Origin of the sequence: Pseudemcibacter aquimaris (assembly GCF_028869115.1) — a bacterium.
Classification (GTDB): Bacteria; Pseudomonadota; Alphaproteobacteria; order Sphingomonadales; family Emcibacteraceae; genus Pseudemcibacter; species Pseudemcibacter aquimaris.
In genome coordinates this window covers 1152417-1267759 of the sequence record NZ_CP079800.1, presented here as the reverse complement: position 1 = coordinate 1267759, position 115343 = coordinate 1152417, and the positions used below count along the sequence as shown (strand labels likewise).

Genomic DNA, 115343 nt, shown 5'->3' with positions numbered 1-115343 from the left:
GCGCTGTGGAAGCCATGCGTTCAAAAGCCACAACCATTAAAGCGCCAGAGGGCGCGGTTGATACTTGTGGCACTGGCGGTGATACTGCGGGTACCTATAATATTTCAACGGCGGCGGCGATTGTCCTCGCGGCATGTGGTGTTCCGGTTGCAAAACACGGCAACCGCGCCGTATCCAGTAAATCCGGCAGTGCCGATGTGCTTGAAACGCTGGGTATAAATATTGATGCCGACATGGTTATCGTTAAAAAATGCCTTGATGAACTGGGGATTAGCTTCTTGATGGCAACCCGCCACCATAGCGCGGCACGTCATGTTGGCCCTGCGCGTGCATCCCTTGGCACACGTACTATTTTCAACCTGATCGGCCCGCTATCCAATCCGGCGGAAACCAAATTTCAAGTGATCGGTGTTTTTGATAAAAAATGGAACCGCCCAATGGCTGAAGTTCTTGGCCGCCTTGGGTCGGAACATGTTTGGGTCGTAACCGGTTCAGATGGACTTGATGAAATTACCATCACGGGTGAAACCCATGTGGCCGAATATAAAGATGGTAAGGTGACCGAATTTACCATTTCACCTGCGGACGCCGGACTTGAAACAGCAAGCCTTAAAGACATTGAAGGCGGTGACGCAGAATTTAACGCAGCTGCGCTAATTGCTGTGATGAATGGCGAGAAAAACGCATACCGCGATATCGTGCTGTTAAACACCGCAGCGGCACTTGTTGTATCCGGAAAGGCAACCGACCTTAAAAACGGTGTCGAAATCGCAGCCGATGTGATCGATAGCGGCAAGGCAAAAGCAAAGCTTGACGCATGGATTACAATGTCGAACGAAGAACCACCAGTATCAGAAGAAGACGAAGATGAGTGATATTTTAGCAAAGATCGCCGCAACAACGCGTGAACACGTGGCGAAATGTAAAAAAGAACGCTCGCTTTCTGACCTGGACAAGGCAGCAAAAGAGGCAAGCCCGGTTCGTGGTTTTCACCAAAACCTGTTAAACGCGAAAGCGGACGGTAAATTCGGCCTGATTACCGAGATTAAAAAAGCAAGCCCGAGCAAGGGCCTTATCCGACATGATTTTGACCCGCCTGCCCTGGCGAAGGCATATGAAGCCGGTGGATCAAGTTGTTTAAGTGTATTAACCGATGTTCCATATTTCCAAGGGGCCGATGAATATCTGGTCGCGGCACGGAACGCAGTATCCCTTCCGGCGTTACGCAAGGATTTCATGGTTGACCCATACCAAATCGTTGAGGCCCGCGCATTAGGGGCAGATTGTATTTTGATCATCATGGCAATGATTGATGATGTTTTATGTGCTGAACTTGAACAAACCGCCATCGAACAAGGGTTGGACGTACTTGTGGAAGTACATGACGCAGAGGAAACAGAGCGCGCCCATAAATTAAAATCACCACTTCTGGGTATCAATAATCGCAATTTAAAAACATTTGAAGTGACCCTTGATACCACAGTCGAGCTAGCGAAACTTGTTGATAAAAACAAAACACTGGTCAGCGAAAGCGGTATTTTCACTTATGATGATCTTAAAATGTTAAATGATGCTTGTGGTATCAATAGCTTCCTGATCGGTGAATCATTAATGCGTCAGGACGACGTGGAACAAGCGACGAAAAAATTGTTATTTAATGACTAAGATCAAGTTTTAAGGGGCTATCCCTGATAGTCTTGTGAACGAAGGATAAGAATATGTCAGACCTAACACACCTTGATGCCGAAGGCCGCGCAAGCATGGTTGATGTTTCGGAAAAGGCCGAAACAAAACGCATTGCCGTTGCCAAAGGTCGCATATATATGGCGAAAGAAACGCTTGCGCTTATTGAAGCGGGCGGCGTTAAAAAAGGTGATGTTTATACGGTTGCCCGCCTTGCCGGTATTATGGCCGCGAAGAAAACGGCTGATCTTATTCCTTTATGTCATCCGCTACCGATACAAAATGTACAGGTTGATCTGGAAAGTAATGAACAGGAAAGTTGCGTGGACATCACCGCGACAGCGAGTCTTTATGGCCGTACAGGGATTGAGATGGAGGCACTCGCCGCCGTATCCGTCGCAGGACTTGCCATATATGATATGTGTAAAGCCGTCGATAAAGCCATGCGTATTACTGATGTCAGATTAACCCATAAATCCGGTGGCAAGTCAGGAACCTTTAACGCGGATTAAATTTATGTCACTCCTCCCCGTCCCAGAAGCACTTGAAACAATTTTAAATTCCACAAATGAACTGGATACTGAAACCATTCATTTAAATGATGCACTGGGGCGCGTTACTGCAAATGACATTACATCCAACCTGACCCAACCACCATTTGCTGCATCCGCCATGGACGGATATGCGGTTAAGTATGATGACATTGATAAACCTCTTACCGTCATTGGTGAATCACAAGCGGGAAATTCATTTGATGGCACAATTGAAAACGGCGAAGCCGCACGAATATTTACCGGCGCACCAATGGTTGATGGCGCCGATACCGTCGTCATTCAGGAAAATGTCACACGTAACGGTGACCAGATCATCATTAATGATTGCAAGGCCAAAGGATCAAACATCCGCGCTGCAGGTGGTGATTTTAAAAACGGTGATGTGCTGGTAACAAAAGGCACCAAAATTGGCGCAAGACAAATTGCCCTGCTTGCAGCAGGAAATGTTGCTGAAATAAGCGTATACCGCCAGCCAAAAGTCGCCATACTTTCCACAGGCGATGAACTTTTGGAAGTCGGATCAGAAATTGGCCCCGATAAAATCGTCAATTCCAATGTTCCGCTATTCATGGCACTGGTTGAAGAAAACGGCGGCATTCCCATAAATCTTGGCACAGCAAAAGACACACTAAAAGACGTTCAAACGAAAATCGCCCTTGTTAAAGATGTGGATATTTTTGTTTCCATCGGCGGGGTTTCCGTTGGTGATTATGATATCATTCAAGATGTTTTAAAAGAAGCGGGCCTTAAGGTCGATTTTTGGAAAGTGGCCATGCAACCTGGCAAACCAATTGTTTATGGTGACTTTAATAGTATTCGCTATTTTGGCATGCCTGGCAATCCATCCAGTTCATATGTTTGTTTTGCAAACTTCATGCTTCCCGCCATGAATAAAATGCAAGGGTTGGATGGTGTTGGTTATCCAACAAGTATGGCAACAGTTGACCATGACATCCGCGCTGGCAGTGGCCGCATGAATTACATGCGTGCCATCTATCGGGAAAATGAAGACGGCACAAAATCAGTAGATGCAAGTTTCAACCAAGGAAGCGCCCGCCTAAAAACCATGTCCGATGCCAATTGCCTGCTTATCCGTGACGTTAGCGCACCAGAGGCCAAAGCAGGCGATCTCGTTAAAATAGTGCTTATATAAGTGTTCTCATTTTTGTTCTTGACAGAAGAATAAAAATAGAACATAAAAGAACATAACTGGATTATGCGGGAGACTTTCTATGCTTACGAAAAAGCAACATACTTTGCTTATGCTCATTCACGATAAACTTCATGAAGATGGTATCGCACCATCATTTGAAGAAATGAAAGTCGCGCTCGATCTTAAATCAAAATCCGGCATTCACCGTCTTATTAATGCGCTTGAAGAACGCGGATTTATTCGCCGCCTCCCTAATCGTGCACGCGCGCTTGAGGTTATTAAACTTCCGGATGATGAAGAAAACGTGTCACAGGAAAGCAACCTGTTTAAGCCGGATTTCGGTAATAAAGGCGGCAACGTTGATCCGCAAACGACTGAAATTCCGCTTCACGGAAAAATTGCTGCTGGTACACCGATAGAGGCACTAGAACAATATGAAAATATTGGCGTTCCTGCTGCAATGCTTGGTGCGGGTAGTTATTATGCACTTGATGTTGATGGTGATAGTATGATTGAAGCCGGCATTTTGGATGGTGACCGTGTTGTTATTGAACGTTGCGATAATGCCAGAACCGGTGAAATTGTTGTTGCCCTTGTCGACGAGGAAGAGGCAACATTAAAAACACTACAAAAACGTGGCCCTGATGTGGCGCTTGAGCCATCAAACCGCGATTTTGAAACACAAGTTTACCCAGCCAATCGCGTACGCATTCAAGGCAAGCTTGTTGGATTAATCAGACAGTATTAATTTCAGATTTATTCCTCGATGGATCGTTCCGGTGGGAAATGAAGCGTTGCGGATGTCCCGATGCCGCGCTCGCTTTGAATTTCGAGGTGACCTTGGAACAATTTAATAAATGCATCCACAAGTGGCAGACCAAGTCCGGTTCCTGTAATCTCTGAATCTTTTACCTGTGATGATCTTCTAAACGGGATCATAGCTGTGTGCAGATCATCTGCGGACATGCCAATCCCTTTATCAATAATGGAAATATCAAGCCCGCCGCTATTTCTATGGCGAAGACGTACTGTCACTTCCCCATCGTGATAAGAATATTTAACCGCATTGGATAACAAGTTATAAACCATTTGCCGCAAGATTTTTTCGTCGCCCCGGATCAAAATGTCATCTTCTGGGAATTCTTCGATAATGGTAATATCATTTTGAATTGCCATTGCTCTTAATGTCTGAATACAGGATTCTACCTCGTAACAGACATCGACAGTATTTTCGTTAAATTCCTGCTCCCCTGCTTCGATTTTTGAAAGATCAAGCAAGTCATTAATAATCGCCAGCAAATGAACACCGCTTGAATTAATAAGCTTGGCATATTCCTTAAAATTTGCCTTAAACATTTCATCGTCTGCACCGCTTTCGCCGGAAAGAATGCTAGAAAAGCCAATGATTGCGTTTAATGGCGTTCTTAATTCATGGGACATATTTTGCAAGAATGTGCTTTTATGCTTGTTGGCTTCGTCAGCTTTTATGCGGGCTTCAGATAATTCTTCTTCGGTTTTCTTTAATTCCGATATGTCCGTTGAAATGCCAACCAACACTCTTTCGTTGGTTTCTTCATCTTCTAGGATAAATTTATGACTTAAAAAGACGATATAATCATCAACTCTTTCTTCACCATTAAATGATTCCCCCTCGAAAACACTTCTGTCTAACGCCATCACTTTTTTCGCAAGTTCAGGCGGAAATACTTCGGTATCGTCTTTACCAAGAAAATCTTCTACCGTTTTACCAACGGATTGTGCCCCTTTTTCATTGATCATAAGATAAACACCGTCTTCGTCTTTAATATAGACTGCATTCGGTGTTGCTTCGATAATCGCCGCTAAGAATTTATTATTCACCTGACGCAAGAGTTATACCCTTCAATACTTTTTTTATTATTATTTTTATTTATAAACCCGAATGTAAAATACCCGGGATACCTTAATTTTTCTTTAACCATAATTTTATCTATTAAACAATTCTTTGCTTACAAAATCAGAAACGCTGAATTATGATAAGCCTGTTTTAAAAGACAGGATACCCAAATGGAATGGCATGACAATGGCATTATTTTAAATTTAAGAAAATATGGTGAATTTGATGCCATTATTGATGTCTTTACACGTGAACATGGTCGCCATTCCGGTATTGTTAAGGGGGGCATGGGAAGACGCCAACGCGGCAACATTCAACCGGGTAACGAAGTTGATGTGACTTGGCGCGGACGCCTTGAAACCCATCTTGGTACTTATAGTGTAGAACTTAAAAACGCCCGTGCAGTATCCTTTCTTTATTCACCGGGAAAACTGGCGGCCCTTAACAGCTGCTCAAGCCTATTAACCGTGGCAATGGCAGAAAATGAACCACATGCATTATTGCTTGATGGATTTATTGCTTTCATGGATGCATTAGAGGCCGCAAAAGATGATATCACCAACTGGGGACCTCTACTCACCCAATGGGAACTGGGGCTTCTTGGTGAACTGGGTTTTGGATTGAATCTTGAGTGTTGTGCTGCGACTGGTATTACTGATGATCTGATTTATGTTTCACCAAAATCCGGCCGTGCTGTGAGCCGTGATGCGGGCAAACCATATCATGATAAAATGCTGCCTCTGCCCGCCTTTTTATTAAAAAAACGCGATAATATTCCGGCGCAAGACGTGCTCGATGGTTTTCATTTAACCGAATTTTTCATGGAACGTCATATGCTTGCGCCATTTGGCAAAAAAATACCGCAGGCAAGACGTATGCTTCTTGACCATATTCCTTAGACAAAGCCATTCTTTTCCAGTATACAGGCGCCAGAAATTGAAATTTACAGGGTAATAAAATGGGTATTCGTCCGGAACGTTCAGAACTGCTGATGCCTGCTGGTAATCTGCAAAAATTAAAAATGGCTGTGCTTTATGGCGCTGACGCTGTCTATCTTGGCACGCCTGATATGTCGTTACGTACAAAGTCGGACTTTAGTCTGGAAGACGTGGTTGAGGGCATCGAATTTGCCCACGAACATGGTGTACGTGTTTACCTGACGCTTAACCTGTTTTCCCATAACAAAGACGTCCCGAAATTAAAGCAATATGTTGAAACAGTCCGTAAAGTTCAGCCAGATGGCGTTATTATCGCTGACCCTGGTGTTTTCCAATATGTGAAACAACACGCCCCTGATTTGGAACTTCATATTTCAACACAAGCCAATATCTGTTCATGGTTAAGTGTTAAATTCTGGGAAGAACAAGGTGCGAAGCTTTGCGTGCTTGCCCGCGAAGTTTCATTTGAAGAGCTAACCGAAATCCGTGAAGAATGCCCAGATATTAAACTGGAAGCATTCGTTCATGGTGCCATGTGCATGACATATTCCGGTCGCTGTATGCTCTCAAACTTTATGTCTGAACGTGGTGCAAACCAAGGGAACTGCTCAAATAGTTGTCGTTGGAACTATAAAGTTCACATGAAACTTAAAGACGGCACCATTCAGGACCTGGAACTTAATGAACATACACGTGATATGTTTGAATTCTTACTTGAAGAAGGCATCCGCGAAGGTGAATTGATGCCAATTCAGGAAGATGAGCGTGGATCATATATCCTGAATTCTAAAGATTTATGCCTAATGCCAAAACTTGATGACTATCTGCGAATTGGTGTTGATAGTCTTAAGGTCGAAGGCAGAAACAAAAGCCAATATTATGTGGCACTTGTTGCGCGCGCATACCGTATGGCCATTGATGATTATTACGCCGATCCTGAAAATTGGGACCCAGCCCCGTATATGGAAGAACTAAACACCGTTCAGGGCCGTGGTTATACCCTCGCCTTCCACGAGGGTCGCCTGACCAATCACGCACATAACTTTGAAAACACATCCACACTCGCCGAGTGGGAATTTGCAGGATTAATTGCCAAGGTTGAAGAAGATGCCTTTATTTTCGAAGTAAAGAACCGTATCGAAGCCGGTGACGTTCTTGAATTTATTTCACCAAAATCTCGCGAAACAATGCTGCTTCGCATTTATGAATTTGAAGACATCACCAAAAATGTAACCACAACGGTTGTAAATGCTGGCCAAAAACCAATGGTCCGTATTCCATTTGCGTGGTTTGATCAAGAAACAGAAGAACTGATCCGCCAGTTCCCTGAAATGTCAGTGGTTCGTAAAGAACGTGCCCTTACCAAGGAACAATGGGATCGTCTTAAATTCGATAAAGAAGGTCTTAAAATGGAACTCGGTAAAGGATCCGAGAAACGCTATTTCGAAATGCGTGATAAGCTTGTTGAAAGCATCGAAGAATCCAACCAAGACCGCAAATTTAAAACACCACGCATCGGTGTTGAGGGATGTTGCGGCCGTGGTTGTAACGGATGTCTTATTTTCTGGAATGATCCACAATATGAAAAAGCACGCGAACTGATGAAAGATAAAAAGCAAGGCGAAATGCTTGCGAAAAACTCACGCGGTAAAGCAACTGACCAAGCCGTAGCAGAATAGTTTAATTTTCATCATTTTAAGCTTTAATCTGACAATCAGATTGTTATAGTAACCTTCATGAATACTGTAACAACTGAAGACACGATTTTAAACGCTCCGCTCGGTGATACTCTGGGGGACCGTTATCTTTCATATGCATTATCAACCATTATGTCCCGTTCATTGCCGGACGTGCGTGACGGTTTAAAACCTGTTCACCGCCGTTTGCTTTTTGCGATGCGTCAATTGAAATTGAACCCGGACACCGGCTTTAAAAAATGTGCCCGTGTGGTTGGCGATGTGATCGGTAAATATCACCCCCATGGTGATCAATCGGTATATGATGCGATGGTACGCCTATCGCAAGAATTTGCAGTCAGATACCCACTTGTGGATGGTCAGGGTAACTTCGGTAACATTGACGGCGATAATGCGGCCGCCATGCGTTACACAGAAGCGCGCATGACCGAAATCGCAACCGCACTTATGGAAGACATCGATAAAGACACGGTTGATTTCCGCGAAACATATGATGGTGAGGAAGAAGAACCTACGGTAATGCCGGCGAACTTTCCGAACCTGCTTGCTAATGGTGCAATGGGTATCGCGGTTGGTATGGCAACCAGTATTCCACCACACAATGTCGATGAGATTTGTCAGGCGTTACTTCATCTTATTAAAACGCCGAATGCCAGAACGGCAACACTTGTTGAATATGTTCAAGGGCCGGATTTCCCAACGGGCGGTACAATCGTTGAACCCCGTGAAAATATCATTCAAGCCTATGAAACCGGCCGCGGCAGTTTCCGAATGCGCGCAAAATGGCACGTCGAAGAAGGCACCCGTGGCATGTATCAAATCATTGTCACGGAAATTCCATATCAGGTTCAAAAATCACGCCTGATCGAAAAAATTGCTGATCTGATTTATCAGAAAAAGTTACCGATCCTCGGTGATGTCATGGACGAAAGTTCAGAAGATATCCGTATTGTACTGGAACCAAAAAACCGCACGATCGAACCGGACATGCTGATGGAAAGCTTGTTTAAGCTGACCGATCTGGAAAGCCGTTTTTCACTTAACATGAATGTGCTTGAAGGTGGCAACCTGCCGCGTGTTATGAATTTACGCGAAGTATTACAAGCTTTCCTTGATCACAGGCAGGATGTTCTGATCCGCCGTTCGAAATTCCGTCTTGAAAAAATTGATCATAGGCTAGAGGTTCTTGGTGGTTACCTGATTGCTTATCTTAATCTTGATGAAGTCATCCGCATCATACGCGAAGAAGATCATGTTAAAAAATGTTTGATGGAAACATTTAATCTGACCGAAGTTCAAGCGGACGCGATCTTAAATATGCGCCTTCGTTCCCTTCGTAAGTTAGAAGAGATGGAAATCAAAACGGAATATGCTGGCCTTGAAGAGGAAAAAGCATATTTGCTTGAATTATTGGATAGCGAAGAAAAACGTTGGACCGTTATTGGTGATGACATCAGGGAACTACGCAAAAAATTCGGCAAAAAAACCGAAATTGGCACCCGCAGGACCGATTTCGCAGATGCACCAGAAGCAGCCGTAATCCCACTGGAAGCCATGATCGAAAAAGAACCTGTTACAGTGATTTGTTCGAAAAAAGGCTGGATCCGTGCGATGAAAGGCCACGTTGCCATTGATGACAAAATCAAATTTAAAGAAGGCGACGAGTTAAAATTCGCATTCCACTGTCAAACAACAGACAAGGTTCTACTGTTTGCAACAAACGGTCGTTTTTACACCATTGGCGCTGATAAACTGCCGGGTGGACGCGGCCATGGTGAACCGGTCAGATTAATGATCGACCTTGGCAACGACGAAGACATCGTTTCATTATTCGTACATGATCCGGGCACCAAAATCATCGTAGCCGCTGAAACAGGCCGCGGCTTCATGGCAGAATCCGATAAGGTTGTCGCCAGTACCAAGAACGGAAAACAGGTCATGAATACCGAGGACGGCGCCAATAAAGCCGTACTTGCCCGCGTCATCGAAGAAGGACACGATCACATTGCCATTTGTGGCTTGAACCGTAAATTATTGGTTTATCCAATTGATCAAATGCCGGAAATGACCCGTGGTCGCGGCGCTATCTTACAGAAATATAAAGGTGGCGGTCTTGGCGATATTATTTCCTTTAAGCTCGAAGATGGCTTAAGCTGGGAAATGCGCGGCGGTAAAACCCGCACAGAAACCGATCTAATGGCGTGGACTGGAAAACGTGGACAGGTTGGACGTATGCCACCACATGGTTTCCCGTCAAACAATAAATTCTCGCGGTAGATCTGATACTAAACACTTGTTTTAGTGAGAAAAAATGAAATTTGTTCCGCTTTTAAAGCCTGATGCACAGATCCTGGCCATGGGTGAACATGTTCATCTGCAGCTTCCTGCGAACATGCATAAAAAAACTTTTGTGGATTTTGTTGAGCGGAACAAGAAATTTCACGAACCTTGGGTTTATGTATCAACCGATCCATCTTATTACGACCAATATTTAAGACGCATGAAAATGGGCCGCACCCTCGGCGCATTTGTCCATACCAACGAAAGCAATGATTTTGTTGGTGTCATCAACCTGAACAGCATTCGCCTTGATCCATTCAGTACCGCGACACTTGGTTATTACGCAGAAGAAAACATGTGTGGCAAAGGGTACATGAAAGAAGGCATCCTGTTAATGCTTGATCATGCCTTTAAAAAGGTAGGCTTAAACCGTGTAGAAGTAAACGTGCAACCGGATAACCTATCCTCCATCGCTCTCGTTAAATCATGTGGCTTCACACACGAGGGATTTTCAAGAAAGTTCTTAAAAATCGGCAGTGACTATAAAGACCATGAAAGATGGGCCTATCTGGCTGAGGATTTTTAGAGTATTTAATTATTCTTTCTTATACCCCAAAATTTCAGCTGACAGATTTTTATATGGTGAACGTTCATCTTCAGCTTCATTTTTTAGGAAAGTAATTTTTTCTGGATTATCTGTTACATATTTAAGAGCCCGAATGTATGCAACTTTAGAACTTTCATATTCTTTTGCATTGGCAATTAAAACTTTGGTAAATGTCTCCGGTAAACCTACCTTAAACTGATCTATTAAAATACTAGCATTGATAAGTTTATGTTCATCATCTGATTTCAGATTTTCAAAAATAAAATCTTCCCATTTTTGATAGTCTTTTTCATACAAATAGTTAGCAATTAAATTCATTGGAGTAACATCTATTATATAATTTATTCGGGAACGAGTTCCTAATATTTTCACAGGTATTTCAATATTTAACATAGAACTTAACCCAACTTGAAAATCATCATTATGAGGAACAAACGCCACCTTCGCGTTATGATACCTGTATATAATTTCTAATGCTTTGGCTTTTTCTGTAGAATGTTCCAACATTAACCCAGCTAGGTACAAAAGAGAAAAATTTGGCCCATTTACGGGGTTGTAGACATCATAAGAATACAGGTTACCCCCTGAAAAAGACATATATGTACTCATTGGCTTTGTATTTTCAGCTAACTTTTCTATTTTTTCAATTTCAACCTCTAAATCATAGTTACTTACCTGTTCAATATAACTCTTCATCTCTGGTGTAAGTTTAGTAACATTATTCAATGCCAAGGTACAACTTGCACTTTCAAGTGCTGTTCTGGAAAACCTCGAGCGGTATACTAACGTATCAATATAATCACTATTACTGATATCAAAGTTGTCAAGATATGAACAAATATTACTTACAAAAATTGGATTTTGAAATTTAGTGTCGGCCAATTTTTCCATCAATAATTTCAACAAATCACTTTTCAATGAAAAATCATCTAACGACTTATTTTTAAGAGCTTTTTTAACAAGGAAAAAATTACCATTACCTATTAATTCGAAAATTTTATTTTTTGCCTTAGGGTATTGCGCTGAATATTCCAGCAGTAATTCTACGGCGATATCATTGTTATCTTTGATTTCTAAAAACAATTGTGACAATTCAAATGGCCTAACTGTTTTTAAAGCCAAATCAATTTCTTGCTCCGTTATTAATTTCGCTTTTTGCAAAATATATAGTGCATTACTAGGGGCACGTTCAGAAACGTTTCTAATTTCAACCTCATACAACTTTAAATCTTCAGCAGACATTTCTCTTAATAAACTTAAATACGCTTCAGGGTTTTTATTTAAATCAGGAACTATTCTTTCTGCTTTTTTCGGGTCATTTTTAAATATCTCCCTTAATATTCCATACCGCATAGATTCACTTAAATTTTTATGCCCCTTAGGATTTAGCAAGAAATCTAGTAAACTCTCAGGGATAATTTCAATATCAGCAAGCCCCAATAGAAAAGATGATCTAAGTTGAAAAAAACTATCCCCACGTCGCGCCTTTAAATTAAAAGCATTATCAATATATTCTTTATAGGCTTTATTATGTTTTGATGGATCATCTACAATTGATATATAAGTTTCTAGAAATGCTTTACTGCTTTTCTTGTCTTTACTTCGCTTCAACAAACGCAGCAATGTTTTTTCAATAGATTTACTGTAAACACTTTCCTCACGTATTTTATGAGCAATTTCAATTTGCTCATCATATTTCCCGTCTCTAAGTATTTTATAGTAATTTCTATGCAGTTTTTCCTCTGCATAAGCAGAATTAAACACAACAGAAAAAAATAATGCTAACAAAGTAAAGGTTTTAAACACAATCCCCCCCTTTAAAAAAATCATTTTGCCAAAGCAATATTAAACGCACATCCCTCAAACAAGCAATAAAAAAGGCGACCCATTGGCCGCCCTTCTCTATACATTATTTGCTCAACAATTAAGTCTGGCGACCATTCACCAGATCATCATAATCACGAACCATATTCATGCATACCTCGCCAACTTCGAATGTGTAATCAGCAATTTGTGATAGTGGCGTGATTTCCGCCGCTGTTCCAGTAATGAATGCTTGTTCGAAATCCGCCATTTCTTCTGGCATAATCGCGCGTTCGATAACCTCGATTCCGCGTTTTGTCGCAAGATCAATGGCCGTACGGCGAGTAATACCGTCCAGGAAACAATCCGGTGTTGGTGTGTGTAACTTACCGTCTTTTAAGAAAAAGATGTTAGCGCCAGTGGCTTCCGCAACCTGACCACGATAATCAAGCATAAGCGCATCATCAAAACCATTTTCCGTTGATGCATCCTTACAAAGAGACGCAATCATGTAAAGACCGGCTGCTTTTGATGCGGTCGGTGCTGTATCTGGTGCAGGGCGACGCCATTTCGCGATTTCAAGACGAAGGCCTTTTTTCTTGGCTTCTTCACCGAAATATGATGGCCATTCCCATGCTGCGATTGCAACGTGAACTTTTGATCCTTTTGTTGCAACGCCCATCATTTCTGAACCGCGCCATGCAACTGGACGAACATACGCATCCACAAGATTATTAGCAGCAACCACCTCGTCCGCAGCAGCATCAAGTTCATCCGCAGTATATGGAATATCCATACCCAGAATTTCACCGGATTTAATCAGACGTTCACTATGTTCATGAAGTTTGAAAATTTTACCGCCATATGCGCGCTGTCCTTCAAAAACACAGCTACCATAATGAAGCGCATGCGAAAGAACATGGAAATTGGCATCGCGCCAATCAATAAGTTCACCGTTATACCAGATTACACCGTCACGGTCGTCAAATGGGATGATCGACATACTTTTAGAATCCTTTGTAGTTTTTATACTTGATATTTTTATCACCGCCTTTAAAATATGTCAACATGACTGACATAAATTTTAAAAATGAATTATCTGACATCAATGATGACGAACTTTTTTTAAAAAGTACGGAACTTCTTTATTTCGCTTACCGTGACTTTATCGCCTGGCCGGATGACTTTTTGCAAAAGTACGGATTTGGCCGTGCGCACCACCGGGTTATCTTTTTCGTAAGTGGAAATCCGGGGATGACGGTTGCGGAACTTCTTAAGGTTCTGAACATCACTAAACAGAGCCTTTCACGCGTTTTAAGTACACTGATTGATCAGGATTATATCACACAAAAAATTGGCGAAGAAGACCGCCGTCAGCGGCTGCTATATTTAACGGATAAGGGGCAAGAGTTACTCGCTGAAGTTTCCACCTATCAGAAGGACCAAGTTCTTAAAGCATGTAAGGAAAGCGGCGTAGAAGCCACTGAAGGTTTTTGGAAAGTTTTAAGTGTACTAATCAATGAAAATGACAGATCAGAAATATTAAAATCTATTTTTAAATCAAAATCTTAAACCCCACTCTTAAACAAAATCTTTAAAAGTTAGTCATTGCCCGACTTGATCGGGCAATCCATTACATGAGAAATTTTTATTGATATGGATACCCCGGTCAAGCCGGGGTATGACGGTGGCAGGAAGTCACACGAACTGACCTGCGGCGTGACCCGATGCCCAAGCCCACTGGAAATTGAAGCCGCCTAGATGCCCCGTTACATCGACCACTTCTCCAATAAAATATAGGCCATCCTGCTTTTTGGCTTCAAATGTTTTTGATGATAATTCATCGGTACTAACACCGCCGCGGGTGACTTCCGCCGTTGCAAACCCTTCTGTGCCTTTTGGCGTAAGATGCCATTCATTCACAAGCGTTGCCAGAGTTTGTAATTTCTTATGGGATAAATCGGCCAACCTTCCCTCTGCTTTGGACTTTTCACATAAGTATTGCGCGAGCCGTTTTGGCAAGATTGACGCCAGTGTTGTCTGTACTTCCTGTTTCGGGTTTTCTTCTTTTACCGATTTTAATAAATCAAACACGTCGGTACCCGGCGCAAGATTAATGATAATTTCCTGACCACTACGCCAATAAGATGATATCTGCAAAATTGCAGGACCGCTTAACCCTTTATAGGTAAAAAGAAGCGCTTCACGGAATGACTTTTTGCCGCATTTAACAATAACTTCTTGCGAAACACCACGTAGTTCACGTAAGGCAAAAATATAATCTTCGCCGAATGTCAGGGGCACGAGCGCCGGCACAGGATCAACGATTTTTAGACCAAATTGTCTGGCAACATCATATCCAAAACCAGTTGCCCCCATTTTCGGGATGGACGGCCCACCAGATGCAATGACAAGTGATGCACATTCATATGACGTTCCCTCAATCATCAATTCAAATTGATCTTCCTTACAGGATACCTTTAAAACTTCGGCATTTAATTTGATCTCAACACCCGCTGCATCACATTCATCAAGCAACATACCGATGATTTTACCCGATCCGTCATCGCAAAATTGCTGGCCCAACGTTTTTTCATGATAGGCAATGCCATGCTTTTCAACCAGATCAATAAAATCATATGGACCATATCGTTTTAATGCCGATTTATGAAAATGCGGATTTTCTGATATAAAATCATTATGGGTGCAATGGATATTGGTGAAATTACACCTGCCGCCACCGGAAATCCGGATTTTTCCGGCAATGGACTTCCCCTTTTCAATCACAAGAACGCTACGCCCGCGTTTACCGGCCTCAATTGCGCACATAAGACCAGCTGCGCCACCGCCAATGATGATTACATCATACTGATTAGCCATTATCCGGCCAGCTCTTTAGATCGGTTTTTGGCTTCCTGCATGGCGCGGCGAATGATCCGTGCGATCCCCTCTTCCGACATCAACACATCAAGGGCCGCTGCTGTTGTGCCGCCGGGGCTTGTGACATTTTCACGTAATTTTGATGCGGTTTCATCACTTTCTTCCAAAAGCCCCCCTGCGCCAGCCACGGTCTGTCTGGCAAGCTTCTGACTTAATTCCGGTGATAAGCCAATGGCTTCACCGGCTGCGGCCATGGCTTCCGCCATATAGAACACATATGCGGGTCCGCTACCGCTTAATGCTGTGACAGCATCCATTAAGGCTTCGTCATCAATCCATTCAACATCACCGACCGTTTCAAGCAGCGTACTACAAATATTTTTCGCGGCATCACTAACTGGTCCGTTTGCAACACAAACGGTAATTCCCTTACCGATTGCCGCTGGCGTATTTGGCATAGCACGCACAATTGCTTGATCCAGGCCCAAATGATCTTCGAAATAATGAATTGTTTTGCCTGCTGCTACAGACATAACGACGGCTGATGACAGGTCATGTTCTTTAAGCGCTGCAAGCGCATCATTCATCATTTGCGGCTTCACTGCCATTATCACAAATGATGGTTTTAACGATTGCCCTAAACCATCAACAGCTTCATGTAAATTTCCAAGTTCAGGGAAACTTTTCCTTACCGGATCAAGAAACGGATCGACAATTTGTACGGCATCAGGGGAAAGTCCCTCTTTCAACCATCCGGCAAGCATGGAACCACCCATTTTCCCACAACCAATTAACACTAAAGGGTTTTCGGCTGTGATTGTGGATAGGTTGCTCATGGAATTTTCCTTTATGCGTTACCGACGGTTTCTAGCATCGCTGCTTCGATCGCTTCTGCCGGACTTTTCCCGCCCCAGATTACAAATTGGAATACAGGAAAGTATCTGTTTATTTCGGCAATAATTGTGCGTGTGACCAGTTCACATGCCGCTGCCATATCTGCACTATTGGTCGGTGGTAACAATGAATATCGAAACATGATGCTGTTATCATCGCTCCAGATTGAAAAATGGCCGACATCAAGACGTTCATTCAATTCTGTTAATAGTTCAAGAATATCAGCACGTTTCTTGTCTTGTACCTTAACATCCATTTGACCAGCGCATTGCAAGATATTTTGATCATCGAGCCACAAATAACGTAGGTGAAAATCACACCAATCGCCGGAGATGGCCGCAACAATTTCCTCGTTCCCCATGCGTTCATAGGGCCATTCATTCTGGCTTACGATTAACTCAAGAGTGTCAAGCGGGTTGATCCGCTCTTCATTTAAACCTGATACAGATAGCATTTTTTTATTTCTTCTTTTTCTTTAGTGCACTGATATCTTTTTGAAGCTTTTCAATAATGGCTTTAAGCTCTTCATTTTCTGTACGGGCAGTAACAGCCATTTCACGCACAACTTCAAATTCTTCACGGCTAACTAGGTCCATGTCCTGTAGCACGCTTTCAAGACGCGTTTTTACTTGGTTTTCCACCTCTGCCTTAACACCGTGAAGGGTACCCGCTGCGCTTTGACCCAGTCTTGCAAGGTCACTAAGAATTTTATTGTCTGATTGCACGATTAAATCCTAAATCAATTCAAATTTTCAGGGTGGTAAATATTACCGTCATTTAACTGCAATATGACGCAACATTTATCGGTTGCCAAGTGACATTAAATATGGGACAACATTTCAATATCCTGATAGCAGGCTGTAATGCTTTGTTTCGCTTGATCTTATAAGAAAAATGGTTTTCGTAAATGACTGAATATTTATTATTCTCGGCACTGAATTATCCCAATATTGATCCAATTTTATTAGAAATCGGCCCTTTGGCGATTCGCTGGTATTCGCTTTCTTATCTCGGGGGATTAATATTCGCATGGTATTATATGTCCCGCCTGATTAGGGTTAAACCTGCCCCCTGCACACAAGAACATATTAGTGATTATATTTTCTGGGCCATGATGGGGATCGTGCTTGGCGGCCGTATTGGATACGTTCTCTTTTATAATGCATCATATTACGCTGAAAACCTTGGTGATGCTTTTGCCATTTGGGATGGCGGCATGTCATTTCATGGTGGTTTTCTTGGGGTTTGCGTTGCAACCATCTTATTTGCGAGGCACCATAAAATCCCACTTTTCAGATTTGCCGATATCATCGCATGCGCAAGCCCGATTGGGTTGATGCTTGGCCGCTTTGCAAATTTTATTAATGGTGAATTATATGGCCGTGTGACGGATGCATCAATTGGAATGGTTTTCCCAAATGGCGGCCCACTACCACGCCACCCAAGTCAGCTATATGAAGCCATGCTCGAAGGGTTATTATTATTCCTTGTTTTATTTGTCCTCTATAATTTCACTAAAGCACGCCACAAGCCGGGATTATTGACCGGATTATTCATCATCGGGTACGCAGCAGCACGCACATTCGTTGAACAGTTCCGTGAACCTGATAGCCATATTGGTTTCCTATTTGGTACAGAAGCCATCACCATGGGGCAGCTATTAAGCGCACCAATGATTATGTTTGGTTTATATCTGATATTCCGCCCTAGGAAACAGTCCATATGACCGCCTTAAAAGACCATTTAATTAGTCTTATCAGGCTGCACGGTCCCATGACAGTTAGCGCTTATATGACGGAAGCACTGACGAACCCACAGCATGGGTATTACGCAAAGCAGACACCATTTGGTACCAAAGGGGATTTTATTACCGCCCCGGAAATAAGCCAGATGTTCGGCGAACTTATTGGATTATGGTTTGCGGATCTTTGGTTAAAAATGGGAAGCCCTAGTAAAGTTCATTTAATCGAACTTGGCCCCGGACGCGGGACATTAATGTCCGATTTATTGCGTAGCGTCAATGCATTACCGGATTTTCTTAATAAAATAGATTTACATTTTGTTGAGGCATCAAGCGCATTAAAAGAACAACAAAAACAGAAATTATCTGCATATCCAAATAATAAATATTGGCACGATAGTGTCAAAAACGCACTGGATCAAACAGCCAAGGATGATGGCTTTGCTGCCACCTTTATTATCGGCAATGAATTCCTTGATGCACTGCCCATCAGGCAATTCCAAAAATCCGATCTTGGTTGGCATGAGCGTATGATAAATACAGATGAAAGCGGTGAAGGTTTATCTTATTCACTTTCCCCTTTCCCTGTTCAAGATGTAAAGTTACCAAGTGACTATGATGATGCAGAAATGTATAGCGTTATTGAAACCTGCCCAATGGGTGAATTTATCACATATGAAATCAGTAAGTATTTCAAAAAACATCGTGGCGCTGCACTTTTCATTGATTATGGATACGACAAATACCAAACCGGTGAAACATTACAGGCAGTAGAAGATCACAAGTTCACAGGTATTTTTGATAACCCGGGGCATGCCGACCTATCTGCCCATGTAAACTTTATAAAAACCTGTGATATTGCCCGTGAAGTTGGCATATACGCAGCAGGCCCCACGACCCAAGGCGCTTTCTTAAAAAATATGGGCATTGATCAGCGAGCCGCAACCTTACTGAGTGCCGCCAGCGATCAACAAGCAAATGATATTAAAAGCGGCCTTCACCGATTAACATCACCAGAAGAAATGGGTGAACTGTTTAAAGTATGTGCACTTTCATCAGAAAAATATGAAATGGCGGGTTTTTAATGGCGGATTTTGTTATCAGTAAACCTTTAAGCCAGAATAACAGTATCAAACATGGTTTTTTCAAGCGAACTGGTGGCCATTCCGACGGAATTTACGCCTCTTTAAATTGCGGGACATATTCAGGTGATCATAAAGACACGATCCTAAAGAACCGCAGCCTCGCCTGTTCTACGTTTTCTAAAAATGCCAAACTTATCGAGCTTCATCAAATCCATAGTAATAAAGTGGTTGTTTATGATGAAAATTATGAAATTGCTGACGCAGACGGCATTGTGACTGATAGACGAGACATTGCCTTAAGCGTTGTGACCGCCGATTGCGCACCTGTTCTTTTTGCCGATGCAAATGCAGGGGTCATTGGGGCTGCTCACGCAGGTTGGAAAGGTGCACATACTGGTGTGCTTGATAATACAGTTGATAAAATGTGTGTTCTTGGGGCAAATCGAAAAAATATTACGGCCGTAATTGGTCCCTGTATCGCACAAAATTCTTATGAAGTTGGTCCAGATTTTTTCAACGCAATTGATAACGAAAAATATTTCCTTTCATCAAACAATCCGGATCACCATATGTTTGATCTTTCTGGTTATGTATTTGATAAACTTAAAGGATGTGGAATAGGTTTAATTGATGCTCTAAACATCGACACATACGACAAAAAGAATGATTTTTTCAGCTATCGCCGTAAAACACATTTAAATGAAAACGATTACGGCCGCCAGATTTCAATTATTTTACAGAAATAAGATATTCAGAGTCGCTTTTTAAAAAAGAATCTGTATAAGATGCAGTGTAATTTCGGGTGACTTTTAATGGGACATTGTAAAAAATGAAGATTATTTCCGGGAACAGCAATTATCCTCTTGCTGAATCTATCGCCAACCATCTCGGGATGGAACTTACCAAAGCCAATATCAAGCGATTTTCTGATGAAGAAATCTGGGTAGAAATTCAAGAAAACGTCCGTGGGGAAGATGTATATGTAATTCAACCCACATCATATCCAACCAATGACAATTTAATGGAATTGTTGATTATTATCGACGCGTTAAAACGTGCATCCGCAAAACGTATCGTTGCCGTTATTCCATATTTTGGATATGCCCGTCAGGATAGAAAACCTGGACCACGCACACCGATCAGTGCGAAACTGGTTTCAAACCTGATTACCACTGCTGGGGCAGACAAGGTTCTGACAATGGATCTCCATGCTGGTCAGATCCAAGGTTTCTTTGATATTCCAACTGATAATCTATTTGCGTCCCCTGTTCTTGTAGAAGACATGCAGAAACGTTACGCAAAAGAAGAAAAACTGATGGTTGTTTCACCTGACGTTGGTGGTGTGGTTCGTGCCCGTGCATATGCAAGCCGTCTTGATGTTCCACTAGCGATCATTGATAAGCGCCGTGAAAAAGCAGGCGTTTCCGAAGTGATGAATGTGATCGGTGATGTTAAAGGATACCACTGCGTATTTGTTGATGACATTGTTGATAGTGCGGGAACACTTTGCAATGCGGCCGGTGCCCTTATTGAACATGGTGGTGCAAAATCCGTTAGTGCTTATGTATCGCACGGCGTGCTATCCGGACCAGCAATTGACCGCATCAATAAATCGGCAATGGAACATGTTGTTACCACTGATTCCATCTGTGCGACAGATGCCGTTAAAGGCTGTAAAAAACTAATACAGATTACAATTGCCCCGCTATTCGCGAAGGCGATCAGACGCATTCACGAAGAAAGCTCTGTTTCTGTACTGTTTAATTAGAAAATTATTCACATAAAAACTCAAAAAAACTATTGAGTTTTATATCATTTAGCGTTAAAAGCGGCGCTCATAAGGGTCTGTATCAATATGATCACAGGCCCTTTGATATTGGCACCCCTGGAGGCTGGTATCATGAACATATATTTATTATCGGAGAATTATAATGGCTAATACAGTTATTAAAGCAGAAGTACGCACAAAAGCGGGTAAGGGGTCCTCTCGTGCAATGCGTAGAGAAGGTCGTCTTCCTGCCGTCATTTATGGCGACAAAAAAGATGCCGTTTCTATCAGCGTTGATCGCGTGGAGATCGTTAAGCAAATGAACACTGGTTCTTTCCTTTCAACAACGTACGACGTTGAAGTTGAAGGTAAAAAAGAAATGGTTATTCCACGTGATGTTCAACTACACCCTATTTCTGACTGGCCAATGCATATTGACTTCCTTCGTCTATCGAAGAATGCAACAATTAACATTAACATCCCAGTACACGTAATCAACGAAGACGACTGCCCAGGCATCCGTCAAGGCGGTATCGTGAACATCGTTCGTCACGAAGTTGAATTTGAATGTCCTGCGAATGCAATTCCGGAATCAATTGAAATCGACCTTACAGGTGCTGAGCTTGGTGACAGTATTCACATTTCTTCTGTTAAATTACCAGAAGGTGTGACACCAACGATTGATGACCGTGACTTCACTGTTGCTACAATTTCTGCACCAAGCGGACTTAAGTCTGCTGAATCTGAAGAAGCAGAGTCTGATGAAGAGCATAGCGTAGAAGTTGAAGCGACTTCACAAAAATCTGAGGACGCTGAATAAGACCCTCTAAAAGGATAATGCCATGTTGCTGCTCGTAGGGCTGGGAAATCCCGGCAAACAATATGAACACAACCGGCATAATATTGGATTTATGGCGGTAGATGAAATCATCTATCGCCATAATTTTTCTGAACCAAAGTCAAAATTTCAGGGGCTCCTATCAGAAGGCCGCCTTGGAAGTGAAAAAGCACTGATTTTAAAACCGATGACATTCATGAATTTGTCCGGTAAATCAGTATCCGAAGCCGCAAGATTTTATAAAATACCATCAGAAGATATTTTCGTGTTTTATGATGAACTTGATCTTCCTGCCGGAAAAATCAGATATAAACTTGGTGGCGGCAACGCTGGTCATAACGGGCTTAAATCTTTGGATCAGTATATAAATAAAAATTATAACCGCATCCGAATGGGTATTGGCCATCCAGGCGATAAAGCACGGGTTAATGGGCATGTACTTGGCAATTTTTCCAATGCCGAACGCACATGGCTAGAGCCACTCATTGATGCAGTCGGGCGCAGTGCTGACAAATTAAAAAGCGGCGAAGGCGCAGATTTTCTAAATGAAGTCGGTTTGATATTGAAACCGAACAAAAAGGATTAATTATTATGGGATTTAAATGTGGTATTGTTGGACTTCCCAACGTTGGTAAATCAACGCTGTTTAACGCGCTTACAAACACTGCGCAAGCGGCAGCGGCAAACTATCCTTTCTGTACGATTGAACCGAATGTGGGACAAGTACCTGTACCGGATCCACGCCTTAATAAAATTGCAGAAATCGCCACATCAAAACAGGTGATCCCTACTCAACTATCGTTCGTTGATATTGCTGGCCTTGTACGTGGCGCATCAAAGGGCGAAGGCCTTGGAAACCAGTTCCTTGGCAACATCCGCGAGGTGGACGCGATTATTCATGTTTTACGCTGTTTTGAAGATGACGACATCACCCACGTAGAAGGCGTGATCGATCCAATCGCCGACGCAGAAACAGTTGAAACAGAACTGATGCTTTCAGATATGGAAAGCCTTGAAAAACGTAAAAGCGGGCTAGAACGCCGCATCCGTGGTCAGGATAAAGAAGCCAAGAAAATCATGGAAATGGTTGAACGCGTACTTAAGGTTCTTGAAGATGGCCTCCCTGCCCGTAAAACGGAAGTTGCCGACGAAGAAGAAGCAAAATTGCTCAAAGAGCTTCAACTGATCACGACAAAATCAGTTCTGTATGTTTGTAACGTATCTGAAGATGACGCCGCAGACGGAAATGAACTAAGCGCACGTGTCGCTGAAAAAGCGGCCAATGAAGCTGCTGAATGCGTTGTCATTAGTGCGGCACTCGAAGCCGAGATCGCGCAACTTGATGACGAAGAAGAACAAAAAGCATTCCTTGAAGACCTTGGTCTTGGTGAAACGGGCCTTGGCCGTGTTATTCGCGCTGGTTATGATCTGCTTCAGTTAATCACTTATTTCACAGCAGGACCAAATGAGGCCCGCGCCTGGACAATTACACAGGACACAAAAGCGCCACAAGCTGCTGGTGTAATACATACTGATTTTGAAACAGGATTCATTCGCGCAGAGACAATCGCCTATGACGATTACATCGAACATAACGGTGAAAACGGGGCCAAGGATAATGGTAAAATGCGTCTCGAGGGCAAAGAATATATCGTACAAGATGGCGATGTTTTATTATTCCGTTTCGCAAATTAGGAAAATTTATGAAAAAATTTATTGCTGCGATATTTATCATTCTTCTTGGAAATTCTGCTATTGCGCAGGAACAGGATATTACACCGCTGTTTAAGAAGATTACAGAAATGGCAAACACTGGCGAAGCAGAAGCCGCCTATCATCTAGGCATGTTTTATAGCAATGGTATCGGTGTAGAGCAGGACGCGAAAGAAGCATTTCGTTGGTTTAAAATTGCTGCCAATAAAAATGACCCCCTCGCCGCATATGAACTCGGTGCTTTTTACGCCGGAAAACATGAAGACGTCGCAGAATCAGATGCAGAAAGTGCCTTCAGAACCATCAAAAAATCTGCGCAGGCAGGCTATTCAATGGCCGAATATGATATTGGTGTGATGTACCTTAATTTCAGTAATGGTACTATGGGTGCCCGTTATATGGAACGTGCAGCGAAACAAGGCCACCCAATGGCATATCAAACATTATCGCTTCTTTATTTTCGCGGTGATATGACTGCTCGTGACATGATCAAATCGCGTGGGTACTTAAAATTATTTATCAATACTGTCGGCGAAGCTACGGGTGCTCAATATGCTGGCGTCATTACACAAATCGAAGAAAATATGAGCGCAGAAGACATTCAAACAAGTGATGCATTTATTGCAAATTGGACAGTAGAAGAAACAGAACTATCCGCACGTGCCAATAAAGGGTTAATGAGAAGCTTTGAATATGCAGGCTTCCGAGCACCGCAGCAACAAATGGATTAATTTCTTAATGGGTTAGAGCGGATGTATTTTCGCTCTAATACCTTTTTACCGTATCTATTGCCCCACTCTTCTATCACTAATTTAAATCCGTGACGTTCATATAGTGACCTTGCGGCATCCAAACCTTTAAATGTCCAAAGATGCACTTCATCAACCCCCTGTTCATCACAAAAATCCATTGCCATTTGCAATAGCTGTTTTCCAGTTCCTTTAGATTGAATGGTTGGATCAACGACAAACCATCTTAAATGTGCCTGCCCCTTATCCAGATCGTCTCCATCGATAGAAATGCTGCCAATGATATTACCATTTAGCACCGCATACCATGTTTCATTTTTTGGATTATCAAGTCGCATGATAAATTCAGAATAGTATTTACCAACCAGCGCTTCGAAATAGGCCCCAAAGCCAGCAATATCGCTATATATCCTTGAATGAAGCGAAGTAACGCTACCAATCAATTCATCGGTATAGCCACTATGGAAAGTAACTTCATTATTCGTGATAACTTCCCTATCCGGCGATAATGCTGATGTGTATAGTTCCAACCCGTTCATCACTATTTGCCTGTCATCGCTATCCATTTTTGATAAAGCGTATGAGGCATGATTGTTACCAAATGCATGGATACCTGAGACAGTCTTTTTACCCTTTGCACTTAACCGTATCAATTTTTCACGGCCATCATTTTCTGATTTATATTCTTCAATCTCATCATTTTTAAGTAATGTTTTCAACATCCTGCTAATGGATGATTTCTCGAGATATAATCTTTCTGACAACCATTTTGCAGTACAAGAACCCCTTTCATCAATTTCAAGCAGTGCATGTACCGCGCTTGGCGAATAATCAGTCCCTGCAAGGGTTCTGTTCATAAAACCAAATTTACGCACCATTTCACGAGTAGTGCGTCTAATATTATGTAAGAGCTTTTGATTAATTGCTGTTGTCATCGTCTTTCCTTTATTAAAAAGAAAGATAAATAATATAGTTGTATATTGCAACTATATTATTTCACAATTCGCAATTTGAATTTTATTCACCAACTGATGCTTCTTGGTTAACTGCATTATTCTTAGAGAAAAGATTAGATGCTCTTCTTTTAAAGCCCACAATGGATAAATATAAAACTGGTACCAAGAACAATGTTACTGTCGTTGCAAACAGCACCCCAAACGCTAATGAAACAACGGTTGGGACCATCTCTCTTGCTTGCGCGCTTTGTTCAAGCATTAAAGGAACAAGCCCAAGGAAAGTAGTAAAGGATGTTAAGAAAATCGCTCTAAACCGTTCCCCGGCTGCGTATGTAACGGCATCATATACGGATTGCCCACGTTCACGTAACTTATTGATATAATCCAGTAAAACCAAGTTATCATTCACAACAACACCAGCCGCGGCAACAATCCCAAGAACGGAGAAGATCGTGATATCATACCCAAGTACGATATGCCCTACGATTGAACCCATATAACCAAACGGTATCGCCATCATAATGATAAACGGCTGGGAATATGATTTAAAGGCAACCGCCATCAAACAATAAACAATGAACAGGCCAATGATAAAATTAATGGCGAGTGACTGCATAAAGTCATCTTGTTCTTCCTGCCCGCCTGCAAATGAGACGTCGACATTCGGGTATTTTTCTTCCATTTCCTGAAAAAAGCCGTCACGCATATCGCTAACGATGTTTGCAACATCCGTTTTATTTTCTTCACCGATAATACCGATGACATCCACATTACGCTGACGCCCATTTCTGATAATCTGTGTGGGCGCTGGCCGATATGTTACGGTTGCTACCGAATTAAATGGCACCTCTAACCCATCAGGTGTTCTTATTCTTAATTGATCAAGCGTATCAAATGAACGTCTGTCACTTTCCGGCAAGCGCACCATTACTTTTACGTCATCAGCACCGCGTGGAATACGTTGAACTTCTTCGCCGTAAAAGGCTTGCCTTACCTGACGGCCAAGATCAGCAAGGCTCAAATTTAAATTCTCGCCCTTTGGTAATAATTTTAATACCGCTTCTGATTCAGCCGCCGCCCCGGTATCGGTTACATAAAACACACTGGAATATGATGAGAACTTATCTCTCATTTCCTGTTTTGCCTCTTCCAATTGGGCAATGTCAGCGGATGATAAGCGAACATTAAGGCGTGTTGAACCGCCCCCCTCGTCCCAACTGATGTTTTTAGCATCCGGAATATAAGGTTCAAACGCACGCCATCTGCTTACGATATCACCGATTGTAAGTTCACGGTCCTCGGACGGTTTAAGATATAAATTCACAAATGCTTGCGCTTGGCCATGGTTTGTACTTGCCTCAATATGATGAATTATTTCTTCGCCGGGGAATTCTTTTTCAAGATCAATTTTCAAAAGCTCTGCTGACTTTTCAAGTTCTGTCATAGCATTCACCAGATCTTCATATGGCGCACCCATCGGATAGTCGACAACAACAAAAATTCTATCCCCTGGAATATTGACCATAAATGCAGAACCAACGATACCACCAAGCTGCAGTGAAACGAATATCATGAATGCACAGATAAAAGACGCAATGGCCATGCCTTTGCGTTTTAAAACCGCATAAAGTGATGGCAAATAAAAATTTTCAACAAAGTAACTAAGACCTGCTGCCGCTTTTCCTCTTAAATATGCGAATATCTTACGAATTCCAAAGAATTCAAAAAATGCCGTCACCATGCGGTTTAATCTGCCGGGAACACTGCTGTAACCATGACGCAAATGCGATGGCAAGATAAGCAAACTTTCAAACAGTGAGAAAGAAAGCGTTAAAATCACAACAACAGGAATATAAATCACGACTTGTTTGATAAAGCCTTCAACAAACATCATCGGTGAAAAGAATATCATGGTCGTAATAGCAGAAAATATCACAGGCTTGGCAATCATTGTTGCCCCTTTAATGGCCCCCTCTTCACCAAGGAAGCCTTTCTGATTTTGCCTATGAACATTTTCACCAACAATAATCGCATCATCCACCACAATCCCCAATATGAGAATAAATGAAAACAGACTAATCATATTTAAGGACATATCAAGATACGGCAACATAAAGAAAGTCCCCATAAAGGAAACCAATATGCCCACACAAACCCAACCGGCCAAAGCAGGCGTCAAAAACAAACTAAGCCCAATGAAAACCAAGGCAAGACCGGAAATTAAATTCCAAAGCATCATATTCAATCTGCTTGCAAAACTTTCAGAATTATCATTATAAACGATAACTTCTGTGCCCTCTGGTAATGAGGGTCTTACCACATCATCAAGGAATTTATTAACGTCACGGCTTAGCTTTACCGTATCCGGATTATCGCCTGCAATCACCCTAAGGCTTGTTGCACGGCGACCATCCATACTTAGCTGATATTTATTCTGTTCAAAATCATCCTTAATGGTCGCAACATCTTTTAATAAAACACGTGTGCCGTCCGCCCCTTTATGTACGACAATATTTTCAAAATCTTCTTCTACGTAACTTTGTCCGCGGGTCATGATTTGAATTTGTCCGGCTTCGTTATCAACCCGTCCTGCTGGCATATTGACCGACGATTGCTTCACTGCGTTTGCAACCTGATCAAAACTTAATCCATATTTCTGAAGACCAAACTCAGATATTTCAATGGATACTTCGTAGTTTCTTACCCCTTGTAAATCGATACGGTTTACACCTTCGACGGTTGATATCTGATCACGGACACGTCTGGTGATTTCTTTCAAACCTCTTTCGTCAAAGTTACCTGTAATTGCAATCCTAAGTACGGGTTGTTCACCTTTTAACTGTCTGATTTGTGGGCGTTCAGGCGTTCTGGGGAATGTATTTATTGCATCGACCCTTGCCTTTACTTCGTTAAGCAATTTATCAAGGTCGTACCCCTCTTCCGCAAAAATCAACACTTGACCAAAACTATCTACGGCCCGCGCCTCAAGTCGTTTTACACCGTCGATATTATAAACGGCCTCTTCTATGCGGACGATGATGCGTTCTTCAACCTCTTCGGGACCAGCACCTGGATATACGAGGGACACTTCAACAATTGGTCCCATGATGGGCGGATTTGCTATCTTTCCAACCCTGAACATCCCCAAAATACCGCCAGCCAATATGATGATCATCAAAAGATTAGCAGCGACCGGATTTTTAACAAACCATTTGACGATACCCATCAGTTTACGCCTTCTTCAATCGTTGCATTAACAAGCATACCATCCATTCCGGCGCCTAACTGTGTGGTGTTAATGATGTCCCCCGGATTTACCCCGCTTGAAACAACAATGAAATCACGGTTGGTGTCCATTAAGGTAACTTTTTGAGTTCTTAAAGCATTATTTTCGTCAACAACCATAACATTGCTGCCTTGGTTTAATGCGGCGCGCGGCAATATTACCGTTTCTGATAATGATTTTCCGCTGATTTCAGCATTGACGAACTGTCCGATTTCAATCAATTCACCATTTTCAATAGAACTCAATTGAGCCCCAGATAGTTCAGCAACAACCCACAATATATCTGTGTTATTCACAATCATACCTTCGGTTCGAACCACTTTCCCCATCCATGTATTGGTGGTTTCGCCAATTGAAACAGTGAATTTTACATCAAGCTGACCATTCCCATCTTTAAGGCTGGTTAAATCAACCTTGGTCCTGTCGAGCGGGGAAAGCGGCAATCGCACTTCACGAATGTCTGTTGAATGATATTCTCCAATCTGAATACCGGGACTTAAAAACTGCCCAAGATCAGCATTTTTTGATGTAAGCAATCCATTAAATGGTGCTTTGATAACTGATCTTTCCAGATTTAACTTGGCTGTAAGCAAGCTTGCTTCGCTTGCTTTTAATTGCGCTTCTGCCCTAGCGAGTTGCGGTTTCCTTAACGTTAGGTCACTTGCTTCGCCTTGCCCCAATTCGTTCCATTCTGATAATGCAAGCGCGGCTTCTGCCTTTTCTTCTTCTAACCTTTGTAGGCTTTCTGCGATTTGGCTTTCTGCGGCAATGACGGCAACTTCATAATCTCGTGGGTCAATCCTGATTATGACCTCACCCTCTTTGAATTTACCACCAGCAACAAATTTTGGTGAAACATATGTGATTTGGCCAGCAACCTGAGGGACAATATTAATAACTTGTCTTGCTCTCACCGACCCTTGGGTTAAGACCTTTAATTCAACATCACCGCTCTTTGCAACGACAGCCTTAATGTTACGGGGTTTGGTTTCGACTTCCTGACTTTGCGGCTGTTCTTTTGAATTAATAATCATCACAGATACAACGGCACCTGCAATCAGCACTAAAAGTGGAGCTATTTTTTTTAAGATTCTCATTTATATGTCCCTCCAATATTCATAAATTTTTTTATGAATTTATTGAAAGTATAGCTTAAAATGAAAATAACTTCGACAGCACAACTATAGTTTGATCTCAGAAAACTGACGCTTTAACGCAAAAACTAGAATTTAAGACTAATCATAGCCCTTCGTACTGCGCTAATGAAAATACATCACATCCTTTTTCGGTTAATGCATTGCTCCCCCCCAATTCCGGTAAATCAATAATAAAACAAGCATCACTAACCTTACCGCCTGCCCTGTTAATAAGTTTCAGCGCAGCAATTGCGGTACCACCAGTGGCAATAAGATCATCAACGATAAGAATGTTATCACCTTCGTTTATAGCATCCACATGGATCTCTAATGCGTCTGTGCCGTATTCTAGCTCATACTCTTCGGTATGGGTGTCATGGGGTAATTTTCCCTTCTTGCGGATGGTAATAAACCCAATCCCAAGCATATGGGCGATCGCACCACCAAGGATAAATCCGCGCGCCTCTATCCCCGCAATTTTATTGATCCCTTTATCACGGTAATGGGCAACAAATTCATCAATCATGCGCGGGTATGCTTCATCACTTTCAAATATGGTTGTGACATCACGGAACATAATGCCCTCATGTGGGTAATCGGGAATGGTTCTGACATAATCTTTAATCCAGCTCATTTATTTAGTACCCTTCCCGCAACGGCTGATAATTTTGCTTTTGTTTCTGGATTGATATCCTGGGTCATAATTGCAAATTCAAGTGCATGATCGCATCCTTGTACACAAGGGTGTCTGTTTTCAGCGGCTTTTAAACCCTTTGCAATATTTCCTACAAGCGTCTTTGCGTTGGCTGAATTCTGACCTAGCGTTTTGATGATTTCCGTAACATCTACCTCGCCATGATCGGGATGCCAGCTATCATAATCGGTGACCATTGCCACTGTGACATAACAAATTTCAGCTTCCCTCGCGAGCTTGGCTTCTGGCATATTGGTCATACCGATCACATCACAGCCCCAACTGCGGTACATATGTGATTCTGCCAGTGATGAAAATTGTGGTCCTTCCATAGCGAGATACGTACCACCACGATGAATTTTTACATCAATATCTTTCCCTGCCATTTCAACAACATCGCTTAAGTTCCCGCATGTTGGAAGCGCAACAGAAACATGGGCAACTACATCATCATCAAAGAATGTTTTTTTACGTGCAAATGTCCTATCGATGAATTGATCAACAATAACAAAATCTCTGGGCGCCATTTCTTCACGGAAAGACCCGCATGCACTGATACTGACAATGTCGGTTACCCCAGCACGTTTCATAGCGTCGATATTGGCGCGGTAATTGATATTAGATGGGGATATCTTATGACCACGGCCATGACGCGGCAGAAATACCACTTTTAAGCCATCAACGAAACCCACCAGCAATTCATCGGAAGTTTCCCCAAATGTGCTATCAACAGCAATCCATTGTGGGTTTTCTATCCCTTCAATATCATAAAGACCGCTACCGCCAATTATTCCCAAGACGTTTGTCATTTCTTCTCCCGCTAGTACACAAAAAATAAGGGCCACCAAATTTGGCAGCCCTTACATTTAAAACTATTTAGTGATTTAAGACAATATCTTAAACGTTTGAAGGATCGATATCTTCGCCTTTTTTCACACGTGCCCAAACACGCTTGTTTGTGAAGTATAGTAGGATCACAAATACAAACATGAATAGCATCACTTTAAGACCCATTTGCTTACGCTCTTGCATAGTTGGGTCAGATGCCCACGCCATGAAGTTCGCTACGTCATACGCCATTTGCTTAACAGTTGCTGGTGTGCCGTCGGCATACTCAACCATGTCATCAAATAGTGGCGGAGCCATCGCAATTTGGTTGCCTTCAAAATAATGGTTGTAATAAAGACCAGCCATTAGTTCGAAACCTTCTGGTGCTTCATCTTCGTAACCAGTCATCAGCGCAACGATATAATCTTCACCGTATGTGCTGCTCATTGGGTTAAACGCAAGATGTTCTCTTGCCTTTACCATTGTCGAGAAGTCAGGTGGAAGAGCGCCATTGTTGGCTGCGCGTGCTGCTGTTTCGTTGGCAAATGGTGCCGGGAAATAGTCAGACGGTAGACCAGGACGGAAAGTAATTTCACCATCTTCATCGAGTGTTTCATATTCATACTCGATTGCGATCGCTTTGATCTCGTCTTCGTTGTAACCAACATCACCAAGTGTACGGAAAGCAACCAGATCCATTGAGTGACATGCTGCACAAACTTCTTGGTAAACCTGAAGACCACGTTGAATTGACGCGATGTCCCACTTACCGAAGATACCAGCAGATGTGTACTCGTTACGCTCTGGATGAGCCGCAGTTGATGTTGCTGCTTCTGCGCCACTTACAAACATTGTTGCAGCAGCCAGTGTTGCCATAAGGCCTTTAATTTTGATGTTTTTCATCATTGTTATTAGCCCTTCTTATTTTCTTCAAGTACGGCAGCAGCAATGCTGGTTGGTACTGGTTTCGTTGTTTCCATTCTGCTGACTAGCGGCATTACCACTACGAAGTAAGCAAAGTAGAAGAATGTTGATACTTGTGCATATGTTAATGCTGTCACGCCAAGTGCAAGTACATCGTCAGGTGATCTTTGACCAAGGTAGCCAAGGAATAGTCCGTTTACAACGAAACACCAGAAGAAGAACTTAGATAGCGGACGGAAGCGCATTGAACGAATGCGTGAACCATCAAGCCATGGCATTGCAAATAGGATCAGGATTGAACCAAACATTGCAACAACACCAAGGAAAGCATTCGGGATCGCACGAAGGATCGCATAGAACGGTAGGTAATACCACTCAGGCACGATGTGTGCAGGTGTTACAAGCGGGTTTGCTTTTACATAGTTATCTGGATGACCTAGGAAATCCGGAATGTAGAAAACAAAGCCAGCAAAGAAAATGATGAAAACACCAAGACCAAATGCGTCTTTTGCTGTGTAGTATGGGTGGAATGGCACTTTGTCGTGCTTACCAGTTGCATCAATACCAAGTGGGTTAGTTGAACCCGGGATATGAAGCGCCCATACGTGAAGAATAACAACACCCACAAGAACAAATGGTAGTAGGTAGTGAAGGCTGAAGAAACGGTTCAGTGTTGGTTGATCAACCGCAAAACCACCCCATAACCAGTTCACAAGACCATCACCAATGAATGGGATAAAGTCAAACACACTGAATAGGTTTGTAATAACCTTCGCACCCCAGTAACTCATTTGACCCCATGGAAGAACATAGCCCATAAAGCCAGTTGCCATCATAAGAAGATAAATGATAATGCCGAGGAACCATAGGATTTCACGTGGTGCTTTATAAGAACCGTAGTAGAAACCTCTAAGAATGTGGATATAAACCACAATGAAGAACATGGAGGCACCATTCGCGTGAACCGCTTGAATTAGCCAACCATAGTTAACATCACGTCTGATGTGCTGCACACTGTCGAACGCAAGATCAACATGTGGCACATAATGCATTACAAGGATGATACCTGTGATGATTTGTACAACAAGCATAAAGCCGGCAAGAACACCGAAGTTATACCAGTAGTTAAGATTACGAGGAGCATTGTATCCAGCCCCTAATGAACTATAAATCAAACCCATGATAGGTAGACGATCTTCCACCCATTTCGCTGTCGGATTCGTTGGTTCGAATTTTTTATCTGAAGCCATTTTTTATCCTTATCCGATCTTGATTAATGTATCGCTCATGAACTCATATTCCACAACCGGTAGGTTAAGTGGTGCCGGACCCTTACGGATACGACCAGAGATATCATAGTGAGAACCGTGACATGGGCAGAACCAACCGCCAAATTCGCCTTGTTGATCAAGCGGAACACAGCCAAGGTGAGTACAAACACCACTCATTACAAGCCACTCTGGGCGTTGTACGCGGTCTGCGTCAATTTCCGGATCAATCAAATCATCTGCAGCATCGTCTGCTTGTGCGCGGGCGATCTCTTCTTCTGTGCGGTGACGCACAAAAACTGGGTTACCACGCCATAGGAATACAGCGCTTGTGCCAACAGGGATTTTGGAAAGGTCAACTTCGATAGAAGATAGTGCAAGAACGTCTTTTGATGGATTCATTTGATCGATCAAAGGCCAAGCCGCACCGCCAGCAGCCACAGCACCAGCTGCAGTAGTGGCTAGATAAAGAAAATTACGTCTTTCTTCAACAACGTCATCATGTGTAGTCATACATAAACCTCGTAATGGGTTCGATTAATATTTTTAACGCGTTAGCAATAACTAAATGAGCAAAGAAAAAAGCCTTGATCCAGAATATAAAATCAAAGTTCAGTCGTTTCCCCTTTACCCTTCGCATAGCATGCGAGCCTTGTTTACCGACATTGGCATCAATTTGCAATGCTTTTTCGGTAAAAAACCGTATTAATTTAACTTATTATCACTCATTGTAAATAGTAGAAATTTTATCCACCTTTTGAAGCGCGGATTTTAGGGAATTTTAAAAAAATTATTAAGCATGTTTATTAATAATTCCAGAATAGTCGATTCAACATATTCTCAATTTTTCTGAAATTACGATACCTTGTGGGGATTCTAAATCGGTCAATATTTTTTAATTGCGTTTGTTGCCAGCGCTCGGCATTACTTTCAAAATCAACAGCAACATATTCATCGCTATTTTCATTAATAAACTCACACAATTTGATCAATCTTTGCTGATTGACCCTGTTTCTTGTTATCTCGAGGAACTGATGATCTTTTTTCTTAATAAAATCAGAAGGTTCCATCAAAACCACAATCTGCGGCATTCCGCCTTGATAGGCTTTTTTAAGAATTGAACGCATTTCTCGCCAGGAGCATGTTGCGATTTGCAACGTCTTTTTCGGGTATCCGCCCATGTTATCCATATCTTGATAGGTAAAATGCGGAATTTCCGTCACGTCTTCAAACTTATGCCTGCCACCATTTAAAAGAAACTTTTTCCCGTACGGGATAAACTTTTCGATAGCAACACTTGAACTGATGCCAATTTCAAGTTCAGAAAGTGCTTTATATAAATTCGGATCCACCGCACCATTCGCTGAACGAAACGCCGACGGCTTTTTGCCGGTAAGCTTTTCAAATTCAACAACAGACTTCGAGATAATTTGCTTAAGTTCATCCACTGACCTGTCCGCAAGAGAATCATCACGCGGAAATTCGCCTCCTTCGTCGAAATAATACCAGAACGGATGAACAAGTAATTGAGTATCCTGTCCTGCCTTTTTAATTTTATCCACAATTTCCTGCATCGGTTCATGACCGAAATAACAGTGCTGTGCCGCATCAACAAAAAAACTGCTTTTGATATTATGGTTTTCAAATGTATTCAGGATAAAATCAAGACCATGACCAACGCCCTCCACCTCGCCTAAGATGGATCTTTTTCCGACGGGCTTAAATCCCTTTTCATCAAAAATTGATTTACCGGGACTAAAGGCCGTATTAACCGTGATGGTAACTTCGAGCGGATCACGCATTTACGTTATTCTCTTGTAAATGAAATAAATTTTACTGGCTCAACAATAGTTTCACTGCCTTCTTCAGTCGGTGCCATTTGAATAGCACGAACTACTTCCATACCTTTGGTTACTTGACCAAATGCAGCAAAGCCCTGCCCGTCTGCGTTTCGTTCACCACCGAAATCAAGACTTGGTTGGTCATTGATGCAGATGAAAAATTCTGATGTTGCAGTATCAGGACCGCCACGGGCCATTGAAATGGTACCGTCCAGATGCTTAAGCCCTGTGTCACGTGTACGTTCCAATGATATTGCACCATACCCATCTACATCACTGCCACCAATACCACCTTGAATGACTTCGATTAATACATCTTTTCGTACTTGATTCTGCAAGTTTACGGCGCGGTAAAAAGAACCTTCGCCCATTAGACCGGCATCAATATATTTAAGAAAATTGTCCACTGTGTTCGGTGCTTTATCAGCATATAGATCAATATGGATATCACCCATTGTGGTTTCAAGTTTTACTTTTACTGTTTCTGCATGCACAGAAAGACTAGCAAACAAAACAAAAAATATTATTGATACATAACGAAACATGGTTATCCCCTTTTAAATAACAGCTTCTTTCCTATCCTTAGGCCCGCTATCACGAACCTTTGTGAACCAGATTATAACAAACAGCAGAGTAAACAAAATACCGATCACGATATTATTCATGACGTTCCATCCCACACGGTCAAGCATAAATCCGCTTGAAAGCGTCGCAAGTCCCGCAAGCCCAAACACAACCAAATCGTTCAAACCTTGCACATATGCTTTTTCTTCTTCGTTATAGGCATGCTCCAGAAGGGTTGTTCCTGCAGTAAACATGAAATTCCAGCCCATACCGATTAAGATCAAGGCCGCATAGAAATTATAAAGCTCTAACCCCTGTTTCGCTGCAAGTGTAGAAACAAGCATACCAATCATGCCAAGAAGAATAATTTTCACTGACCCATAACGCGCGATTAACGTTCCCGTAATGACAGCGGGTGCAAACATGGACATTGAATGCCATTGAATAACCCCTGCGGCATCTGAAACCAAGTATCCGCAAACCTCAACGACCTCAAGCGGGGTTGCCGTCATAATGAATGACATGGAACCATATGCAGCCGTTGCACTTAATGATGCACAAATAAACGCAGGACGTTTTAAAACATCCATTAATTTTGGATTGGAAACAGGAACATGATCATCCGCAACTTTTTTCCGTGGTGGTAATTTAATATTATAAATCAAGAACTGCGCTACAATACTAAGCGCAATAATCAGACAATAAGTGCCCGCATATTGGATCGGTTCGAAATAATTGCTTTCAAAAAAGCCCGCGAGTGTCGGCGCGCTAAGTCCAGCAAGTACACCACCTAAAATAACGTAGGATACAGCCTGTTTATGGAATGATATTGGCGAAACTTCCATCGCAGTAAATCGGTAAAAGTTGGCAAATGCTTGATAAATACCATGAACAAATGTTGCAAAACAAAGAAGTGCAAAGCTTTCCATATAAATCGACATAACCGCGAACAACCCGGCAAGGCCACCACATACCGCACCAAAGGCAAAACCCGCCTTACGGCCAAATCGTTTCATAAACATTGATGCTGGAAAAGCAAAAGATGCTGTTGCAAGAAACGCAGTAGCAGATGGAATGGTCGCGAGCGCTGTATCATTCGTAAGCATCATACCCACAAGCGACGAATATGTAATTACCGTCACAACGGATGCAAGCAGCACAAATTGCGCCATAGAAAGCAGAAATATATTACGTTTTACATTTTCCATTGATGCGGCCTTATATCCTTATAATTCAATAACCATCCCGTCATAGGCGGGTTGAATGCCATTTGGCAAATCATTTTTTAATGTTTCATAATCCAGATCGGCCATCATATGGGTAAGGATTGCCTGTTTTGGTTTAAATTTTTCAATGAATGCAAGTGTTTGTTCATAATGACTGTGGGTCGGATGCGGCGTATAACGCAAGCAATCCACAATCCATAAATCAAGCCCTTCCAACATTTCAAAACTGCTTTCAGGGATATCATTGAAATCGGTGCAATAACATACATTTCCAAACCGGTATCCATATGAAATAATACCCCCGTGAATCAGTTCAAGCGGTTTTACATCAATATCCCCGATGCTGAATTGATTAAGGTCAATTTCGTTGGCCTTGCATATAGATGGGTATCCTTTACGTCCGGAAAAGATATAACCAAAACGACTGGTTAAAACGTCAAGCGTATGAGCGTTTGCATAAATATTGACATTTTCATTCATGTTTTGGGCAAAGGCCCGAAGATCATCAATACCGTGGGTATGATCCGCATGATCATGGGTATATAGCACACCGGAAAGAGTTGTGATGCCTGCGCTTAATGCCTGCTCACGAAAATCGGCGCCTGTATCCACAATCAGTCGGGTATCACCCTGCTCCACCATGATAGATGCACGACGTCTGCGGTTTTTAGGATTATTCGGGTCACAATTGCCCCAACCATTATTCAGCTTACCGCCAATTCTGGGAACGCCTTGCGATGTACCGCATCCTAATATCGTGACTTTCATGAAATATCCGGTCTTTTGGTTTTACTGAATAATTCAAAGAAATTATCTGTGGTGACTTTGGCGATTTCCTCATATTCAACGCCCATATGGTTCGCCAGAAATTCCGCTGTATGCATTACATATGACGGTTCACATGGTTTACCACGCATTGGAACCGGCGCCAAAAACGGCGAATCCGTTTCGATCAGCATTTTTTCAAGCGGGATAATTTTCACAGCTTCCTGCAATTCTTTCGCGCTTTTAAAGGTCACAATGCCGGAAATTGAAATATAACAACCGATATCAAGGCTTTCACGTGCAAACCATTCACTTGCCGTAAAGCAATGGATTACGGCCGGATATACACCCTTTTCCATTTCTTCGCGCATGATACGGGCGCAGTCTTCGTCCGCGTCACGTGCATGCACAATTAGCGGTAACCCGGTTTCACGGCTTGCTTCGATATGGGCGATAAAATTATCTTTCTGTTTATCACGTGGTGAGCGGTCATAATAATAATCAAGACCCGTTTCACCGATACCAACCACTTTCGGATGTTTTGCTTTTTCGATTAATTCTTCTGCGGTAATGCCATATTCTTCTTCTGCATCATGTGGATGACTACCGACTGTTGCCCAGATATGATCATGCGCATCCGCAATTTTAAGCACGTCATCGAATTCCTTAAGGCGCGCATTAATCGCAAGCATGGTACCAACGCCATTTTCCGCCGCACGTTCAAGCACACCGTCCATGTCATCCACCAAATTGCCATAATTCAAATGACAGTGGCTATCCACAATAAATGGCTTGTTCATTACTCTTTATCCGCAACATATCTTGGGAAAACGCCTTCCGGCTTATCCATGGCTGTACCACTTGGCAGTCTATGATCGCTTCCTAACTTATCGAAACCGCGCTCATCGGCTGGAATTTTTAATAGATCAAGTAGCTTTGCTGCACTATCCGGCATAATCGGTTGAATGATAATGCCAATCTGACGGATAATTTCTGCGGTTGTATAAAGCACCGTCCCCATGCGGTCAGGATCAGTTTTCTTCAATGCCCATGGTTCCTCGCCTGCAAAATATCCATTTGCGTCTGATACGACCTTCCAAATGGTTTCAAGTGCTTTGTTGAATGCTTGCACATCCATAAATTCACGCACTTTTGGCAATAACGCATCAAGATCAGCAAGGATTGCTTTATCATTATCGTTTAGATCGCCCGGCGTCGGCATCGCACCATCGCAGTTTTTGAAAATCATACTTAAGCTACGCTGCGCAAGGTTACCAAGGTCGTTCGCAAGGTCACTATTAATACGGTTGATCATTGCTTGCTTGTTAAAATCACCATCGTTACCAAATGGTACTTCACGCATTAAAAAGTATCGAACCTGATCAAGGCCGAATTCTTCTACGATCTGGAATGGGTCAATCACATTGCCAAGTGATTTTGAAATTTTTTGTCCTTCGTTGGTCCACCAACCGTGGGCGAACACTCGTTTACCTGGTTCAATACCCGCCCCCATAAGGAACGCCGGCCAATATACCGCGTGGAAACGCAGGATGTCTTTACCAACCATATGGATATCCGCAGGCCAGAATTTCTGGAAACTGTCAGAATCCATATCCGGATAACCAACTGCCGTCATATAATTGGTAAGCGCATCAATCCATACATACATAATATGCTTGTCATTGCCGGGGACAGGAACGCCCCATTTGAAACTGGTACGTGATACGGATAAATCACGAAGGCCACCTTCTACGAAGCTTTTCACTTCGTTCTTTCGGCTTTTCGGCAGCACTGTCGGGTCGATACTCTCATAAAATTCAAGAAGCTTATCTTCAAATGCAGAAAGCTTAAAGAAATAGCTTTCTTCCTCAACCCACTCAACAGGCGCACCTGTTGGGGCAAGTTTTTCACCGTCATCGCCCTCAATTAATTCTTTTTCACCATAAAAGGCTTCATCACGAACCGAATACCAACCCGCATATTTATCAAGATATATGTGACCGTTTTCTTCTAATTTCGTCCATAATGCCTGACAGGCCTTGATATGGCGCTCTTCTGTTGTGCGAATAAAATCATCATTTGAAAAATTCATAAATTCCGCAAGTTCACGGAACCTTTGGGACACCTGATCGCAAAATTCAATTGGGGTTTTGCCTGCGGCTTCTGCTGACTTTTCAACTTTTTGCCCGTGTTCATCAGTTCCCGTTAGGAACATCACATCATAGCCATCTAGTCTTTTGAAACGTGCCATAAAATCACAGGCAAGTGTTGTATATGCATGTCCAATATGCGGGATATCATTCACATAATAAATCGGTGTTGTAATATAAAATGCGTCATTCGATGACATAATTTATTCTTTCTATTTAACTGAAGGCTATTAATTAGTTTTTTCTAATGGCCGAATTAATCATATTCAGAATATCGATAACTGTTTGTTTCTTATCCATATGAAGTCTGTCAGCCGTTGCCATTTTTTCGGATATCTTTTCCCACAGCTCTGCCCATTGATCAAGCGGAATATTCGTTCCCAGCTCTTCCATAAGTGCGAATTCTTCTGTAAGGGCTTCTTTAATATTATGGGTATGATCAGTATTTAAATAGCTAACGTGTCTAATCATCCGGCTAATGAAATGTGAAAGCAGTTCTGAAAACAGATGGAATGTATCCCCTGCTTTCTTGGTTGTGATGGCGGTCGCAAAATCATGCATCAACGGCACATTGATATTGGGCATCGTCGAAAGAAGACCCAGAATTTCGCTATAGACCTTTAATCCCTCATGCTCAATCAATGAAATTGCATAACCGGGGCTACCGTTTGAAAGGGCAACATAACCATCAATGACGTTATCTTCCTTGTCAGGAAAATGCTTGGTTAGAATTTCCTTCACCGTGTCTGATTTAAGCGGTTTTAACGGGAGCATACGACAACGGGATTTAATGGTCGGCAAAAGCCTTCCCGGTGCATTGGCAAGAATAATTAAAATTGAATTGGCAGGCGGTTCTTCCAAGATTTTAAGGATCGCGTTCGCCGCGTTTCTATTCATTTCATCTGCGGTATCCACAAGTGCAACACGCCAACCACCGTCCGTTGATGTTTTGTGGAAAAATTCATTAATTTTTCTAACATCATCCACAAGGATATTGCTGCGTAATTTTCCCGTTTTTGGATCTTCTGTACGTTCAACAATCATTAAATCCGGATGACTGCCTGCTGTGATCTGACTGTTTACCGGATTATCCATATCGGTTTTTAATGAAAGAAGTTCCGTTTTTTCAAGAACATCACCGAACAATCCCGGCCCTTGATCATCAATTGGCGGATTATTCAATAAAAAACGCGCGACTTTAAAAGCAAGCGTCGCTTTACCGATCCCCTGGGGTCCCGTTATCATCCATGCATGATGAATTTTGTCAGCATTATACGCATCCAGAAATAATTTTTCCGCATGCTCATGCCCGACAAGGTCCTGCGTATTACGCCTTAATTCATTAACATCGATATCCATGCAATCTATGTAACATTAAATGGAATTAAATGGCTATCGGTAAATTTGGATAATTGAACTTTTATAGCTGATTAATCATATCACGATATTTTTGTGCTTGTTCAGGATCGGCTGTTACACCCAATCCTTTCTCATAAATATCGACAAGCATTCGCTGCGCCCCACGGTGGCCAGGCAACATTTTAACTTCTGTCTTGGTAAATTCCGGCGCATATCTTGGGGATGTACGTGGGTCCGTCAATGGCTGCGATGCGGCATAATTCGTATTACTGCCAACCGGTTTATTATCAGCAGCACGCTTAAACCAGCTAATGGCAGTTGCATATTCACGATTTTCAAATGCAGCTAAACCAAGTTCATATTGGGCCGCCTGATCCCCTTGTATCGCAATGCAATTACGGTATGCGTCACGATCACCTGAAAGACTGGTGCAATCCTGTGTAATGGTGCCACATCCGTTTAAGATCATTAGAAAAAGAAATGTGAATAATGCTCTTATCATTTAAAGTCCCAATCTATCTTGTACAGCCAGCCAAACACGGGCCGCCACCTCATCAATAGTGCCATTCGCGCTTATAAGAACGCAACGTTCTGGATTTTTATTTGCAATATCAACGAAACTTCTCTGAAGTCTTTCATGAAAATCTTCACCCATGCGTTCATAGCGATCTTCTTTATCAAAACTTTCTTCTTCACGTTCTATAGCGCGGTGAAGCTCGTTCCCATCAAGCACAATGGTTAAATCCGGCCAATAATCTGCTGTCGAAATTGCGTGAAGTTTCAAAAGTGTTTCAACTTCAACACCTTGACCATACCCTTGATAAGCAAGGGTTGAATCCGCGTATCTATCAGAAATAACCCATGTACCATCTTTTATCGCTGGTTTAACAGTGCTTTCAAGATGTTCTGCACGCGCCGCATTATGAAGAAGCGCTTCCGTCATTGGATGCCATTTATCGGTTCCACCCTTAACAAGTAATTCACGGACCTCTTCTGCGCCCGTTGATCCACCCGGTTCACGGGTAAGCAGACAATCAATGCCGCGTTCCATCAATTTTTCAAAAAGGATACGTACCTGGGTCGATTTACCAACCCCCTCGCCACCTTCAAATGTAATGAAACGCCCTTTGCCAGCCACTGGATCAGTCACCCGTTGAACCCATAATCATGTAACCTAATGCCGCTTTAATCCGGCTCATACCACCAAGAACCTCAACATCTTTTCCAGCAACAAGCGGATATGATTTTGTTTCCATGCCCTCTGCTGAAAGTTCAAGCGTAGCAATTGGTTGCCCCGCCTGAATTGGTGCCGGGATTGGGCCATCATAAACCACTTTGGCGGTCATATTACGGCGGGCTTGCCTGTTCATTGAAAGCGTTACGCCCTCTTCTGCGACAAGTGGTACGGTTGCCTCTTCACCAAGCCAAACGTTGGCTTCATCAATAACTTGTCCGGCCTTCAGCATGTCATAGATGCCAAAATTGCGAAAACCATAATTCAGAAGTCTTGTTGATTCACCAACACGGGCATTATCGCTTGTCATACCATTGACAACGAGCACCAAACGACGATCTTCACTCACCGCAGATGACGCAAGGCCATATCCACCGGCCTCTGTATGTCCGGTTTTAAGGCCATCGGCCCCTTCCATGCGGTATAAAAGACGGTTACGGTTTGGCTGGTTTACCCCCGCATAACTAAACTGTTTTTCAGCAAACATTGAATAATATTCAGGAAATTCTGTCGCAAGTGCTAATGACAATGTCGCAATATCACGTGCGGACATATAATGGTCAGGGTCAGGCCAGCCGTTTGTGTTAACGAAATTACTTGCCGTTAAACCAAGACGTCCTGCTTCATCATTCATCATATTGACAAAAACACCAACATCACCCGCAATCGCCAGCGCAAGCTGTACGCATGCATCATTACCAGATTGAACAATGATACCACGTAGAAGATCACCAATGGTAACAGTATCACCTGCATTCACATACATGGTTGACCCACGGTCCTGTGTGCTGGTGTTGCGCCATTGCTGCCAGTCCGGTGTATTTTCAACATAATATTCATCATCCAGACTTAATGCGCCGCTTTTTAACTGTTGAAAAGCGATATAAACAGTCATCAGCTTGCTCATGGATGAAGGCGTCATTTGCTCATCAGCATTTTTTTCGAATAATACATCACCTGTGGATGCTTCGATCAATATCGCCTGTTTCGCAGGGCTTGAAAATGTTTGCGCAAAAGCACCCCCCATTGCCGTAACTGTCGCAAGCCCGGTAAAAGCAAGAAGCTTAAATGATTTTTTCATTGTCATTTTATTCATGATTATAAATTACCTTATTTCCTGTATTCCTGCCTATTAATCAAATACGACTTTGGCGGTATTATGCCCTAACGCCAGCACCTGCTCTAGTGCGGCGTTTGCGGATGTTGTTGTATGAAGCGGGCCAATTCGTACCCGATATAATTTTCTGCCGTTTAGCGTGACACCTTCCATGGCGATTGAGCCCAAATGTTTCACAGCAGTAATTGCACGCGATGCATTACCGATCTGACTATAGGCACCAACTTGCACAAAAATTTCATCACCCGCTTCCGGTGCTGCTGGCCCCGGATCAATTGCGGCGATTTGTGCTGGTGTTGTCTCAACTTGCAATGGCTCTAAAACTTCTAATGTGGCAACCTCTACTTTTGCGACGGATTGTCTTTCAAGGGGTGGTGGTTCAGATGATCTTGCGACTTGCACTGGTGCATCTGGCCCTGATACGGCCTCAACCCGAACACGTGTTGTACCGCGTTCTTCAAAACCCAATAGCTGCGCGCTTCTACGGGATACATCAATAATACGGTTACCAACAAACGGGCCACGATCATTAATTTTTAAGATTAACGAACGGTTATTAGCAAGGTTCGTTACCCGGACATAACTCGGCATCGGAAGCGTCGTATGCGCCGCCGTCAAATCATTCATATTAAAGATTTCACCATTGGCCGTTTGTTTATTATGGAAATCAGGTCCATACCATGACGCAATACCAACCTGGTTATAATCGGGGTCTTCTTTTGGCGTATACCATTTTCCAGCAATTTGATATGGATCACCGACTTTATAACTTCCTTCACCACTTGGTGCTGGCGGCGCAGATGTTTGTAACTCCCCCTCACCACCACAGGCACTAAGAACGGCAGTACAAAGAAACAATGCTGATAATTTCTTAAATTCCATCTTTTGTGCCTATTTCAATTCATCTGATAGCAAACTTACGCCCAATGCATAAAGGTTAGAGCAGTTATAAGTCAGAATGGAACGGAAATTCTGATATGTCAAATATGCCGGCCCTTCGACACCCATTGGCATCAAAAGTGTTGCTTCGATATTGGTACTTGTCACTTTCGGAAGATCGCTACCATCAAGGTTACGTACGCCCATTTCCTGCCATTCATCAAGCGAATACTTCTTACTATGGTCACTTAAGGCACGCTTACATGACCTTGGTGGGTTTGGTTCATGGGTTAAATCAACAAGAGCCTGACGCGCCGCAAGATCATCCGGAAGCTTCACTTCCCTGCCCCATGTTTGATCAGGTCGCCATCCATGCACCGACAGATAATTACCAATTGATCCAAAAACATCCGCTTCATTGGTCCAGATATTCTTTTTACCGTCACCGTCCATATCATAGGCATAGGCAAAGAAACTTGTTGGCATAAATTGCCCCTGGCCCATTGCACCGGCCCATGACCCGATCATTTCATCTGGGGCGATATGTCCTTCTTCCAAAATCTGAAGCGCTTTTAAAAGTTCTTTTCTAAAAAAACTACTGCGACGCATATCATACGCGAGCGTCATTAACGAACGAACGATGTTAAAATTGCCGGTATAGGTCCCGTAATTTGTTTCCATCCCCCAAATTGCGGCAATAAATCTTTTTTGCACTGCAATGTTTTTCGCAGATGGATCAAGAACATCTTTAAATTCAGCCATTTTCTTACGGCCATTTTTAATCCTTAACGGACTAACGCGTTTTTCAAGATATTGCGCAGATGTTTGTGTAAATTCCGGCTGACGACGATCCAGCTCAACAACCTTCGGGTTTGGTGTAAGACCATCAAAGGCAGCATTTAGAATCTGATCAGAAATACCGTTCTCTTTTGCTTCCGCTTTTAATCCTTCGAGCCACTCTTCAAACGGAACCGGATTATCCGGCACTTGACGCTGCGCGCTTGCCACCGAAAAACCACTAAGAAATAGACTTGAAATTATTAAAATGAAAAAAGCTCTGATCACTTATCTGCCCTTATATTATGCGAGTATTTTTGCGAATTTTTTATGGTTAAATATATGCCAATATATATAGGTCATAAATCATGGCGTTTCAAAGGCAAATACGAAATTTGCCTAAAAAAAAATAAAATAACAAAAAAAGCACATTCTGTTCTTGACCTATTGATCATGATCCTTTAAATCCTCTCTTCACGCACAACCAGTTGCAATCTTATATGGAGAGGTGGCAGAGCGGTTGAATGCACTGGTCTTGAAAACCAGCAAGGGTGCAAGCCCTTCGTGGGTTCGAATCCCACCCTCTCCGCCAGATTTTCCCTTTATTTTCAATTACATAGCTTTATCAAAGTTTCTTGATGTTTTGCTTTAATGTTTTTCCAACAATCCACATTCCGTCCATTATCTGCCTTTCGTTGTTTACTACATTGAATGTTTGATAAGGCTTTCAGTTAGTATTAGAATGAGAATATTCTTGTAACAAAACTCAACGAAATGAGTTGTAAGGGGGAACATAGTGCAGTTTGTCTTAGAGATAATCCTTGAGATTTTTGCGGGATGGCTTCAATCAGGGTCAGACCGTGGATGGCTTGGTAAGATAAGGTCATACCTTCTTGTATTTCTTATCTCTTTTTTTGTGATACTTGTCTCCGGAGGGATAATCTACTGGTACATTACCAATCTTCATGAGATGAACAGAGGAAAGGCTATCGCATTAGGCGGCAGTATCATATTCTTCCATTTTGCCTTTGGGTTCATGTATTGGCTGATACGTAAGCGTTTCTTTTATCGCGGATGTCTTTTCCCATAACGCTTCCCAGTCATTCGTTTCTTTAAATGCAGCATCAATTTTATATCCTTGCGACCCTAACATTTCCCACATGCGGCAGTTTTGATCCGGTGTAAAGGCACCAATCATCAAAATGCCTTCAGAAGTCTGATACGCACTAATACCCGCTTCTTTATCACGTTTTATTTTTACCGGATGAAGTGCGGCGGCGGCCTCAGGCGCCATCATGGTCATGGCAACTTCAAGCATTGATGAACTTATGTGTGTGCCTTTGCCCGTTGTATTTCTTTGATGAAGCGCCGCCGAAATAGCAAATGCCGCGTTATACCCGGCCGCATAATCAACAAAAGACACGCCGGGTTTGTGACCACCCGATTGTTCAATAATTCCGCTGGTTGCCTGAATGGTATTATCATATGCATTAACCATAGCACGGTCGCCGTAATCACCATACCCAGTTAATGAGCAATAAATAAGTTTCGGATTTAATGCATTTAATTCATCATACCCAAGACCAAGTGACCCAAGCGCGCCCGTACGGTAATTTTCCACAAGAACATCAGTTTTCTTCACCATTTTTTTGAAAACACTCCGCCCCTTATCCGTTTTTAAATCAAGGGTCATTGCGCGTTTATTGGAAGCCTGCACCTGATAATTAAGACCACGCAGATCATTATTAAGATTACCATCAGGACCGCGCCCACGGGCACAATCCGGTGCGTTTGGAGCTTCGACCTTAATCACGTCTGCACCAAGAAGCGCAAACTGATAAGTAGAAAACGGCCCCGCCAATACATGGGTCAAATCGAGAATTCTGATATTTTCAAAAGGTCGTGTCATATTTTCTTTATATTCCCTATTGTCATTTATTGCAATATTGTTTTATAATTAAACGTAAGTTTGATATATAAAACTTTTTATATTTATTGGATAAGATTATGTCACATGTACTACATCGGAATATTAGCAAACCCGTCCCTATTGTCGATAGCGCAGATGGAAACTACCTTATTGACGAAAACGGCAAACGTTATCTTGACGCAAGCGGCGGTGCTGCCGTTAGCTGCCTTGGTCATACTAATGACCGTGTTATTCAGGCGATCAAAGACCAATTGGACAAGGTTTCATTTGCCCACACAGGCGTATTTTCAAACACAGCGGCTGAGGAACTAGCAACATATCTTATCCAAAACGCACCAGAAGGTTTTGGCAATGGTCGCGCCATGTTTTTGGGTTCCGGATCAGAAGCGATGGAGGCCGCATTAAAACTCGCTCGTCAATATCACCTTGAACGTGGCGATAAACAGCGCAGCAAGATTATCGCACGCGACAGATCATATCATGGCAATACACTTGGTGCCCTTGCAACGGGCGGCCATAAACAAAGACAGGAACCATTTGCACCTTTATTGATTGATGTGCATCACATTCCACCATGTTACGCGTACCGCTTCAAACGTGACGATGAAACACCAGAAGAATTTGGTATCAGAATGGCAAATACGCTTGAGGAAGAAATATTAAAACAAGGCCCAGAAACAGTTGCTGCCTTTGTTGCAGAACCCGTATCCGGCGCATCCCTTGGTGCAGAGCCAGCAGCGCCAGGATATTTCAAACGTATCCGCGAAATCTGTGATCAATATGGCGTTCTTTTCATCGCGGATGAGGTCATGTGCGGCATTGGCCGAACCGGCCGCCTGTTCGCCATGGAATGGGAAGGCGTCACCGCCGACATATATACAATTGCCAAGGGACTTGGTGCCGGTTACCAACCAATTGCATCCGTACTGGCATCCGAAAAAGTGATAGACGCCATTCAAGACGGGAGTGGTAACCTTTGGAATGGCCATACTTACATGAGCCACGCCATTGCATGCGCTGGTGCACTTGCCGTGTTAAAGGTGATCGAAGAAGATCAGCTACTTGGCAATGTTCGTACACAAGGGCAAAAACTTGAATCCATGCTGCGTGCTGAATTTGAAGATCATCCAAATATTGGCGATATACGCGGTCGCGGCTTATTCTGGGGGCTCGAGGTCGTCAAAGACAAAACCACCAAAGAGCCTTTCCCCGCCGAAGCGAACCTATCCGCCAAACTCAAGTCTGACATTCTGGAAAATGGTATGCTCAGTTATCCATCAAATGGATGCGTGGATGGCATTCGCGGTGATCATATATTGCTCGCCCCACCCTATACAGTCACCGATGATGAACTAACCATCATCGTGGAAACAGTTAAAAATTCACTCGAAACAATATTAAGCAAGGTATCAAAATGACCAAAAGGATCCTCACATGTGCGGTAACAGGTAACCTCACCAGCAAGGAAATGAACCCGGCACTGCCTATCACACCAAAGGAAATCGCTGAAGAAGGACTTAAAGCCGCCGACGCAGGTGCGGCAATTTTGCATCTTCATGTTCGTGATCCGGAAACCGGAAAAGGGTCAATGAATTTTGATCTTTATGATGAAATGGTGACACGCATCCGCGAAAAAAACACGGATGTGATTTTAAACCTTACAACTGGTGAAGGTGGACGATTTGTTCCAGGTAAAGAAAACCCGAAAATTGCGGCGGAAAATTCAACACTTTGCCGTCCGGAACTACGTGTTTCGCATATTGAAAAACTAAAACCGGAAATATGTACACTTGATTTAAACACCATGTGGTCCGGACAAGCCGCCGTGATCAATTCACCGGAAAATTTAAAAATCATGGCGGATATTATTTATGCCGCTGGCGTAAAACCGGAAATCGAAGTTTTCAATAGCAGCGACATGCACTTGCTTAATCACTTTATTGCCGAAGGCGTTATTAAAAACCCTGTTATGGTGCAAATGGTGATGGGTGTGCGTTTTGGCTTACCTGCTAATTCTGAATCGATGCTTTATATGAAATCGCAACTTCCTGATAACGCGGTTTGGGCCGCTTTCGGTATTGGCCGCATGGAATATCCTATGCTCGCGCAAAGCTTTGTTGCCGGCGGTCATGTACGCGTGGGCATGGAAGATAACGTTTACATTAAAAAGGGCGAACTTTGTTCCGGCAATGTGCAACTTGTTGAAAAAGCCGTTCATATTGTCGAAGAACTTGGCGGCAATATTGCGTCTACCGATGAAGCGAGAGAGATTTTAGGCCTTTAAATGACAGGATTAGCTTTTATAACCCAGACTTCTGGAAATTTCGCTGGCGGTTTCAACCACCGCCGGCACATAAAAGCTGTCCATTTTTTCAAAATCATAGGCACTATCAGGACCGGAAATATCAATCACTGCAATGATTTTACCGCTCTCGTCTTTAATAGGCGCAGTGATGGTCGATCCGCCCTTTTGTACAAACCCACGCGAAACGGCATATCCCGCAACGGAAACTTTTCTGACATTCGCAATCAATTCATCAATCGTTTTTGGCGTATGTTCCGTCAAAATGGTAAATTCATCATCGCCAAAGATATCAATGATTTCACTATCCCCAAGTCCGGCAAGCAACATCCAACCAAGAACGCTGGCATAAACGGGCCTGCGCTCACCAGTAGAAATGTTACTGACAAACGACGTGTTTGGGGCAATATTATCAAGATAAAGAACCTCTGCCCCATCACGTATAGCAAGATGGCTGGATACTTTTGTAAGATCACGAAGTTTTTCAAGATGCGGTCTTGCGATATTAATGATCCCTTGATCATTCAGATAAGAAAAACCAAGCCCCATGACGCGCGGGCCAAGCGAATAAAGTTTGCCGGACTGGTCAGTCAGCAAAAAACCAAGATATTCAAGGGTATATGTAATGCGAAAAGCAGAAGAGCGGGAAACGCCAAGCTTTTTGCCAATTTCAGCGATTGTAAGCGGCTTTTTTGCCTCGGCAATGATCTCGAGGACTTTAAGCCCTCTGGACAAGCCGGGAATAAAATATCTATCATGATTTTTATGAAGCGTTTCAGTCATCAATTGCTCAATTATTTAAACCAGTATTGTTTTATATACAAAACTTAAGGAATAGAAATGACACAATCAAGCGGAAAAAGCAACCGCCTCATTGCCACAAACGAAGATACCCTTGGGCCATACTACCCAATATCGCTTTGTGACAACGATAGTATGGATATGACAGCGGTCAGGTCAGGCATTATACATAAACCAAAAGGTGAGAAAATAACCATAAGTGGTTCTGTTAAAGATATAAATGGCAATTTAGCTAATGGCGTATTGCTTGAGTTTTGGCAAGCAAATGCAGATGGCATTTACCGTCGTCCTGATACTGAAACACACCCTGATCTGGACCCGTGGTTTACCGGATATGCACGCACACGTTCAAAGGACGGTAATTTTCAGCTGACAACTATTAAGCCTGGAAAAAGCGGTGACCGCGCCCCGAACATCACGCTTACGATTTTTTCTGATGGTATCATGCGAGTGGTTACGCAACTATTTTTTGAAGGCAATCCGGCCAATGAAAGCGACCCATTATTACAATCAATCCCGGAAAATTTGCGTGACCGTCTAATGATCAAAAGCACTGGAGACAATTCATATGAAATTGAAATCATAATGGCCGGTGAAAATGAAACACCATTCTTTGATGATTTACTGAGTTAGGAGCTGATATTATGACAAAACTAGGCAGACAAATTGAAATCGGCCCTACCGATAACACATCAAATGAACGCACACCTCGCAATCGCCTTCATTTAATCCCTGAGGCCGCACGCGCATCATTTGCCCCTTATGCCCCGCAAAATTACGGCATCAACCCTGCTGAAGCGGATATGACCCGTATTGCCCCTGGTCGCCCACGCGCCGAAGGTGACCCGATTAAGGTCACAGGGAAGCTAATGGATGAATATGGCCGCCCGCTCAGAAATTCACTGGTCGAAGTATGGAATGCCAATAAATATGGACGCTACACTCATATTGAGGATCATTCCGGTTTACAGCTTGATCCAAACTTCCTCGGTATAGGTCGCACATTAAGTGACAATGACGGCAATTATGAATTTTGGACCATCCGCCCGGGTGAATATCTTGCCCGCCCTGATATCGGCCGCTGGCGCCCGAAACACATCCATTTTTCCATTCGTGGCGGATCTTCACGCATGATTACACAAATGTATTTTAAAGATGACCCGCATAATGATACCGATCCTATGCGTATCTTAATGGGTGATAATTTTGATAAGAATATAGGCGTTGAATATGAAACTACGGGCGAAGACTTTGATTGCGGTTACAGGTTTGACATAGTTATTGGTGGCAGAAACCCGACATTCTTTGAAAATCTATAGCCCTCGCACATGAATACTTAAGCCTTAATTTACAACTCTACTCGTTGGAATAGAAATTAAGGCTTGAGTTCCCTCATCGACCTTGCTTTTCAATTTAAACATGCCGCCATGCAGTTCTGTAAAGTTTTTAATGATAGATAAACCAAGTCCGGTGCCCTCTTCATTAATATCATATGCTTCGTTGATTTGTTCAAACGGATTTAAAACATGTTCGAGCTTATCTTGGCATAGCAGCACTATACCCGGCCATAGCCCCCAAATTTCCGAATACTTGTTCGCCCTCTCTTGCGAATATAACGATTGATGGAGTTAAAAATGTATCTGTAAATTCTAAATATTTTCTGCGATCAACTGTGGGGGTAACATGTGCAACAACGTCCGCTTCACCCGTCCTGACCATTTCAAGACCTTCACTAAAGTTTTCATTGCCGACCCATTCGAACTCTACATTCAATCGTTCAGAGAAAATCTTAAAATAATCCCCAACAATACCGCTGATACTGCCATCTTTATCAACAATTTCAAATGGCGCGAGATATTGATCCAGCGCAACCTTAATGACAGGATTATTGCTTAACCATTCAATTTCATCATCAGAAAGACCGATATCAAGATTACTTTCCCGGTATCGTGCCTGCCATTTATTCGCCAGTTCGATATATTCCCTATCAGATACCGCAAGCATACCTTTTTGTAATACTGAATATAATACGGGCCAATCGTTTCTAACGGCAATTCTTAATTGATTATCTTCATTCAATTCCGGCAGGAACTCTCCGCCTATCACCTCTACATCAGTGATAAAATGCTTAGAAATTAAATATCTGGCAACCGGAAGATTGTCTGCAAAAACATCAATATCACCGGCAGAAAGTCCTAGAAGAGCATCCTTGGAAGTGTCATAAGAAACAGTTTGAAGGTCCGGGAAAAGATCGCCATAAAGCTGCTCTCTTAAATATCCTTTAATAACACCAATACGTTTTCCACGTAGATCATCTAATGAATTTACTTTTTCCGATCCTGTTCTACCAAAATATGCTGTCGGCAGCTCTAAATATGAATCTGTGAAATTCAAATATCCCTGACGATCTTCTGTGATACTGATACCATGTGTGATATCAATCTCTCTATCACGGACCATAGTCATCAATTCATCAAAAGTATATCCGTTCACAAATTCAAATGTTAAACCGACCTTTGATGCAATCAAATTTAAGTAATCTATTGAAAAACCAGCTGGTTCGCCACCCTGCACAAAATCAAGAGGCGCCCAATGAACAGTATTGGTCGCCGTAATAACAGGGTTTTCAGAAACCCAAATTTGCTCTTCCTGAGTGAGAGTAAATTCATTTGAAGATGATTGACCAAATGCACTTTCAGCAATTAGAAAAATGCATAATAAACTATATATAACCGCATTTATTTTTGAGCGTAAAACGCAAATTGGTACTATTACAGTCAACTTAAGGATCCGCTTCTCCCCCAAATTGGTTATCCAAACTTCCAAATAACATAGAATATAATAGTTAAAGAACTCATAACTTTATGAAGTCCTTATTTATCATAAATTAATTTACAACAAAAACACCGTAGCAGAAAGTAAAGAACAAATCTAGATAGGCTATTTTGCGGATTGGATTTCCAGCTCTTTTTTAACTTCACGGAATACAGCAATTCCGAAATATGTCATCACAAGCGATACTATTGGGTTTAGTAAATTCAAAAACGTATATGGCAAATAATCTAAGACCGGAATACCCATTGCACCAAAATAGAATGCACCCGCCGTTGACCAAGGGATCAGCGGTGAAGACATTGTTGTGCTTTCTTCCACCGATCTTGAAAGCATATACGGTTTTAGTTTCATTTCTTCATATTTTTTCTTAAAGAGCTGCGACGTTACAATGATCGAAATATAACTTTCGCCCATGCTGCAGCATGCGAGAATACCCGTGCAAATTGTCGCCAACATAAGCGCAAATACTGACCTAATCAAATCCAGTATTCCCGTCAGTAAAGACCTTAAGTAACCGCCTTTATCAAGCAACCCGCCAAGCGCAAGTGCGAATAATGTCATCGACAATGTTTCCATCATGCTCATCACACCACCACGATTAACAAGTGAATTTAAACCCGCATGACCGGTTTCCGCTGAATGCCCAACATGCAGATTTATCAGAACATCAAATATGGAACGATCCTGTAAGAATAGCGCCAATAAAACCGCCATACCCACGCTTGAAATCATTGCAATTTCAGCTGCTTTTTTACGCATACTCAGCGTAAACAATACAACAAGCGGTAATAAGCTCCAGATACTAACGATATAATTATCTGCGATTGCGCTTTGGAAAGCTTCTATCCCTTCTTTTGCAACACTATCGGCGGAATATTGCATACCCACCAATGCAAATAAAACAATACAAATAACATACGTCGGAATGGTTGTATAAATCATTGATTTTATGTGTTTATAAAGATCCGTTCCGGCCGCCACCGCAGCAAGGTTCGTGGTGTCAGAAACAGGGGATAATTTATCACCAAATGTCGCACCTGATACAACAGCACCAGCAACGATAGGAAGCGGAATTCCCATAGCAGAACCAACACCGATGAGGATCACACCAGCCGTACCAACCGTCCCCCAACTGGTCCCTACTGCAAGTGACATAAAGCTACAAATCAAAAGACCCGCAGGCAAAAAGACAGATGGACTGATCAAATCCAGACTATAATAAACAATGCTCGTGATCGTGCCACTTTCAAGATATGAAGCAATTACAACACCGATTAGAATAAAAATATACATGGCGCTTAAGCCACGTTCTATCCCTTTGCTCATCGCGGCTTTCATTTCTGGAAAACGGTAACCCAGAAAATATGAATGCACCGCGGTCCAGACGATTGCTAAAATAATAATTACATGAATGGGAATACTATAAACGATCAACCCGGTAATGATCATGACGATAATTCCGCCAAAACAGATGGCAGAATGCAAAAATGATGGTTGTTTACTCATATCCAAGTTTATTGCCCCTATTCCCCATTTTTATATTTGAATAACCATTTCCCGGTTATCACAGTGCTTTATGTACGAATTAACTTAAGTAGACCAGGCTTTACCATCAACACTTTCAAGCGGAATACAACCTTTAAATTCACCCGGTACAGGATCGTAATTTAATTCTTCGCTCGCACCAACCTCGGATGTGTAATATCCGAATATAATTAGTTCACGAAGTTCCAAATATATATGCTTTCTTGTTTCTATATTAGCAGAGCCAGGTATTTGCCCACCTTGTGATGACGCAAGCATTTCCAATCCCAATGAATCAAGTACGCGACCACGCCCTTCTTGATCAAGCTCTGAAAAAGTCATCCCATATTTAGCTTTGATATTTTCATCCAGCCTTGTTAATTCGGCGAGAAAATCCACCTTTTCATCTGCGGTCATCCAATTGGCCGCAAGTTCATCGATCAAATAATGTACATTTACTGATTTTGCACCCAGCGTATCAGTATCTGGAATTATCATATCGGCAATATCACCAATCAGATTTAGATGTGCTTCATTCAATGCTTTAAGTTCAAGACCATCAACATTGTCCGGAACACTCACTCCGCCATCACATGCTGCGACAATTGTTAAAGAAATAGCGCCACCCGTCACCATCGCCATACGCTCAAGTATCGTACGGCGGTTTAATTTATGTGTCATGACGCCTGATTTCCTTTCAACGTTATAATCTTGGATCTCCAAACCTTTGTTTGAAATCACTTAATTCGATTTGGAAATGATCTGCGTTCAGAAATTCCTGATCGCTCATTCCTTTTTGTTCTATATCCCGATACCAACTAACATATTCAGGAACTTCATAAGAATATTTTTTGAAATATGTCGAATAAGTACGAACGTTAATGTGTGGCACTTTTTCGCTAAAGTCAAATTCCATTAATCGAAGCCAGCCATCACCTGTCCTATCCAGACGTTTTGTATCACCATCCTGATTAACGACTTTTCCTCTTCCCTGAAAATCACTTAAAACCTGATAAACCTCAAGCCCCGCTTCATTCTTATCTGTTCGAATTGATTGCCCAATATGATGGCCGGATAAAATCATAAAAATCTGATCATTTTTCTTAATCCAGTCATTCCAGATGTCTTCTGCACTGTTATGACCAAGCGGGTCATATTTTGCTAGATCCAATGGTGATGCAGGCTTTCTTTCGCCACGCGGATTCAAATAATCATGGGTCGACATAATTGTCGGCAGCCCCGGATTTGCATCAATAACACCTTGCGCCCATTCAAGCACATCATCCCCAGCCTGCATTTCAAAGGCAAAATGTAGAAAGCGATAGCCGCCAGCTTCAAATATCTGCGCACTATTAACACCACCATTAAAGCTGCTGATATACCAATCCTTGTCTTTAAAATAATGGCTATCCGGCCCAAAGACGCCATTAAAAGTATCATATCCGCCAATATGAGTATTGGGCCTTGCCTTTTCTTCGATAAGTTTTGCCGTAGCCACCGGATCATTCGGCACAGGATTAACCGTCCACCAATATTGATAGTCATGGTTTCCAGGCGCCACAGAGAACGGCATCCCCGTTCTGGCAATCATATCGTACCCTTTTTTGGTTAAGGGAAGTTCGAAATCACGTACCCCGGCATTTACCTTTTCCGCGGGCAAGTTCGTTTCACGCGGCAATTGTTTTAAACCGCGTTTTTTATGGGCTTCATCCATGCCGATTTCGTAATTTTGCCATATGTCACCAACGGCAGTCGTAAAAACAATCTCACCACCATTTTGTTCACTATTTACAGCAACATATTCCATTTGCTGAATAAACAGATCGGCGGCATTAATGGGATAACCTTCATTTTTTTGTCTGGTAAAATCCACATAATATTGCGTATCTGGAATAACGGCGATGGTGAATTTATCATCAATTTCTTGTCGATCATCGCAGCCGGATAAAACCACTGCGATAACAAAAAGAAACATGAAATTGGTAATAGCCTTGATCATTTTTCATAACTCCCAATAAGATCAAACTTTTTTATCTAGAATAACGAATATTATGACACCAGAATTACAGATATGCATTTGTCCCTCATGTTATTTTTAACTGCATGACCTGAGCGGTTTATGAACTTCTCTTATGCCTGTTGACAATATCAGTCCCCTGTTTATATTTTCCAAGAATTAAGAGGAATGAATTCAATGTGGTTTATCGTAAAAATTTTAATTGTGCTTATTGTCGCTGGTGTTCTCTTTACCCCTGTTGCGATAGCCAGATATAAAAAGCGCAAGAAAAAATAATTTTTGACTCACATCTTGCGGATCACTATGGTTCTATTATGATATTTTCGATTATTGGGGGGAAACATGTCACCTAGCATTCCACAGATTTTAATACTTTTAATCATTTTTGTAATCCCAATTTTTTTCGCTTTTCATTTAAATAAAAAATTACGCGAAAATGAACCAACTGCTAGGCCTTACAGATGGGGATATTTTAATGCTATAAGCATGGGTGTTTCTTATCCTTTAACAATTCTATTATTGCTAATTACATCCATAATAACTACCGCAAACATGCTGATGTTGATTCCTTTCGTATTAACCCTAGTTATCTTTTTACCATTATCTTGGTTTATTTATAAAAGATATAAATGGCCTTGGATTGTTGGATTAGGTTTATATGGTATTTCTATTTTTTCTCAACTAATAATAGGTGATGTATTGGAAGCAATTCTGCCTATAATAATTTACACGTTGAATGTAATATACGTTAAAAATAGATGGAAAGAGTTAAAGCCAACTAACCATGAAAGTCTAATAATTGATGAAATCGAAAAGGTAGTTGATTGATAAAATCAAAGTGATTTTTGCATCAAAACCACATCGATCCAGCGGTCAAATTTAAACCCAACCTTTTCCATGGTTCCAACTTTTCTAAACCCTAAGTTTGAATGAAGCTTTATAGATCCATGATTTTCACTATCACCAATAACCGCTATAACCTGCTTTAAATTTAACTCTTGGCATTTATCCAGTAATTCTTTCATCAGGGCAGACGCGACGCCCTGCCCCCGATAATCCGGATCAATATAAATCGCGTTTTCAACCGTTTGTGAATATGCGGAACGTTGTCTATAAAGTGAAACATAAGAATACCCAACAACAAGGTCATTTATTTCGGCCACAAAGTGTGGGAACCCTTGGTCAATAATTGCCTGTCTTTTTATCACTAAGTCTTCTACGGTCGGCGGCACTTTATCAAATGTCGCCGTGCCGTTTAACACTTCATATTCATAAATACGCTGAACCGCCCCGATATCATCATCTGTTGAGGGACGAACTACCGGTGCGGTTTTGTTCATTATTCTAAACGCTCTATCGTATGAATAACAACTGGATTAACAATCATTTGCCCGGCCGTAAATTCCAGATTATCAGGATCGGCAGGCGGGACGGTTTCGGCCAACTGTATTTCCCTAACGATTTCCATACCGCTAATTACACGACCAAAGGCCGCAAATCCCTGACCATCAGACGCACGCATGGAACCAAAATCAAGATTTGGATTTTCATTTATCGCAATAGAAAATGATGCTGTTGCCGTATCCGCGCCACCACGGGCCATAGATAGCGTTCCATCGACATGATTTATGCCCGTATCACGGGTCCGTTCAAGCGGGATCGGATCAAAATGTTCAACACTGTCATCAACACCAATTTGAACCACTTCGATTTTGATTTTATTCTGAATTTGATTATCCATACGCACAGCACGGAAAAAAGTCGCATTGTCATATCCTTTTGCATCTACATAACGCAGGAAATTGGCAACACTGATGGGCGCTTTATCAGCATAAAGCTCTGCGATAATCTCGCCCTTTTCCGTAATCATTTTTACTTTTGGATTTTGCGCGTTTGCGACAGTTGCCACCATCAATCCCATTACGGCTAAAAATATCTTTTTCATTTTTCTTCCCCTTCAATAATATTTAATTTTCTACATTCATTGTCATTTCATGAGTAACCCTGCCGTTTTGAAGGACATATATTTTTTCGTCTGCCAACACGCTCATATCACCATATAGTAGATTCAAAAATATATGTACATCTTGTGGCTTCTTTGAAACGACATGCGAAAACATCGTCATCACTGGTTCGGCTTCCATTTCTTCTTCATTCTTTTCAGGACTTATCGTTAAACAAGAATTTGAAAGCCGTTCTTTACGTATAAAATCTTTCTCACCTTTATTAAACGTAAATCGGTAATGGCCACCTATTGGAATTTCGCCATGAACTTTGGTTCCTGCTAACCAATAAATTATTATTTTCCCGTTTTCTTCCAACACAACAGAATTATATGTCTGACTACACATGTTCTTCATTGACATTAAAGATGTCATTCTGGCTTCAAACATATTACTTATATCTTCAGTGATTTCTATCGGTTCAACCAGCGTACCATTCATATATTCATCAAAATCCACCTGATATTTGATAAAGTACGTTCCATCATCTTCTATTCCGATAAAATAAGTACTAGCTGTCTTGTGTGTATCTTTAGTTATCCATCCTCGTAATTTATTTAAATCACGGTTAGGGTCGCTAAATAGAATATCTGATGCTTTCCAAGCATATTGATCTTTTAAATATATTTTTGCCCCTCTCGTTTCTGCAAGTTCCGTTGGTAAATCTTCTACGGGACTTAGATCGTTTTCTTCTGTCAGCTGACCTTGTGCCAATACATTTTGAAAACCAATTATACAGAATATAAATATTATATTTTTGAGCATATCCCCCCCCTTTTTTTTAAATCAATCTTCTATAATTTCTATCGTAGACTGACGACGCCTGTCAACGACCAGTTTGGTTACATCCGGCCTTGAATAATGACCCGCGGGATCAAAATTCTGGCGTTCTTCGCGCACGCGGGCATGATCGATTTCCGCTACATAAAGCCCTTCTTCACCGATTTGTGGCTCAATGACCCATTCACCGTTTGGTGCACTTAAACATGATGCACCATTTGCAAAATATTCTTTATTGCCTGCGCCATTCAAAATTTCATCAAGGTAAGGTGTATCATCAGGAAAGTCGCTTGCGCGCATCAATCCCGAAACGGACATGACATATGATCTGCCTTCTTTTGCCATATGGCGGGTAATATCATGGGTGTTATGATCACCACCCGGCCAAATCGCCACATGAAGATCTTCGCCCATGCCGTAAAGCGCCGCACGCGGTAAGGGCATCCAGTTTTCCCAACAATTTAAACCACCGACCGTAAAGGCACCAAGTTCATGAACCCTTAAACCATGGCCATCACCCGGTGACCATGTCAGACGTTCTTCATAGGTCGGCATTAATTTGCGGTGTGTGGAACAAATTTCACCATCTTTATTGATATAAACCATTGTGCAATAAAGACTATGGCCACCACGATTTTTTGCCCGCTCAATAATGCCTAAGTAAAGGGCGACATTATTCTTTTTTGCAGCAGCGCAAACCGCATCCAAATGACCTGCTTCAATTTGCACGGCTTCCTTCATATAAAGTGCATGAAGTTCTTTTTGGTCCTTGGCATTAAACCTTGCACCACCCGTTGGTTCAATCCAGAATGGATATCCCGGAACCAGTGCTTCACCAAAGGCAATAAGCTCAAGCGATTTCTCGCCTGCCTCATTGATATAATCAATCACTTTTTCAAGTATTTTTCCCCGGTTAAGCCATACAGGCGCCATCTGCGCCAGTCCAACTGTTAACTTATCCATGCCTCTCTCCTTCTGGTCCAAAACTTGGCGTTACACTAGCTTATGGACCAGGATAGAGAAAGAAGAAAATCTATTATTCCTCACGAATTACGATAACCTGCACATCATCGCTGGTTGCTTCAAAAGAGAGGTCATTACCACGGATTAAATCACCGTCTGTAATTTGCCCTTGTCCTTTTAAAGACATGGTACCGCGCGTAAGATATAATATCGCTTCGCCATCGACATTAAACTCTTCACCATTTTTAAATAGACCAATTTCCATAATGGTATGACTATCCATATAATCAGGGTTACCTCTTTTACCGCCGTATACACGGTTTAGTTTCCCCTCATCAGGTGTATAAAGTTTGTAACTTGCTGGCTCGCCGGCATTTTCCGGCAATACCCATAACTGGATCATACGATTTTCAACATCATCAGGGTTAATTTCATTATGTTTAAACCCTTCACCGCCAGCGCGTTGAACCTGTACTTGGTTCCTACTTAATGATCCACCATGTTCAAGTGACCCTTCATGGGCTATGTTTCCTTCGACCATAACTGAAATCACATCAATTTCCTTATGTGGGTGCATTCTCGTTTCACCGAAAGGTTGGAAATTGGCATCAGCCAAATATACTAAACTGCCAATTCCATTCCATGTATCAGCATAACCACCGACTTTCTGATCAACGATCAATCTTTTTTCAGTAAGCCCTGCAAATCCACCAAGTGGCAAGTCATCTCTTTTTAAAATTTCAATACCCATAATATTCTCCTTTAATCTTAAGAATTTTCTTTCTTGATATTGATCATGTAAGCCATTAGTATATAAAGTCAACTAGGTACCTTTTGGTAACTATTGTAAATAATTTTAGAAAGATGACAAAATGGTAAGAATACTTGAAAATGCATCCTGCCCTATCGGTGGTACTCTGGAAATCATTGCCGGACGTTGGAAGCCGGAAATTCTTTGGCATCTACAAAATGGGCCAATTCGTTTTAATGAATTAAAAAGATTGGTGGGAAGCGTTTCTCAAAAAATGCTCACACAACAATTAAGAGAGCTTATTAGAGACGGCCTTGTCATTAGAAAACAATATGCCGAAATACCACCACGTGTTGAATATGAACGAACAGAACTTGCAAATTCTTTGCAACCCGTTTTCAAAGCACTTGTTACATGGAATGAGGAAAATGCAAGCAGCGTCTATTTAGCAAGAAACAATTACGATAGAGAAAACGCAAAATCAGCTTAAATATTAACGTGACTTAAAAGCCATTCTTTTGCTTCGCTTCTTTCGTTGAATAATTTTGTCGGATAAGGGTTATTTTGCAATTTCATGTAAATTTCGCCGATTACAGATCCGATATTCGCTGTTGCTACGAGCGCTACCGCTTTTGTAACTTCCACGATCCAAGGATTACTACCAAGGTTTGAGATTTCACCAAAAATATCAGTGGCAAATTCACCGATTAACATAACTGGCATTTTTTCGCCCGGCCTTAACTTTCGTCTTTGTGCAGAACAATGCACCAAATGTGCTGGCGTAATTATGGTAGTGCCAAAATCAATAATAGCAATATTATCATCGATATGTATTTCCGGCATTTCTGCGGGATACTCATACTCATTAATCACTTCAAAATCTTCCTTGTCACAATTCTGTAATAAAAAGGCTTAATCAGCGAGGTTAAGTATAGAAAAGGTATATATTTAGCAAGTTCTTTTTTTAACTTTTTATTAACCTTTATAAATAGATAACCCTAAAGCCCGCTGAAAATAACGATTTTTTTGATAAAAAGTATTTACAATACATGTTATATAACATATATTATAAATACATCTTGTGAAGAAATCACTGCCTACCTTTACAATAATGTACTGAATTAAATGAGTATTTTGGGATTACAAAAGTTAAGGAGATGACAATGAAAGCTGCAACGCTAAATGAACAAATGGTAAGAGAAGCGGAAATGTATAATACAATTGCCGACAACTCGACTGAGATTGCCTTAATGTTTATGACGTTGGAATATGTAGGACGGTTATACACAACCGCTTTCCCAGGAGCTAATTTGTCAGATGTGAAGAAAATAGATGCACTAGAATCGCTAGAAGAAAGATTCTACACAGTGTATCTTGACCTCGAAGAAAAAGACAAAGAAAAGCTCTCTCCTTACTTACGAATATTCACGATGGGTAAGTACCTCCAGAAAAATAGACTGAACTAGCGCTGTTCTACTCTAACCCCATCTGAAATATTTGAGCCTGGATGTATGATCACCTCTCCCCCATCATCCAGGCCTTTTTTTATCTCGGCCATTTGATCATTCATTTTTCCTATTTCGACTTCTCTTCTAATAGCAATGCCATCTTCAACAACAAAAGCGTTCCAATTTTCCTCGTATCTAAATAATGCACTGATGGGGACATATAAAACATCACTTGACTGATCAACGATTATACTTGCTTCTACCCGGAACGCATCGCCAAGCCCCCGCCATTTTTCAATTGGATCAATGAAATCAAGATAAACATTCACACGCTGTTCTTCGACACCAAGTGCAGAAATTTTAGTAAAACCGGACGGTGAAACAACACGTACCTGTGCCAGTATATCCTCATCACCACCCCATCTTTTAATAAGGGCAGTATCACCGGCTTCTACCTTCACCGCGTCGCGCGAAAGCATTTCAATGACAATTTCCAAATCTTCCGGATTTCCAACCTCAACAAGTGGTGTACCCGCCGGGATTACCCCTTCACTTTCATGAAGAAGCCTTAATACTTTTCCGGATACGGGGGCCCGTACCACCAGCGTACTACTATCCGCGCCTTGATTATCACTTGGCTGAACTAGCCTTGCTTTTGCTGCCGCTAGAACACTATCTGCCACGACCATACCGGATTTCGCAGTATTTAATTCGGTTTCACGAAGCCTTAATGTCAATTGCGCGCGTTCCAACCTCGCTATAGAAACATTGCCATTATCATATAATCTTTTTGTTCTTTCCAGTTCCGCTTTCGCAAATTCAAGTTCTGCTTCTGCGCGTTCTAATTTCGCGACTTCAAACCCAAGGGCCGCTTCGGCACCCTGAATATCGGCCTGCGCCTGAATTTCAGTGCGGCTATCAATAAACCTCGGGTCGGCAGGGCGCATGTTAGCAATAACCGTTTCACCAGCAGCAACACTGTCGCCCTGTTCTCTTTCAATGCGTGTCACGCGCCCTTCAATGGGTGAATAAACGACGTAAATATCGCGAATTTTTGTTTTCCCTTCACCATCAAGGGATACAAGAACATCACCACGTTCCACACGGCCAATATCAACAAGCACAGGATTTGGCATTAAGGCAAATACCAGCATCCCAAGCGCAAAAACACCAAGTGCAATTTTGATATAGAGTTTGATTTTTTTCATTGTTATTCAACTCCCTTTTGGGCGGTTACAAGGTCAATTTTATCGACCTGTCGCCAAACAAGATAAAATGAAATAAGCGTGCTTATGAGTACAACGATCACTGCATAAGCATATGTATTACTTTTGATATATAAAGGTATTCGGAACAGTTCCGTATCAAGACTTTCGATCATACCAGCCACCATTGCGTATCCAAGCAACATACCAATCGGAATTGCAATCAATACAACAATGGCAAGTTCACCAAATAAAATATAGGCCACCTCACCCCGCGTAAGCCCAAGTACACGAAGACTCGCCAGTTCACGTGATCTTTCTGAAAAAGCAATTCGTGCCGTATTATAAATAACCCCAAATGCGATAATCCCAGCAAACACAATATATACGGCCATCATGCGCATCATATTTTCATCCATCAATTGTTCAAAAATTTCACGCATTTTGTCCATCATAGTCATGCCGATAATAGATGGAATTTCTTTGATATTTTGATAAAGCGGCCCATTCCAGTTTGGATCAATCATCAATGCGGCACCAGTTACAACCGGCCCTTCGTTAAGAAGCGAATTAACCCGTTCAATATCCATCATCGCACCAATACCCATAAATTCATCATAAATGGCTGTGACGGGTAAATATAATTCGGGGCGTTTTTCCTCAAGAACATCAGCCTTAACCACATCCCCGATCTGGACATTTAATATTTCCGCCAGTTTTCTGGAAAGAATAAAGCCATTCGCCGGAAGCTCTACCGGGTTTAAATCCTGATCCAGCATGCGGTGCAGATCGGGTTCCGGAATAATTCCGGATATACCAGTGCGTTTGGCCAGATGCCCATGACTTAATTCCACCGGCACATCACGTAAGGGTTCCACTTTCATCACACCGGGCATAAGGCGAATTTCTTCAAGTGCTTTTTTATGGCGTGGTTCAACGAAACTAAGCATTAAATCTTCGCGGTTACCAACATCATATTGGATATTCATCATATGAATAACGCTGTCATTTAAGCTGTTTGCAAATATCAGTATGGAAAGTGCAAACCCGACACCAATAGACGATAGTAATGCCCGTATCGGCCTTCTTTCGACTTGGCGCAGAACAATACGACTTAAAAACGAAAAAATCCTGTCAACGCCAATGCGTTCCAGAATAGTTTCTTTAAATTCTGTTGGTGATTCCGGTCGCATTGCTTCTGCGGGTGGTAAGCTTGCTGCTTGTTTCATTGCGATCCATGTTCCTGCGGTTGCTGACCCTGCACAAAGAAAAACGGCAAATACCATTACATCAATTGAATAAATATATCTAAGATCCGGGAAGCGGAAATAAGTCCCATAAAGTTCCAATAGACCTGCGCCCAACCAAACACCACCAATAAGGCCGATGACACTGCCAATTGACACAATGACCATTACCATTTTCAAGAAATGAAGGGCAATTTCACTTTCCCGATAACCAACGGCCTTTAACATACCGATTTGTACGCGCTGTGTTGCAACCTGTCTGGTCATCACAACATTAATTAAAAATGCTGCCACCGCTAAAAAGATCACTGGTGTGATACTTCCTGTTGTCTCAAGCTGGGTAAGCTCATTTTCCACAAACCAGTTTGACATTTGTTCGCTGCGGTCAAATGAAATCAAGCCACCGTATGGCTTTAAAATCCGGTCCAGTTCGCTTTTTACATCACTAACATTTGCATCGCGACCAAGCATTAAGGAAACATCGTTAAAGGCACCATCCATATTTACGGCAGCCTCGAGCGCACGGCGGCTCATCCAAAAAACACCAAACCTTTTATCATCAGGAATTAACGCCCCCGGTCCCATGGCATAAACATATTCCGGGCTTAAAACCACACCAACGATTTTTAATGTTCGTTTTTTCCCATTGATGATCATATCCACAGTATCACCAAGGATAAATTCATGGGCATTTACGAATGCTTCGCTTGCTAGAATTGCATCTTCCTCGTCAGGTAGTAACCATCTGCCCTGCTTTAGATAAAGTTTATTTAATGTCGACTCATACCCATCCGGCACTGAAATAATACGGCCCGTGGCTGGTTCTTCCATACCGTCCACCTGAACAATTCCGCCGAACGTCACGCGTGTTTCAAAACGGGTAACACCATCAATTTCGGCAATCTGTTCACGTACATTATCGGGAACTCGTTTCGCCCCCGCCCACACTTCGGCGAATTGATACCTGTCATAATAAACATCACGGCCCAGTTCCAAACTATCAATCACCCCAAAGGATAAAACAAAAGACATAATGCCGGACGCCATCACAAGCACAATCGCAACCAATTGCCCTTTGATTTTCCATAAATCACGAAGCAATTTTCGGTTTAATGATGAAACAAGACGCCCCGCCATATCACCACCTTATGTCACGAATGGGTTTTGGATTTTCATTGATAACCACATCCGATACCGCACCGTCCGCAAAATAAATGACCCTGTCGGCCACATCCGCAATCGCCACATTATGGGTAATAATCATAGTGGTCGTGCCGTATGTTTTATTGACATTCTGCAGCGCTTCCAAAACCAAAATACCTGTTTCGCTATCAAGTGCACCCGTTGGTTCATCACAAAGAAGCACTTCCGGTCTTTTGACAATGGCACGGGCGATGGCGACGCGTTGCTGTTCACCACCAGAAAGTTGCGCAGGGAAATGGTTAAGGCGCTCTGTTAACTCCACGGCAGCAAGCGCCTCTTCCGCCTTCATCGGATTGGCCGCGATATCAGTGATCAATTCGACATTTTCAAGCGCCGTTAAGCTTGGGACAAGGTTATAACTTTGGAACACGAAACCGACATTTTCGCGCCTAAAATACGTTAATTCCTTATCCGTCATATTAGCAAGCACGGCCCCTTCGAAATGAACTGCGCCACTTGTCGGCTGATCAAGACCACCGATAATATTCAAAAACGTTGATTTACCGGAACCGGACGGCCCCAAAAGAACAATCATTTCACCGCGTGGAATTTCCATCGTAACACCACGCAGCGCATGCACCACCAGTTCACCAACGCCATATTGCTTGGTGATATTGTCGGTTCTGAATACTATTTCTTCTGCACTTTTTGTATCGAGCATATAGACAAGCCTCCCAAGTTTACTGCTCACTTAACCATCAAACTAACGCAGAAATAAGGCACATTCCTTGATGATAATCAAGAAAGCCCTTTAAATACGGCCTCCGCAATTTTTAAATCCTGAACGGCAACGCCTGTTAAATCAGCAATCGTGATCTGATCATCATTATCACGACCACCGCCATTTGCAATGACCGTCCCGAGCTCCACAATATCATCATTTGTAATCATGCCAGCTTTTCGTGCCCACATTATTTCGCCTCGCGTTTCACTTTGATCAACACTATCAACAACAACTTTATCAGCCATTTTTAAAATTTCAGGATCTAGTTCTTTTTTATCAAGTGTATCTGAACCCATTGCTGTAATATGGGTACCCGGCTTAACCATATCAGCGGTAATAAGAACTTCTTCCGATGGGGTTGTTGTAACAATCAAATTTGCCTTTTCGCATAAATCAGCCAAGTCAGTGACGACCGTGACAGAATATCCTTTCTGTTCCATATCGCTTTTATATTGTTCCGCTTTCTGGACATTTCGTCCCCAAACGACAACATTTTTGCAATCGGTCACAGGCTTTAAATATTCAAGCTGCATGCGTGCTTGAATGCCAGTACCCACAATACCAATGGCTTTCACGTTTTTCGGAGCAAGATATTTCGCCGATATCGCCCCCGCGACAGCGGTTCTTACGTCTGTCAAATAACATTCATCATGTAATATAACAGCGGGCATTCCTGTATTCTGATCGAACAACAGCATCATACCGTTACTTGTCGGAAGGCCAATTTCATTATTGCTGTAAAATCCGGATGCGATTTTAACAACATAATAATCACCACCATTGCTGCATCCATATTTAATGTGGATATCGCCCTTTTCCATCAGTAACTCGCCAACAGGCGGGATCGTGCATTTACCGGCGGAATAATCAACGAACCCATCCTCAATTAATGGCATAGGGTCAATGTTTGGTAGCACTTTTTCAATTTCCGTTAATGATACGACTTTCATTATGATTATTCCTCTAATCTATTATACTTTTTTAATACTTCGCGAAGGCGGTCATGGGGTAATTCATGAATGGTGATATAATCGCGGCCCACCATGGTTTCTGCGGCAACCATTGCATTGATAATGGCTTCTTCTGTTGCCTGGATGGTTGCAAGAAATAACGGCCCCATATCATCATTGGACATCATTTCCACATTCGTATTTTTATCACGGTGAAATGCCCCTTCATTGGCCGTTGAAAAGGCAATAAAAATATCACCTGATCCATTAGATGCATAACCACCAACCTTGGCAATTCCCATTGGTACGCGTCTTGCGATACGCTTTAACTGATGTGGCAATAGCGGCGCATCTGTTGCCACCGTAACGATGATCGAACCATATGGTTGATTTTGCGGCCCACCACGTTCCGGCATTAAATCTGTGATTTCCTTACCCACAGGAACCCCTGCGATGGTCAGCGTATCACGTATTCCATAGTTGGATTGAACAAGCACACCAACTGTATATCCACCCTGCTCTTCTGATAATACGCGTGATGATGTACCGATACCGCCTTTAAATTGATGGGTAACCATTCCTGTCCCACCTCCGACATTCCCTTCTGCAACAGGGCCGGGCTTTGCATTATTAAGAGCTTCGAACGCGTCTTCTTTAGTGACGTGGAAACCATTAATATCATTCAAGCTTCCGTCCCATGTTTCCGCAACAACAGGAAGTGACCAGAACACCCCGGGTTCACCGCTTAATGGATTAACAATACCGTTTTCAATTTCCCATTCAATCAGGGCATCATGGACGATACCGACACTATGTGTATTCGTGATTGCGATGGCACCGCCTAGAAAACCACTTTCTTCAACCCATGTTGTTCCTGTCATCTCACCATTACCATTAAGGCTATACCATCCTGCAAATACTGGTTTATATTTATAGTCATTGTCCTGATCAGACAGGATTGCACCACGACCACGTGGAAGGATTGCCGTTACCCCTGTTCGCACAGGACCTTCACCAACCACAAGATCCCCTTCGCCACGGATAATTGTTTTATGACCAACTTCGATACCGGCGACATCAGTGATGGCATTATAAAGACCCGTCTTACCATCAAAAGGCACCCCAAGATCGCGCGCACGCACATTATCCTGCGCATTAGAAAAAACCACCAACCCCAAATAAATAAAAGAAAAATAGATAATTTTCATGACTGGCCCTCATTTATAATCTCCTGTATCCTGAACTTCTTTATTCTTATTGTCAATCACCCTAAACTGGTCATTTACACTTTCCGTCTTTTTGAGTATTGTTAAAAGAATAAATTCCTAAGCAATTGTAATCAGGGGCTAGAATGGCAAGAATTCCAGATAGGTTTTTAGGGTTTGCCTTTTCAGTAGGTGACATCTTAATTGAAACGGATCGTGATTTTAATATTAAATCAATCGATGGTGCTGCGAGCGATATTGGCCTTTCTAAAGAATTTGATGAAAAAATATGTTTTCTTGATCTAATGAATTCGAATGATCAGAAAGATTTTCTGGCGATTACACTTCCTTTAAAGCCTGCCAATAGAATTGGCCCTGCCAATTTCCGTATTGGTAAAGATAAAGACAGCAAACGTAAATTTTCATTATTCATTAACAAACTGCCTGAATACCCAAACCGTATCTTCATCAGTCTGGTTTCATCATATCGTTTAAACAGAAACAATTCTCGCCAACAGGTTACGGATACAAAATCCGAAACTGAAAATTTATTAGGAAAAATCGAAAACATCCTAACCGAATATCAGGGTCAGGATAAAAACCTGAATATCACCTTGATGGAAACAAAGGATACAGAGAATCTAAAAGAACAGGATCTGGATAATTTAAATCACCTGCTAAAGAAATATTCTACAGGTGGCAATACAGCCGGAAGATTAGCCGATAATAGATTTGCGCTGGTTCATGAAAAAGAACCGGACGGCATGGAAACCAAGGATTTGTTAAGGGAACTGACCAAATCAACAGGGATAAACCTAAATTCCACGACCATTGATGCCGATGACGAGAGCTTAAGTGAACAAGACGGTATTCGCGCTCTCGTTTATAGTCTTCAGCAATTTGCAGATGAACATGAAGATTTCAACGTTGATGAAATCGCAAATAATTATGATGAAATTATTGAAAACACATCAGGTAAAGTTCAAAAGTTAAGAACTATTTTAAAAGATCAAAAATTCTCGCTTGTCTATCAACCGATAATTGACCTTAAAACCAAGGAAACACATCATTCAGAAGCACTGATTAGGTTTAATGACCCTGAATTACATGACTTACAATTTGAAACCATTTGTTTTGCGGAAAAAGTTGGATTGATCCATGAATTTGACAAAGCGATATTCATGCAAACGGTAGAAAAACTAGAAAAAATTATAAAAGACGATCCTTCCATAAAATTAGCCGTTAACATGTCAGGAAAATCGCTTTCCAAGAACGTATTTTTACAAGATTTATTAAAACAGCTTCAGAAATACAGCCATTTAAAAAATCACATCTCACTGGAAATTACTGAGTCATCCGAAATTACTAACTTAGAACAATTATCTGAATTTATTGATGAAATCAGATCAATGGGTTTTCGAGTATATCTTGATGATTTTGGTGCGGGTGCTGCTGGTTTCCAATATTTACGTGATCTGGAAATTGATGGTGTTAAAATCGACGGACAATATGTTAGAGATGCCCTAAGCGATAAAAAAATGCGCGCCTTTTTAAAAGCAATCGTTACGCTTTGTAATGACCTGGATATTGTTACGATCGGCGAATGGGTTGAAACATCCGAACAAGAAGAACTGCTTCAAAACCTGAATGTTACCTATGCGCAGGGTTATTACTACGGTCAGCCGAACACAGGTATCAAACAAGGGTGATTTATCAAAGATCAACCGTCCTGAGTATCCCGTTATAAACCCGACCGTCCCGTTTTTCTGTGAAATATAAATGCACCTGATTTACGTCAGTCGTGAACGTTTCACCTGTTTTAATTAAATGTTCTTCCGTCACTTTTGCCCGCCTTAACCTGGAAAGTGTGACATGCGGCCTATAAGGACGTACCACCAAATCAAACCCTGCTTCGCGAAATCTTGCATCAAGACGTGATTGCAAATCAGCAAGCGCATCAGAATTTTCAACGGATGCAATCATAACCCCTTTTTTTTCATTATCCGGCGGGAATAACGTTGTATCACCAAGTGTTACTGAAAATGGTTTAACACCGTTTACCGCCTCTTTAATCAGTAACTGTAATTGATCGAGATCGGTTTCTGGTACATTTCCAATGAAAATCAACGTTATATGATAATTTTCAAACGGCACCCAGCGGATATTAAAATCAGACAGCTGTTGCTGCAATTCAATTGAACGCGTTTTTAATACGTCCATCACTTCACCACTAAGTGATAAAGCAACAAAAACGCGTACCGAATTATTGTCTTTGTTATCGGATATTATAGATGACATTGACCCACTGCCCGCGATCATTTGGATTTGTCCATGTCAAACAATGTTTCTGATCATCCATGGCAGTGAATATTTCATTTTTTTCCCGGGTTAAATGTTCCGCGACGGGGAATTTTACATTGTCACCTTCGCCAAAATGAATATTAAAATTCATGGCACGACGACTGATAAAACCATATTCCAGTTTTTGTGCGAAATTAAGATCGATACATAATTCGTATGTTTCCCCCGGTTTTACAAGCGCCCGGTCCCGTTTTTCCGCCGCAAGTGATGTACTGGCAGCGAGAACACATATAAGACTAAAGCTTAAAAACCGCATGTTAATTAGTACTCCGTCGTTTAATAGATGGTCTAACCTTCATTGCTGTTTCTGGAATAAATATCGCCCCTTTTGTTCTATCTTCTGCGGGTGCAAACGTTCCAAATTTCGGAAGCATAACGCGCTCGCCACGTGCTACAGCACGGTTTATTTCCGCAAAAATTACATTCACAGCCTCTGTAGCTTGTTTCTTATTAAGGCCGCTATTTGACGCCAGAGCATCAATAAGTTCAGCCTTATTCATGGCGTTCGCGGAACTAATACTTCCTAACAGACCCAAACACATAATAACGGTAATAATTTTTTTCATGGGATATCTCCTTGTATCTTTTGAAGTATCGCATAATTGTGGCAATTTTTCTACAGCTTCGCATTTTTTCATAATCAAAAATTAACTTTTAACTTTTACTTTATTCATGAGTAGGAACAAATACATGCTGTCACAAAATATCTCGCGACCAATGCGAACTTTTAATTACCGAACGATCCAAGGACCGTCTTTTTTAAACGGCATTCCAGAGGCCGCTGAATGGGCAGATTTTAAAGAAAAAATTCTATGTGACAAAAGCAAATCTTTAAGTGAACTTTGGTTTGAAAAAGTTATTGAAAGCGGTGGCATTCCAGACAGAAAAGATTTTGCCGTAGAAGAATTCATCAAATTCGGCACCAATATATTTATTGGAAAATTAACGGATGACGGAAAATGGTTAACCACATATTGCGGCAGCGGTATCGCCGACAGCGTTGGCCTTGATGCATCCAATAAAACATTCGAAGATTACGCAAAACCCAAAACCCAGAAATTTTGGGAGGATAATCTTAAAATGCTGACCGACGATGGAAAAGTTTACTTGGAATATTATTCATTTGAATATGATAACCATGAGATTAAACATTGCGCAGCCATTAATTTACCGCTTTATAGTGATGGTTCCCCTTTCCCCAATGTGAATTTATCATACGAAAGTTTTAACCGCGAAGACTTATACCCTAGCGATTAACGCGCCTAAACGTTATAAATAATCTATCAATATTAAAATTAGGAATGCTTAATCATGATAGACTATTTGAAATTTTACATTAATGGCGAATGGGTTGATCCCGTAACCCCAAACACAGCCGATGTTATTAACCCCGCAACCGAAGAAGCATTCACGAAAATCAGCATGGGATCAAAAGCCGATGTTGATAAGGCCGTTGCCGCTGCCAAGGCCGCCTTCCCCGTATTTTCAAAATGGTCTGTGGAGGAACGCATCGCGCTTTTGGAACGCATCATTGAATTATACGAAAGCCGATTAGAAGAAGTCGCCCAAGCTATCACCGCTGAAATGGGCGCGCCCATCACCCTTTCCCGTGAAGATCAGGCAGCCGTCGGCACAAGCCACTTTCAAGCAACACTTGATGCGCTTAAAAATTTCGAATTTGAAAAAGAAGATGACGGCGCCATCCTTCGTTATGAACCAATCGGCGTCTGCGGATTAATCACGCCATGGAACTGGCCAATGAACCAGGTTGGTGCAAAGGTTGCACCAGCAATCGCCGCCGGATGCACCGTCGTTTTAAAACCAAGTGAAATCGCGCCTCTCGATGCCATGATCCTCGCTGACATTATGGAAGAAGCAGGTCTTCCCGCTGGTGTCTTTAATCTTGTAAACGGATATGGCCCCGAAGTTGGTGAAGCCATGTCATCACACCCAGACATTCATATGATGTCCTTTACCGGGTCCACCCGTGGCGGTATCGCCGTTGCAAAGGCATCAGCCGACAGCGTCAAACGCGTTGCACAAGAACTGGGCGGCAAATCACCGAATATCATCCTAAGGGACGCTGACATCGCACAGGCCGTTTATGACGGCGTTATTTTCTGTATGGATAACAGCGGTCAATCCTGTAACGCGCCAACCCGTATGCTGGTACCGAACGAAAGCATGGACATCGCCATAGAAGCCGCCCGTAAGGCAGCAGAAAGCCTTAAGGTCGGTGATCCACTGGATGAAACAACCGACCTCGGTCCCGTGGTCAGCGACGTTCAGTTTGAAAAAATTCAAGGTCTTATTCAAAAAGGCATCGACGAAGGAGCAACCCTTGTCACCGGCGGCACCAGAAGACCGGATCACCTTTCAAAAGGTTATTATGTAAAAGTAACCGTCTTTGCCAATGTGAATAACGATATGTCCATCGCCCGCGAAGAAATATTCGGCCCTGTCATCGCCCTTCTTGGTTATGATACAGAGGAAGAAGCCATCGACATCGCCAATGATACCGAATACGGCCTTGCGGGTTATATCAGTTCAAACGATATGGATCACGCCCGTGATGTGGCGAAGCAAATCCGCGCGGGTCAGATTAAAATCAACCTAAAAAGCGGCGGTCAAAAAGTTCCGTTCGGTGGGTATAAACAATCCGGAAACGGCCGTGAAAATGGCGTATGGGGTTTCCATGATTACCTTGAAATTAAGGCAATTACTGGTATTTAAATATCTTTTAAAATCCTTTTTGCCGCATTCCGCCCCGGCGCACCGGTCACACCGCCGCCGGGATGGGTACCCGATCCACAAAGATAAAAACCCTTTACCGGTGTGGCATATTGCGCCGCGTCGGGGTGTGGTCTGACGCTATAAAGTTGATCCGGTTCCAGCTTTCCGTGGCAAATATCACCACGCGGCAGACCGAATATTCGTTCCAGATCAAGTGGCGTTAAACATTGCCATCCCACCAAAATATCCGGCAAATTCGGAATATATTTCGTCAAATGATCAAGGATATTTTTAACCACCCGTTCTTTTTCATCATCCCAATTTTTCCCATCCGCCAGTTCATAAGGCATATATTTACATAGTAAGCTCATGACATGGGTGCCCGGTTCATCGGTCAATGTATCATCTGATGCACTGGGGATGATCGATTCAATAATTGGTGGGTCGGACGGTATTCCTGCCCGTGCGGACCTATAGGCACGCTCGATATGATCTTTGCCGTCAATGAATGAAATACTACTTTTGTGATGTTCGCCAATTTCCGTGCCCGGCAGACAGGCAAAATCAGGCAAACCCGAAAGCGCCAAATTCATGCGTAGTGACGCGGATTCCTGTCTGATGGCGGCAATATCCTTGGCGAATGTTTCCGGTAAATGTTCTTTACCGATCATGTTTAAAAAGGCGCCCTTTGGGTCCGCATTGGTGGCGACAACACGGGCGAGAATTGCTTTACCATTTTCAAGCATCACGCCTTTCGCCACACCATTTTCAACGATGATTTTCTTCACGGCCGCATCCGTTCTGATTTCAACGCCCTTTGCCATCGCCGATTTGGCCATGGCTTGCGTAATGGCGCCCATGCCGCCCTTTACGATACCCCACGCGCCATGATGACCATCCAACTCACCAACCGAATGATGTAGCATCGAAAGGCTCGCCCCCGGGTTATGCAGCGATATATAATTGGCGGGGATACAGTGCGATGCGATCATCGCTTTGATTTTATCACTTTCAAACCAGCGTTCGATGATACTATCAGGCGCACCGATAAAAAACTGCACCATGCGGTAACGGGTGTCTTTATCAAGCTTATAAATATCCATTCCGGATTTCGCCGCGCTGATCAGGTCCGTTAACCCGCCGCCATGCAATTTCGGCGGCTCTTTTAGCCATTGTTTGGATAGGATCGCACCCAGCTTATCAACAATGCCATGATATTCAATTTGCGCGTCATAATCGGTTTTGGAAAATTTTTCATATTCGCGTCTGTTATGATTGTCATCATCATTCAGCAACAAATATTCACCGTTCAAATCAGGATAAAATGAATTTTTAAGGCGCATGGGTTGATACCCATGTTTTTTAAGTTCTAATTCCTCCACGACCTCGGGCCGTAGCAGGCTGACCACATAAGACGCGATGGAATTTCGGTATCCGGGATGGAATTCTTCGGTGACCGCCGCACCGCCAACAATATGACGGCGTTCAAGCACACAAACCTTCAATCCCCCCATCGCCAGATAATTGGCGGCCGTCAATCCATTATGCCCCGCCCCGATAATCACCGCATCATATTGTGTCACACCAATCACCCTTTATTTTTACAAATAAATTTGTGATCACATTATCGGTAATTTGAGTTTGAGACAATATGTGAATGAAAAAATGTTCATGAAATACTACTCACCGTCACCCTCGGACTTGTTCCGAGGGTCTCGACAAAAGTTTCAATTTCAATGTTTTTCAAGAGATACTCGGAACAAGTCCGAGTATGACAGGTGGCGCCTAGCCAGCACTACCCATTTGCGACTGCATGTAATTCTGAAGACCGACTTTTTCGATCAGGCCTAATTGTTTTTCAAGCCAGTATGTGTGGTCTTCTTCCGTATCCTCAAGAAGCTTAAGAAGGATTTGTCGTGTTTGGTAATCGCGTTCTTTTTCACAAAGCTCAATCACATCCTTAAGCGCATCCACGACCATCAGTTCATAATCAAGATCGCTTTTTAACATGCTTGGCACATCATCCCCGATATTCAGCGCCGCACGTGATCCCACATCAGGCTTTCCTTCAAGAAACAGAATACGTTCCACAAGCATTTTCGCGTGGTCTAATTCCTCTTCACGTTCATGTTCAAGGCGGGTATATAATGCCTCTAGCCCCATATCTTCATACATTTGTGAATGAATGAAATACTGATCTGCTGCTGATAATTCATGAGTAAGAAGCGAATTTAACGCATCAATAATTTTTTGATTACCTTTCATGGGGCTATCCTTATACCTGAGTGACTATTTTCATTATAGATACAACAAGAAAACACTATTTTCAAGAAAAATATCAATAAAATCAATAACTTAATAATAGTTATAAGAAGCATTATGAGTTAGGCAATTTATTTTCATCACAAAAAAGCACCTGCCAAAAAACTATTTTATTTTGTCAGCCATGTTTTGAGCTACTTTTCCAAAAACAATATAAAAAGCAAGATAATAACAAGCAGATATAAACAACAAAATAGGAAGAGCTAACAACAAAGGCATTTCTATAAAGAGACTGACATAAACACCTAAATCCATTCCGAGAAAAATACTATAAATAATTGTCAATAATATGGACACTATATAAGAAGAAACAAGGCCACCAGCGCTTAATATTTTTTGTTCCTTTTTGTGTGGTGCTCGACCTTCATTATCTACAAACAACTTAGCAGTATAAGCAGCACATATCATAATTATAGTTGTTGTAAGCCCTGGAATTTCTTTAATTTCCAATAAATTCATTGCAAAAGAAATCGTCATTAAAACTACCAAATATACGATAGAAAAAAGACATAAATATTTAAATAAATTTGGTTTTATTACGTTCTGCATTATCGCCCCCATTATAAATTATCAATTCTAGAATAATCATCTCCTATCCCCGTGGCACCCTAATCCTTTCGATCATGCCCTGAACCTCTTTCGGTGGCTCATTGGTCATTTTACTAACCACAAAGGCCACAACAAAGTTAAGCATCATGCCAAGCGTCCCTGCCCCTTCTGGTGAAACGCCGAGCCACCAGTGCTCAGACGTATTCGCGGATGGATCGATGAATTTAAAATAGATGATATAGAGGCTCGTGAACACTAACCCCGTGACCATGCCGGTGATGGCGCCTTCTTTGTTCATGCGTTTATAGAATATCCCCATCAGGATAATCGGGAAGAATGTTGATGCGGCAAGGCCAAATGCGAATGCCACCACTTGCGCCACAAAACCCGGGGGATTGATACCGAAATACCCGGCGATTAACACGGCAATGGCCACCGCCATCCGCGCGAACATTAATTCTTGTTTATCGGTAATATTCGGCAGCAGCATTTTTTTGAACAAATCATGGGCCACCGATGTTGAAATCACCAGCAGTAAACCCGCCGCCGTCGATAGAGCCGCCGCAAGACCGCCCGCAACCACAAGGGCCACCACCCAATCAGGAAGCTCTGCAATTTCCGGATTGGCAAGCACCATGATATCCTGATCGATATATAATTCATTGGCGCTTGGCCCGTCTTGGTTTCTTAATAGACGTTCGCCACTTGGGCCAGTACCGTCACGGAAATCCGGCTTTCCTTCGAATGCGTTCCCAGCCGTATATTGGATTTTGCCGTCGCCGTTTTTATCGCGCCACGCGATTAGGTCGATGGCTTCCCAGTTTTTGAACCACTGTGGTGTTGCCTGATATTCTGCGTTCGATACTGTATCAATCAGGTTAAGTCGTGCGAAGCTGGAAACCGCAGGCGCGGTTGTATAAAGGATCGCGATTAACACAAGCGCATATCCGGCAGAAAGCCTTGCGTCACGGACCTTTGGCACCGTGAAAAATCGCACGATCACATGCGGCAAACCCGCCGTACCAACCATTAACGCCGCAACAATACAAAACATATCAAATGTGGATTTATTCCCCGCCGTATATTCACCAAACCCCAGTTCCACCGACAGTCCGTTTAGTTTATCAAGCAGATAACCCGATCCATCGGCCAGTTCCGATCCAAAGCCAAGTTGCGGCACAGGGTTCCCTGTCATCAGGATCGAAATGAATATTGCCGGCACCATAAAGGCGAAAATTAAAACGCAATATTGCGCCACCTGGGTATAGGTAATCCCCTTCATTCCCCCAAGAACCGCATAGAAAAACACAATCGACATACCGATCAGCACGCCTGCTGTGATATCGACCTCAAGAAATCTGGAAAACACAATCCCCACACCGCGCATTTGCCCCGCGACATAGGTAAATGAAATAAACAGCGCACATATTACCGCAACGGTTCTGGCCGCATCGGAATAATATCGGTCGCCGACAAAATCCGGCACGGTGAATTGGCCGAATTTACGCAAATATGGTGCCAGCAATAACGCGAGCAACACATATCCACCCGTCCAGCCCATTAAATACATGGAACCATCACGGCCCATGAATGAAATCAATCCCGCCATGGAAATGAAGCTTGCGGCACTCATCCAGTCGGCAGCGGTCGCCATACCGTTTGCTAGCGGCGGCACATGGTGGCCCGCCACATAAAAATCATCTGTCGTGCCCGCCTTGGCCCAGATGGCAATACCGATATAAAGCGCGAATGTGGCGCCCACGATGATGTAAGTCAGGGTTTGAACATCCATTATTCATTCTCCCCTTCTTCTTCATCGACGCCGTATTTTTTATCGAGCTTATTCATTTTGGCGACATATACGAAAATCAGGATCACGAAGATATAAATCGCACCCTGCTGCGCCATCCAGAAACCAAACGGAAAACCAAAGAATTGAAATTGATTTAGGAAATCAACAAAGAGTATCCCCATGCCGTATGACGCCATAAACCATATCGCGAGCAGTTTAAGCACCAGCGACACATTTTCTTTCCAATAATTATCGGTATTCTGGCTCATTATTCCGCGCCCCTCTGTAATAGTTGCTCAATGGTGTAATGATGGCCGCCCTTAACGGTCGCGACAACATTCCTGATGTTCTTTAGATCATCAAGCGGGTTCGCGCTCAGGATCGCCATATCAGCGAGCTTGCCGACCTCGATGGTACCCAGATCATCATCAACACCGATGTTTTTTGCCACATTAATGGTTGCGGCGCGGATCACATCCGCGTTTGGAATGCCGGCTTCCGCCATCATCAACATTTCAAAATGTTGTGAAATGCCATATGGGATAAACGGGCTATCGGTACCGGCGGCGAAATTGGCACCTGCGTCATATAATGCCTTAATGGTATCAAGCATTGGTGTGTTTTGTTCGATTTCCTTTTTTGAATAATCCGCATTACCCGATGCGGCTTGTCCATCCCGCTGTAATTCATCAAGAAAGGCCGAATATTTCGGATCCGTAACATATTCCGGATGATCCGCAATATATTTATGGTATCCCCCATCCAAAATATTGGTCGCGGTAATAAACAGGCCGGACTGGCTTATGATTTTACGAACATCATCGTAACTATTAGCAAGGTAAGAAAATTTTGGTGAATATCCACGGCGGCTGGTCGCGGCGATATGTTCAAGGCTATCCATGCCGTTTTGAATGGCCGGTGCGATTTCATGTGATGATAACGGAATACCCATTTTGTGGGCTTCCTCAATTAATATCTGTTGATATTCATCCGGAAGACGCACATATGATTTCACCATGTCATAATCAAGCGCACGGGCGCGGGTTATTTCATGACGAAGGGCCTTTTCATTAACCGCATTATAACTTTGGCCGTAATAAACACGCGGGCCGCCCGTCAGCCACCCTGCATAAAACATGCGCGGCCCTGCGGCAGCACCGCTTTCCCACGTTTCCTTACGCATCAATGATTTATACGGGTTTGTGCCCGGATCACGCACGCTGGTAATGCCGTACGCAAGCCAGTTACGGCCAAGCTTTTCCCCAAGCAGTTCCGTTTGGTGGGTATGGCCCGCCATTAACCCCGGTATCATCACATCGCCGCTGTGATCGATCATTTCACCAATGGGCGCTTCGGTGCCGTGTGGCGCGATTTTCGTAATACGGCCATCTTGGACAAACACGTCCACATTGTTACGTACCTGATCAGACACCCCGTCAAAAAGCGTGCCCACATGAATGGTTTTTGCATCCGCAATATCACGCGTCCAATTGGCGTTGATCATGCTATCACTGATTTGTCCTGTTCTGATGTTACAGCTTTTAAGATTTGCGCCCGACATATAGAAAATATCTTCTGAATTCATTTTCCATCTGGGCATTAAGGCCACATCGGTACAATAATTTGGTAATGTGCCAGTGATATTGCCATCCTCATCCACAGTGGCAACGCGAATTTCCCCTTCGGATATATAAGCAAGCTTGCCTCCATCCGGTGATAACACGGGGCCACTGCCATCACGGGTCGATAGGCCGATGTCATTAGGCATTTCGAAATCGTTGGCTCTACCGCTTTCAACATGATATTGGCGGATGACATGCATCCCTTCGCGAAAACGGCTGGTTGCCGGATTTGCCACCGCCATCAGGATGTGTTTATCATCCCGTGCCCAAACAGGACGGCCTGGTGTATGAATGGCTTCGTCAACGACCTCGATATTTCCGTATTCGACATCAATGACCTTAACATCTGCCCTGCCCCATGTGTTGGACACACCACGGGTCGATAGATACGCAATCTTGCTTCCGTCGCGTGACCAGCTGATGCGGTATTCACGGTGCTTATCATTGGTTAGACGCGTTTCTTCGCCGCTGATCATATTACGGGTCCAGATGTCCATCTGACCATCACGTTCGGCGACAAAGGCAACCATGTTGCCATCCGGTGCCCATGTCGGGTCATTGACCTGTCCAATATCATCGATATCGATATTTTCGGCCGGTGCATTGCCGTCCTGTACCCACATGCCGCCAAGCGCGGAATAAATCAGCCTGTTATTACGGGGGTTAACATCCAAACCGCCAATGCCGCGCACGACCTGACTTTCGGCGCTATCAAAATCACGTATTTTTTTAGTATAGCTCGGTGGGTTGGCGGTGATGGTTGCTTCGAAAGGAATGGTGACCATATCACGCACATTCACAAGCCATTCTTCATTGTTTCTAAGTTCGCTTTTAAACCCCAGGAACTTAATCATGCCATCTGCTGTGTAATAAAGCCCCGCACGGCCCCAAGACCCACGAAACGGGAATATATCACCTTGATCAAGGATATGTTTATCGCGGTAAGTGCGCCTGTCAAATGCATTAACCACATAATTCAATGAAATATCGCGGCCATCCTGTTCAATATAGGTAAAACCAATTCCATCACGGTAAAGGTTCGGGCGGTAATAATTTATGCTTTCCGATTTCATCAATGAAATTTCAAACGGTGTTTCGTTTAAATCATCAAGCAGGATTATTTCTGAATAATCCCCTTTAATTTCCCGTGTATGAATCAAACGATTTCCATCAATCGATTTATGGGGATGGCCCGCATCATCTGGGTGGCTGGTAAGCTGTGTTAACGCGCCCGTATTTACATCAATATCCCAGATATCATAATTTCCGGTTCGGTCGGATGAAAAGGTAATTGTATTCCCGTCCGCATTCCAAAATGGTTCACGGTCATCAAAATTACCCGTTGTGATTTGTTTAAGGTCCGAACCATCAATATTCACAGTCCAGATGTGGAAATAACCGGCATGGAAACCTTGAAATGCAATTTTTTTACCGTCCGGTGAAAAGCTTGGTTCGCGGACCTCGGGCTGTTGACCGCTGGTGATTGCATGTGCCTCCCCACCGCGTGTTGGCAACACCCAGAGTATCCCTTGCAGATCCATTGCGATATAGGCGCCGTCTGGGCTTGTGCTTAATCCGAAATTGGTTCCTTGGTTAAAGGTAATATCTTCTGCAAATGCCGAAGCCACCATTCCAATTGATATTAAAGCGCCCTTAAACCAATGCCGCATGTTCTTCCCTCATATTTTGATAATTTTTATGCTTCGCAGCTTTCCAGAAAACGCGCGCGATGTAAATAGTTTATATGGCTTGAAAAAATCCGTGCCTTCGTTACTCTGCGTTTTATTAAAGGAACGAATATGTACTCAATTGAAACAGAACGCCTGCTGATGCGGCCATTTGAAATGGATGATGTTGATTTTCTTGATTATCTGCATAGCGATATGGACGTGGTCAGATATACCAGCGGTTATACCCGTAGCCATGAAGAAAACATTGGCTTTTTAAAAATGATGCATGAATTTTATGAACGTGACTTGGGGCACTTACTGGTCATTCAAAAGTCGGACTTAACCCCGGTTGGTCGTGCGGGCCTTTATCCCTTTTATGGCGTTATTGAAGACGATATGGAATGGCTTTATACATTCGGGCGCGACAGCGTTAAAAAACAGGGTGACGTGATGGAAGTCATTGACCTGGGATACACCATTGATAAAGCCGCATGGGGCAAGGGTTTCGCGACCGAGGCTGCATCGGGGGTACGTGATTATTCATTTGAAAACCTTGGGTACGATAAACTTGCATCCATGATGATCAAGGAAAATACGGCGTCCGTAAGGGTCGCGGAAAAAATGGGTGCGGGTAATCCAACAGAAATAATGGTCAACGAAAAACCAGCATTAAAATTAACGCAATACAGGTAATTTCATTTATGGAAAATATGCAAAAATTAATTGATATCATGGCGAAGCTTCGCGATCCAAAGGATGGCTGCGCTTGGGATGTGGAACAAACATTTGAAACAATCGCCCCCTATACGATCGAGGAAGCCTATGAAGTAAGTGAAGCCATTGATAACAACGACATGGATGCCCTTAAAGACGAACTGGGTGATTTATTATTCCAAGCCGTTTTCCACGCCCGCATGGCCGAAGAAGCCGGCCATTTTAATTTTGATGATGTGGTCGGTGCCATTTCCGATAAAATGATCCGCCGACACCCCCATGTTTTTGGTGATGAAAATTACAGAAACGCCGAAGAACAGACGGTCGCATGGGAAGAACAAAAGGCAAAAGAACGCGCCGCGAAAAAACAACATTCCATTCTTGATGGCGTTACTGTTGGTCTTCCTGCCCTTACCCGCGCCGTGAAACTGCAAAAACGCGCTGCCCGTGTCGGTTTTGATTGGCCGGAAACATCACAAGTCGTCGATAAATTAAACGAAGAAATGGCGGAATTATCAGCAGAACTGGTCGCAGAAAATAAAGATCATGACAAAATAGAAGAAGAATTCGGCGACATGATGTTCGTATACGCCAACCTCGCCCGCCATTTAAAAATCGACCCCGAACAAGCGTTAAAAAAAGCCAACAACAAATTCACAAGACGGTTTAACCAGATCGAAACCGAAGTGGAAAATTCCGATAAATCATTCGACGAATATTCACTGGATGAACTGGAAGAAATGTGGGTAAAAGCGAAAAAGGCGGAAAAATAAAAACGGGGCCAATTGGCCCCGTCTCATTCAAATATCAATTTAAGTCCTTAATCGACCTCACCGCCGCGGACCCATGGGGCGCCGGCGTTATCAAGGGCACTTTCAAATGCCGGAACGGTTGTACCGGTTAGCGTCGCGAGGCGGGCCTTTGCGGCATTTAAGCCTTCCATCGCATAACCAAACTGGTCTTTTGCCTGTCCTGTTGGGCCATATGTTCCGGAACTTGACCCCGCAGCAAAGCTTAGGCGGCTACCGACTGTGGCTGGGCGTGAGCCCTTACCAGAACGGGAACGTTCACCATTTAGCATTTCGTCAATGGCGTATAATTCCTGACGCAATGCTTCATATTGTCCCTCAAGACCCGCGGCATCATTTGAACGGTCCATCGCCATATGGTAAAGACCGAGTTTCGCTTGTAATTCGCTAATGGTGTTATTGGCCGCAGCATATGTCGCACGGGCCGCTTCCACATCACGTTGGAACGCGAATGCATCAGCACGGCTTGCTCCCGCAAGGCCGGCTTCTGTCACATCAACCAGTTCAAAATTAACCGGTCCGGCAATCTGGCTAGAGGCACCATTCACACGTGCGTGTAATGTCGCGGTGTAATTACCCGGCATCGCCATCACGCCCGGTGTGCTGTAACCACCAGTACCGCTATTTTCATTTACAATCGCGTTCATTGGTGAATGACGTAGGTTCCATGTGACACGGTGAACACCTTTTTTATTCGGTGCATCAACAGTACGAACCACATTACCCGATGCATCACGCACGGTGATGTATACGGCGGCGTCTTGTTCGCGGCGTTCCTGTTCAAGGGTGCTGAATTCAGGATAATCAACGCCCTCGCCGTCTTCACGTTTTTCTTTATCCGCGGCAACACGAACCTGTTTTGCCGTTTTAAAGCTATCCTTCAGGTAATAAGTAAATGTTTCACCGAAAGCAGGATTTTTCGCCGTCCATTGGTCATCGCCCTGACTGTCGCTGTGCTGTGTATCTTCGCGGTACCATGGTGCCTTTTCATCCGCGAATAAAAGCGCATCATTTTCAAGCGTTTCTGCGTTTAATCCACGAAGCGGTGTATAATCATCAAGAATGAAAATACCACGACCGAAGCTACCGGCGACAAGGTCATTTTCACGGCGTTGAATACGAACGTCGCGAACGGAAATTGTCGGCATACCGCCTTCCAGTTCGATCCAGTTATCACCACCATCAACGGTGAAATAAATACCAAACTCTGTCCCAAGGAACATAAGATCGCTATTCACATGATCCTGTGTAATTCGCCACACAAGCGATTTTTCAGGAAGGCCATTTGTGATCGACGTCCAAGTACGACCGCGGTCGGTACTTTTAATCAGATATGGTGCGTAATCCCCTTCTTTATGATTATCAAGGGCCGCATAAACCGTATCGGCATCAAAACGGTCAGCACGAATATCATTCACATATGAATTGGCAGGAATGCCGCGAATATCAGCGATTTCAATTCGGGTCCAGTTTTCACCACCATCCGATGTCACCTGAATAAGGCCGTCATCAGTACCGACATAAAGAATATTTTCATCAATCGGGCTTTCGGCCACATTGGCGATCGTATGGAAATTTGACATGGCAGAAAGATCCCAGCCCGCTTCCGGACCCCATGTTGTATCCATCATTTCATAGGTCAGACGATTACCGTTTTTAGTAAGATCACCAGAAATTGGTGTCCAGTTATCACCACGATCATCAGAACGCCATAAACGTTGTGACGCATGATAAAGTCGCTTTGGATCATGATGGGACACATTAATCGGTGCATCCCAGTTGAACCTTTCTGCTGGCTCGCCCGGTCTTTCCTGTGGCTTAACATTCACATTTTCACGTAGTAATTTATCATGACGCATTAATCCGCCCTGCTGCCACTGTGAATACATGATGTTCGGGTTGCCCGGCTCAACGGCTGGTTGATGGCCATCAGCACCCATCGTCAGGTACCAATCACCATTACGCATACCATCGGCGCGCATTGTGCGGCTTGGGCCGCCTTGTGTTGAGTTATCCTGTGTTCCGCCATAAACGTTATAAAACGGGTACGTGTCATCGGCTGCAATTTTATAAAATTGTGCCGCACTGATGCCCTGCATGAAGCGCCATTTCTTCATATTGTCACGGCTTTCGTATAGGCCACCATCAGAACCGATCAATACGAAATCAGGATCGGTTGGGTGGAATGCGAATGCATGGTCATCAACGTGCTTATTCACAAGATTAATATCTGTCCAGGTTTTACCACCATCCATAGAATAAGCGCTTAAGTTATTGGCCATATAAACCATGTCAAATGTATGCGGGTCTGCGAATATTTCCTGATAATAATGTGGCCCTGTACCACCTGATACACGGTCGGACATTTTTGTCCAACTTGCACCCTTATCACTTGAACGCCAGAACCCACCTTTTCGTTCATCCAGTTCAATTGTTGCATAAACAACATTCGGATCAATCGGTGAAACGGCAATACTTGATTTACCAATGTTACCTTTCGGTAACCCCTCGGTCATTTTTTCCCATGTTTCGCCGCCATCCGTTGATTTATAAAGCGCGGAACCAGGTCCTGTGTCAATTAATGCCGCGATTGTACGTTGGCGTTGCCATGCTGCCGCATAAAGGATATCCGGGTTGCTCGGGTCAATGGCAAGTGATCCAACACCAGTCCATTCATCAATTTCAAGCGTATTACGCCATGTTTTACCGCCATCAGTGGTTTTAAATACGCCGCGCTGGCCACCTTTGGACCAAAGTGGTCCTTGTGCCGACGCCCATACTGTATCGCCATCTTCAGGGTGGATTACGATATCACCAAGATGTTCTGAATTTTCAAGCCCCATATTTTTCCAGGACTTACCACCATTTTCCGATTTATAAATCCCGTCACCAAATGCAATATGGCGACCGGCATTATTTTCACCAGTACCAACCCAGATCACATTTGAATTGGATGGATCAATGGTAACATCACCAATTGAATAAACACTTTCATTGTCAAAAATCGGGTCCCATGTTGTACCCGCATTTACGGTTTTCCAAACACCGCCAGATGCAACAGCCGCGTACCATGTACCCGGATCCTTTTGATCAACTGCAACATCAGCAATTCGGCCAGACATGTATGACGGGCCAATATTTCGCATTTCCATCCCCTTGAACGTGCTACTGTTCATCGGGCTTTCATCGTTATCCTGCGCCATTAGCCCCGTTGGCATAGCCACAGTCATCATCAATGTCATTAATATTGATTTTTTCAAGAAAGTCCTCCTCTTATATTCTCGTTTTGGAAAACAGGTTGCACTATTTTCAAAACCAATACAAGAAAGAGTTGTGCTTTATTCAAACAAATTTTCTTTTATTTTTTGCCATGCTTCTAATGACGGCGCGGATAGTAGGCCAGTGCCTTCATTTTTGGGTGTATAGGGCTTCCCGTCAAGCCCCATAACATAACCGCCAGCTTCCTTAAACAAGAGCGTTCCTGGCAAATGATCCCAGATAAGAGTACGGTAATAAACGGAAAAATCCTTTTCACCTGTTAGAAGTGCTACATAATCATACCCCGCGCAAAATGCAGGACGGTTTTCTTTAAAACGGGACAGGTTTTCTTTCGCTTTTACCCTGATTTCTGGTGGCATACGATTGATATGCGCGGCGCCAATCATATCGGAAATATTCGATTTATGGTTGTTAATGGTCACTCGTTCACCATTAATAAAGGCTCCCTCACCCTTACGGGCAAATGCCATTAAATCCTTTGCGGGTAAATATATCCAGCTTGCGCCAACCTCTCCGTGCTGGAGAGCCGTGACCATAACGGCGAACTGTTCATTTCCCTTGATGAAATTATTGGTACCATCAATTGGATCGATCAAAAACCCGCATTCAGAATTGATAAGTTCATTTAACCTGCCGAGGTTTATGGAAATATCCTCTTCCCCGGTGACAATGGCATAGGGGTATAATTCCTGTAATTCACGGCTCAACATTTTTTCTGCACCCACATCCGCTGCAGTAACAAATTCGCCGGGCTCTTTAAACTGAACTTCTGTTTCTTTAAGATTTCGAAACCGTGGCATGATTTCGACTTTGGCTACTTTTTTCATAATGGCGCAAATATCATCAACGCGCATCTAGTTTTCCCTGTTTAACCAATTGTCCTATGGCCGCTTGATCCAGCCTTACCGTCAGTGTTGAATGCTCTTCTGTATCAACACGGTCAAGCACTTCACCATACTGATAAAGAAGCGCGATATCCGCCCCTTCATGGTGTTTATAGGTAAATTCAATGACTTCCTTGCCCTTGGCAAGTTCCTGTTCCATCTGAAGCAGTAATTCATCACATCCTTCACCCGAAATGGCAGAAAGCATGATGGCATCATCTTTGCGTTCAGCCATATTTTGAACAACTGACCGATGTTCATCATCAAGCAAGTCCATTTTATTCCAAACCTCAAATATGCTTTTGCTGTCATCATCAAGCACACCAAGCGATTTAAGAATTTCCATCACATCTTGCTTTTGCGCTTCTGTTTCAGGATGGGAAATATCACGTACATGAAGGATTATGTTTGCTTCGGTGACTTCCTCTAACGTCGCGCGGAACGCAGCCACCAAATGGGTCGGCAAATCGGAAATAAATCCTACCGTATCTGAAAAAATCGCCTTTTTCCCGCCCGGCAAATCCACATTACGCATGGTCGGGTCAAGTGTGGCGAACAATAAATCCTCCGCCATGACCTCTGCTTTGGTCAAATAATTGAACAGCGTCGATTTCCCCGCATTGGTGTATCCCACCAAAGCGATAATTGGGAATGGCACTTTCCTGCGGCTATTGCGGTGAAGTTCACGGGTTTTAACAACGGTTTCTAGTTGTTTTTTAATTTTACCAATACGTTCATCGATAAGACGTCTATCTGATTCAATTTGGCTTTCACCGGGTCCACCCATAAATCCGAAACCACCGCGCTGGCGTTCCAAGTGGGTCCATGATCTGACAAGACGGCTTTTTTGATAACTAAGATGCGCCAGTTCAACTTGAAGCACACCTTCTTTGGTTTGGGCGCGCTCACCAAAGATTTCCAAAATCAGCCCTGTTCGGTCAATGACCTTGGTTTTTAATTCCTTTTCAAGGTTTCGTTGCTGTCCTGGCGAGAGTTCGCAATCGGCCACAACAAGTTCAATTTCATTGGCACGAATGAGTACAGCCAATTCATCAAGCTTACCTTTACCGAGGAAAGTCGCAGGACGCACTTTATTAAGCTGAACGACTTCAGCCATAATAATGTCCAGCTCAAGCGCGGCAGAAAGTGACACGGCCTCAGCCAAGCGATCTTCTGCGCCTCTTAAACTTAATGGTGCATCTTTACTGTTGATGTTTGGATGGAATACAAATGTGCGCGCACCCGAAGAGTGATGCGGCATATCATCATTCTGTTCCTGACCATCCCATACGGATGAAATTTTCTTCTTTCGAAACTCTAATGTTTCTTTAAAGTCTTGATTGGTCATTAGATGAAGAAATTACTCCCCATCAAGTGTCCCCTCTTCATCACCGTCAAATAGATTAATTGGACCCCCAGGCATGATTGTTGAAATCGCATGCTTATAAACCAATTGAACATTTGAATCACGGCGAAGCAAAATACAGAAATTGTCAAACCACGTAATAATTCCCTGAAGCTTAACCCCATTAACAAGGAAAACGGTAATTGGCGTTTTGTTTTTACGGACATGGTTTAGAAAGGCATCTTGTAAGTTGTGCATTTTTTCTGACATTATTTTTATTCCACTTTTATTATTATTCTAGCCTTAAAACAGTATAACCTGATTATGCTGCATAGTGTTGCTTGCGGAGTATATCACAGGATTCATTTTAATTAAACTAATAAGATAACATATTGAAAACTAGTGGTTAATTTTTTCTAAATGACGGCGTTAAAAATATTAGAAATGCAATAATTTCCAATCTTCCAATAAGCATGAGTATGCTTGTCATCCATTTTTCAGCGTACCCCATTCCCAAATACCCGATAAAATCAGGCGCGACAACATTTGTCATTGATCCTGCACTAAATAAATTGGCTATTGTTAAACCAATGGCCGTATCAATATCACGCCCAAAATAACCATAAAAACATGCAAAGAATGCAATCGTTGAAAGATACAGAAACAGTAATGTCCAGACACTCATTAAAATAGAGCTATTAATGTTCATATCATTCATACGCATAGCGACAATTCCGTGCGGGTGAGCAAGCCTGCTGATTTCACTATCCGCTTGCCTGAACAGCACCCTAAACCGTAACACTTTAAACCCGCCCGCACTTGAACAGGCCGTACCACCAACAAACATCAAAAGCATACATAAAATCGTTACACTTAACGGAAGCGCTTTGGCCGCATCCGGGACAAAACCCGTTGTACTGATTGCTGAAGCGGCGGTGAACATAGCGACTTCAAATTTTCTAAAGACATTCGCATAATAGGCATCATCCATACCCAAAATTGCAAAAAAGATAATAACAACAGCAAACAGGAACAACCCAAGGAAAAATTTAATTTCCCGATCATTATTATAAACTTTATATCTGCCGTTCATAAAAAACGACCAATGATACGTAAGGTTCGTGGCTGCAAATAACATAAACGGAATAAGAATTAATTCGCTCATTGTATTAAACTGATTTACACCCGATGATGCTTGGGTGGTAAAGCCACCACTTGAAAGCGTTGCCATTGCCGTCGATAATGCATCAAATGATGACATACCGCTTAAGCTTAATAAAATCATGCACCCGAAAGTAAATAAAATATATATCTGCGCGAGTGGCTTAAATGACGCCTTAAACCGGCCAAGCAACCCTTCTCCCTCACCATGCGGAAGCGCATTACGAAATAATTCAGAACCCCCAATTGCACTTATTGGAATAATTGATGCAGCAACAATAAATATATATATGCCACCTTGCCATTGCAAAAATGACCGCCAGAATAAAACTGTTTTTGGCGCGAGCGCAGTATTCGCAAGCATCGTCGCACCAGAGGTCGTAAAGGCAGATGTTGCTTCAAAATATGCATCAACCAATTTTGTGAGCACACCAGAAACCATAAACGGAAGAGACGCAAATAAAGGAATGATAAGCCAGGTAAATACCAAGAATGAGATAACGACATATCTGTCAGGCTTTGCGGGATCATCACGAAAAGCCATCCGTATTCCAAAACCGACAAAAAGAGTAAACATCGAACAAACGAAAAATGGCAATACCATATCCATTTCATCAAATGTAAAAGCAGCAACAATCGGGACAAGTTCACTAATGCCAAGGCAGATCAGCAAACAGCCTAATATATGACCCACTCTTGCTATCATGATTTAAAAATACTCAAGCCTGACGGAAAATAGTTCTTCGACCTTTTTAATCATATCAGCACAGGTAAATACAATCACTGTATCACCGGCATTAATGATGGTCTTTCCTTTTGGAACAATAATATCACCATCATGTATGATTGAACCAATAATAATACCTGTTGGAAGCTTTACATCACGAAGCGGCTTACCAACAAGGGAGGATCCCTCAACGGCAACAGCCTCCATGACTTCCGCCTCACCACCAGCAAGGCTTTGTAATGAACTGATACGCCCGCGGCGCATATGTTTTAGAATACTTGATACTGTGGTTTGTCTCGGGTCAACGAATGCATCAATCCCGACAGAGCCTGTAAGATCACCAAAGGAATGATCATTAATAAGCGTAATTGCGCTTTTACATCCCATCTGTTTTGCAAGCAGTGCCGAAAGAATATTAACCTTATCATCATTGGTTACAGATACAATGGATTCCGTACCGTAAATATTTGCTTCTTTTAAGATTTCCATATCAAGCGCATCACCATGCAAAACAACGGCTTTTGATAATTTTTCCGCAACATTAAAGGCACGTTTTTCATCACGTTCAATAATTTTAATTTGGAACTTGTTATCGGATTCTAATAGCTGTTCGCTCAAGAATGTACCTACATTGCCGCCACCGACAATGATCAGGTTTCTTGCTTCTTCTTCCTCATGTCCAAATACACTCAACGCCCTTGGAACATGTGATTTTTCTGATGCGATATAGATATTATCACCAACCAGCAAATGATCATCCCCACTTGGTACAATGAGTTTTCCATTACGAAGAATACCGCATACAACAATATTCAAATCCGGGAATAATTCCGTTAACTGACGAAGCGGCGTATCCACCACCGGACAGTCATCCTCAAGTTTTACACCAACCACACGGATGCGGTCATCCGCAAATCGGATCATGTCGGTAGCACCTGGAACTTCAAGCCTATTGATGGCCGCTTTGGCGACCTCAATTTCAGGGGAAATTATCACATCGATCGGCATATGTTCGCGGCTGAATAATAATTGCCACTGCGGATCAAGATAATTTTGTGCACGAATACGTGCAATTTTTGTTGGTACATTGAAAAGCGAATGCGCCACCTGACAGGCAACCATGTTGACCTCATCAAAGAGTGTAACCGCAATAATCATATCCGCATCTTCCGCCCCCGCGCTTTCAAGCAAATCAGGATAGGACGCATAACCAACAAGTGCATGCACATCCAAGGAATTTCGAACTTTATTGATAAGCTCTTCTGAACGGTCAATAACCGTTACATCATTTTGCTCATGGGCCAAATGTCTGGCAATGTTATATCCAACCTGTCCGGCCCCACAAACGATTACTTTCATTTTCAAGTCCCCTCGTGACTACGCATTTTTACTTCTTATCCAGGCTGCCAATACCCAGACCTTTTAATTTTCTATGTAATGCTGATCTTTCCATTCCAACGAATTCGGCCGTTTTTGAAATATTTCCTTGAAAACGTTGAATTTGAACATTCAGATATTCTCTTTCAAACGTTTCTCGCGCTTCGCGTAATGGCAATGTCATTATTTCTGTGCTTGAATTTGGTCTTATTATCTCACTATCCGCCATCACATCTGGCGGCAACATCGCGACCGAAATTATTTCATCATCACTTGAAAGGATTAGCATTCTTTCAACTGTATTTTTAAGCTGACGCACATTTCCCGGCCAATCATGCGCTTGAAGTGCAGATAATGCCTCTTCATCAATGTTCCTGTTTGGCCTGCCTGTTGCGCTTGTAAAACCGATCATCATCTGTTTAACAAGCAACGGAATATCTTCGCGCCGCTGGGTTAATGATGGCACCTGAATTGGAACAACATTAAGACGGTGATATAAATCCTCACGGAAACGCTGCGCTTCGATTTCTTCACGTAGGTTTCTGCTTGTTGCACTTACGACACGCACGTTTACCTGCACACGCTGATCGCCGCCAACACGTTCAAAAGTTTGATCAGTTAGAATTCTTAAAATTTTGGCTTGTGTGGTTTGTGGCATATCAGCCACTTCATCAAAAAAGAGCGTCCCGCCATGGGCTTTCTCAAAAACGCCGGTTTTGGTGACAATACCGGCTTCTTCAACGCCAAAGAGTTCACGTTCCATATTTTCCGGTGACATACTAGCGGCATTCACAACAATAAATGCACCATTAGAACGTTTAGATTGACCATGAATTAGTCGCGCGACAAGCTCTTTACCAGTTCCCGATGCGCCAGTGATAAGAACACGGCTTCCACTAGGGGCAACTTTTTCGATGGTATTTCTGACAAGTGTAATCGCTGACGAAGTACCAGTTAATTGATTTTCATAACCAGCTTTTTCTTTAAGTTCCAGGTTTTCGCGGCGAAGCCTGTCTACTTCTGTCGCTCTTTCCACAAGAATAAGAAGTTTTTCCGTTTCAAATGGCTTGCTGATAAAGTCATAAGCACCATATTTAATGGCCGTAACAGCTGTTTCAATATTACCATGACCACTAATGATAATCACCGGAAGTTCTGGGTGTTTCGCTTTTACTTCCTGCAGTATTTCAATACCATCAAGTTTACTACCCTGAAGCCAAATATCCAAAATGAGCAAAGACGGTCTACGCGCGTCAATTTCACGCAAGGCATCATCACTGTTGCCCGCTGTACGGGTATCATATCCTTCATCATTTAAGATACCAGAAATCAGATCCCGAATATCAGCTTCATCATCAACTACAAGTATATCAAGCGCCATGGGCAACCCTTACTTCTTCTTCCGCCCTTGTATTATTATCGGGCTCAACATTATCTTCATCGTTATCTATGGCATTTACTTCAACCGCTTTATTGAAAATCAAAACGGATGACGCACCTGCCCCAGGATTATTTTCCAAAATCAGATCACCACCATGATCTTTCATAATTTTTTTCACAATCGCGAGCCCCAATCCGGTTCCTTTTGTTCTGGTTGTCACATATGGCTCTGTCAATCTATCGATCATCCCTTCCGGCATCCCTTTACCGTTATCAGAAACTTTGATGATGACTTCGCTATCATTTTCAGTTAGTGAAACATTAATTTCACCTTTATCTTGGTCAATTATGGCTTCGGACGCATTTTTAATAATATTTGTCAGTGCCTGACCAATTTGCCTTGCATCACAATCCAGTTTAACTGGCACACTTGGAAAATCGGTTGTGATTTCAATATTATTAGATCCCAAATCCATCATAAATGTGGCCTGCTTGGCAATATCAACCAGATTTTCGTTATGCATAACAGGGCTAGGCATTCTGGCGAATGATGAAAATTCATCCACCATCTGACGCAGGTCGCGAACCTGCCTTACGATCGTATCCGTACATTGGGTAAATATTTCTGGATCGCTTGTGACTTCTTTCAAATATTTTCTTTTTAATCTTTCTGCTGACAATTGAATTGGTGTCAGCGGATTTTTAATTTCATGGGCAATTCGGCGTGCCACATCCGCCCATGCCGCGGTACGTTGTGCCGCAACCTGTTCTGTAATATCATCAAAGCTAATCACGAAACCTTTGGCATGCTTTCCTTTAAGCTCCGCTGTAATTCTAACCAGCAGATTAAGTGACACATCATCACGGGTTAAGACGATTTGGTCTTCAACCCCCTTTTGTTTTGATTTTAATATCTTTTCAAAAAGATCGGCCACTTCCGGCATAACTTCGGCAATATTTTTGTCTTTAAGCTCTTCTTCATTCATAGCAAGCATGGCCGTTGCCGATCTGTTAGGCAAGGTTATCACGCCCTCTGCATCTAGCCCCATAATACCAGGCGACACACCCGAAAGAACAGTTTCAGTGAACCTGCGCCTTTCATCCAACTTGACGTTTGCTGATAACAACTCTTCCTGCTGTTTTTGCAGCTGCCACGTCATGGTGTTAAACGCCTTGGTAAGACCACCAAGATCATCGAACCCCTCTTTAATCGGGGCTCGTGCTGTAAAATCCCCTTTACCAACTTTATCGGTTGCACCAACCAAAACTCTGATTGGTTTCATAAGATTTCCTGCAAACCTAAACCCTAGCCATACGGATAAGAACAGCACTAAAAGCGCAAGCACAAGAAACGTCAGATTAAAAAATAATCGGTATTCTGAAAGCTGGGATTGTGATGTTTCAAAATCATTTTTCGCATCATCCGCACGCTTAACAAGCGCCAACGCCTGCGCATCAATAAGACGGCTGATATATAAATATTGATCAATAAAAGCGTCCAGCTTCACAATAGCTCTGATCTGACCATCATTTTCATTGCGTGAAAAAATCTTAACACCACCTTCGGCGGCCTCTTCGATGAATTGTTTATTGATGCGTCCGTCAAACACGCTAAAGGTCGAGGTGGCACGTGCAGTAATTACACCTTCACGGTTAAGGATGATTGCATCCGACAAACCAAGTGCATCAGCCTGGATATTTAGCACCTGTTCAAACAATGCAGGTTCCTGAACCAATGCAAATGAACGGCGATCTAATTCGTTTGCCATACCCAGTGCATCTGCACGAATAATATTATAATGTTCAAGAATATATGTTTCAGCAACAGATTCAGTACTATCAAGCACTGTTTGAACCTTATCACTAAACCAGGCACGAATACCAAATTCAAAAAACATTACGGAAAAGATCGCAACAATAATTGTCGGTGTAATCGCAACAACACTGAACAATGTCACAATTCTGCGGTGAAGCCTGGTCGCAGATATCCCCTGATCCATTGCAACACGAATTTTAATAATCTGTCTTACGACCAACGTCACCAAGAGCAGCAACAGTACCGTCATACCAAGCACAAATATATAAAGATTATCCGGTGTTGATGATAACGGGTCCGTACTGGAAAAAACAGAATAAGCGGCACTACCCACGATAAGCACCCCTAGAAAAAGAAGAAACAGTGTCTTATTTTCCAGATCGGCTTTCCTGGCCCAGATCCTTACACGCCCCCAAAATCGTGATCTTTTTTTTGCAGCTTGGTCGCTCATAATGGTCAGAGATTATCAGTTTGTTGCAATAATGCAACATTTTAGCACGGAAATAACAATTGATTAAATAAAAAACTTTAAAAACGGTCTTTAACAATCTGAATTTCAAGTTCTTTTATTTTTTTACGCAACGTATTTCTGTTTAAGCCCAGCATCTCAGCTGCTTTAATTTGATTACCTCTCGTTGCTCTTAACGAAAGTTCAATGAGTGGCCTTTCCAGTTCGCTTAATACCCTGCCATAAAGCCCCCTTGGCGGAAGTTCTCCGTGAGGATGCGCGTCGAAATACTTTTTTAAATGACGGTGAATGGATTGCTGAAGGGTTTCATCATTAATTTGATCATTATTTTTGCCAGTTTCTCTTACGCTATCACTCCCAGCAGTCCTTAATTCTGCAATCACATTTTCCAGACTTATTTCATCTTCGCTATATAATGCAGCCAAGCGATTAACCAGATTTTCAAGCTCCCGGATATTCCCAGGCCAGTCATATTGTTCCAAATGATCAACAGCATCTTTATTCATCAACTTTGGTGTTTGGTTATGGTCTTCCGCGAATTTGGATAAAAAATGCCTTACCAAATCATCAATATCCCCTTTACGGTCGCGTAGCGGTGGCAAATTAATTGGAACAACATTTAACCGGTAATAAAGATCTTCCCTGAACAACCCTTGCGCAATAAGCGTTTTTAAATTTCTATGGGTTGCCGCAATGATACGCACATCGATTTTTGTTGGCGTGCCACCACCAACAGAAACGAACTCACCTTCTTGCAAGACACGAAGAAGTCTTGTTTGTGCTTCCATCGGCATATCGCCAATCTCATCAAGAAATAGTGTTCCACCCTTGGCCTGTTCAAAACGGCCAACATTTTTAGAAACGGCCCCCGTAAAGGAACCCTTTTCATGGCCAAAAAGTTCACTCTCAATTAAATCTTTCGGGATCGCCGCCATATTCACAGCCACAAACGGCGCATTTCTTCTTGCCCCAAAATCATGAAGCGCCCTTGCGACGAGCTCTTTACCTGTACCGGTTTCACCAGTTATCATAACAGTAAGGTCATTATTCATCAGACGCGCCATGACACGGTAAACATCCTGCATCGCAGGTGATCGACCGATAAGCGGTATATCTTCCTGATCATTGATCAACGCTAACCGATCCTGCTTGTTTTTAGGGCTAATTCCTTTTCTCACCGCAAGCATTATTTCTTCAAGATCAAACGGTTTTGGCAAATATTCATATGCACCGCTTTCCGCCGCCTTTACAGCAGTCATTAGTGTGTTTTGTGCACTCATGATAATCACCGGAAGTTCCGGTCTGATTTTCTTAATACGCACAAGCATATCAAGTCCGTTATCATCCGGCATCATGACATCGGAAATTACCAAATCCCCTTCGCCATTTGAAACCCACTTCCAAAGTGTTGACGCATTACTGGAAAGCCTGACATCATACCCTTCGCGCCCCAACGCTCGCGAAAGAACAGTTCTAATGGCCGCGTCATCATCTGCTATAAGGATTGTTTTATTGGTCATTTTTTCTTTATCCCCTTCCCGCTGGCAACAGGATTCTAAAAATGGTTTTACCTTCACTGGTATCGCATTCAATTATCCCGCCATGGTCCGCAATAATTTTTGCAACCATTGCAAGCCCTAAACCGGTACCACCTGTTTTTGTCGTTACGAATGGATCAAAAATATCTTCTTTAATCTCATTCGCGATACCCCCGCCATTATCAATAATGCATATTTCAAGTGGCAGATTTAGATATTCATCTGTGCCTGTTGCAACACGCATCCCCTGTTTATAGGCCGTCGTAAATGTAACTTGTCCATCATCATGTGTTACGGCTTCACATGCATTTTTCACAATATTAAGAAAAACTTGGATAAGCCTTCCCCGATCCCCCATCGTCGCTGGCAATGATGGATCATAATGTTCCATAAACTTTACATGTTTTCCAAATCCATTCTCTGCTAGCCGCCTGACATGTTCGAGTATGCTATGGATATTTATTTCTTCCCTATCAATCTGCCTGCTGTCTGTAAAAATTTCCATCCGGTCAACAAGGGCGCAAATTCGGTCGACTTCATCAACGATAAGATCAGTTAATGCTTTATCTTCTTCGCTCACCTCATGTGATAAGATTTGTGCAGACCCCTTAATCCCAGAAAGCGGGTTTTTAATTTCATGAGCAAGCATCGCAGCCATGCCCGACACTGACCTTGCTGCATTTCTATGTTGTTTTTGCTGACTTATTTTTTGTGCAATTGTTCTTTGCTGAAACTGCAATATAACGTTATTCACTTGTGTGCCGATGTCATTTAACTGTGGCGCAACATGAACATCCACCTTAACTTCACCACTTAATGGATTGCCAATATTGACATCATATTCGGAAACAACAGCATGTTTTTCAAATGATTGACTGACAAGCGTCAAAACCGGACTATCATCTGGTACTATATCAGAAATTTTTTTACGCGTTAAAATACGCAAACTGCTGCCTAGCAATATTTCTGCCGCCGCATTCGCATATACGATCTCTCCCTCACTAGAAAGGGTTAAAATCGCATCAGGTAAACTGTTTAATATGGCCTCATAATCTGAACCTGACTGTTGATCCGTGATATTTCCTAGATCAGCCTGCTCCATACTATGCGGCGTCTTCTAATAAGAGTGGCTCAAAGAAATCCTCAATCGTTTGCAGAACTTCTTTCGTATCCGTCATTTTATTGACCTTCTGCCTGAATTCAGCACTATCGCGCAGGCCTTTAGTATACCAACTGATGTGCTTACGGGCGATTTTCTTGCCTGCTTCTTCACCATAATGTTCTAGCATTGATAAATAATGCTCGATCATAATATCTTTGATTGTTGCAAGTTCAGGGGACGGCAATTCTTCACCAGTTTTTAAATAATGTATAACTTGAGAAATAAACCACGGCTTGCCGTAGCATCCTCTACCAATCATTACACCGTCCGCACCTGATTGCTTTAACGCCTCTTTCGCATCTGCGCAGGTTACAATATCGCCATTGGCGATCACTGGGATTGACACAGCATCCTTTACATTTCGAATGAATGACCAGTCTGCTGAACCACGGTACATTTGATTTCTGGTTCGTCCGTGAACGGTTACCATTTTAATGCCAAGGTCCTCTGCGATGTTTGCAAGTTCCGGTGCATTGCGATGCTCACTATCCCAACCCGTACGCATCTTAAGCGTTACTGGAATTGATACCGCATTGACGGTAGCCTCAATAATCTTACCAGCGATATCAAGATCCTGCATCAATGCGGATCCAGCATAACCATTAACGATTTTTTTCGCAGGACACCCCATATTAATATCAATGATTGGCGCGCCTTTTTCCTCGTTCATACGTGCCGCATCCGCCATCATTTCAGGATCGCAGCCAGCTAACTGAACAGACATAACATATTCATCACTTTCAGCATGGGCCATTTTATGTGTGCGTTTATGATCGCGGATCATGGCTTGACTGGCAATCATTTCTGATGTCACAAGCCCCGCGCCAAAGCGCTTCACAAGCCTTCTGAATGGCAAATCGGTCACTCCGGCCATCGGACATAAAAGCACCGGATTATCAATTGTAATTGATCCAATATTTATAGGTTTTAAAGCGTTAGTCATGATTAAAAAATGTGCAATACATACATCTGTCTAAAAATTAGTCACTAAGCGCGGCAATATAGCGGAAAACTGCCAAAAGGTCAAAGCGGAAAAATAACAAGAAATGTAGCGACAAAATATTTGAAAAATGATAGCGTCTGCCGCATGACAATAAAGAATGCAGCAATCATTGTCGCCGCCGGGCGCGGCCACCGGGTGGGCGGGGAAATTCCGAAACAATATCTTGATATTGGCGGAATACCAGTGCTTAGACACACAATCGAAGTATTTCTTAAAAACCCTTCTATTGATCATATACAGGTTATCATCCATCCAGATGACACCAAACTATACGAAAATGCAATAAACGGGTTAGAAATCCCTGCGCCTGTTCATGGCGGTGAAACACGCCAACAATCCGTTCTTAACGGATTAGAGGCCATCAGTGAACTGGAACCGGAATATGTGTTCATTCACGACGCAGCTAGACCTTTTCTTGACCAAGAAATATTAAACGATCTTATTCTGGTTGTTGAAAAAGAAGGCGCCGTCATTCCAGCACTTAAAGTCACTGATACCATCAAATATATGGGGCAGGATAAAATCGACAGCACGCTTGACCGTAATTATCTTTACCGCGCACAAACACCGCAGGCATTCCGTTATAAAGCCATTTTCATGGCTCATCGCAGATTTGAAAATGAAAATATGACCGATGATAGCGCGATTGCAGAAAAAAGCGGCTTAAAAGTTCGTATCATTGATGGTTCGGAAAGAAATTTTAAAATCACAACATCTGAAGACCTGACGAAAGCAGAAATGATGATTGGAAAAACATACACGGATGTAAGAACAGGATATGGCATTGACGTCCATGCATTTGAAGATGGTGACCAAGTAATACTTGGCGGTGTTGAAATCCCGCATACCCATAAATTAAAAGGACACTCTGACGCCGATGTCGCCTTACACGCATTAACTGATGCGATACTGGGTGCCATGGCACTTGGTGATATCGGCGATCATTTCCCACCATCGGACGACCAATGGAAAGGGGCAAGTTCCAATATTTTCTTAAAACACGCCGCAGAAAAGGTTTATGAACAGGATGGCGTTATCGCCCATGTTGACCTGACCATTATCTGCGAAGCACCAAAAATAGGACCGCACCGTGATAAAATCCGCGACCGCATTTCTGAAATTATTGATCTTGATGTCGCCCGTGTAAGTGTTAAGGCCACAACGACGGAAAAACTGGGCTTTACCGGAAAACGCGAAGGCATTATGGCACAGGCCGTTGCAACCATCAGATTACCGGAATAAAAAATGTCAGAAGAAACAAAAAAAATATCATCATTTGATCCGGCCTTTATTATTTCCACATGGTTTTATTCAGGTTCCATTCCCATTGCACCTGGCACCATGGGCAGCATTGCCGCCCTGCCCTTTGCATGGCTCATTATTGAAAATGCCGGTCTATTCGGGCTTGCTAATGCGACGCTTATTGTTTTCGTGCTTGGATTATGGTCATCACGTGTCTACATGGAAAAAACCGGAAAAACAGACCCCGGCGAAGTCGTGATTGATGAGGTCGTCGGCCAATGGCTTGTTTGCATGATGATTGCCGACAACAACCATATGGGACAATATGTGCTCGCACTGCTGGCGTTCAGAGTATTTGATATTATGAAACCATGGCCGGTATCATTTTTTGACAAACGACATGATTCTTTTGGTGTGATGATGGATGATGTTGTTGCGGGCATTTTAGGTGCAATGACTTTATACGCGGTGAATATTTATGTTCTCTGATGAAATAATAAAACTTAGCGAAGACGTTCTTGAACACGCACGCAAAAACAACCTTCAAGTTGTCACCGCAGAGTCCTGTACTGGCGGATTAATCATTGGTGTTTTAACGGAAATTGCAGGATCATCTGATGTTGTTGATCGTGGTTATATCACCTATTCAAACCTAGCCAAACAACAAGAGCTTGGCGTTAACCCAGAAACACTTGAAAACCACGGTGCCGTAAGCGAAGAAACCGCCCTTGAAATGGTAAGTGGCGCCTTAAATAATTCAGGGTGCGATATCGCTGTCGCCGTTACCGGCATTGCGGGACCAGGTGGTGGCACAGACACCAAACCTGTTGGTCTGGTGCATATTGCCGTACAAAAAAAAGAGAAACCACCCATCCATAAAAAGTGTTTATTCGGTGACATCGGTCGTGACAAAGTCCGTGAAGCAACTGTCATTGCTGCCTTAGAATTGCTTAATAAAACAATTTAAATTCCGCGCAAAACTTGTGCCGGTCTTACGGACATGGCCTTGTAAATGCTGAACATTCCTATGGTCATGGTCATGATAATCGCGGCCGATACCGTGATAACAGGTATGGATAATGAGAATGTCCATTCAAGTTCCATAATACCGACAACAATACCGTAAGCAGCAATGGAACCAAGTAAGATCGCAACAACACCTGTCGCCACACCAAGGATGATAAATTCAAAGATATATGCTCTTAAAATATCCTTCCTTGTTGCACCCACGACTTTTAGAACCGCACTATCATAAATGCGACCCTTATGTCCCGCCGCGATAGCACCACTAAGCACAAGGATACCGGCAACGATGGTAATGGATGCCATTACGTCAATTGCCCCTTTAATCTGCAATAGTAACACTTGCACATTTTCAAGAACCTCTTTTAAGCGCACGGTCGTCACGTTCGGGTAATTTCTGGTAATTTCCTGATAGTTTGCAGTTTCACGTGCCTCTGTTGATTTTAACGTACCAACATATGTATATGGGGCATTGCTTAGCATATATGGGTCAAACATCATTGCATAGTTGATGCCGAATGTGCCCCAATCAACAGATCGAACGGACCTTACCGCCACATCAAAACTGCGACCAAGTACATTGATAGTGATTTTATCACCTAGCTCAAGATTAAGCCCATTATACACATCTTCGCTTAAGGATACTTCAGGTTCACCCTGATATCCTTTTGGCCACCAGTCACCATGAACAAGTTTGTTGTCCTCTGGCACTTCATCCGTAAAGGTCATACCACGGTCACCACGAAGAACCCATCTCACTTCCGGATCAATTTCAACCTCATCAGACGGAACACCTTTCACATGCGTGATACGACCACGAAGGTTCGGTACAGTTCTATAAAGGCTCGTTCCTTCTTGTGATAACATATGATCTTTAAAGCTGTCGTGATCCGCTTTTTGAATATCAAGGAAGAAATAACTTGGTGCGTCGGTATCTACCCGTCTTTCAATTTCACTATCCAAACTAAATTCAACAAGCGAGATTGACGTCAGCAAAATAAGCCCCAACCCAAGTGACAGAATAATCGAAAGCGTTGAGTTTCCAGGACGGGTAATATTTGATAACGCAATCCGTAATGCAGGACTAAAGCGTCTTGGCAAATAACCAACCGCCACCTTTACCAAGTTACCAGTGATAAAGAGCAATACAAATGACCCAATCATGCCACCAATAAAGTATCCTGTTAGTTCACGATATTCCGCCGTGTAGAAAACCATCGCCAACATCATCACGACCATGACGGCAATTGCATAAATATAATTTCTTGGGATGTTATTTTCGCCCGGTTCTGCAATACTAATGCGGAATAATTGACGTGCGGAAATATTCTTCGCTTTCGCAAGAGGCCATAGAGTAAAAATTAAACTGATGAGAATGCTGTAATATGCCGCGATCAATAATGGTGCAAAGAAGAATTCCCGCGTAATCTGGATCGGCATTTTACTTTCGAGGAAATCCGCGAATAAAAACGGTAACGCGCCGCCCGCAATCAATCCCATAACAATGGAAATTGCAGCCATAATCAGAATTTGTTGCAAGTAAATCTGGAAAATTGTATCTGACTGTGCCCCCAGAATTTTAAAAGTGGCAATGGTATTTGTTTTTGAATTTAAATATCCATGCACGGCGTTACTAACACCCACACCACCAACAAGAAGCGCCGTTAATCCAACAAGGGTCATGAACTGACCCATGCGATCAATGAAACGTTGGGTGCTACCGCCGCCACTGCTGTAATTTCTTACCCGCCAATCGGATTCCGGAAAGGCTTCCTCGATTGCGGTTTCATAAAGTTTCGCGTCTGCCCCATCCACAAGCTTTAATCTGTAATTATATTCAACAAGGCTACCGAAAGTAATCAGTCCTGTATCATCCATACTGGCGCGATCAACCAAAATACTTGGCGCTAGCTGAAAACCAGCATTGGAACTATCTGGCTCTTTCGCAGTAATGCCGCGTACTTCATATTGCAAGTTTCCGATATTGATCTTGTCACCAATACCCACACCAAGTCTCGTTGCAATCGCTTCTAATGGTACTGCGCCCCAATGCCCGTCTTTATAGGATAAAAGTTCCGAACGTGGCAAACCGCTATTGGTTTCAAGTTCGCCGTAAATCGGATAATAATCATCGACGGCCTTTACTTCGATTAGGCTACTTTCCGAAAAATCCTCTGTATGCGCCATGGCGCGAAGTTCGCTTACGGTGGAAACATATGCAGCCGTTTCGGCGACATATGCCATTTCCTCTTCACTCAGTTCACGTTGATTGGTTTCAATTTCGATATCACCACCAAGGAAGACACGTGCATCACGGGCAAGGCTTTCTGCGATATTTTGCGTTACGGATCCAACCGCAGCAATAATCGCCGTCCCAAGAAAAAGACATGCGATGAAAATTCTGAACTGCTTGAAAGCAAATCTAATTTCACGAAGGGCAAAGCGTGTGGCAACCATTATTCAGCCACCTTTTTACCTTCGTTATCATGGACATGACGATTGTCAGTAATTAGACCATCCTGGATATGAATGATTTCATCACATTTTTCCGCCAGTTCCTGATCATGGGTAATAAGAATAAGTGTCGCGTCATTTTTGGCCTTAAGATCAAAAATAAGTTCAATAATATTATGGCCTGTTTTACCGTCCAGATTACCTGTTGGTTCATCGGCGAATAATATTTTCGGCTGTGGCGCCATAGCACGGGCGATGGCAACACGCTGTTGCTCACCGCCGGAAAGCTGCGTCGGATAATGATCCATACGGTGCTCTAACCCCACGTCAACAAGCATCTTTTTTGCCTTTTCTTCAGCACCGCGTATACCCGCCAGTTCCATTGGTACAGCCACATTTTCAATCGCTGTCATTGTTGGAATAAGATGGAACGCTTGTAAAATGATACCGATGTTATCACGGCGGAACATTGCCAGTTCATCTTCGTTCATTTTATCAAGAATATGGCCAGCGACCATAACGCTACCTTCCGTCTGACGCTCAAGCCCGTTCATCACCGACATCATGCTTGATTTACCTGAACCGGACGCGCCCAAAATGGCAACTGCCTTACCTTCGTCAACTTTAAAGTCTATACCATTAAGGATTTTAACTTCAAAATCATTGCTTTTAAGGCGAAGATGAATATTCTTTAGTTCAAGAATGCAGTTGTTGGTCATTAATTATACTCGTTAAACGATAAGGTTATTTAAAAGTGTCTAAAATACATATGTTATACAATAATGTTATTACCACTCCAATAGCGATAATCAAACATATTGCGCTAAAGCGTCTTATTTTTACGATATTTACACTGTTCGGATCATTATACGCAGCGACCTTGCCATCTCATGCGCAGGAAATAAAAAAAATTCTGGCCTTTGGTGACAGCCTGACCGCAGGATACGGTCTTGGCCCCGGCGAAGGGTTCACAGACCAGCTTCAACGCACGCTTATTGATTTAGGAACAAATGTCGAAGTGGCCAATGCCGGAGTTTCCGGTGACACTTCATCAGGCGGACTTTCCCGTCTTGAATGGGTACTGGCAAGTACGCCAGATGTAGATCTTGTAATTCTTGCGCTTGGCGCCAATGACGCACTTCGCGGCATTCAGCCGGAAATTACCCGCAAAAACATAGACGAAATGGTATCGATTTTAAAAAATAAGGAAATCCCTGTACTTATAGCCGGCATGATCGCACCACCAAATCTTGGCCCTGTATACGGGGAAAAATTTAATACTATTTATCCTGATACAGCAAAAAAATACGAAGTACCACTTTATCCATTTTTTCTTGATGGCGTTGCAGGTTTCATCGAACTAAACCAAAATGACCGAATTCACCCAAATATTAAGGGCGTAAAAATCATTACGACGAAAATGGCACCAAGCATCATTAACGCTCTAAACTAGAAGTGTTCTATTTATAAAAGAAATGTTAACCATTCATACTTACTATCCAATTGGGGTTAATAAGTAGGTAGTAATATATGAATAGGATTTCTTTCTTATTGAAATCGTTAGTGTTGTTCTTGTTAGTCGTCATAAATAATATGGCCGCTAATGCTCAGGGAATTGAACTAAGCGATGAAGAAAAGAAATTCATCGCTGAACACCCCGTCATCACAGCAACTAATGAGCTTGACTGGGCACCGCTTGATTTCATCCAAAATGGTGAAGCAGAGGGTTTTTCCATTGATTACCTAAATTTGGTGGCCGAAAAGGTCGGTCTAAAAATAGATTATATTGGCGGATATCTCTGGCAAGATTTGCTTACTATGCTCGAAAATAAAGAAATCGACATGGCGCAAAGTATCATTCAAACGCCTGATCGCAGTAAATACCTTATATTCACTAGACCTTATCTTGATATGCCGATGGTCTTTTTCGGAAGAACCGGCAGCACCAGAATTGAAACAATTGATGATTTAAAAAATAAGATTGTTGGCACTGTCATAGGTGATCTTTCCCATGAAATTCTGGTAAATGAATATCCGGAAATAAAGATTGCTGAATATAATGACACGGTAAGTGCCCTTAAGGATATCGCGATTGGCAAGATAGATTTATTTGTCGACATATATCCTGTTACAAATCATATGTTAAACCAAAATATGCTGACCAATATTAGTATCGTTGGCGATAGTTTCTTTTTACATGATGGCGATTCAGATAGCATAAGTTTTGCTGTCAGGGATGATTGGCCGATACTTAAAACAATCCTGGAAAAAGGAATGGATGCGGTAACGGTTTCAGAATTCAATGCACTAACCGAAAAATGGCAAACCAATGTGAAAGACGAAGTTATTGCAGAATACGCCATTGGCCTTGATCTTACGGAAGAAGAAATAAATTGGCTATCAAAAAACAAAATTATTAAAGTCGCCACTGATCCTAATAACGCCCCGCTAGAATTTATTGACCAAAATGGAAATATTAGTGGTCTTGCAGGTTCGTATTTATCCCTATTCGAAGAAAAACTCGGCATTACATTTGAATGGTCCGGCAGCAATAACTGGACAGAATCCCTAGAACATATTCACAGCAAACAAGCTCATATGGTTTCTGTGGTCAATAACACCATTGAAAGACGTGAATTTCTTGATTTTACAGATCCAATACTTGAAGCAAGTTATATGATTTTTGCCCGTGAGGGTGGACAACTTTTTGGTAATTTGGATGCATTGAATGGACGAACACTTGCACAAATCAAAGATTTTTCCATTACAGAAATTATTAGTAGAGATTATCCTAATATAAATATTATTCAAACGGATGATGTCACTGAAGCATTAAGCCTAGTGGCAACCGGACAAGCTGATGCATATGTCGGTAGTGTTCCCATTACTGCGCATCATATTGCACTTGAAGGACTAACCCAAATTTCGGCCGTCGGCGAAACCAGTTACAGAAGCCGCAATAGTATGGCTGCAAGAATTGACCTTCCCCATCTTGCCAGTGCCTTAAGAAAAGCAATGGCATCAATTTCACCGCTTGAAAGAACAGAAATTTCGAGAGCTTGGCTAGGTATAGAGTTTGAACAACAAGAAAATTACGAATTACTTATTCGTTCATCCATTATTGCCATAGTAATTATCGGCCTTATTCTTATATGGAATTACAGCCTACAAAAGGAAATAAGACAGCGTAAAGCCGCCGAATTAGCCGCGGAAAATGCAAGTATTGCCAAAACACGGTTCCTTGCCAATATGTCACATGAACTTAGAACGCCATTAAATGCGATCATCGGTTTTTCTGATGTCATACTTTCCGGTATGGCAGGGGAAATTAAATCTCAAAAGCAAAAAGAATATTTAGCTGACATTAAAAACAGCGGCGAACATTTGGCGACTGTTATTAATGAAATACTGGATTTATCCAAAATCGAAGCCGGGAAATGGCGACTTGATATAACAGAATTTAATCTTGATGACTGTATAACGCAATCGATCAAAATGATCATGCCACTTGCTAATAGTAAAGATATTAATCTTAAGTATGAATACCAAATTTCAAACGAATATTCGCAAATCCAAAGTGATATTCACGTCATCAAAAGAATAATAATCAACCTTTTATCAAATGCTATTAAATTTACCAACGAAGGCGGAAACATTGAATGCAATTGTTTCGTAAAAGATGAAGAGAAAATCTTCATTGAAATTAAAGATAACGGTATTGGCATTCCTGAAGAACGTATTGAGCAAGTTCTTCATCCATTTGAACAAGGCCATGAAAGTCATAACCTTAACGAAGAAGGAACCGGCCTTGGCCTCGCTATCGTAAATGAGCTTGCAACACTGATCGGTGGCGAAATTAGAATGGAAAGTGAATTTGGCATTGGAACAACAGTGCAAATCATCTTACCTCTACAAAAAAACCTTTAATTTCATCTGTTTTTACCATTCATCGCAAAAGAGATGCATTTCATCGCAATCGACTTTAAGAATTGAAAATCTGGTTTATATCTAGAATTGCAAGTGACGTTAAACCCTATAGCTACCTTGCTCCCGAACAGCTCCTCCATAGAGCAAAACTAGATATAAACAGGGGCTTTTTTACTATTAACAGTAATTTCCCTACTCCCCCTTCAACCCTGTTTATTAAACCGGTCCCCTTAAAGAAAGGGGGCCGGTTTTTTTATGCAAACCTTGTATTTTTTCAAAATATCTATACATAGAGCGCTATGAAATTAAATTTTGACCAATATGGCACCGATGCCAATAAGAAACCACTGATCATTATCCATGGACTTTATGGGTCCGCGGCAAATTTTCGCGGACTGGCTAAAATTTATGCCGAAGACTTTATTGTGTTTTGTATTGATCTAAGAAATCATGGCAATTCGCCCCATTCCGATGAAATTACATATTCATTAATGGCTGAAGACGTCATTGAATTTATGGATGATCAAGGCATCAAAAAAGCTCATATTCTTGGTCATTCGATGGGGGGCAAAACGGCAATGCAGTTGGCACTTAATCATCCGGAACGTGTTGATAAACTCGTGATTGGTGATATTGCGCCGGTTGAATATCCACATCACCATGAATCAATCTTCGAAGGATTACTTGCGGTTCCAGTTGCAAACATAGAACGACGCGGTGAAGCAGAACAAGTTTTAAAAAATTACGTTCCAGAAGCAGGCGTCAGATTGTTTTTATTAACGAACCTGGTTCGTGCGGAAAACGGTGATGGTTTTAAATGGCGTATTAACCTTCCCGCATTAATCGGTGAATATAAACATATTCAAGCAGCTCCAGAAGGCCATAATTATGACGGGGAAACATTATTCATTCGTGGTGCAAATTCAGATTATATCGCAGACGAATATGTACCGGAAACATTAGAAATTTTCACAAATGCCAAAATCGAAACGATTGATGACTGCGGTCATTGGCTTCATTCAGAAAAGCCAAAAGAATTTTCAGAAATCCTTCTTAATTTCTTAAGATAACTTCCTGACCGTTTCGGTAATATATTCAGCAGTATATTCTATTTCGGCTTCAGTTGTCATTCGGCCAAATCCAATACGAATGGATGCATCGACCTCTTCTTTTGAAAGACCGATTGCCTCTAACACATATGATGATTTTTGTTTTGCTGATGAGCACGCAGAACCACTTGAAATGGCGATATTTTTGAGTTCCGCAATCAAAAGGTCGCTTTTTACGCCCTCGAAAGTCAGGTTTAAATTACCCGGAATGCGATGATCTACTGAGCCATTCAAACGGATGTTATTCAATTTGATATTTTCTAAGAGTGATTTGGAAAGTATTGCTAAATAATCTGCATCTTTTTCCATTTCTTCTTTGGCAATTTGCGAGGCCGCACCAAGTCCAACACAAAGTGCGGGCGCAAGTGTACCGGATCTAATCCCCTGCTCCTGACCACCGCCATCAAACAGCGGTATAACCTGCACACCTTTTCGGATATAAAGCGCGCCAATCCCTTTAGGGCCATATATTTTATGGCCGGAAATGCTCACCAAATCGATATTCATTTCATTCACATCAAGTGGAATTTTACCGAACCCTTGCGCTGCATCGGTATGGAATAAAACTTCATGCTTTTTACAAATGTCGCCAATGGCTTTTAAATCCTGAATAACGCCAATTTCATTATTCACAGCCATTACGGAAACGAGCGATGTATTTTCCGTTATCGCATTTTCAAGTTCAGATAAATGAATCAAACCTTCATTATCAACATCAAGATATGTAACCGTAAATCCAAGCCGTTCAAGAGAGTTAAATGATGCGAGCACGCATTCATGTTCTGTTTTTACAGTAATAACGTGCTTCTTTTTACCGGCAAGAGCGAAAGCCCCACCTTTAATGGCGATATTATTGCTTTCTGTTGCGCCTGAAGTAAAGATTATCTCATCATCATCCGCACCAATAACATTTGCAGCCTGCCCCCGCGCGACGTTAACAGCGGCTTCCGTTTGCCAGCCGAAACGATGTTCTGCAGAATGCGGATTACCAAAATGTTCCGTAAAAAACGGCATCATTTTATCAAGCACACGACTATCCAGCGGCGTTGTTGCCTGATAATCAAGATAGATGGGTAACTTAGGCGTGTTTGCGGTCATAAAGTTTTATCCATGTCTTAACAAAAGCATCCACATCATCTTTTGTTGTGTTCCACCCCATGCTCATTCGGATTGTTGAACTAGCGATACCCTCATCCCCCGTCATTGCCATAATAACGTGGGATGATTTTACCTTACCCGATGAACAGGCCGAACCGGCACTGATGCATATTTTTTCAAGATCAAAATTCATCACTTGAGTTTCGCTTAAAACATCCGGCATATAAATGGCCGAAACATTCGGAAGTCTATTTGCATCTTTTCCCATAAAACGAACTTTATCTGTATGTTCTGATAATCGTTGCTCTAAGGCATTTCTCCATTCTTCAAGAACATCCATTTTTTCAAGGTTTTCTGAAACCATGCTAGCCGCCAATCCAAATCCGGCAATACCCGCAATATTTTCTGTGCCGCCGCGGCGACCGACTTCCTGGCCACCGCCAAGAATTGATGATTTCACAGGTAATTTCTCAAGCGCAATTAACGCCCCCACCCCTTGTGGCCCACCAATTTTATGGGATGATATGCTCATCATATCCACATTCATTTTCATAAAATCAATATCGATTTTTCCGAATACCTGAATTGCGTCTAAATGTAAAAGTGCGCCGGCCGCTTTAGTTATTTTCGCAATTGGGCCGATATTCTGGATAACGCCAGTTTCGTTATTCGCATATAATATTGACACAACAGTATCTGACGCATCTTCACCCAATAACCTTTCCAAGTCTTGTGGGTTTATCTGACCATTTTGATCTACGTTTAATATGTCGACTTTCCCATTAAACCTGTCTTTTGATGAATTGACTGAATCATGTTCGGCATTCGTTGTAATCAACCGTGATCTTCCGGAATTTAATATGGCCATATTATTGGCTTCGGTACCGCCGGATGTAAAAATCACCATTTGTGAACGGCAACCGACTACATTCGCAATTTGCGACCTTGCCGTTTCCATTCTAGATTTTGCTTTACGACCGAGCGCATGTACCGATGATGGGTTTCCGCCCTCGATCATGACCTCTGACATCAATGAAATCACCTCGGGCCGGATGGGTGCCGTGGCGTTATAATCAAGGTATATAAGGTTCGCTGAGGTCATATTTTTACTAAAATCCAATTTCTTGGTTGAAATTTCACCGTAGTTTTATGCTATAACAGAACGGAATCATCAATAAGGTATTTTATTCTATTAAATTTTACGAATAATATTTTTAGACATTTAAGGTTAAACCAATATGCCAGAAGTCATTATCAACGGCCCAGAAGGTCGTCTTGAAGGCCGTTATCATCCAAGCAAGCAGGAAAACGCACCAATCGCATTAATCCTGCACGCAGACCCGCAATTCAACGGCAACATGAACAGTAAAATTTGCTATTACCTGTATCACTCTTTTGTTCGTCGTGGCTTTTCTGTGCTTCGGTTTAATTTCCGTGGCGTGGGCCGCAGCGAAGGTGTATATGACAGCGGCATTGGCGAACTTAGCGATGCAGCAGCAGCACTTGATTGGCTTCACACAGTAAATCGTGACAGCCCGCAAGTATGGATTGCCGGATTTTCTTTTGGTGCCTGGATTGGAATGCAGTTATTAATGCGCCGCCCTGAAATCAGTGGCTTCCTGTCAGTTTCACCACCTGCCAATCTATATGATTTCTCGTTCCTTGCGCCATGTCCGTCATCAGGTCTAATCACGCAAGGTACCGATGATACAGTTGTGACGGAACATTCCGTGCAGCGACTTGTTGATAAATTACAAGCCCAAAAAGGCATCACCATTGATTATGATAAAATCGAAGGAGCCAGCCATTTTTATGAAGATCATCATGTTCCGCTTGTTAAATCTGTCGATAAATATCTAACGATGCGCCTTGGTTACTAAGGCTTATTAATTTTACCGCCGGTGGACGGCTCACTTACCCCTGTCGTCCCCGGAAATGTTATTGGAAGATTGAGCAGTTTCCTTACTGCGAAATAGGCAAACGCCTCTGCCTCGACATAATCACCATCAAATCCAAGTGCCGATATATCCTCAACGTCACCATAAAGCGTGTCAGATAACATTTTCATCATCGTTGGGTTATGGGCCCCGCCACCACAAACATACCATTTCTTAACATAATCAGGACACATCACTTCCGCCATTTTAACAGCGGCAACTGTAAATGCGATTAATGTCGCGGCACCATCAGCAGGCGATAACATTGAAACCTGCCCAATACCAAATTCATTACGGTCTAATGATTTTGGCGGTTTTTCAGTAAAATATTCATGGTTCATTAAATCATTCACAAATATTTCCTGTACTGAACCACTTGCGGATAATTCACCATCTTTATCATATGGCAAATCGCTATGTTCTCTTACCCAATCATCAAGCAATGCATTACCCGGCCCCGTATCAAACCCAAGCATATCACTTGGGTCATCGCCACCAATCCAGGTGATGTTTGCAACACCACCAATATTTAATAGTGCTATTGGATAATCATTTTTTTCAGGTAATAAAGCACGGTGAAAAATCGGCACCAGTGGCGCCCCCTGTCCACCATTTTCAACATCATCGCGGCGAAAATCATTAATGACGGTTATACCAAGCTCACTTGCAATTTCACGGCCGTCACCAATCTGCCAAGACCATCCTTTATCGGGATTATGAAGCAAGGTTTGACCATGGAAACCGACGACATCAATGTCATCCCTATTAAGATCATTAATTTTAATAATTTCCTGAACGGCTTTAGTATGGATTTCATTTATAAACCCTTCTGCCATCGAAATTGAATTACTTCTGATATCCGGGTTTCCAGCGTCTCTCGCTTGGTCGATTGCTTCAAGGATTATTTTCTGTTGTTCTTTTGAATAAGCAAGATGGTGACACTTGCCGTAACGCTTTACGGAATAGCCATCCGTTTTAATGATCGCGGCATCAACACCGTCCACAGATGTGCCGCTCATAAGCCCAATGGCCAAATATTCTTTATTTTTCCCCATTACGGTTCAATTTCCTTTAATTTTCCCTTTTGGTCATCTGCAAACTTGTGCTACATGAACCTTCATATTTTTCTAAAAAACACAGATGACGATATTATGACCGAAACGATCGATAATTACACACCTAAATCAGAATTTTTAAAAGTAATGATGGAACGAGGCTTTATTCATCAATGCACTGATCCCGAAGCATTGGATAAAAAGCTACTTGCTGGCGTCGTTCCGGCCTATATCGGTTTTGACTTAACCGCGTCAAGTTTGCATGTTGGTTCACTAGTACAGATTATGATGTTACGCCATCTTCAAAAATCTGGTCATAAACCTGTTGTGCTTATGGGTGGTGGAACCACGAAAATTGGCGACCCAAGCGGTAAAGACGAAAGCCGTCAGATGTTAACGGTCGAAAAAATCAACGAAAACATGCAAGGCATTAAAAAGGTTTTTGAAAAATACCTTGATTTCGGTGACGGCGACACAGATGCCATCATGCCGAACAATGCCGACTGGCTTGATAAGCTTGGTTATGTAGAACTTCTACGCGATGTGGGCCCACACTTCACCATCAACCGCATGATGACTTTCGAAAGCGTGAAACTACGTCTTGACCGTGAAAACCCGCTAACGTTTCTAGAGTTTAACTATATGATCCTGCAAGCGTATGATTTTCTTGAACTACAACGCCGTGTTGATTGTGGGCTTCAAATGGGCGGATCAGATCAGTGGGGTAACATCATTAACGGCGTGGAACTGAACCGCCGTAAAGATCAAAAAGAAGTATTCGGCCTGACGACCCCACTTATTACCACGGCAAGTGGCGCAAAAATGGGTAAATCAGCAAATGGCGCCATTTGGTTAAATGATGACATGCTTAGCCCGTATGATTTTTGGCAATTCTGGCGCAATACTGATGACGCGGATGTTGGTCGTTTTCTAAAATTATTTACTGAACTACCGCTTGATGAAATCGCAAAATTAGAAGCACTTGAGGGTGCAGAAATCAACGAAGCGAAAAAAGTACTCGCTAACGAAGTAACTGCCATGTGCCATGGCCGTGAAGCAGCCGAAAAGGCGGAATCAACCGCAAAGAAAGCATTTGAAGAAAGATCATTAGGCGCCGACCTGCCGACCGTTGAGGTCGCAAAATCAGAACTAGAAGCAGGCGTATTCATTTCCGATCTTTATGTAACTGCGGGCCTTGGTAAATCAAAAGGCGAAGTTAGACGCCTGATTAAACAGGGCGGCGCTAAAATCAATGATGAGAAAATCACTGACGGAGAAATGAAAGTCACCCTTGATAACCTCAACGATCAAGGCAGCATCAAATTATCTGCTGGTAAAAAACGTCATATTTTGATTATGCCTAAATAATAAATTAAGGAGAGATATATTGGATAGAAGAGATTTTTTTAAAGCGAGCGTTGCTGGTGGTGCAGCACTGGCGATATCAAGCGCTGCTACATCAAGCGCAAATGCACAAAATTCTATGCCAATTATCAAACCTGAAAAAATAAAAGCTGGCGACACCGTAATGATCATTGCACCGTCCGGCGTAGAATATAACAAATTACGTCTTCAGCTGTCTGTTGAATCACTTGAAGCCCTTGGCCTTAAAGTAAAGGTCGCAGAAAACACAC

General features: G+C 42.5%; 109 protein-coding genes and 1 tRNA gene (2 of these 110 cut by a window edge). 40 read left to right on the top strand and 70 right to left on the bottom strand.

Annotated features, from left to right (window positions below):
* The 5 genes from trpD to lexA form a co-directional block, all read left to right on the top strand.
* Positions 1 to 875, top strand: the 3' portion of a protein-coding gene (trpD, locus tag KW060_RS06165; protein WP_249035495.1) for an anthranilate phosphoribosyltransferase. Its footprint begins 175 nt before the window's first position; 875 of the gene's 1050 nt are visible here — the last part of the coding sequence; its start codon lies beyond the left edge, outside the window; its stop codon occupies positions 873 to 875.
* Positions 868 to 1665: an indole-3-glycerol phosphate synthase TrpC gene (gene trpC, locus KW060_RS06160; protein WP_249035494.1), complete on the top strand. Its 798-nt coding sequence runs from the start codon at positions 868 to 870 to the stop codon at positions 1663 to 1665. The genes trpD and trpC overlap by 8 nt, the downstream gene beginning before the upstream one ends.
* Positions 1666 to 1718: 53 nt before the next feature.
* Positions 1719 to 2195 (top strand): cyclic pyranopterin monophosphate synthase MoaC, encoded by a 477-nt coding sequence (moaC, locus tag KW060_RS06155; RefSeq protein ID WP_249035493.1) that lies wholly within the window; start codon positions 1719 to 1721, stop codon positions 2193 to 2195.
* A gap of 4 nt (positions 2196 to 2199) precedes the next feature.
* Positions 2200 to 3390 carry a molybdopterin molybdotransferase MoeA gene (locus KW060_RS06150; protein ID WP_249035492.1) on the top strand — a complete coding sequence of 397 codons (1191 nt, stop codon included), beginning with the start codon at positions 2200 to 2202 and terminating at the stop codon, positions 3388 to 3390.
* A gap of 79 nt (positions 3391 to 3469) precedes the next feature.
* Complete coding sequence (gene lexA / locus KW060_RS06145; RefSeq protein WP_249035491.1) at positions 3470 to 4138, top strand: transcriptional repressor LexA; 669 nt, start codon at positions 3470 to 3472, stop codon at positions 4136 to 4138.
* An 8-nt stretch (positions 4139 to 4146) separates the two neighbouring features.
* On the opposite strand, the gene KW060_RS06140 is transcribed toward lexA, so the two are convergent.
* On the bottom strand, positions 4147 to 5250 hold the full coding sequence (locus tag KW060_RS06140) for a PAS domain-containing sensor histidine kinase (RefSeq protein ID WP_249035641.1): 1104 nt from the start codon (positions 5248 to 5250) through the stop codon (positions 4147 to 4149).
* Between the two features lie 186 nt (positions 5251 to 5436).
* On the opposite strand from KW060_RS06140, the gene recO reads away from it, so the two are divergent.
* Genes recO through KW060_RS06120 form a run of 4 tightly spaced genes read left to right on the top strand, consistent with a single transcriptional unit; the run spans position 5437 to position 10767 of the window.
* Positions 5437 to 6165 carry a DNA repair protein RecO gene (gene recO / locus KW060_RS06135; protein ID WP_249035490.1) on the top strand — a complete coding sequence of 243 codons (729 nt, stop codon included), beginning with the start codon at positions 5437 to 5439 and terminating at the stop codon, positions 6163 to 6165.
* Between the two features lie 59 nt (positions 6166 to 6224).
* The gene (locus KW060_RS06130) at positions 6225 to 7883 is read left to right on the top strand and encodes a U32 family peptidase C-terminal domain-containing protein (protein ID WP_249035489.1); all 1659 of its coding nucleotides are present in this window, start codon (positions 6225 to 6227) and stop codon (positions 7881 to 7883) included.
* Positions 7884 to 7940: 57 nt separating this feature from the next.
* On the top strand, positions 7941 to 10178 hold the full coding sequence (parC, locus tag KW060_RS06125) for a DNA topoisomerase IV subunit A (RefSeq protein WP_249035488.1): 2238 nt from the start codon (positions 7941 to 7943) through the stop codon (positions 10176 to 10178).
* A gap of 34 nt (positions 10179 to 10212) precedes the next feature.
* On the top strand, positions 10213 to 10767 hold the full coding sequence (locus KW060_RS06120; protein ID WP_249035487.1) for a GNAT family N-acetyltransferase: 555 nt from the start codon (positions 10213 to 10215) through the stop codon (positions 10765 to 10767).
* Between the two features lie 9 nt (positions 10768 to 10776).
* On the opposite strand, the gene KW060_RS06115 is transcribed toward KW060_RS06120, so the two are convergent.
* Both KW060_RS06115 and KW060_RS06110 read right to left on the bottom strand, forming a co-directional pair.
* The gene (locus KW060_RS06115; RefSeq protein WP_249035486.1) at positions 10777 to 12594 is read right to left on the bottom strand and encodes a hypothetical protein; all 1818 of its coding nucleotides are present in this window, start codon (positions 12592 to 12594) and stop codon (positions 10777 to 10779) included.
* A 118-nt stretch (positions 12595 to 12712) separates the two neighbouring features.
* The gene (locus tag KW060_RS06110) at positions 12713 to 13594 is read right to left on the bottom strand and encodes a branched-chain amino acid aminotransferase (protein WP_249035485.1); all 882 of its coding nucleotides are present in this window, start codon (positions 13592 to 13594) and stop codon (positions 12713 to 12715) included.
* Positions 13595 to 13659: 65 nt separating this feature from the next.
* Here KW060_RS06110 and KW060_RS06105 point away from each other — a divergent pair, with 65 nt between their 5' ends.
* A complete protein-coding gene (locus tag KW060_RS06105; RefSeq protein ID WP_249035484.1) occupies positions 13660 to 14163 on the top strand; it encodes a MarR family winged helix-turn-helix transcriptional regulator in 504 nt (167 codons plus the stop codon).
* A gap of 126 nt (positions 14164 to 14289) precedes the next feature.
* Here the strand turns inward: KW060_RS06105 and KW060_RS06100 are convergent, their stop codons facing one another.
* The 4 genes from KW060_RS06100 to KW060_RS06085 are packed head-to-tail and all read right to left on the bottom strand — an operon-like array spanning position 14290 to position 17090.
* Positions 14290 to 15471, bottom strand: coding sequence for a BaiN/RdsA family NAD(P)/FAD-dependent oxidoreductase (locus tag KW060_RS06100; protein WP_249035483.1), 1182 nt, complete (start codon positions 15469 to 15471; stop codon positions 14290 to 14292).
* Entirely contained in the window at positions 15471 to 16307 is an 837-nt protein-coding gene (gene proC, locus KW060_RS06095; protein WP_249035482.1) for a pyrroline-5-carboxylate reductase, read from the bottom strand. The genes KW060_RS06100 and proC overlap by 1 nt, the downstream gene beginning before the upstream one ends.
* An 11-nt stretch (positions 16308 to 16318) precedes the next feature.
* Positions 16319 to 16819 (bottom strand): type III secretion system chaperone family protein, encoded by a 501-nt coding sequence (locus KW060_RS06090; RefSeq protein ID WP_249035481.1) that lies wholly within the window; start codon positions 16817 to 16819, stop codon positions 16319 to 16321.
* Between the two features lie 4 nt (positions 16820 to 16823).
* Complete coding sequence (locus KW060_RS06085) at positions 16824 to 17090, bottom strand: accessory factor UbiK family protein (protein ID WP_249035480.1); 267 nt, start codon at positions 17088 to 17090, stop codon at positions 16824 to 16826.
* A 182-nt stretch (positions 17091 to 17272) separates the two neighbouring features.
* Between KW060_RS06085 and lgt the strand changes: the two genes are divergently transcribed.
* From lgt to KW060_RS06045, 8 genes are all read left to right on the top strand, one after another.
* The gene (lgt, locus tag KW060_RS06080; protein WP_249035479.1) at positions 17273 to 18091 is read left to right on the top strand and encodes a prolipoprotein diacylglyceryl transferase; all 819 of its coding nucleotides are present in this window, start codon (positions 17273 to 17275) and stop codon (positions 18089 to 18091) included.
* Positions 18088 to 19191 carry a class I SAM-dependent methyltransferase gene (locus tag KW060_RS06075; protein ID WP_249035478.1) on the top strand — a complete coding sequence of 368 codons (1104 nt, stop codon included), beginning with the start codon at positions 18088 to 18090 and terminating at the stop codon, positions 19189 to 19191. The genes lgt and KW060_RS06075 overlap by 4 nt, the downstream gene beginning before the upstream one ends.
* Positions 19191 to 19937: a peptidoglycan editing factor PgeF gene (gene pgeF / locus KW060_RS06070; protein WP_249035477.1), complete on the top strand. Its 747-nt coding sequence runs from the start codon at positions 19191 to 19193 to the stop codon at positions 19935 to 19937. Before KW060_RS06075 ends, pgeF begins: the two co-directional genes overlap by 1 nt.
* Positions 19938 to 20020: 83 nt before the next feature.
* Entirely contained in the window at positions 20021 to 20959 is a 939-nt protein-coding gene (locus KW060_RS06065; RefSeq protein ID WP_249035476.1) for a ribose-phosphate pyrophosphokinase, read from the top strand.
* A 163-nt stretch (positions 20960 to 21122) separates the two neighbouring features.
* Positions 21123 to 21779: a 50S ribosomal protein L25/general stress protein Ctc gene (locus tag KW060_RS06060; protein WP_249035475.1), complete on the top strand. Its 657-nt coding sequence runs from the start codon at positions 21123 to 21125 to the stop codon at positions 21777 to 21779.
* 22 nt (positions 21780 to 21801) lie between these two features.
* On the top strand, positions 21802 to 22383 hold the full coding sequence (gene pth, locus KW060_RS06055) for an aminoacyl-tRNA hydrolase (RefSeq protein ID WP_249035474.1): 582 nt from the start codon (positions 21802 to 21804) through the stop codon (positions 22381 to 22383).
* Positions 22384 to 22388: 5 nt separating this feature from the next.
* Positions 22389 to 23492 (top strand): redox-regulated ATPase YchF, encoded by a 1104-nt coding sequence (gene ychF / locus KW060_RS06050; protein WP_249035473.1) that lies wholly within the window; start codon positions 22389 to 22391, stop codon positions 23490 to 23492.
* A gap of 8 nt (positions 23493 to 23500) precedes the next feature.
* On the top strand, positions 23501 to 24241 hold the full coding sequence (locus tag KW060_RS06045) for a tetratricopeptide repeat protein (RefSeq protein ID WP_249035472.1): 741 nt from the start codon (positions 23501 to 23503) through the stop codon (positions 24239 to 24241).
* On the opposite strand, the gene KW060_RS06040 is transcribed toward KW060_RS06045, so the two are convergent.
* From KW060_RS06040 to KW060_RS05945, 20 genes are all read right to left on the bottom strand, one after another.
* A complete protein-coding gene (locus KW060_RS06040) occupies positions 24238 to 25194 on the bottom strand; it encodes a bifunctional helix-turn-helix transcriptional regulator/GNAT family N-acetyltransferase (protein ID WP_249035471.1) in 957 nt (318 codons plus the stop codon). The genes KW060_RS06045 and KW060_RS06040 overlap by 4 nt on opposite strands.
* 82 nt (positions 25195 to 25276) lie before the next feature.
* Entirely contained in the window at positions 25277 to 28441 is a 3165-nt protein-coding gene (locus KW060_RS06035) for an efflux RND transporter permease subunit (RefSeq protein WP_249035470.1), read from the bottom strand.
* Positions 28441 to 29598 carry an efflux RND transporter periplasmic adaptor subunit gene (locus KW060_RS06030; RefSeq protein ID WP_249035469.1) on the bottom strand — a complete coding sequence of 386 codons (1158 nt, stop codon included), beginning with the start codon at positions 29596 to 29598 and terminating at the stop codon, positions 28441 to 28443. Before KW060_RS06030 ends, KW060_RS06035 begins: the two co-directional genes overlap by 1 nt.
* A gap of 142 nt (positions 29599 to 29740) precedes the next feature.
* Complete coding sequence (locus tag KW060_RS06025; protein WP_249035468.1) at positions 29741 to 30271, bottom strand: adenine phosphoribosyltransferase; 531 nt, start codon at positions 30269 to 30271, stop codon at positions 29741 to 29743.
* Positions 30268 to 31140 carry an S-methyl-5'-thioadenosine phosphorylase gene (locus KW060_RS06020; RefSeq protein ID WP_249035467.1) on the bottom strand — a complete coding sequence of 291 codons (873 nt, stop codon included), beginning with the start codon at positions 31138 to 31140 and terminating at the stop codon, positions 30268 to 30270. The genes KW060_RS06025 and KW060_RS06020 overlap by 4 nt, the downstream gene beginning before the upstream one ends.
* An 88-nt stretch (positions 31141 to 31228) precedes the next feature.
* The gene (locus KW060_RS06015) at positions 31229 to 32065 is read right to left on the bottom strand and encodes a cytochrome c1 (RefSeq protein WP_249035466.1); all 837 of its coding nucleotides are present in this window, start codon (positions 32063 to 32065) and stop codon (positions 31229 to 31231) included.
* A 5-nt stretch (positions 32066 to 32070) separates the two neighbouring features.
* A complete protein-coding gene (locus KW060_RS06010; RefSeq protein ID WP_249035465.1) occupies positions 32071 to 33333 on the bottom strand; it encodes a cytochrome b in 1263 nt (420 codons plus the stop codon).
* Positions 33334 to 33342: 9 nt separating this feature from the next.
* Positions 33343 to 33864, bottom strand: coding sequence for a ubiquinol-cytochrome c reductase iron-sulfur subunit (gene petA / locus KW060_RS06005; protein ID WP_249035464.1), 522 nt, complete (start codon positions 33862 to 33864; stop codon positions 33343 to 33345).
* Between the two features lie 293 nt (positions 33865 to 34157).
* Entirely contained in the window at positions 34158 to 35153 is a 996-nt protein-coding gene (locus KW060_RS06000) for a polysaccharide deacetylase family protein (protein ID WP_249035463.1), read from the bottom strand.
* Between the two features lie 5 nt (positions 35154 to 35158).
* Positions 35159 to 35737: a peptidylprolyl isomerase gene (locus KW060_RS05995; RefSeq protein WP_249035462.1), complete on the bottom strand. Its 579-nt coding sequence runs from the start codon at positions 35735 to 35737 to the stop codon at positions 35159 to 35161.
* Between the two features lie 12 nt (positions 35738 to 35749).
* On the bottom strand, positions 35750 to 36964 hold the full coding sequence (locus KW060_RS05990) for an MFS transporter (protein WP_249035461.1): 1215 nt from the start codon (positions 36962 to 36964) through the stop codon (positions 35750 to 35752).
* Positions 36965 to 36982: 18 nt separating this feature from the next.
* Positions 36983 to 37750, bottom strand: coding sequence for an MBL fold metallo-hydrolase (locus KW060_RS05985; RefSeq protein ID WP_249035460.1), 768 nt, complete (start codon positions 37748 to 37750; stop codon positions 36983 to 36985).
* Positions 37747 to 38547: a TatD family hydrolase gene (locus KW060_RS05980; protein WP_249035459.1), complete on the bottom strand. Its 801-nt coding sequence runs from the start codon at positions 38545 to 38547 to the stop codon at positions 37747 to 37749. Before KW060_RS05980 ends, KW060_RS05985 begins: the two co-directional genes overlap by 4 nt.
* Positions 38547 to 40097: a methionine--tRNA ligase gene (gene metG / locus KW060_RS05975; RefSeq protein ID WP_249035458.1), complete on the bottom strand. Its 1551-nt coding sequence runs from the start codon at positions 40095 to 40097 to the stop codon at positions 38547 to 38549. The genes KW060_RS05980 and metG overlap by 1 nt, the downstream gene beginning before the upstream one ends.
* Positions 40098 to 40131: 34 nt before the next feature.
* Positions 40132 to 41256: a DNA polymerase III subunit delta' gene (locus tag KW060_RS05970; protein ID WP_249035457.1), complete on the bottom strand. Its 1125-nt coding sequence runs from the start codon at positions 41254 to 41256 to the stop codon at positions 40132 to 40134.
* A 61-nt stretch (positions 41257 to 41317) separates the two neighbouring features.
* Complete coding sequence (locus KW060_RS05965; RefSeq protein WP_249035456.1) at positions 41318 to 41758, bottom strand: SEL1-like repeat protein; 441 nt, start codon at positions 41756 to 41758, stop codon at positions 41318 to 41320.
* Positions 41759 to 42406: a dTMP kinase gene (tmk, locus tag KW060_RS05960; protein WP_249035455.1), complete on the bottom strand. Its 648-nt coding sequence runs from the start codon at positions 42404 to 42406 to the stop codon at positions 41759 to 41761.
* Entirely contained in the window at positions 42399 to 43586 is a 1188-nt protein-coding gene (locus KW060_RS05955; RefSeq protein WP_249035454.1) for a D-alanyl-D-alanine carboxypeptidase family protein, read from the bottom strand. Before KW060_RS05955 ends, tmk begins: the two co-directional genes overlap by 8 nt.
* A gap of 36 nt (positions 43587 to 43622) precedes the next feature.
* Entirely contained in the window at positions 43623 to 44489 is an 867-nt protein-coding gene (locus KW060_RS05950) for a septal ring lytic transglycosylase RlpA family protein (RefSeq protein ID WP_249035453.1), read from the bottom strand.
* Positions 44490 to 44498: 9 nt separating this feature from the next.
* On the bottom strand, positions 44499 to 45551 hold the full coding sequence (locus tag KW060_RS05945) for a lytic murein transglycosylase (RefSeq protein ID WP_249035452.1): 1053 nt from the start codon (positions 45549 to 45551) through the stop codon (positions 44499 to 44501).
* A gap of 214 nt (positions 45552 to 45765) precedes the next feature.
* Between KW060_RS05945 and KW060_RS05940 the strand changes: the two genes are divergently transcribed.
* A tRNA-Ser gene (locus tag KW060_RS05940) sits at positions 45766 to 45855 on the top strand.
* Positions 45856 to 46257: 402 nt separating this feature from the next.
* On the opposite strand, the gene KW060_RS05935 is transcribed toward KW060_RS05940, so the two are convergent.
* The gene (locus KW060_RS05935; RefSeq protein ID WP_249035451.1) at positions 46258 to 47172 is read right to left on the bottom strand and encodes a CaiB/BaiF CoA transferase family protein; all 915 of its coding nucleotides are present in this window, start codon (positions 47170 to 47172) and stop codon (positions 46258 to 46260) included.
* Positions 47173 to 47270: 98 nt separating this feature from the next.
* Here KW060_RS05935 and KW060_RS05930 point away from each other — a divergent pair, with 98 nt between their 5' ends.
* Complete coding sequence (locus tag KW060_RS05930; RefSeq protein WP_249035450.1) at positions 47271 to 48611, top strand: aspartate aminotransferase family protein; 1341 nt, start codon at positions 47271 to 47273, stop codon at positions 48609 to 48611.
* Positions 48608 to 49477: a beta-keto acid cleavage family enzyme gene (locus KW060_RS05925; RefSeq protein WP_249035449.1), complete on the top strand. Its 870-nt coding sequence runs from the start codon at positions 48608 to 48610 to the stop codon at positions 49475 to 49477. The genes KW060_RS05930 and KW060_RS05925 overlap by 4 nt, the downstream gene beginning before the upstream one ends.
* Before the next feature lie 9 nt (positions 49478 to 49486).
* Here the strand turns inward: KW060_RS05925 and KW060_RS05920 are convergent, their stop codons facing one another.
* Positions 49487 to 50278: an IclR family transcriptional regulator gene (locus KW060_RS05920; protein WP_249035448.1), complete on the bottom strand. Its 792-nt coding sequence runs from the start codon at positions 50276 to 50278 to the stop codon at positions 49487 to 49489.
* Between the two features lie 57 nt (positions 50279 to 50335).
* Here KW060_RS05920 and pcaG point away from each other — a divergent pair, with 57 nt between their 5' ends.
* Complete coding sequence (gene pcaG, locus KW060_RS05915) at positions 50336 to 50929, top strand: protocatechuate 3,4-dioxygenase subunit alpha (protein WP_249035447.1); 594 nt, start codon at positions 50336 to 50338, stop codon at positions 50927 to 50929.
* Between the two features lie 11 nt (positions 50930 to 50940).
* The gene (locus KW060_RS05910) at positions 50941 to 51615 is read left to right on the top strand and encodes a dioxygenase family protein (RefSeq protein WP_249035446.1); all 675 of its coding nucleotides are present in this window, start codon (positions 50941 to 50943) and stop codon (positions 51613 to 51615) included.
* Between the two features lie 24 nt (positions 51616 to 51639).
* Here KW060_RS05910 and KW060_RS05905 read toward each other — a convergent pair whose 3' ends face one another.
* The 5 genes from KW060_RS05905 to KW060_RS05885 all read right to left on the bottom strand — a co-directional run bounded on the left by KW060_RS05905 (position 51640) and on the right by KW060_RS05885 (position 56654).
* A complete protein-coding gene (locus KW060_RS05905; protein WP_249035445.1) occupies positions 51640 to 51852 on the bottom strand; it encodes a sensor histidine kinase in 213 nt (70 codons plus the stop codon).
* Positions 51833 to 53077, bottom strand: a complete 1245-nt coding sequence (locus tag KW060_RS05900) for a transporter substrate-binding domain-containing protein (RefSeq protein ID WP_249035444.1) — start codon at positions 53075 to 53077, stop codon at positions 51833 to 51835. Before KW060_RS05900 ends, KW060_RS05905 begins: the two co-directional genes overlap by 20 nt.
* A 159-nt stretch (positions 53078 to 53236) precedes the next feature.
* Positions 53237 to 54637 (bottom strand): Na+/H+ antiporter NhaC, encoded by a 1401-nt coding sequence (gene nhaC, locus KW060_RS05895; RefSeq protein ID WP_249035443.1) that lies wholly within the window; start codon positions 54635 to 54637, stop codon positions 53237 to 53239.
* An 84-nt stretch (positions 54638 to 54721) separates the two neighbouring features.
* Positions 54722 to 55336, bottom strand: coding sequence for a gluconate 2-dehydrogenase subunit 3 family protein (locus tag KW060_RS05890; RefSeq protein ID WP_249035442.1), 615 nt, complete (start codon positions 55334 to 55336; stop codon positions 54722 to 54724).
* A gap of 22 nt (positions 55337 to 55358) precedes the next feature.
* Positions 55359 to 56654, bottom strand: coding sequence for a metallophosphoesterase family protein (locus tag KW060_RS05885; protein ID WP_249035441.1), 1296 nt, complete (start codon positions 56652 to 56654; stop codon positions 55359 to 55361).
* Positions 56655 to 57014: 360 nt separating this feature from the next.
* Between KW060_RS05885 and KW060_RS05880 the strand changes: the two genes are divergently transcribed.
* On the top strand, positions 57015 to 57500 hold the full coding sequence (locus tag KW060_RS05880; RefSeq protein WP_249035440.1) for a hypothetical protein: 486 nt from the start codon (positions 57015 to 57017) through the stop codon (positions 57498 to 57500).
* Positions 57501 to 57505: 5 nt separating this feature from the next.
* Here KW060_RS05880 and KW060_RS05875 read toward each other — a convergent pair whose 3' ends face one another.
* The 5 genes from KW060_RS05875 to KW060_RS05855 all read right to left on the bottom strand — a co-directional run bounded on the left by KW060_RS05875 (position 57506) and on the right by KW060_RS05855 (position 61169).
* A complete protein-coding gene (locus KW060_RS05875) occupies positions 57506 to 58012 on the bottom strand; it encodes a GNAT family N-acetyltransferase (RefSeq protein ID WP_249035439.1) in 507 nt (168 codons plus the stop codon).
* Complete coding sequence (locus KW060_RS05870; RefSeq protein ID WP_249035438.1) at positions 58012 to 58617, bottom strand: peptidylprolyl isomerase; 606 nt, start codon at positions 58615 to 58617, stop codon at positions 58012 to 58014. The genes KW060_RS05875 and KW060_RS05870 overlap by 1 nt, the downstream gene beginning before the upstream one ends.
* A 22-nt stretch (positions 58618 to 58639) precedes the next feature.
* Positions 58640 to 59440, bottom strand: a complete 801-nt coding sequence (locus KW060_RS05865; RefSeq protein WP_249035437.1) for a hypothetical protein — start codon at positions 59438 to 59440, stop codon at positions 58640 to 58642.
* 21 nt (positions 59441 to 59461) lie between these two features.
* Positions 59462 to 60418, bottom strand: coding sequence for a carbon-nitrogen hydrolase family protein (locus KW060_RS05860; RefSeq protein WP_249035436.1), 957 nt, complete (start codon positions 60416 to 60418; stop codon positions 59462 to 59464).
* A 73-nt stretch (positions 60419 to 60491) separates the two neighbouring features.
* Positions 60492 to 61169 carry a pirin family protein gene (locus KW060_RS05855; protein WP_249035435.1) on the bottom strand — a complete coding sequence of 226 codons (678 nt, stop codon included), beginning with the start codon at positions 61167 to 61169 and terminating at the stop codon, positions 60492 to 60494.
* Between the two features lie 121 nt (positions 61170 to 61290).
* Here KW060_RS05855 and KW060_RS05850 point away from each other — a divergent pair, with 121 nt between their 5' ends.
* Positions 61291 to 61659 carry a winged helix-turn-helix transcriptional regulator gene (locus KW060_RS05850; RefSeq protein WP_249035434.1) on the top strand — a complete coding sequence of 123 codons (369 nt, stop codon included), beginning with the start codon at positions 61291 to 61293 and terminating at the stop codon, positions 61657 to 61659.
* Here KW060_RS05850 and KW060_RS05845 read toward each other — a convergent pair.
* The gene (locus tag KW060_RS05845; RefSeq protein ID WP_249035433.1) at positions 61656 to 62042 is read right to left on the bottom strand and encodes a DUF7793 family protein; all 387 of its coding nucleotides are present in this window, start codon (positions 62040 to 62042) and stop codon (positions 61656 to 61658) included. The two genes, KW060_RS05850 and KW060_RS05845, sit on opposite strands and share 4 nt — an antisense overlap.
* Before the next feature lie 290 nt (positions 62043 to 62332).
* On the opposite strand from KW060_RS05845, the gene KW060_RS05840 reads away from it, so the two are divergent.
* Entirely contained in the window at positions 62333 to 62635 is a 303-nt protein-coding gene (locus tag KW060_RS05840) for a hypothetical protein (protein WP_249035432.1), read from the top strand.
* Here the strand turns inward: KW060_RS05840 and KW060_RS05835 are convergent.
* From KW060_RS05835 to KW060_RS05815, 5 genes are all read right to left on the bottom strand, one after another.
* Positions 62632 to 63825 carry an efflux RND transporter periplasmic adaptor subunit gene (locus KW060_RS05835; RefSeq protein WP_249035431.1) on the bottom strand — a complete coding sequence of 398 codons (1194 nt, stop codon included), beginning with the start codon at positions 63823 to 63825 and terminating at the stop codon, positions 62632 to 62634. The two genes, KW060_RS05840 and KW060_RS05835, sit on opposite strands and share 4 nt — an antisense overlap.
* A gap of 2 nt (positions 63826 to 63827) precedes the next feature.
* Positions 63828 to 66206, bottom strand: a complete 2379-nt coding sequence (locus KW060_RS05830) for an ABC transporter permease (RefSeq protein WP_249035430.1) — start codon at positions 66204 to 66206, stop codon at positions 63828 to 63830.
* Between the two features lies 1 nt (position 66207).
* Positions 66208 to 66933 (bottom strand): ABC transporter ATP-binding protein, encoded by a 726-nt coding sequence (locus KW060_RS05825; RefSeq protein ID WP_249035429.1) that lies wholly within the window; start codon positions 66931 to 66933, stop codon positions 66208 to 66210.
* Positions 66934 to 67010: 77 nt separating this feature from the next.
* Positions 67011 to 67946, bottom strand: a complete 936-nt coding sequence (locus KW060_RS05820) for a Rossmann-fold NAD(P)-binding domain-containing protein (RefSeq protein WP_249035428.1) — start codon at positions 67944 to 67946, stop codon at positions 67011 to 67013.
* A 5-nt stretch (positions 67947 to 67951) separates the two neighbouring features.
* Complete coding sequence (locus KW060_RS05815) at positions 67952 to 69154, bottom strand: DmpA family aminopeptidase (RefSeq protein ID WP_249035427.1); 1203 nt, start codon at positions 69152 to 69154, stop codon at positions 67952 to 67954.
* 143 nt (positions 69155 to 69297) lie between these two features.
* On the opposite strand from KW060_RS05815, the gene KW060_RS05810 reads away from it, so the two are divergent.
* A complete protein-coding gene (locus tag KW060_RS05810) occupies positions 69298 to 70860 on the top strand; it encodes an EAL domain-containing protein (protein WP_249035426.1) in 1563 nt (520 codons plus the stop codon).
* 4 nt (positions 70861 to 70864) lie between these two features.
* On the opposite strand, the gene thpR is transcribed toward KW060_RS05810, so the two are convergent.
* From thpR to KW060_RS05795, 3 genes are read right to left on the bottom strand one after another with little or no spacing between them, the layout of a single operon-like run.
* Positions 70865 to 71449, bottom strand: coding sequence for an RNA 2',3'-cyclic phosphodiesterase (gene thpR / locus KW060_RS05805; protein ID WP_249035425.1), 585 nt, complete (start codon positions 71447 to 71449; stop codon positions 70865 to 70867).
* Positions 71427 to 71768, bottom strand: coding sequence for a hypothetical protein (locus KW060_RS05800; RefSeq protein ID WP_249035424.1), 342 nt, complete (start codon positions 71766 to 71768; stop codon positions 71427 to 71429). The genes thpR and KW060_RS05800 overlap by 23 nt, the downstream gene beginning before the upstream one ends.
* Before the next feature lies 1 nt (position 71769).
* Positions 71770 to 72078 (bottom strand): HU family DNA-binding protein, encoded by a 309-nt coding sequence (locus KW060_RS05795; RefSeq protein WP_249035423.1) that lies wholly within the window; start codon positions 72076 to 72078, stop codon positions 71770 to 71772.
* A 124-nt stretch (positions 72079 to 72202) separates the two neighbouring features.
* Between KW060_RS05795 and KW060_RS05790 the strand changes: the two genes are divergently transcribed.
* Together KW060_RS05790 and KW060_RS05785 are read left to right on the top strand one after the other, a co-directional pair.
* Entirely contained in the window at positions 72203 to 72769 is a 567-nt protein-coding gene (locus KW060_RS05790; RefSeq protein ID WP_249035422.1) for a PAS domain-containing protein, read from the top strand.
* A gap of 54 nt (positions 72770 to 72823) precedes the next feature.
* Positions 72824 to 74245, top strand: coding sequence for an aldehyde dehydrogenase family protein (locus KW060_RS05785; protein WP_249035421.1), 1422 nt, complete (start codon positions 72824 to 72826; stop codon positions 74243 to 74245).
* Here KW060_RS05785 and KW060_RS05780 read toward each other — a convergent pair.
* The 6 genes from KW060_RS05780 to KW060_RS05755 form a co-directional block, all read right to left on the bottom strand.
* Positions 74242 to 75828, bottom strand: coding sequence for a phytoene desaturase family protein (locus KW060_RS05780; protein ID WP_249035420.1), 1587 nt, complete (start codon positions 75826 to 75828; stop codon positions 74242 to 74244). The genes KW060_RS05785 and KW060_RS05780 overlap by 4 nt on opposite strands.
* A gap of 202 nt (positions 75829 to 76030) precedes the next feature.
* Positions 76031 to 76510, bottom strand: coding sequence for a bacterioferritin (bfr, locus tag KW060_RS05775; RefSeq protein WP_249035419.1), 480 nt, complete (start codon positions 76508 to 76510; stop codon positions 76031 to 76033).
* A gap of 162 nt (positions 76511 to 76672) precedes the next feature.
* Positions 76673 to 77116, bottom strand: a complete 444-nt coding sequence (locus KW060_RS05770; RefSeq protein ID WP_249035418.1) for an ABZJ_00895 family protein — start codon at positions 77114 to 77116, stop codon at positions 76673 to 76675.
* Between the two features lie 43 nt (positions 77117 to 77159).
* Positions 77160 to 78908: a sodium:solute symporter family protein gene (locus tag KW060_RS05765; RefSeq protein WP_249035417.1), complete on the bottom strand. Its 1749-nt coding sequence runs from the start codon at positions 78906 to 78908 to the stop codon at positions 77160 to 77162.
* Positions 78908 to 79177: a DUF4212 domain-containing protein gene (locus tag KW060_RS05760; RefSeq protein WP_249035416.1), complete on the bottom strand. Its 270-nt coding sequence runs from the start codon at positions 79175 to 79177 to the stop codon at positions 78908 to 78910. The genes KW060_RS05765 and KW060_RS05760 overlap by 1 nt, the downstream gene beginning before the upstream one ends.
* Positions 79177 to 82200, bottom strand: a complete 3024-nt coding sequence (locus tag KW060_RS05755; protein WP_249035415.1) for an amidohydrolase family protein — start codon at positions 82198 to 82200, stop codon at positions 79177 to 79179. The genes KW060_RS05760 and KW060_RS05755 overlap by 1 nt, the downstream gene beginning before the upstream one ends.
* Before the next feature lie 129 nt (positions 82201 to 82329).
* Between KW060_RS05755 and KW060_RS05750 the strand changes: the two genes are divergently transcribed.
* Both KW060_RS05750 and mazG read left to right on the top strand, forming a co-directional pair.
* Complete coding sequence (locus tag KW060_RS05750) at positions 82330 to 82893, top strand: GNAT family N-acetyltransferase (protein ID WP_249035414.1); 564 nt, start codon at positions 82330 to 82332, stop codon at positions 82891 to 82893.
* A gap of 8 nt (positions 82894 to 82901) precedes the next feature.
* A complete protein-coding gene (gene mazG, locus KW060_RS05745; protein ID WP_249035413.1) occupies positions 82902 to 83687 on the top strand; it encodes a nucleoside triphosphate pyrophosphohydrolase in 786 nt (261 codons plus the stop codon).
* A 47-nt stretch (positions 83688 to 83734) separates the two neighbouring features.
* Here mazG and KW060_RS05740 read toward each other — a convergent pair whose 3' ends face one another.
* The 11 genes from KW060_RS05740 to dusB form a co-directional block, all read right to left on the bottom strand.
* Positions 83735 to 86983, bottom strand: a complete 3249-nt coding sequence (locus KW060_RS05740; RefSeq protein ID WP_249035412.1) for a VPS10 domain-containing protein — start codon at positions 86981 to 86983, stop codon at positions 83735 to 83737.
* Positions 86984 to 87061: 78 nt separating this feature from the next.
* A complete protein-coding gene (locus tag KW060_RS05735) occupies positions 87062 to 87856 on the bottom strand; it encodes an inositol monophosphatase family protein (protein WP_249035411.1) in 795 nt (264 codons plus the stop codon).
* Positions 87846 to 89147 (bottom strand): GTPase HflX, encoded by a 1302-nt coding sequence (gene hflX / locus KW060_RS05730; RefSeq protein WP_420833180.1) that lies wholly within the window; start codon positions 89145 to 89147, stop codon positions 87846 to 87848. Before hflX ends, KW060_RS05735 begins: the two co-directional genes overlap by 11 nt.
* A 99-nt stretch (positions 89148 to 89246) precedes the next feature.
* Positions 89247 to 89501, bottom strand: a complete 255-nt coding sequence (gene hfq, locus KW060_RS05725) for an RNA chaperone Hfq (protein ID WP_250646666.1) — start codon at positions 89499 to 89501, stop codon at positions 89247 to 89249.
* Between the two features lie 136 nt (positions 89502 to 89637).
* Positions 89638 to 91086: a TrkH family potassium uptake protein gene (locus KW060_RS05720; RefSeq protein ID WP_249035409.1), complete on the bottom strand. Its 1449-nt coding sequence runs from the start codon at positions 91084 to 91086 to the stop codon at positions 89638 to 89640.
* Positions 91087 to 91101: 15 nt separating this feature from the next.
* Positions 91102 to 92478, bottom strand: coding sequence for a Trk system potassium transporter TrkA (gene trkA / locus KW060_RS05715; RefSeq protein WP_249035408.1), 1377 nt, complete (start codon positions 92476 to 92478; stop codon positions 91102 to 91104).
* A gap of 28 nt (positions 92479 to 92506) precedes the next feature.
* On the bottom strand, positions 92507 to 93877 hold the full coding sequence (ntrX, locus tag KW060_RS05710; RefSeq protein ID WP_249035407.1) for a nitrogen assimilation response regulator NtrX: 1371 nt from the start codon (positions 93875 to 93877) through the stop codon (positions 92507 to 92509).
* Entirely contained in the window at positions 93867 to 96026 is a 2160-nt protein-coding gene (locus KW060_RS05705) for a sensor histidine kinase NtrY-like (protein WP_249035406.1), read from the bottom strand. The genes ntrX and KW060_RS05705 overlap by 11 nt, the downstream gene beginning before the upstream one ends.
* A gap of 194 nt (positions 96027 to 96220) precedes the next feature.
* Positions 96221 to 97681: a nitrogen regulation protein NR(I) gene (gene ntrC, locus KW060_RS05700; protein WP_249035405.1), complete on the bottom strand. Its 1461-nt coding sequence runs from the start codon at positions 97679 to 97681 to the stop codon at positions 96221 to 96223.
* 7 nt (positions 97682 to 97688) lie between these two features.
* Positions 97689 to 98801, bottom strand: coding sequence for a two-component system sensor histidine kinase NtrB (locus KW060_RS05695; RefSeq protein ID WP_249035404.1), 1113 nt, complete (start codon positions 98799 to 98801; stop codon positions 97689 to 97691).
* 1 nt (position 98802) lies between these two features.
* Positions 98803 to 99804, bottom strand: a complete 1002-nt coding sequence (gene dusB, locus KW060_RS05690; protein WP_249035403.1) for a tRNA dihydrouridine synthase DusB — start codon at positions 99802 to 99804, stop codon at positions 98803 to 98805.
* 144 nt (positions 99805 to 99948) lie between these two features.
* Here dusB and KW060_RS05685 point away from each other — a divergent pair, with 144 nt between their 5' ends.
* Genes KW060_RS05685 through KW060_RS05675 form a run of 3 tightly spaced genes read left to right on the top strand, consistent with a single transcriptional unit; the run spans position 99949 to position 102073 of the window.
* Positions 99949 to 101106 (top strand): bifunctional 2-C-methyl-D-erythritol 4-phosphate cytidylyltransferase/2-C-methyl-D-erythritol 2,4-cyclodiphosphate synthase, encoded by a 1158-nt coding sequence (locus KW060_RS05685; protein ID WP_249035402.1) that lies wholly within the window; start codon positions 99949 to 99951, stop codon positions 101104 to 101106.
* Positions 101107 to 101109: 3 nt separating this feature from the next.
* Positions 101110 to 101595 carry a phosphatidylglycerophosphatase A family protein gene (locus KW060_RS05680; RefSeq protein WP_249035401.1) on the top strand — a complete coding sequence of 162 codons (486 nt, stop codon included), beginning with the start codon at positions 101110 to 101112 and terminating at the stop codon, positions 101593 to 101595.
* Entirely contained in the window at positions 101585 to 102073 is a 489-nt protein-coding gene (locus KW060_RS05675) for a CinA family protein (RefSeq protein WP_249035400.1), read from the top strand. Before KW060_RS05680 ends, KW060_RS05675 begins: the two co-directional genes overlap by 11 nt.
* Here KW060_RS05675 and KW060_RS05670 read toward each other — a convergent pair.
* Together KW060_RS05670 and KW060_RS05665 are read right to left on the bottom strand one after the other, a co-directional pair.
* The gene (locus KW060_RS05670; RefSeq protein WP_249035399.1) at positions 102070 to 104586 is read right to left on the bottom strand and encodes an ABC transporter permease; all 2517 of its coding nucleotides are present in this window, start codon (positions 104584 to 104586) and stop codon (positions 102070 to 102072) included. The two genes, KW060_RS05675 and KW060_RS05670, sit on opposite strands and share 4 nt — an antisense overlap.
* A complete protein-coding gene (locus KW060_RS05665; protein ID WP_249035398.1) occupies positions 104586 to 105302 on the bottom strand; it encodes an ABC transporter ATP-binding protein in 717 nt (238 codons plus the stop codon). The genes KW060_RS05670 and KW060_RS05665 overlap by 1 nt, the downstream gene beginning before the upstream one ends.
* Before the next feature lie 35 nt (positions 105303 to 105337).
* Between KW060_RS05665 and KW060_RS05660 the strand changes: the two genes are divergently transcribed.
* The 3 genes from KW060_RS05660 (at position 105338) to KW060_RS05650 (ending at position 109580) form a co-directional block, all read left to right on the top strand.
* A complete protein-coding gene (locus tag KW060_RS05660; RefSeq protein ID WP_249035397.1) occupies positions 105338 to 106036 on the top strand; it encodes an arylesterase in 699 nt (232 codons plus the stop codon).
* Positions 106037 to 106176: 140 nt separating this feature from the next.
* Positions 106177 to 108510, top strand: coding sequence for a transporter substrate-binding domain-containing protein (locus KW060_RS05655; protein WP_249035396.1), 2334 nt, complete (start codon positions 106177 to 106179; stop codon positions 108508 to 108510).
* A gap of 299 nt (positions 108511 to 108809) precedes the next feature.
* A complete protein-coding gene (locus KW060_RS05650; RefSeq protein ID WP_249035395.1) occupies positions 108810 to 109580 on the top strand; it encodes an alpha/beta fold hydrolase in 771 nt (256 codons plus the stop codon).
* Here the strand turns inward: KW060_RS05650 and KW060_RS05645 are convergent.
* Together KW060_RS05645 and KW060_RS05640 are read right to left on the bottom strand one after the other, a co-directional pair.
* Positions 109572 to 110717, bottom strand: a complete 1146-nt coding sequence (locus KW060_RS05645) for a cysteine desulfurase family protein (RefSeq protein WP_249035394.1) — start codon at positions 110715 to 110717, stop codon at positions 109572 to 109574. The genes KW060_RS05650 and KW060_RS05645 overlap by 9 nt on opposite strands.
* Complete coding sequence (locus tag KW060_RS05640) at positions 110698 to 111819, bottom strand: cysteine desulfurase family protein (protein WP_249035393.1); 1122 nt, start codon at positions 111817 to 111819, stop codon at positions 110698 to 110700. The genes KW060_RS05645 and KW060_RS05640 overlap by 20 nt, the downstream gene beginning before the upstream one ends.
* A gap of 136 nt (positions 111820 to 111955) precedes the next feature.
* Between KW060_RS05640 and KW060_RS05635 the strand changes: the two genes are divergently transcribed.
* Positions 111956 to 112597: an alpha/beta hydrolase gene (locus KW060_RS05635; RefSeq protein ID WP_249035392.1), complete on the top strand. Its 642-nt coding sequence runs from the start codon at positions 111956 to 111958 to the stop codon at positions 112595 to 112597.
* On the opposite strand, the gene KW060_RS05630 is transcribed toward KW060_RS05635, so the two are convergent.
* Positions 112594 to 113709: an anhydro-N-acetylmuramic acid kinase gene (locus KW060_RS05630; protein ID WP_249035391.1), complete on the bottom strand. Its 1116-nt coding sequence runs from the start codon at positions 113707 to 113709 to the stop codon at positions 112594 to 112596. The genes KW060_RS05635 and KW060_RS05630 overlap by 4 nt on opposite strands.
* A gap of 96 nt (positions 113710 to 113805) precedes the next feature.
* Between KW060_RS05630 and tyrS the strand changes: the two genes are divergently transcribed.
* Positions 113806 to 115077, top strand: a complete 1272-nt coding sequence (tyrS, locus tag KW060_RS05625) for a tyrosine--tRNA ligase (protein ID WP_249035390.1) — start codon at positions 113806 to 113808, stop codon at positions 115075 to 115077.
* Positions 115078 to 115096: 19 nt separating this feature from the next.
* Positions 115097 to 115343, top strand: the 5' portion of a protein-coding gene (locus tag KW060_RS05620; RefSeq protein WP_249035389.1) for a S66 peptidase family protein. Its footprint extends 800 nt past the window's final position; only the first 247 of its 1047 coding nucleotides appear in the window; the start codon lies at positions 115097 to 115099; its stop codon lies beyond the right edge, outside the window.

Coding starts and splice junctions, on each gene's coding strand:
- trpC (WP_249035494.1), top strand. CDS start 868: ATGAGTGATATTTTAGCAAAGATCGCCGCAACAACGCGTGAACACGTG.
- moaC (WP_249035493.1), top strand. CDS start 1,719: ATGTCAGACCTAACACACCTTGATGCCGAAGGCCGCGCAAGCATGGTT.
- KW060_RS06150 (WP_249035492.1), top strand. CDS start 2,200: ATGTCACTCCTCCCCGTCCCAGAAGCACTTGAAACAATTTTAAATTCC.
- lexA (WP_249035491.1), top strand. CDS start 3,470: ATGCTTACGAAAAAGCAACATACTTTGCTTATGCTCATTCACGATAAA.
- recO (WP_249035490.1), top strand. CDS start 5,437: ATGGAATGGCATGACAATGGCATTATTTTAAATTTAAGAAAATATGGT.
- KW060_RS06130 (WP_249035489.1), top strand. CDS start 6,225: ATGGGTATTCGTCCGGAACGTTCAGAACTGCTGATGCCTGCTGGTAAT.
- parC (WP_249035488.1), top strand. CDS start 7,941: ATGAATACTGTAACAACTGAAGACACGATTTTAAACGCTCCGCTCGGT.
- KW060_RS06120 (WP_249035487.1), top strand. CDS start 10,213: ATGAAATTTGTTCCGCTTTTAAAGCCTGATGCACAGATCCTGGCCATG.
- KW060_RS06110 (WP_249035485.1), bottom strand. CDS start 13,594: ATGTCGATCATCCCATTTGACGACCGTGACGGTGTAATCTGGTATAAC.
- KW060_RS06105 (WP_249035484.1), top strand. CDS start 13,660: ATGACTGACATAAATTTTAAAAATGAATTATCTGACATCAATGATGAC.
- KW060_RS06100 (WP_249035483.1), bottom strand. CDS start 15,471: ATGGCTAATCAGTATGATGTAATCATCATTGGCGGTGGCGCAGCTGGT.
- proC (WP_249035482.1), bottom strand. CDS start 16,307: ATGAGCAACCTATCCACAATCACAGCCGAAAACCCTTTAGTGTTAATT.
- KW060_RS06090 (WP_249035481.1), bottom strand. CDS start 16,819: ATGCTATCTGTATCAGGTTTAAATGAAGAGCGGATCAACCCGCTTGAC.
- lgt (WP_249035479.1), top strand. CDS start 17,273: ATGACTGAATATTTATTATTCTCGGCACTGAATTATCCCAATATTGAT.
- KW060_RS06075 (WP_249035478.1), top strand. CDS start 18,088: ATGACCGCCTTAAAAGACCATTTAATTAGTCTTATCAGGCTGCACGGT.
- pgeF (WP_249035477.1), top strand. CDS start 19,191: ATGGCGGATTTTGTTATCAGTAAACCTTTAAGCCAGAATAACAGTATC.
- KW060_RS06065 (WP_249035476.1), top strand. CDS start 20,021: ATGAAGATTATTTCCGGGAACAGCAATTATCCTCTTGCTGAATCTATC.
- KW060_RS06060 (WP_249035475.1), top strand. CDS start 21,123: ATGGCTAATACAGTTATTAAAGCAGAAGTACGCACAAAAGCGGGTAAG.
- pth (WP_249035474.1), top strand. CDS start 21,802: ATGTTGCTGCTCGTAGGGCTGGGAAATCCCGGCAAACAATATGAACAC.
- ychF (WP_249035473.1), top strand. CDS start 22,389: ATGGGATTTAAATGTGGTATTGTTGGACTTCCCAACGTTGGTAAATCA.
- KW060_RS06045 (WP_249035472.1), top strand. CDS start 23,501: ATGAAAAAATTTATTGCTGCGATATTTATCATTCTTCTTGGAAATTCT.
- KW060_RS06040 (WP_249035471.1), bottom strand. CDS start 25,194: ATGACAACAGCAATTAATCAAAAGCTCTTACATAATATTAGACGCACT.
- KW060_RS06035 (WP_249035470.1), bottom strand. CDS start 28,441: ATGGGTATCGTCAAATGGTTTGTTAAAAATCCGGTCGCTGCTAATCTT.
- KW060_RS06030 (WP_249035469.1), bottom strand. CDS start 29,598: ATGAGAATCTTAAAAAAAATAGCTCCACTTTTAGTGCTGATTGCAGGT.
- KW060_RS06025 (WP_249035468.1), bottom strand. CDS start 30,271: ATGAGCTGGATTAAAGATTATGTCAGAACCATTCCCGATTACCCACAT.
- KW060_RS06020 (WP_249035467.1), bottom strand. CDS start 31,140: ATGACAAACGTCTTGGGAATAATTGGCGGTAGCGGTCTTTATGATATT.
- KW060_RS06015 (WP_249035466.1), bottom strand. CDS start 32,065: ATGATGAAAAACATCAAAATTAAAGGCCTTATGGCAACACTGGCTGCT.
- KW060_RS06010 (WP_249035465.1), bottom strand. CDS start 33,333: ATGGCTTCAGATAAAAAATTCGAACCAACGAATCCGACAGCGAAATGG.
- petA (WP_249035464.1), bottom strand. CDS start 33,864: ATGACTACACATGATGACGTTGTTGAAGAAAGACGTAATTTTCTTTAT.
- KW060_RS06000 (WP_249035463.1), bottom strand. CDS start 35,153: ATGCGTGATCCGCTCGAAGTTACCATCACGGTTAATACGGCCTTTAGT.
- KW060_RS05995 (WP_249035462.1), bottom strand. CDS start 35,737: ATGTTTCGTTATGTATCAATAATATTTTTTGTTTTGTTTGCTAGTCTT.
- KW060_RS05990 (WP_249035461.1), bottom strand. CDS start 36,964: ATGGAAAATGTAAAACGTAATATATTTCTGCTTTCTATGGCGCAATTT.
- KW060_RS05985 (WP_249035460.1), bottom strand. CDS start 37,750: ATGAAAGTCACGATATTAGGATGCGGTACATCGCAAGGCGTTCCCAGA.
- KW060_RS05980 (WP_249035459.1), bottom strand. CDS start 38,547: ATGAACAAGCCATTTATTGTGGATAGCCACTGTCATTTGAATTATGGC.
- metG (WP_249035458.1), bottom strand. CDS start 40,097: ATGTCATCGAATGACGCATTTTATATTACAACACCGATTTATTATGTG.
- KW060_RS05970 (WP_249035457.1), bottom strand. CDS start 41,256: ATGGATATCGATGTTAATGAATTAAGGCGTAATACGCAGGACCTTGTC.
- KW060_RS05965 (WP_249035456.1), bottom strand. CDS start 41,758: ATGATAAGAGCATTATTCACATTTCTTTTTCTAATGATCTTAAACGGA.
- KW060_RS05955 (WP_249035454.1), bottom strand. CDS start 43,586: ATGAATAAAATGACAATGAAAAAATCATTTAAGCTTCTTGCTTTTACC.
- KW060_RS05950 (WP_249035453.1), bottom strand. CDS start 44,489: ATGGAATTTAAGAAATTATCAGCATTGTTTCTTTGTACTGCCGTTCTT.
- KW060_RS05935 (WP_249035451.1), bottom strand. CDS start 47,172: ATGACACGACCTTTTGAAAATATCAGAATTCTCGATTTGACCCATGTA.
- KW060_RS05930 (WP_249035450.1), top strand. CDS start 47,271: ATGTCACATGTACTACATCGGAATATTAGCAAACCCGTCCCTATTGTC.
- KW060_RS05925 (WP_249035449.1), top strand. CDS start 48,608: ATGACCAAAAGGATCCTCACATGTGCGGTAACAGGTAACCTCACCAGC.
- KW060_RS05920 (WP_249035448.1), bottom strand. CDS start 50,278: ATGACTGAAACGCTTCATAAAAATCATGATAGATATTTTATTCCCGGC.
- pcaG (WP_249035447.1), top strand. CDS start 50,336: ATGACACAATCAAGCGGAAAAAGCAACCGCCTCATTGCCACAAACGAA.
- KW060_RS05910 (WP_249035446.1), top strand. CDS start 50,941: ATGACAAAACTAGGCAGACAAATTGAAATCGGCCCTACCGATAACACA.
- nhaC (WP_249035443.1), bottom strand. CDS start 54,637: ATGAGTAAACAACCATCATTTTTGCATTCTGCCATCTGTTTTGGCGGA.
- KW060_RS05890 (WP_249035442.1), bottom strand. CDS start 55,336: ATGACACATAAATTAAACCGCCGTACGATACTTGAGCGTATGGCGATG.
- KW060_RS05885 (WP_249035441.1), bottom strand. CDS start 56,654: ATGATCAAGGCTATTACCAATTTCATGTTTCTTTTTGTTATCGCAGTG.
- KW060_RS05880 (WP_249035440.1), top strand. CDS start 57,015: ATGTCACCTAGCATTCCACAGATTTTAATACTTTTAATCATTTTTGTA.
- KW060_RS05875 (WP_249035439.1), bottom strand. CDS start 58,012: ATGAACAAAACCGCACCGGTAGTTCGTCCCTCAACAGATGATGATATC.
- KW060_RS05870 (WP_249035438.1), bottom strand. CDS start 58,617: ATGAAAAAGATATTTTTAGCCGTAATGGGATTGATGGTGGCAACTGTC.
- KW060_RS05865 (WP_249035437.1), bottom strand. CDS start 59,440: ATGCTCAAAAATATAATATTTATATTCTGTATAATTGGTTTTCAAAAT.
- KW060_RS05860 (WP_249035436.1), bottom strand. CDS start 60,418: ATGGATAAGTTAACAGTTGGACTGGCGCAGATGGCGCCTGTATGGCTT.
- KW060_RS05855 (WP_249035435.1), bottom strand. CDS start 61,169: ATGGGTATTGAAATTTTAAAAAGAGATGACTTGCCACTTGGTGGATTT.
- KW060_RS05850 (WP_249035434.1), top strand. CDS start 61,291: ATGGTAAGAATACTTGAAAATGCATCCTGCCCTATCGGTGGTACTCTG.
- KW060_RS05840 (WP_249035432.1), top strand. CDS start 62,333: ATGAAAGCTGCAACGCTAAATGAACAAATGGTAAGAGAAGCGGAAATG.
- KW060_RS05835 (WP_249035431.1), bottom strand. CDS start 63,825: ATGAAAAAAATCAAACTCTATATCAAAATTGCACTTGGTGTTTTTGCG.
- KW060_RS05830 (WP_249035430.1), bottom strand. CDS start 66,206: ATGGCGGGGCGTCTTGTTTCATCATTAAACCGAAAATTGCTTCGTGAT.
- KW060_RS05825 (WP_249035429.1), bottom strand. CDS start 66,933: ATGCTCGATACAAAAAGTGCAGAAGAAATAGTATTCAGAACCGACAAT.
- KW060_RS05820 (WP_249035428.1), bottom strand. CDS start 67,946: ATGAAAGTCGTATCATTAACGGAAATTGAAAAAGTGCTACCAAACATT.
- KW060_RS05815 (WP_249035427.1), bottom strand. CDS start 69,154: ATGAAAATTATCTATTTTTCTTTTATTTATTTGGGGTTGGTGGTTTTT.
- KW060_RS05810 (WP_249035426.1), top strand. CDS start 69,298: ATGGCAAGAATTCCAGATAGGTTTTTAGGGTTTGCCTTTTCAGTAGGT.
- thpR (WP_249035425.1), bottom strand. CDS start 71,449: ATGTCATCTATAATATCCGATAACAAAGACAATAATTCGGTACGCGTT.
- KW060_RS05800 (WP_249035424.1), bottom strand. CDS start 71,768: ATGCGGTTTTTAAGCTTTAGTCTTATATGTGTTCTCGCTGCCAGTACA.
- KW060_RS05795 (WP_249035423.1), bottom strand. CDS start 72,078: ATGAAAAAAATTATTACCGTTATTATGTGTTTGGGTCTGTTAGGAAGT.
- KW060_RS05790 (WP_249035422.1), top strand. CDS start 72,203: ATGCTGTCACAAAATATCTCGCGACCAATGCGAACTTTTAATTACCGA.
- KW060_RS05785 (WP_249035421.1), top strand. CDS start 72,824: ATGATAGACTATTTGAAATTTTACATTAATGGCGAATGGGTTGATCCC.
- bfr (WP_249035419.1), bottom strand. CDS start 76,510: ATGAAAGGTAATCAAAAAATTATTGATGCGTTAAATTCGCTTCTTACT.
- KW060_RS05770 (WP_249035418.1), bottom strand. CDS start 77,116: ATGCAGAACGTAATAAAACCAAATTTATTTAAATATTTATGTCTTTTT.
- KW060_RS05765 (WP_249035417.1), bottom strand. CDS start 78,908: ATGGATGTTCAAACCCTGACTTACATCATCGTGGGCGCCACATTCGCG.
- KW060_RS05760 (WP_249035416.1), bottom strand. CDS start 79,177: ATGAGCCAGAATACCGATAATTATTGGAAAGAAAATGTGTCGCTGGTG.
- KW060_RS05755 (WP_249035415.1), bottom strand. CDS start 82,200: ATGCGGCATTGGTTTAAGGGCGCTTTAATATCAATTGGAATGGTGGCT.
- KW060_RS05750 (WP_249035414.1), top strand. CDS start 82,330: ATGTACTCAATTGAAACAGAACGCCTGCTGATGCGGCCATTTGAAATG.
- mazG (WP_249035413.1), top strand. CDS start 82,902: ATGGAAAATATGCAAAAATTAATTGATATCATGGCGAAGCTTCGCGAT.
- KW060_RS05735 (WP_249035411.1), bottom strand. CDS start 87,856: ATGCGCGTTGATGATATTTGCGCCATTATGAAAAAAGTAGCCAAAGTC.
- hflX (WP_420833180.1), bottom strand. CDS start 89,147: ATGCCGCATCACTCTTCGGGTGCGCGCACATTTGTATTCCATCCAAAC.
- hfq (WP_250646666.1), bottom strand. CDS start 89,501: ATGTCAGAAAAAATGCACAACTTACAAGATGCCTTTCTAAACCATGTC.
- trkA (WP_249035408.1), bottom strand. CDS start 92,478: ATGAAAGTAATCGTTTGTGGGGCCGGACAGGTTGGATATAACATTGCC.
- ntrX (WP_249035407.1), bottom strand. CDS start 93,877: ATGGCGCTTGATATACTTGTAGTTGATGATGAAGCTGATATTCGGGAT.
- ntrC (WP_249035405.1), bottom strand. CDS start 97,681: ATGACCAATAAAACAATCCTTATAGCAGATGATGACGCGGCCATTAGA.
- KW060_RS05695 (WP_249035404.1), bottom strand. CDS start 98,801: ATGGAGCAGGCTGATCTAGGAAATATCACGGATCAACAGTCAGGTTCA.
- dusB (WP_249035403.1), bottom strand. CDS start 99,804: ATGACTAACGCTTTAAAACCTATAAATATTGGATCAATTACAATTGAT.
- KW060_RS05685 (WP_249035402.1), top strand. CDS start 99,949: ATGACAATAAAGAATGCAGCAATCATTGTCGCCGCCGGGCGCGGCCAC.
- KW060_RS05680 (WP_249035401.1), top strand. CDS start 101,110: ATGTCAGAAGAAACAAAAAAAATATCATCATTTGATCCGGCCTTTATT.
- KW060_RS05675 (WP_249035400.1), top strand. CDS start 101,585: ATGTTCTCTGATGAAATAATAAAACTTAGCGAAGACGTTCTTGAACAC.
- KW060_RS05670 (WP_249035399.1), bottom strand. CDS start 104,586: ATGGTTGCCACACGCTTTGCCCTTCGTGAAATTAGATTTGCTTTCAAG.
- KW060_RS05665 (WP_249035398.1), bottom strand. CDS start 105,302: ATGACCAACAACTGCATTCTTGAACTAAAGAATATTCATCTTCGCCTT.
- KW060_RS05655 (WP_249035396.1), top strand. CDS start 106,177: ATGGCCGCTAATGCTCAGGGAATTGAACTAAGCGATGAAGAAAAGAAA.
- KW060_RS05650 (WP_249035395.1), top strand. CDS start 108,810: ATGAAATTAAATTTTGACCAATATGGCACCGATGCCAATAAGAAACCA.
- KW060_RS05645 (WP_249035394.1), bottom strand. CDS start 110,717: ATGACCGCAAACACGCCTAAGTTACCCATCTATCTTGATTATCAGGCA.
- KW060_RS05640 (WP_249035393.1), bottom strand. CDS start 111,819: ATGACCTCAGCGAACCTTATATACCTTGATTATAACGCCACGGCACCC.
- KW060_RS05635 (WP_249035392.1), top strand. CDS start 111,956: ATGCCAGAAGTCATTATCAACGGCCCAGAAGGTCGTCTTGAAGGCCGT.
- KW060_RS05630 (WP_249035391.1), bottom strand. CDS start 113,709: ATGGGGAAAAATAAAGAATATTTGGCCATTGGGCTTATGAGCGGCACA.
- tyrS (WP_249035390.1), top strand. CDS start 113,806: ATGACCGAAACGATCGATAATTACACACCTAAATCAGAATTTTTAAAA.